The sequence below is a fragment of the Aliihoeflea sp. 40Bstr573 genome (assembly GCF_024105655.1).
Lineage (GTDB): Bacteria > Pseudomonadota > Alphaproteobacteria > Rhizobiales > Rhizobiaceae > Aliihoeflea.
Map to the genome: position 1 here is coordinate 55,804 of NZ_JAAAMH010000009.1, position 109,228 is coordinate 165,031.

116 protein-coding genes, 3 tRNA genes and 1 pseudogene (2 of these 120 running past the window's edge) are annotated in these 109,228 nt (G+C 63.1%); 70 read left to right on the top strand and 50 right to left on the bottom strand.

Translation table 11 applies throughout. From position 1 onward, the window contains the following. Nucleotides 1-105, bottom strand: partial view of a DinB family protein gene (locus tag GTK01_RS12705; RefSeq protein WP_252926262.1) — the start only. Its footprint begins 408 nt before the window's first position; the window shows 105 of its 513 coding nt (coding positions 1-105); it begins with the start codon at nucleotides 103-105; its stop codon lies off the left edge, out of view. A gap of 68 nt (nucleotides 106-173) precedes the next feature. On the opposite strand from GTK01_RS12705, the gene GTK01_RS12710 reads away from it, so the two are divergent. After that, entirely contained in the window at nucleotides 174-866 is a 693-nt protein-coding gene (locus tag GTK01_RS12710; protein ID WP_252926263.1) for a glutathione S-transferase family protein, read from the top strand. A gap of 78 nt (nucleotides 867-944) precedes the next feature. Then, nucleotides 945-1,367, top strand: coding sequence for a nucleoside-diphosphate kinase (gene ndk, locus GTK01_RS12715; protein ID WP_252926264.1), 423 nt, complete (start codon nucleotides 945-947; stop codon nucleotides 1,365-1,367). 174 nt (nucleotides 1,368-1,541) lie between these two features. Here the strand turns inward: ndk and GTK01_RS12720 are convergent, their stop codons facing one another. From GTK01_RS12720 to GTK01_RS12740, 5 genes are all read right to left on the bottom strand, one after another. Beyond that, the gene (locus tag GTK01_RS12720) at nucleotides 1,542-2,006 is read right to left on the bottom strand and encodes a molybdenum cofactor biosynthesis protein MoaE (RefSeq protein WP_252926265.1); all 465 of its coding nucleotides are present in this window, start codon (nucleotides 2,004-2,006) and stop codon (nucleotides 1,542-1,544) included. 3 nt (nucleotides 2,007-2,009) lie between these two features. Further along, nucleotides 2,010-2,261 (bottom strand): molybdopterin converting factor subunit 1, encoded by a 252-nt coding sequence (moaD, locus tag GTK01_RS12725; protein WP_252926266.1) that lies wholly within the window; start codon nucleotides 2,259-2,261, stop codon nucleotides 2,010-2,012. Further along, on the bottom strand, nucleotides 2,258-2,848 hold the full coding sequence (pgsA, locus tag GTK01_RS12730) for a CDP-diacylglycerol--glycerol-3-phosphate 3-phosphatidyltransferase (RefSeq protein ID WP_252926267.1): 591 nt from the start codon (nucleotides 2,846-2,848) through the stop codon (nucleotides 2,258-2,260). The genes moaD and pgsA overlap by 4 nt, the downstream gene beginning before the upstream one ends. 104 nt (nucleotides 2,849-2,952) lie before the next feature. Next, nucleotides 2,953-4,935, bottom strand: coding sequence for an excinuclease ABC subunit UvrC (gene uvrC / locus GTK01_RS12735; RefSeq protein ID WP_371924349.1), 1,983 nt, complete (start codon nucleotides 4,933-4,935; stop codon nucleotides 2,953-2,955). Nucleotides 4,936-5,009: 74 nt separating this feature from the next. After that, nucleotides 5,010-5,786 (bottom strand): SDR family oxidoreductase, encoded by a 777-nt coding sequence (locus tag GTK01_RS12740; protein WP_252926269.1) that lies wholly within the window; start codon nucleotides 5,784-5,786, stop codon nucleotides 5,010-5,012. 443 nt (nucleotides 5,787-6,229) lie between these two features. On the opposite strand from GTK01_RS12740, the gene GTK01_RS12745 reads away from it, so the two are divergent. Further along, nucleotides 6,230-6,895 (top strand): outer membrane protein, encoded by a 666-nt coding sequence (locus GTK01_RS12745; RefSeq protein ID WP_252926270.1) that lies wholly within the window; start codon nucleotides 6,230-6,232, stop codon nucleotides 6,893-6,895. Nucleotides 6,896-6,952: 57 nt separating this feature from the next. Here GTK01_RS12745 and GTK01_RS12750 read toward each other — a convergent pair whose 3' ends face one another. From GTK01_RS12750 to GTK01_RS12765, 4 genes are all read right to left on the bottom strand, one after another. Then, nucleotides 6,953-7,549, bottom strand: a complete 597-nt coding sequence (locus GTK01_RS12750; protein ID WP_252926271.1) for a glutathione S-transferase family protein — start codon at nucleotides 7,547-7,549, stop codon at nucleotides 6,953-6,955. 72 nt (nucleotides 7,550-7,621) lie between these two features. Next, complete coding sequence (locus tag GTK01_RS12755) at nucleotides 7,622-8,287, bottom strand: ribonuclease T2 (protein WP_252926272.1); 666 nt, start codon at nucleotides 8,285-8,287, stop codon at nucleotides 7,622-7,624. After that, nucleotides 8,259-8,708: a hypothetical protein gene (locus GTK01_RS12760; RefSeq protein WP_252926273.1), complete on the bottom strand. Its 450-nt coding sequence runs from the start codon at nucleotides 8,706-8,708 to the stop codon at nucleotides 8,259-8,261. The genes GTK01_RS12755 and GTK01_RS12760 overlap by 29 nt, the downstream gene beginning before the upstream one ends. A gap of 58 nt (nucleotides 8,709-8,766) precedes the next feature. After that, nucleotides 8,767-9,627 carry a 23S rRNA (adenine(2030)-N(6))-methyltransferase RlmJ gene (locus tag GTK01_RS12765; protein ID WP_252926274.1) on the bottom strand — a complete coding sequence of 287 codons (861 nt, stop codon included), beginning with the start codon at nucleotides 9,625-9,627 and terminating at the stop codon, nucleotides 8,767-8,769. Nucleotides 9,628-9,727: 100 nt separating this feature from the next. Here GTK01_RS12765 and GTK01_RS12770 point away from each other — a divergent pair, with 100 nt between their 5' ends. Together GTK01_RS12770 and GTK01_RS12775 are read left to right on the top strand one after the other, a co-directional pair. Further along, the gene (locus GTK01_RS12770; protein ID WP_252926275.1) at nucleotides 9,728-11,857 is read left to right on the top strand and encodes a molybdopterin-dependent oxidoreductase; all 2,130 of its coding nucleotides are present in this window, start codon (nucleotides 9,728-9,730) and stop codon (nucleotides 11,855-11,857) included. 102 nt (nucleotides 11,858-11,959) lie between these two features. Beyond that, entirely contained in the window at nucleotides 11,960-13,051 is a 1,092-nt protein-coding gene (locus GTK01_RS12775; RefSeq protein WP_252926276.1) for a TRAP transporter substrate-binding protein, read from the top strand. Nucleotides 13,052-13,084: 33 nt separating this feature from the next. On the opposite strand, the gene purN is transcribed toward GTK01_RS12775, so the two are convergent. Together purN and purM are read right to left on the bottom strand one after the other, a co-directional pair. Beyond that, nucleotides 13,085-13,795, bottom strand: coding sequence for a phosphoribosylglycinamide formyltransferase (gene purN / locus GTK01_RS12780; RefSeq protein ID WP_252926277.1), 711 nt, complete (start codon nucleotides 13,793-13,795; stop codon nucleotides 13,085-13,087). Continuing rightward, nucleotides 13,792-14,856, bottom strand: a complete 1,065-nt coding sequence (gene purM / locus GTK01_RS12785; protein ID WP_252926278.1) for a phosphoribosylformylglycinamidine cyclo-ligase — start codon at nucleotides 14,854-14,856, stop codon at nucleotides 13,792-13,794. Before purM ends, purN begins: the two co-directional genes overlap by 4 nt. Before the next feature lie 194 nt (nucleotides 14,857-15,050). On the opposite strand from purM, the gene GTK01_RS12790 reads away from it, so the two are divergent. From GTK01_RS12790 to GTK01_RS12800, 3 genes are all read left to right on the top strand, one after another. After that, nucleotides 15,051-16,184 (top strand): AI-2E family transporter, encoded by a 1,134-nt coding sequence (locus GTK01_RS12790; RefSeq protein WP_371924350.1) that lies wholly within the window; start codon nucleotides 15,051-15,053, stop codon nucleotides 16,182-16,184. 4 nt (nucleotides 16,185-16,188) lie between these two features. Further along, on the top strand, nucleotides 16,189-16,866 hold the full coding sequence (gene hdaA / locus GTK01_RS12795; RefSeq protein WP_252926279.1) for a DnaA regulatory inactivator HdaA: 678 nt from the start codon (nucleotides 16,189-16,191) through the stop codon (nucleotides 16,864-16,866). Nucleotides 16,867-16,998: 132 nt separating this feature from the next. Continuing rightward, nucleotides 16,999-17,208, top strand: a complete 210-nt coding sequence (locus tag GTK01_RS12800) for a hypothetical protein (protein ID WP_252926280.1) — start codon at nucleotides 16,999-17,001, stop codon at nucleotides 17,206-17,208. Nucleotides 17,209-17,327: 119 nt separating this feature from the next. Here GTK01_RS12800 and GTK01_RS12805 read toward each other — a convergent pair. The 4 genes from GTK01_RS12805 to GTK01_RS12820 form a co-directional block, all read right to left on the bottom strand. Continuing rightward, nucleotides 17,328-17,404: transfer RNA gene (locus GTK01_RS12805), tRNA-Arg, on the bottom strand. A 17-nt stretch (nucleotides 17,405-17,421) separates the two neighbouring features. Next, nucleotides 17,422-17,727, bottom strand: coding sequence for an ETC complex I subunit (locus GTK01_RS12810; RefSeq protein WP_252926281.1), 306 nt, complete (start codon nucleotides 17,725-17,727; stop codon nucleotides 17,422-17,424). 24 nt (nucleotides 17,728-17,751) lie between these two features. Continuing rightward, a tRNA-Pro gene (locus tag GTK01_RS12815) sits at nucleotides 17,752-17,828 on the bottom strand. A gap of 77 nt (nucleotides 17,829-17,905) precedes the next feature. Continuing rightward, nucleotides 17,906-19,072 carry a cystathionine beta-lyase gene (locus tag GTK01_RS12820; protein WP_252926282.1) on the bottom strand — a complete coding sequence of 389 codons (1,167 nt, stop codon included), beginning with the start codon at nucleotides 19,070-19,072 and terminating at the stop codon, nucleotides 17,906-17,908. A 336-nt stretch (nucleotides 19,073-19,408) separates the two neighbouring features. On the opposite strand from GTK01_RS12820, the gene GTK01_RS12825 reads away from it, so the two are divergent. The 5 genes from GTK01_RS12825 (at nucleotide 19,409) to GTK01_RS12845 (ending at nucleotide 24,379) form a co-directional block, all read left to right on the top strand. After that, the gene (locus GTK01_RS12825; protein ID WP_252926283.1) at nucleotides 19,409-20,437 is read left to right on the top strand and encodes an amino acid ABC transporter substrate-binding protein; all 1,029 of its coding nucleotides are present in this window, start codon (nucleotides 19,409-19,411) and stop codon (nucleotides 20,435-20,437) included. Nucleotides 20,438-20,501: 64 nt separating this feature from the next. Continuing rightward, nucleotides 20,502-21,692, top strand: coding sequence for an amino acid ABC transporter permease (locus GTK01_RS12830; protein WP_252926284.1), 1,191 nt, complete (start codon nucleotides 20,502-20,504; stop codon nucleotides 21,690-21,692). A gap of 5 nt (nucleotides 21,693-21,697) precedes the next feature. Continuing rightward, nucleotides 21,698-22,855 carry an amino acid ABC transporter permease gene (locus GTK01_RS12835; RefSeq protein ID WP_252926285.1) on the top strand — a complete coding sequence of 386 codons (1,158 nt, stop codon included), beginning with the start codon at nucleotides 21,698-21,700 and terminating at the stop codon, nucleotides 22,853-22,855. A gap of 16 nt (nucleotides 22,856-22,871) precedes the next feature. Next, the gene (locus tag GTK01_RS12840) at nucleotides 22,872-23,675 is read left to right on the top strand and encodes an amino acid ABC transporter ATP-binding protein (RefSeq protein WP_305883890.1); all 804 of its coding nucleotides are present in this window, start codon (nucleotides 22,872-22,874) and stop codon (nucleotides 23,673-23,675) included. 29 nt (nucleotides 23,676-23,704) lie between these two features. Further along, nucleotides 23,705-24,379 (top strand): TIGR02117 family protein, encoded by a 675-nt coding sequence (locus GTK01_RS12845; RefSeq protein ID WP_252926390.1) that lies wholly within the window; start codon nucleotides 23,705-23,707, stop codon nucleotides 24,377-24,379. Here the strand turns inward: GTK01_RS12845 and GTK01_RS12850 are convergent. Further along, nucleotides 24,352-25,488: an FAD-dependent monooxygenase gene (locus GTK01_RS12850; RefSeq protein ID WP_252926286.1), complete on the bottom strand. Its 1,137-nt coding sequence runs from the start codon at nucleotides 25,486-25,488 to the stop codon at nucleotides 24,352-24,354. The two genes, GTK01_RS12845 and GTK01_RS12850, sit on opposite strands and share 28 nt — an antisense overlap. A gap of 1 nt (nucleotide 25,489) precedes the next feature. Continuing rightward, the gene (locus GTK01_RS12855; RefSeq protein ID WP_252926287.1) at nucleotides 25,490-25,735 is read right to left on the bottom strand and encodes a zinc-finger domain-containing protein; all 246 of its coding nucleotides are present in this window, start codon (nucleotides 25,733-25,735) and stop codon (nucleotides 25,490-25,492) included. 150 nt (nucleotides 25,736-25,885) lie between these two features. Between GTK01_RS12855 and GTK01_RS12860 the strand changes: the two genes are divergently transcribed. Beyond that, a complete protein-coding gene (locus GTK01_RS12860; RefSeq protein WP_252926288.1) occupies nucleotides 25,886-28,078 on the top strand; it encodes an RNA degradosome polyphosphate kinase in 2,193 nt (730 codons plus the stop codon). Nucleotides 28,079-28,084: 6 nt separating this feature from the next. Continuing rightward, nucleotides 28,085-29,602, top strand: coding sequence for an exopolyphosphatase (ppx, locus tag GTK01_RS12865; protein WP_252926289.1), 1,518 nt, complete (start codon nucleotides 28,085-28,087; stop codon nucleotides 29,600-29,602). Here ppx and rnd read toward each other — a convergent pair whose 3' ends face one another. Together rnd and GTK01_RS12875 are read right to left on the bottom strand one after the other, a co-directional pair. Beyond that, a complete protein-coding gene (rnd, locus tag GTK01_RS12870) occupies nucleotides 29,603-30,766 on the bottom strand; it encodes a ribonuclease D (RefSeq protein ID WP_252926290.1) in 1,164 nt (387 codons plus the stop codon). 77 nt (nucleotides 30,767-30,843) lie between these two features. Then, a complete protein-coding gene (locus tag GTK01_RS12875; protein ID WP_252926291.1) occupies nucleotides 30,844-32,082 on the bottom strand; it encodes an MFS transporter in 1,239 nt (412 codons plus the stop codon). Between the two features lie 182 nt (nucleotides 32,083-32,264). Between GTK01_RS12875 and GTK01_RS12880 the strand changes: the two genes are divergently transcribed. The 5 genes from GTK01_RS12880 (at nucleotide 32,265) to GTK01_RS12900 (ending at nucleotide 36,288) form a co-directional block, all read left to right on the top strand. Next, nucleotides 32,265-32,696, top strand: coding sequence for a hypothetical protein (locus GTK01_RS12880; protein WP_252926292.1), 432 nt, complete (start codon nucleotides 32,265-32,267; stop codon nucleotides 32,694-32,696). A 56-nt stretch (nucleotides 32,697-32,752) separates the two neighbouring features. Further along, a complete protein-coding gene (locus tag GTK01_RS12885) occupies nucleotides 32,753-33,121 on the top strand; it encodes a hypothetical protein (RefSeq protein ID WP_252926293.1) in 369 nt (122 codons plus the stop codon). 135 nt (nucleotides 33,122-33,256) lie between these two features. Beyond that, nucleotides 33,257-35,050: an aspartate--tRNA ligase gene (gene aspS / locus GTK01_RS12890; protein ID WP_252926294.1), complete on the top strand. Its 1,794-nt coding sequence runs from the start codon at nucleotides 33,257-33,259 to the stop codon at nucleotides 35,048-35,050. A gap of 18 nt (nucleotides 35,051-35,068) precedes the next feature. Continuing rightward, nucleotides 35,069-35,701, top strand: coding sequence for a pyroglutamyl-peptidase I (locus GTK01_RS12895; RefSeq protein ID WP_252926295.1), 633 nt, complete (start codon nucleotides 35,069-35,071; stop codon nucleotides 35,699-35,701). Continuing rightward, the gene (locus tag GTK01_RS12900) at nucleotides 35,701-36,288 is read left to right on the top strand and encodes a DUF922 domain-containing Zn-dependent protease (protein ID WP_252926393.1); all 588 of its coding nucleotides are present in this window, start codon (nucleotides 35,701-35,703) and stop codon (nucleotides 36,286-36,288) included. Before GTK01_RS12895 ends, GTK01_RS12900 begins: the two co-directional genes overlap by 1 nt. 10 nt (nucleotides 36,289-36,298) lie before the next feature. Here the strand turns inward: GTK01_RS12900 and GTK01_RS12905 are convergent, their stop codons facing one another. Next, on the bottom strand, nucleotides 36,299-37,480 hold the full coding sequence (locus GTK01_RS12905) for a hypothetical protein (protein ID WP_252926296.1): 1,182 nt from the start codon (nucleotides 37,478-37,480) through the stop codon (nucleotides 36,299-36,301). A 170-nt stretch (nucleotides 37,481-37,650) separates the two neighbouring features. Here GTK01_RS12905 and parC point away from each other — a divergent pair, with 170 nt between their 5' ends. Continuing rightward, the gene (parC, locus tag GTK01_RS12910; protein WP_252926297.1) at nucleotides 37,651-39,936 is read left to right on the top strand and encodes a DNA topoisomerase IV subunit A; all 2,286 of its coding nucleotides are present in this window, start codon (nucleotides 37,651-37,653) and stop codon (nucleotides 39,934-39,936) included. 37 nt (nucleotides 39,937-39,973) lie between these two features. Here the strand turns inward: parC and GTK01_RS12915 are convergent, their stop codons facing one another. From GTK01_RS12915 to GTK01_RS12935, 5 genes are all read right to left on the bottom strand, one after another. After that, entirely contained in the window at nucleotides 39,974-41,722 is a 1,749-nt protein-coding gene (locus GTK01_RS12915; RefSeq protein ID WP_252926298.1) for a DEAD/DEAH box helicase, read from the bottom strand. Between the two features lie 95 nt (nucleotides 41,723-41,817). Beyond that, on the bottom strand, nucleotides 41,818-42,840 hold the full coding sequence (locus GTK01_RS12920) for a sulfate/molybdate ABC transporter ATP-binding protein (protein WP_252926299.1): 1,023 nt from the start codon (nucleotides 42,838-42,840) through the stop codon (nucleotides 41,818-41,820). Then, nucleotides 42,837-43,718, bottom strand: coding sequence for a sulfate ABC transporter permease subunit CysW (cysW, locus tag GTK01_RS12925; protein ID WP_252926300.1), 882 nt, complete (start codon nucleotides 43,716-43,718; stop codon nucleotides 42,837-42,839). Before cysW ends, GTK01_RS12920 begins: the two co-directional genes overlap by 4 nt. A 2-nt stretch (nucleotides 43,719-43,720) precedes the next feature. Next, nucleotides 43,721-44,545 (bottom strand): sulfate ABC transporter permease subunit CysT, encoded by an 825-nt coding sequence (gene cysT, locus GTK01_RS12930; protein ID WP_252926301.1) that lies wholly within the window; start codon nucleotides 44,543-44,545, stop codon nucleotides 43,721-43,723. Between the two features lie 98 nt (nucleotides 44,546-44,643). After that, nucleotides 44,644-45,645: a sulfate ABC transporter substrate-binding protein gene (locus GTK01_RS12935; protein ID WP_252926302.1), complete on the bottom strand. Its 1,002-nt coding sequence runs from the start codon at nucleotides 45,643-45,645 to the stop codon at nucleotides 44,644-44,646. A 227-nt stretch (nucleotides 45,646-45,872) separates the two neighbouring features. Here GTK01_RS12935 and GTK01_RS12940 point away from each other — a divergent pair. Together GTK01_RS12940 and GTK01_RS12945 are read left to right on the top strand one after the other, a co-directional pair. Continuing rightward, a pseudogene (locus tag GTK01_RS12940) lies at nucleotides 45,873-46,314 on the top strand (pyridoxamine 5'-phosphate oxidase family protein). Nucleotides 46,315-46,464: 150 nt separating this feature from the next. Beyond that, nucleotides 46,465-47,970: a helicase HerA domain-containing protein gene (locus GTK01_RS12945; RefSeq protein ID WP_371924346.1), complete on the top strand. Its 1,506-nt coding sequence runs from the start codon at nucleotides 46,465-46,467 to the stop codon at nucleotides 47,968-47,970. 10 nt (nucleotides 47,971-47,980) lie between these two features. On the opposite strand, the gene GTK01_RS12950 is transcribed toward GTK01_RS12945, so the two are convergent. The 3 genes from GTK01_RS12950 to GTK01_RS12960 form a co-directional block, all read right to left on the bottom strand. After that, on the bottom strand, nucleotides 47,981-48,877 hold the full coding sequence (locus tag GTK01_RS12950) for a DMT family transporter (protein WP_252926303.1): 897 nt from the start codon (nucleotides 48,875-48,877) through the stop codon (nucleotides 47,981-47,983). A gap of 22 nt (nucleotides 48,878-48,899) precedes the next feature. Beyond that, the gene (locus GTK01_RS12955) at nucleotides 48,900-49,646 is read right to left on the bottom strand and encodes an arginyltransferase (protein WP_252926304.1); all 747 of its coding nucleotides are present in this window, start codon (nucleotides 49,644-49,646) and stop codon (nucleotides 48,900-48,902) included. An 88-nt stretch (nucleotides 49,647-49,734) separates the two neighbouring features. After that, nucleotides 49,735-50,220: an RDD family protein gene (locus GTK01_RS12960; protein ID WP_252926305.1), complete on the bottom strand. Its 486-nt coding sequence runs from the start codon at nucleotides 50,218-50,220 to the stop codon at nucleotides 49,735-49,737. Between the two features lie 139 nt (nucleotides 50,221-50,359). Between GTK01_RS12960 and GTK01_RS12965 the strand changes: the two genes are divergently transcribed. Then, complete coding sequence (locus GTK01_RS12965; RefSeq protein WP_252926306.1) at nucleotides 50,360-51,457, top strand: diguanylate cyclase; 1,098 nt, start codon at nucleotides 50,360-50,362, stop codon at nucleotides 51,455-51,457. Here the strand turns inward: GTK01_RS12965 and hemB are convergent, their stop codons facing one another. Continuing rightward, complete coding sequence (hemB, locus tag GTK01_RS12970; RefSeq protein ID WP_252926307.1) at nucleotides 51,458-52,489, bottom strand: porphobilinogen synthase; 1,032 nt, start codon at nucleotides 52,487-52,489, stop codon at nucleotides 51,458-51,460. It abuts the gene before it with no gap. A gap of 63 nt (nucleotides 52,490-52,552) precedes the next feature. Between hemB and GTK01_RS12975 the strand changes: the two genes are divergently transcribed. From GTK01_RS12975 to GTK01_RS13025, 11 genes are all read left to right on the top strand, one after another. Next, on the top strand, nucleotides 52,553-53,005 hold the full coding sequence (locus GTK01_RS12975; protein WP_371924347.1) for a DUF6163 family protein: 453 nt from the start codon (nucleotides 52,553-52,555) through the stop codon (nucleotides 53,003-53,005). Between the two features lie 159 nt (nucleotides 53,006-53,164). Beyond that, nucleotides 53,165-53,680 (top strand): transcriptional regulator LdtR, encoded by a 516-nt coding sequence (ldtR, locus tag GTK01_RS12980; protein ID WP_252926308.1) that lies wholly within the window; start codon nucleotides 53,165-53,167, stop codon nucleotides 53,678-53,680. A 316-nt stretch (nucleotides 53,681-53,996) separates the two neighbouring features. Next, a complete protein-coding gene (locus GTK01_RS12985; RefSeq protein ID WP_252926309.1) occupies nucleotides 53,997-55,244 on the top strand; it encodes a murein L,D-transpeptidase in 1,248 nt (415 codons plus the stop codon). 180 nt (nucleotides 55,245-55,424) lie between these two features. Beyond that, a complete protein-coding gene (gene glyA / locus GTK01_RS12990) occupies nucleotides 55,425-56,738 on the top strand; it encodes a serine hydroxymethyltransferase (RefSeq protein WP_252926310.1) in 1,314 nt (437 codons plus the stop codon). Nucleotides 56,739-56,774: 36 nt separating this feature from the next. Then, nucleotides 56,775-57,245, top strand: coding sequence for a transcriptional regulator NrdR (gene nrdR, locus GTK01_RS12995; protein WP_252926311.1), 471 nt, complete (start codon nucleotides 56,775-56,777; stop codon nucleotides 57,243-57,245). Continuing rightward, on the top strand, nucleotides 57,242-58,348 hold the full coding sequence (ribD, locus tag GTK01_RS13000) for a bifunctional diaminohydroxyphosphoribosylaminopyrimidine deaminase/5-amino-6-(5-phosphoribosylamino)uracil reductase RibD (RefSeq protein ID WP_252926312.1): 1,107 nt from the start codon (nucleotides 57,242-57,244) through the stop codon (nucleotides 58,346-58,348). The genes nrdR and ribD overlap by 4 nt, the downstream gene beginning before the upstream one ends. Beyond that, nucleotides 58,348-58,959: a riboflavin synthase gene (locus GTK01_RS13005; protein ID WP_252926313.1), complete on the top strand. Its 612-nt coding sequence runs from the start codon at nucleotides 58,348-58,350 to the stop codon at nucleotides 58,957-58,959. Before ribD ends, GTK01_RS13005 begins: the two co-directional genes overlap by 1 nt. A 128-nt stretch (nucleotides 58,960-59,087) precedes the next feature. Continuing rightward, nucleotides 59,088-59,552 carry a 6,7-dimethyl-8-ribityllumazine synthase gene (locus GTK01_RS13010; RefSeq protein ID WP_252926314.1) on the top strand — a complete coding sequence of 155 codons (465 nt, stop codon included), beginning with the start codon at nucleotides 59,088-59,090 and terminating at the stop codon, nucleotides 59,550-59,552. Then, nucleotides 59,549-60,055 (top strand): transcription antitermination factor NusB, encoded by a 507-nt coding sequence (gene nusB, locus GTK01_RS13015; RefSeq protein ID WP_252926315.1) that lies wholly within the window; start codon nucleotides 59,549-59,551, stop codon nucleotides 60,053-60,055. Before GTK01_RS13010 ends, nusB begins: the two co-directional genes overlap by 4 nt. Continuing rightward, nucleotides 60,052-61,260, top strand: a complete 1,209-nt coding sequence (locus GTK01_RS13020) for an MFS transporter (protein WP_252926316.1) — start codon at nucleotides 60,052-60,054, stop codon at nucleotides 61,258-61,260. Before nusB ends, GTK01_RS13020 begins: the two co-directional genes overlap by 4 nt. 141 nt (nucleotides 61,261-61,401) lie before the next feature. Beyond that, on the top strand, nucleotides 61,402-63,543 hold the full coding sequence (locus GTK01_RS13025; RefSeq protein WP_252926317.1) for a sodium-translocating pyrophosphatase: 2,142 nt from the start codon (nucleotides 61,402-61,404) through the stop codon (nucleotides 63,541-63,543). Nucleotides 63,544-63,608: 65 nt separating this feature from the next. On the opposite strand, the gene GTK01_RS13030 is transcribed toward GTK01_RS13025, so the two are convergent. Beyond that, a complete protein-coding gene (locus tag GTK01_RS13030) occupies nucleotides 63,609-64,136 on the bottom strand; it encodes an outer membrane protein assembly factor BamE (RefSeq protein ID WP_252926405.1) in 528 nt (175 codons plus the stop codon). A 115-nt stretch (nucleotides 64,137-64,251) separates the two neighbouring features. On the opposite strand from GTK01_RS13030, the gene GTK01_RS13035 reads away from it, so the two are divergent. The 16 genes from GTK01_RS13035 to GTK01_RS13110 all read left to right on the top strand — a co-directional run bounded on the left by GTK01_RS13035 (nucleotide 64,252) and on the right by GTK01_RS13110 (nucleotide 76,461). Next, the gene (locus GTK01_RS13035) at nucleotides 64,252-64,818 is read left to right on the top strand and encodes a ubiquinol-cytochrome C chaperone family protein (RefSeq protein ID WP_252926318.1); all 567 of its coding nucleotides are present in this window, start codon (nucleotides 64,252-64,254) and stop codon (nucleotides 64,816-64,818) included. Then, a complete protein-coding gene (locus GTK01_RS13040; protein ID WP_252926319.1) occupies nucleotides 64,815-65,360 on the top strand; it encodes a DUF177 domain-containing protein in 546 nt (181 codons plus the stop codon). Before GTK01_RS13035 ends, GTK01_RS13040 begins: the two co-directional genes overlap by 4 nt. 2 nt (nucleotides 65,361-65,362) lie before the next feature. Then, nucleotides 65,363-65,893 (top strand): hypothetical protein, encoded by a 531-nt coding sequence (locus tag GTK01_RS13045; protein WP_252926320.1) that lies wholly within the window; start codon nucleotides 65,363-65,365, stop codon nucleotides 65,891-65,893. 112 nt (nucleotides 65,894-66,005) lie between these two features. After that, nucleotides 66,006-67,070 (top strand): phosphate acyltransferase PlsX, encoded by a 1,065-nt coding sequence (plsX, locus tag GTK01_RS13050; RefSeq protein ID WP_252926321.1) that lies wholly within the window; start codon nucleotides 66,006-66,008, stop codon nucleotides 67,068-67,070. A gap of 10 nt (nucleotides 67,071-67,080) precedes the next feature. Beyond that, on the top strand, nucleotides 67,081-68,052 hold the full coding sequence (locus tag GTK01_RS13055; RefSeq protein ID WP_252926322.1) for a beta-ketoacyl-ACP synthase III: 972 nt from the start codon (nucleotides 67,081-67,083) through the stop codon (nucleotides 68,050-68,052). 123 nt (nucleotides 68,053-68,175) lie between these two features. After that, the gene (locus tag GTK01_RS13060; RefSeq protein ID WP_252926323.1) at nucleotides 68,176-68,517 is read left to right on the top strand and encodes an integration host factor subunit alpha; all 342 of its coding nucleotides are present in this window, start codon (nucleotides 68,176-68,178) and stop codon (nucleotides 68,515-68,517) included. A 114-nt stretch (nucleotides 68,518-68,631) separates the two neighbouring features. Next, nucleotides 68,632-69,171 carry a MerR family transcriptional regulator gene (locus GTK01_RS13065; protein ID WP_252926324.1) on the top strand — a complete coding sequence of 180 codons (540 nt, stop codon included), beginning with the start codon at nucleotides 68,632-68,634 and terminating at the stop codon, nucleotides 69,169-69,171. Between the two features lie 162 nt (nucleotides 69,172-69,333). Next, nucleotides 69,334-69,558: a hypothetical protein gene (locus tag GTK01_RS13070; RefSeq protein ID WP_252926325.1), complete on the top strand. Its 225-nt coding sequence runs from the start codon at nucleotides 69,334-69,336 to the stop codon at nucleotides 69,556-69,558. Between the two features lie 382 nt (nucleotides 69,559-69,940). Continuing rightward, nucleotides 69,941-71,320, top strand: coding sequence for a site-specific integrase (locus GTK01_RS13075; RefSeq protein ID WP_252926326.1), 1,380 nt, complete (start codon nucleotides 69,941-69,943; stop codon nucleotides 71,318-71,320). After that, entirely contained in the window at nucleotides 71,321-71,974 is a 654-nt protein-coding gene (locus GTK01_RS13080) for a hypothetical protein (protein WP_252926327.1), read from the top strand. A 73-nt stretch (nucleotides 71,975-72,047) separates the two neighbouring features. After that, a complete protein-coding gene (locus GTK01_RS13085) occupies nucleotides 72,048-72,299 on the top strand; it encodes an AlpA family transcriptional regulator (protein ID WP_252926328.1) in 252 nt (83 codons plus the stop codon). A gap of 121 nt (nucleotides 72,300-72,420) precedes the next feature. Beyond that, nucleotides 72,421-73,116, top strand: a complete 696-nt coding sequence (locus GTK01_RS13090; RefSeq protein ID WP_252926329.1) for a DUF1376 domain-containing protein — start codon at nucleotides 72,421-72,423, stop codon at nucleotides 73,114-73,116. Next, the gene (locus GTK01_RS13095) at nucleotides 73,106-73,462 is read left to right on the top strand and encodes a DUF6074 family protein (RefSeq protein ID WP_252926330.1); all 357 of its coding nucleotides are present in this window, start codon (nucleotides 73,106-73,108) and stop codon (nucleotides 73,460-73,462) included. The genes GTK01_RS13090 and GTK01_RS13095 overlap by 11 nt, the downstream gene beginning before the upstream one ends. Nucleotides 73,463-73,543: 81 nt before the next feature. Beyond that, entirely contained in the window at nucleotides 73,544-75,877 is a 2,334-nt protein-coding gene (locus GTK01_RS13100; protein ID WP_252926331.1) for a phage tail tape measure protein, read from the top strand. An 11-nt stretch (nucleotides 75,878-75,888) separates the two neighbouring features. Beyond that, on the top strand, nucleotides 75,889-76,167 hold the full coding sequence (locus GTK01_RS13105; RefSeq protein WP_252926332.1) for a phage tail assembly protein: 279 nt from the start codon (nucleotides 75,889-75,891) through the stop codon (nucleotides 76,165-76,167). 57 nt (nucleotides 76,168-76,224) lie between these two features. After that, nucleotides 76,225-76,461, top strand: a complete 237-nt coding sequence (locus tag GTK01_RS13110; protein ID WP_252926333.1) for a helix-turn-helix domain-containing protein — start codon at nucleotides 76,225-76,227, stop codon at nucleotides 76,459-76,461. Nucleotides 76,462-76,516: 55 nt separating this feature from the next. Here the strand turns inward: GTK01_RS13110 and GTK01_RS13115 are convergent, their stop codons facing one another. After that, nucleotides 76,517-76,717 (bottom strand): hypothetical protein, encoded by a 201-nt coding sequence (locus tag GTK01_RS13115; RefSeq protein ID WP_252926334.1) that lies wholly within the window; start codon nucleotides 76,715-76,717, stop codon nucleotides 76,517-76,519. Here GTK01_RS13115 and GTK01_RS13120 point away from each other — a divergent pair. From GTK01_RS13120 to GTK01_RS13145, 6 genes are all read left to right on the top strand, one after another. Then, nucleotides 76,706-77,407 (top strand): hypothetical protein, encoded by a 702-nt coding sequence (locus GTK01_RS13120; RefSeq protein WP_252926335.1) that lies wholly within the window; start codon nucleotides 76,706-76,708, stop codon nucleotides 77,405-77,407. The genes GTK01_RS13115 and GTK01_RS13120 overlap by 12 nt on opposite strands. A 284-nt stretch (nucleotides 77,408-77,691) precedes the next feature. Then, a complete protein-coding gene (locus GTK01_RS13125) occupies nucleotides 77,692-77,967 on the top strand; it encodes a hypothetical protein (RefSeq protein ID WP_252926336.1) in 276 nt (91 codons plus the stop codon). Nucleotides 77,968-77,969: 2 nt separating this feature from the next. Continuing rightward, nucleotides 77,970-79,004, top strand: a complete 1,035-nt coding sequence (locus tag GTK01_RS13130; protein ID WP_252926337.1) for a major capsid protein — start codon at nucleotides 77,970-77,972, stop codon at nucleotides 79,002-79,004. Between the two features lie 145 nt (nucleotides 79,005-79,149). Continuing rightward, complete coding sequence (locus GTK01_RS13135; RefSeq protein ID WP_252926338.1) at nucleotides 79,150-79,443, top strand: phage tail assembly protein; 294 nt, start codon at nucleotides 79,150-79,152, stop codon at nucleotides 79,441-79,443. 682 nt (nucleotides 79,444-80,125) lie between these two features. Next, nucleotides 80,126-80,458, top strand: a complete 333-nt coding sequence (locus tag GTK01_RS13140; protein WP_252926339.1) for a hypothetical protein — start codon at nucleotides 80,126-80,128, stop codon at nucleotides 80,456-80,458. 304 nt (nucleotides 80,459-80,762) lie between these two features. Then, nucleotides 80,763-81,005 (top strand): hypothetical protein, encoded by a 243-nt coding sequence (locus GTK01_RS13145; protein WP_252926340.1) that lies wholly within the window; start codon nucleotides 80,763-80,765, stop codon nucleotides 81,003-81,005. Here the strand turns inward: GTK01_RS13145 and GTK01_RS13150 are convergent. From GTK01_RS13150 to GTK01_RS13185, 8 genes are all read right to left on the bottom strand, one after another. Next, nucleotides 81,002-81,394, bottom strand: coding sequence for a hypothetical protein (locus GTK01_RS13150; protein ID WP_252926341.1), 393 nt, complete (start codon nucleotides 81,392-81,394; stop codon nucleotides 81,002-81,004). The two genes, GTK01_RS13145 and GTK01_RS13150, sit on opposite strands and share 4 nt — an antisense overlap. 29 nt (nucleotides 81,395-81,423) lie before the next feature. Continuing rightward, entirely contained in the window at nucleotides 81,424-81,705 is a 282-nt protein-coding gene (locus GTK01_RS13155; RefSeq protein WP_252926342.1) for a hypothetical protein, read from the bottom strand. 135 nt (nucleotides 81,706-81,840) lie between these two features. Beyond that, a complete protein-coding gene (locus GTK01_RS13160; protein ID WP_252926343.1) occupies nucleotides 81,841-82,572 on the bottom strand; it encodes a hypothetical protein in 732 nt (243 codons plus the stop codon). A 156-nt stretch (nucleotides 82,573-82,728) separates the two neighbouring features. After that, nucleotides 82,729-82,805: transfer RNA gene (locus tag GTK01_RS13165), tRNA-Pro, on the bottom strand. 14 nt (nucleotides 82,806-82,819) lie between these two features. Further along, entirely contained in the window at nucleotides 82,820-84,112 is a 1,293-nt protein-coding gene (locus GTK01_RS13170; protein WP_252926344.1) for an O-antigen ligase, read from the bottom strand. Further along, nucleotides 84,109-85,644 (bottom strand): undecaprenyl-phosphate glucose phosphotransferase, encoded by a 1,536-nt coding sequence (locus GTK01_RS13175; protein ID WP_252926345.1) that lies wholly within the window; start codon nucleotides 85,642-85,644, stop codon nucleotides 84,109-84,111. The genes GTK01_RS13170 and GTK01_RS13175 overlap by 4 nt, the downstream gene beginning before the upstream one ends. Nucleotides 85,645-85,723: 79 nt before the next feature. Further along, nucleotides 85,724-86,827: a glycosyltransferase family 4 protein gene (locus tag GTK01_RS13180; RefSeq protein ID WP_252926346.1), complete on the bottom strand. Its 1,104-nt coding sequence runs from the start codon at nucleotides 86,825-86,827 to the stop codon at nucleotides 85,724-85,726. A gap of 23 nt (nucleotides 86,828-86,850) precedes the next feature. After that, entirely contained in the window at nucleotides 86,851-87,408 is a 558-nt protein-coding gene (locus GTK01_RS13185; RefSeq protein ID WP_252926347.1) for a polysaccharide biosynthesis/export family protein, read from the bottom strand. Between the two features lie 187 nt (nucleotides 87,409-87,595). On the opposite strand from GTK01_RS13185, the gene GTK01_RS13190 reads away from it, so the two are divergent. After that, nucleotides 87,596-89,647 (top strand): GumC family protein, encoded by a 2,052-nt coding sequence (locus GTK01_RS13190; RefSeq protein ID WP_252926348.1) that lies wholly within the window; start codon nucleotides 87,596-87,598, stop codon nucleotides 89,645-89,647. On the opposite strand, the gene GTK01_RS13195 is transcribed toward GTK01_RS13190, so the two are convergent. Further along, nucleotides 89,648-90,787: a GNAT family N-acetyltransferase gene (locus tag GTK01_RS13195; RefSeq protein WP_252926349.1), complete on the bottom strand. Its 1,140-nt coding sequence runs from the start codon at nucleotides 90,785-90,787 to the stop codon at nucleotides 89,648-89,650. It abuts the gene before it with no gap. Nucleotides 90,788-90,910: 123 nt separating this feature from the next. On the opposite strand from GTK01_RS13195, the gene GTK01_RS13200 reads away from it, so the two are divergent. Then, nucleotides 90,911-91,876, top strand: coding sequence for a polysaccharide deacetylase family protein (locus GTK01_RS13200; protein ID WP_252926350.1), 966 nt, complete (start codon nucleotides 90,911-90,913; stop codon nucleotides 91,874-91,876). Here GTK01_RS13200 and GTK01_RS13205 read toward each other — a convergent pair. After that, on the bottom strand, nucleotides 91,871-92,098 hold the full coding sequence (locus tag GTK01_RS13205; RefSeq protein ID WP_252926351.1) for a DUF2842 domain-containing protein: 228 nt from the start codon (nucleotides 92,096-92,098) through the stop codon (nucleotides 91,871-91,873). The two genes, GTK01_RS13200 and GTK01_RS13205, sit on opposite strands and share 6 nt — an antisense overlap. A 138-nt stretch (nucleotides 92,099-92,236) precedes the next feature. Between GTK01_RS13205 and GTK01_RS13210 the strand changes: the two genes are divergently transcribed. Further along, a complete protein-coding gene (locus GTK01_RS13210) occupies nucleotides 92,237-93,334 on the top strand; it encodes a COX15/CtaA family protein (protein ID WP_252926352.1) in 1,098 nt (365 codons plus the stop codon). 8 nt (nucleotides 93,335-93,342) lie between these two features. Here the strand turns inward: GTK01_RS13210 and argC are convergent, their stop codons facing one another. From argC to GTK01_RS13235, 5 genes are all read right to left on the bottom strand, one after another. Then, nucleotides 93,343-94,284, bottom strand: coding sequence for an N-acetyl-gamma-glutamyl-phosphate reductase (argC, locus tag GTK01_RS13215; protein WP_252926353.1), 942 nt, complete (start codon nucleotides 94,282-94,284; stop codon nucleotides 93,343-93,345). 73 nt (nucleotides 94,285-94,357) lie between these two features. Continuing rightward, the gene (speB, locus tag GTK01_RS13220; RefSeq protein ID WP_252926354.1) at nucleotides 94,358-95,314 is read right to left on the bottom strand and encodes an agmatinase; all 957 of its coding nucleotides are present in this window, start codon (nucleotides 95,312-95,314) and stop codon (nucleotides 94,358-94,360) included. A 94-nt stretch (nucleotides 95,315-95,408) separates the two neighbouring features. Further along, complete coding sequence (gene rpsI / locus GTK01_RS13225; protein ID WP_252926355.1) at nucleotides 95,409-95,885, bottom strand: 30S ribosomal protein S9; 477 nt, start codon at nucleotides 95,883-95,885, stop codon at nucleotides 95,409-95,411. Next, complete coding sequence (rplM, locus tag GTK01_RS13230; RefSeq protein WP_252926356.1) at nucleotides 95,885-96,352, bottom strand: 50S ribosomal protein L13; 468 nt, start codon at nucleotides 96,350-96,352, stop codon at nucleotides 95,885-95,887. Before rplM ends, rpsI begins: the two co-directional genes overlap by 1 nt. Nucleotides 96,353-96,559: 207 nt before the next feature. Then, the gene (locus tag GTK01_RS13235) at nucleotides 96,560-96,994 is read right to left on the bottom strand and encodes a PaaI family thioesterase (RefSeq protein WP_252926407.1); all 435 of its coding nucleotides are present in this window, start codon (nucleotides 96,992-96,994) and stop codon (nucleotides 96,560-96,562) included. Nucleotides 96,995-97,183: 189 nt separating this feature from the next. Here GTK01_RS13235 and GTK01_RS13240 point away from each other — a divergent pair, with 189 nt between their 5' ends. The 5 genes from GTK01_RS13240 to GTK01_RS13260 all read left to right on the top strand — a co-directional run bounded on the left by GTK01_RS13240 (nucleotide 97,184) and on the right by GTK01_RS13260 (nucleotide 100,704). Further along, nucleotides 97,184-97,999, top strand: a complete 816-nt coding sequence (locus GTK01_RS13240) for an enoyl-CoA hydratase (RefSeq protein WP_252926357.1) — start codon at nucleotides 97,184-97,186, stop codon at nucleotides 97,997-97,999. Next, entirely contained in the window at nucleotides 97,999-98,424 is a 426-nt protein-coding gene (locus GTK01_RS13245; protein ID WP_252926408.1) for a VOC family protein, read from the top strand. Before GTK01_RS13240 ends, GTK01_RS13245 begins: the two co-directional genes overlap by 1 nt. Further along, entirely contained in the window at nucleotides 98,421-98,942 is a 522-nt protein-coding gene (locus tag GTK01_RS13250) for a CoA-binding protein (RefSeq protein WP_252926358.1), read from the top strand. The genes GTK01_RS13245 and GTK01_RS13250 overlap by 4 nt, the downstream gene beginning before the upstream one ends. Nucleotides 98,943-99,050: 108 nt before the next feature. Continuing rightward, a complete protein-coding gene (locus tag GTK01_RS13255; RefSeq protein WP_252926359.1) occupies nucleotides 99,051-100,334 on the top strand; it encodes an O-acetylhomoserine aminocarboxypropyltransferase in 1,284 nt (427 codons plus the stop codon). Nucleotides 100,335-100,353: 19 nt separating this feature from the next. Beyond that, nucleotides 100,354-100,704, top strand: coding sequence for a cupin domain-containing protein (locus GTK01_RS13260; protein WP_252926360.1), 351 nt, complete (start codon nucleotides 100,354-100,356; stop codon nucleotides 100,702-100,704). A 16-nt stretch (nucleotides 100,705-100,720) separates the two neighbouring features. Here the strand turns inward: GTK01_RS13260 and GTK01_RS13265 are convergent, their stop codons facing one another. Continuing rightward, the gene (locus GTK01_RS13265; protein WP_252926361.1) at nucleotides 100,721-101,965 is read right to left on the bottom strand and encodes a cytochrome P450; all 1,245 of its coding nucleotides are present in this window, start codon (nucleotides 101,963-101,965) and stop codon (nucleotides 100,721-100,723) included. Between the two features lie 83 nt (nucleotides 101,966-102,048). On the opposite strand from GTK01_RS13265, the gene GTK01_RS13270 reads away from it, so the two are divergent. From GTK01_RS13270 to hupB, 5 genes are all read left to right on the top strand, one after another. Next, nucleotides 102,049-103,164: an FAD-binding oxidoreductase gene (locus tag GTK01_RS13270; protein WP_252926362.1), complete on the top strand. Its 1,116-nt coding sequence runs from the start codon at nucleotides 102,049-102,051 to the stop codon at nucleotides 103,162-103,164. 113 nt (nucleotides 103,165-103,277) lie between these two features. Continuing rightward, nucleotides 103,278-103,913: an ATP-dependent Clp protease proteolytic subunit gene (locus GTK01_RS13275; protein WP_252926363.1), complete on the top strand. Its 636-nt coding sequence runs from the start codon at nucleotides 103,278-103,280 to the stop codon at nucleotides 103,911-103,913. Nucleotides 103,914-104,204: 291 nt separating this feature from the next. Then, nucleotides 104,205-105,479 carry an ATP-dependent Clp protease ATP-binding subunit ClpX gene (gene clpX, locus GTK01_RS13280; protein ID WP_252926364.1) on the top strand — a complete coding sequence of 425 codons (1,275 nt, stop codon included), beginning with the start codon at nucleotides 104,205-104,207 and terminating at the stop codon, nucleotides 105,477-105,479. Nucleotides 105,480-105,731: 252 nt separating this feature from the next. Next, nucleotides 105,732-108,137: an endopeptidase La gene (gene lon / locus GTK01_RS13285; RefSeq protein ID WP_252926365.1), complete on the top strand. Its 2,406-nt coding sequence runs from the start codon at nucleotides 105,732-105,734 to the stop codon at nucleotides 108,135-108,137. Nucleotides 108,138-108,334: 197 nt separating this feature from the next. Then, the gene (hupB, locus tag GTK01_RS13290) at nucleotides 108,335-108,607 is read left to right on the top strand and encodes a DNA-binding protein HupB (RefSeq protein WP_024586089.1); all 273 of its coding nucleotides are present in this window, start codon (nucleotides 108,335-108,337) and stop codon (nucleotides 108,605-108,607) included. 81 nt (nucleotides 108,608-108,688) lie between these two features. On the opposite strand, the gene GTK01_RS13295 is transcribed toward hupB, so the two are convergent. Together GTK01_RS13295 and GTK01_RS13300 are read right to left on the bottom strand one after the other, a co-directional pair. Continuing rightward, nucleotides 108,689-108,865, bottom strand: coding sequence for a Flp family type IVb pilin (locus GTK01_RS13295; protein WP_252926366.1), 177 nt, complete (start codon nucleotides 108,863-108,865; stop codon nucleotides 108,689-108,691). A 233-nt stretch (nucleotides 108,866-109,098) separates the two neighbouring features. Further along, nucleotides 109,099-109,228 carry the end of a type II 3-dehydroquinate dehydratase gene (locus tag GTK01_RS13300; protein ID WP_252926367.1) on the bottom strand. Its footprint extends 320 nt past the window's final position, so only the last 130 of its 450 coding nucleotides appear in the window; its start codon lies beyond the right edge, outside the window; it ends in the stop codon at nucleotides 109,099-109,101.

Here is a 109,228-nt window from a genome sequence, read left to right on the forward strand (position 1 = left end):
CAGATCGGTCCAAAGCGCGTCCTCGCTCAAATTGGCAGCAGCGTCGAAGATCAGTCGGTTGGCCCAGGCATTGTAGGCGGCGAACATGGAAAAATGCTGTTTCATCGGGTTGGCAACCGCTCTCGTCGCAGGCATAGATCGGCACGCTTATACGCCGGAGAGGTGCGACATCAATGACCGTTCTACTTTATGATCTCGTCGGGTCCGACCCCACCCGTCCGTTCAGCCCGCATTGCTGGAAGGTCGCCTTCGCACTGGCGCACAAGGGCCTTCCGTTCGAGCGCGTGCCGACACCTTTCACCGCCGTGGCCGGTGTCGAGGGCGGCAAGCACAAGACGGTGCCGGTCATTCGCGAGGACGGACGCACCGTCGGCGACTCCTTCGAGATCGCACTCGATCTCGAGCGCCGCTATCCCGACCGGCCCACGCTCTTCGACGGGCCCGGCGGCGAAGCTGCAGCGCGCTTCATCGAGCGGTGGGCGTTTCTCGGTCTCCACCCGTATCTGGCGCAGGCCGCGATCATGGACATCTACGACCGGCTCGATCCGGCCGACCAGGCGCATTTCCGCAAGAGCCGCGAGGCGCGCTTCGGCAAGAAGCTGGAGGAAATTCCCCTGACCCGCGACGAGCGGCGGCCCGCTTTCCGTGCCAGCCTCGAGCCGCTGCGCTCCACCTTGGCGATGCAGCCGTTCCTGGGTGGCGAAGGGCCGCTCTTCACGGACTACATCGTGGCGGGCGCGTTCCAGTGGGTCCGCGTCGTCTCCAACTACGAGTTCCTCGCGACGGACGATCCGATCCGCGACTGGCTCGACCGCTGCCTCGATCTCCACGGCGGTCTCGGACGCCAGGTTCCCGCCGCCGCGTAGCCCTCTTCACATCCCGGGGCGAGGTCGGTATAGACGCGCATCCAATCACTCCCCCAAAAAAATTGAGGAAGACCCGACATGGCGATCGAACGCACCTTTTCCATGATCAAGCCGGATGCGACCAAGCGCAACCTGACCGGCGCCATCACCAAGATGCTTGAGGACGCCGGCCTGCGCGTCGTTGCATCGCGCCGCGTTTGGATGAGCCGCCGTGAGGCCGAAGGCTTCTATGCCGTCCACAAGGATCGCCCCTTCTTCGGCGAGCTCGTCGACACCATGACCTCCGGGCCGACCGTCGTTCAGGTCCTTGAAGGTGAGAATGCGATTCTGAAGAATCGCGAAGTCATGGGCGCGACCAACCCGGCGAATGCCGACGAGGGCACGATCCGCAAGGTCCACGCCCTGTCGATCGGCGAGAACTCGGTTCACGGTTCGGACGCGCCGGAGACCGCTGCGCAGGAAATTACCTACTGGTTCTCCGACACCGAGATCGTTGGCTGATTCAGTTTCGGCGCGGGCGCGTTGAAGCTCTCGAATTCGAGAAAGCCGCGGCCAGCGCCGCGGCTTTTTTTATGCGCTGACAAGAAACGGCTGCGCGGCAGACAGCAACCGAACTAGCGGCGCGCTACCAGATGACTGGTGAATTGCCGCCGCGATCGCCGGGGTTAGGAGCGATTACCAGCGCGAGGCTGCATCGTCGTCGTCCGCCTTGGCCTCGACCCAAGCGCCGGACGAGCCGTCGGCCGGATGCTCTTTCTTCCAGAATGGGGCGTTGGTCTTCAAGAAGTCCATCAGGAAGGATGCGGCGTCAAATGCCGCCTGCCGATGTGCGGACGCGGCGACGACGAGGACGATGTCCTCGCCGGGAGAAAGCTTGCCGTGACGGTGGATCACGGTCAGGCTGGTGACGGGCCAGCGACCGGCGGCCTCGGTCGCGATCCGACCGATCTCGGCCTCGGCCATGCCTGGATAATGTTCGAGTTCGAGGGCGGCGAGACGGCCGCTTTCGTCGCGGCAGACACCGCTGAAGGTCACCACGGCGCCAACTTGCCTGCCAGCCGCCTTCGCAACTTCGATTTCGGCTGCCGTGTCAAAGGCTTCGGCCTGGACCTTTACATGGATGACACAGGCGTCGCTCACGCCTCATCCTCCCGTCATCGGCGGGAAAAGCGCGATCTCGCGCGCGCCGGCAATCGGCTCGCGATGGTCGATATGCTCTTGGTTGACCGCGACGCGGATGACCTTCGGGTCCTGCAACGCTTCAAGATAGCGGTCGCCGCGCGCGCGCAGCCAATTGAGGAGGTCGCCCGCTGTCTTTACTTCGGCCGGAAGTTCGACATCCTCTTCCGCGACGCCGATGCGTTCGCGCACCCAGGCGAAATAGATCAGTTTCATGCTCTTTCCTCTATGACGTGCTTCAGCCCGGCGCGGAAATAGTCGTAGCCAGTGTAGAGCGTCAGAATGGCGGCAACCCACAGCAGCGTCAAACCCATCTCGGTGGTGTAGGGCAGGACCTTGTCGCCAGCGGGCCCGGCAAGCAAAAAGCCTATAGCCACGAGTTGGATCGTGGTCTTCCACTTGGCAAGCTGGGTGACCGGCACGGAAACCTTGAGCGCGGCCAGATACTCGCGCAGGCCCGACACCAGGATTTCGCGGCACAGAATGATGATTGCCGCCCACAACGACCACTCGCCGATCGTACCCTCGGCTGCCAGGAGAAGAAGCGCGGCCGCAACGAGCAGCTTGTCCGCAATCGGGTCGAGCATTTTTCCGATATTCGACGTCTGGTCCCAGATGCGCGCGAGATATCCGTCGAGGAAATCCGTCAGGCTTGCCACTGCGAACAGCGTGAAAGCGGTCCAGCGCCAGAAATCCGTCGCCTGCGGCTGGTGGTCCGGGACGAAGCACAGGACGACGAGAGGCACCGCCGCAATGCGCGCATAGGTCAGGATGTTCGGAATATTGAATGCGCGACTGGACATGAAAGCCTGTTGTTTCTGCATCGAACTGCACCGTTCCAAGGCACGTTCGCGGGTGGTGCGGAGCAAGTCAAGCAGCCGGTTCGTATCGTGCGGATCGCGCGCCGTCACCCCTTCTCGTGAAAATGGTCGTAGATCGTCTTGGCGACCGCCGCCGAGATGCCCGAGACCGACATCAGATCATCCACTCCTGCTCGGCTGACCGCCTTGGCGGTGCCGAAATGGTGCAGCAGCGCGCGCTTGCGGCCAGGGCCTATGCCGGCGATCTCGTCGAGCGGATTGCGCACCATCTCCTTCTTGCGCCTTGCTCTGTGCGAGCCGATCGCGAAGCGATGCGCCTCGTCGCGCAGGCGCTGGACGAAATACAGCACCGGATCGCGCATCGGCAGCGAAAACGGCTCGCGGCCGGGTATGAAGAAGCGCTCGCGCCCGGCATCGCGATCGACACCCTTGGCGACACCGATCGTCGTCACCGCATTTGCGATGCCGAGATTTCCGAGGATCTTGCGCACCGCCGAAAGCTGCCCCTGTCCGCCATCGATCAGCAGAAGGTCCGGCCATGCTGGAAATTCGTCGCTGTCGGATTCGACCGTTCGGTCCGGGACGCCGTTCTCCTTGATCAGACGCGAGAATCGCCGCTCCATCACCTCGCGCATCATCCCGAAATCGTCGCCCGGCGTGATCTCCGTCGAACGGATGTTGAACTTGCGGTACTGGTTCTTCACGAAGCCTTCCGGCCCCGCCACGATCATCGCGCCGACGGCATTGGTGCCCATGATATGCGAATTGTCGAACACCTCGATGCGCCGGGGCGGAGCCGGCAGGGCAAACGCTTCGGCCAGCCCCTGCAGAAGCCGGGCCTGCGACGAAGTCTCTGCCAATCGCCGCCCGAGAGCCTGCCGTGCATTCTGCAACGCGTGGTCCGTCAGATCCTTCTTCTCGCCGCGTTGCGGCACCATCACGGTGATCTTGCGTCCCGCGCGCGTTGCCAAGGCCTCGGCCAGCAACTGCTGCTCTTCGACCCCTTGGGACAGGAGGATGGTGCGCGGGATCGGCTTGTCGTCATAGAACTGCGCCAGGAAAGCGCCCAGAACCTCGGGCGCCTCGATCGAGGGATCGGCCTTCGGGAAATAGGCGCGGTTGCCCCAGTTCTGGCCGGTGCGGAAGAAGAACACCTCGATGCAGCTCTGTCCGCCTTCCTGATGGATGGCAAAAACATCGGCCTCTTCGGTCGACTGGGTGTTGATGCCCTGATGGCTCTGGACGTGGGAGAGCGCCGACAGCCGGTCGCGGTAGATCGCCGCCCGCTCGAAATCGAGCTCGGCGGAGGCGTCCTGCATCGCCTTCGATATCTCCGCGACGATCTTGGACGACTTGCCTGACAGGAAGGCCTTCGCTTCGTCGACGAGCTCCTCATAGTCGGCCCTCGACACCTCGCCGGTGCAGGGGCCCGAGCAACGCTTGATCTGATAGAGAAGGCACGGCCGCGTGCGGCTCTCGAACACGGAATCCGTGCAGGTCCGCAAGAGGAAGGCCCGCTGGAGCGAGTTGATCGTGCGCCCGACCGCGCCCGCCGAGGCGAAGGGGCCGAAATAGTCGCCCTTCTTCGATCGCGCGCCGCGATGCTTGAAGATTCCGGGCGAGGGGTGGTCGCGGGTCAGGAGAATGTACGGAAAGGATTTGTCGTCCCGCATCAGGACATTAAAGCGCGGCCGCAAGCGCTTGATCAGATTCGCTTCGAGCAGAAGCGCCTCGATCTCGGTCCGGGTGACGACGAATTCCATGTGCGCCGTCTCGCGCACCATTCGGCCGATCCGATTGGTGTGACCGCGGCCCTGCGCATAGTTCGTCACGCGCTTCTTCAGGCTGCGCGCCTTGCCGACATAGAGCACGTCGCCAGCGGCGTTTATCATGCGGTAGACGCCCGGCGAATTTGGCAGACGCTTGACCAGCGTCTGGATCACGTCGATACCGGTCTTTCCCTCGGCGTCGCCCCGGTCGCTCTCCCACTCGATCCCGAGATCGACGACCGCCGCCTGGGGTTCGGCTTCGGTCTCCTCGCCTTCATCCTCGTCATCGCCATTGGGCATGTAGCCCGCGACGTCGCCGTTTGAGCGCTCGGCACGCTTCAACGCCGTCGTTCCTTTGTCTGGGACCGGTGGCTTCATTCGGCGACACCTGCAACGTCTGGCGTTTCCCAGGCGAGATGCTGCCCGCCATCGAGCGCAATCATCTGCCCGGTGACGGAGCGCGCGTCCCACAGCCAGCGGATCGTGCGGCCGAATTCGGCAAGGTCAGGCCCACGCTTCAAAAGCAGCGCGTCGACCTGGGCCTGGAAATCGCCTGCGTTCTGCCGTTCGTTGGCAAGCGTGGGGCCTGGGCCGATCGCATTGACCCGGACGTTCGGAGCAAGAGCCTGCGCCAGCGTGCGGGTCGCCGTCCAGAGCGCCGACTTCGACAGGGTGTAGGAAAAGAAGCGCGGCGTCAGACGCCAGACGCGCTGGTCGATCAAGTTCACCACCAGTCCCTCGCTTCCTGCAGGCAGGCGTTCGGCCAGTTTCCGAGCGAGCATGGTCGGCGCCTCGAGATGGACCGCGAAATGGCGGCCCCAAACAACCCATTCAAAATCGGTTGCGGCATCGTCCTCGAAGATCGACGCATTGTTGACGAGCAGGGTCACAGGCCCGAGTTTCATCTGCGCCGCTTCGATCAATCCGGCGACGGCACTCCGATCGGCGAGATCAGCCTGAACGACCGCGCAACGGGCGCCCTGGCGCGACAGGTCGTCCGCCAGCCGATCCGCGCTCTCGCGCGAGCCGTTGCAGTGGATCGCGACCGCAAAGTCGTGGGCGGCCAGATCTTCGACGATCGCTTTGCCGATACGCTGTGCGCCGCCCGTGACAAGCGCGACCTGGCGCGGGACGTGGGGTGTGGTCTGCATCATCCGTTCATGTTGCCGGGAAGGGAGCCCAACATATAGGCGGCGCAAGCTCAAAGCAGAAGACCGCTCACGCGGCTTTCCCGCCTCCATCCTGCTTGGCGTGTTTGATCGTGGCGGGCACCTTCCGCCTCGGGAAAATCGGGCATCAAGTTGAAGCCTGCTCGCGCCCGCTTGCGCCCCCGCTCTTGTGCGTCACGCACTTATCTTATAGTAAACAAAGGGTTACCAGAATGCCTGCTGGCCCACTGTGGCACGAATGCAACGTCACATTGCAGCCATATTGCAGCCAGGGAATGACCCATTTTCAGTTTGGGTTCAGCCGCAATTCGAAACGAAATTCGCCTCGGTCGACGCTTGGAACCATTTGCCTCCCGTAAGGGTTTCAGCGTCTGTCTCGAAGTCGGGAACCGAGTACTGGTTCTCGTGGCTAAGGAGTTATAAAAATGAATAATCGTTTCTACCGCCCCGCTGCTCTCGCGCTCGGCGTTGCCGTCCTCGCTTCGGCGCCCGCTCTCGCTGCTGACGTTGTTTACCAGGAGCCGCCGGCACCGGCTGCGCCGATGGAGATGGCCCCGGTCAACACCTGGTCCGGCCCCTATGCCGGTATCAGCCTCGGCTACGGCTTCAACGGTGAAACCCAGAACGAGTTCAACGGTGACACTGCCGAAACCGAAGGCTGGATGGGTGGTGCGTTCGGCGGCTTCAACGTGCAGAACGGCTCGTTCGTCTACGGTGCTGAAGCCGACATCAACTACTCGGACGTCGATGGCGACGCGGCGCTCTTCAACTCGCGCACGACGGTTGACGGCTCGCTCCGCGGCCGCGCCGGTGTGACGGTCACCGAAGACATCCTGCTCTACGGTACGGCTGGTCTGGCCGCCGAGCGTCAGCGCATCACGGACAACGCCGGCAACCGCGACACCAACGTCGCGCTCGGCTACACCGTGGGCGCCGGCGTCGACGCCAAGCTGACCGAACAGGTCTTCGGCCGCCTCGAGTACCGCTACACGGACTACGGCTCGAAGGACTACGCACTGCCGGGCGTCAACAACGCCGACTTCGACTCCAACAACCACCGCGTTTCGGTTGGTCTTGGTGTGAAGTTCTAATTCAGTCTCTGACGGGATGCAGGAAGGCCGGCGATTTCGCCGGCCTTTTTGTTTGTGCTATTTCGGCAGTTGAGCCGCAATGTCGGGAAATCGTTCGTCGAAACGCTTGGCCCAGCGGGTCAGCCTGGCCCGGCCGCGCTCCCACTGGCCGTCGAATCGCAGCGCCAGATAGCCGAGCGTGGCGCGCAACGCGATGTGCCCGCCGGTGATCTTCTTCGTCAGCTTCGGAGGGCTCTCATTGAGTTCGTCGAGCGCGCGCGTCGCCTTCGACCATTGCCGTTCGAGCCACGGCAGGTGAATCTTTTCCTCGGGTCGAAACCGGCGTTCGTAGACATGCGCGAGCAGACAGTCGCAAATGCCGTCCGCGATCGCTTCAAGCCGTTCTGCCTCCAGCCGCTTGGCAGAGTTGCGCGGATAGAGCGTGTTGCCGGTCTCACGGCCGATAAACTGCATGATGACGCGGCTGTCGTGAATGCCTTGGCCGTCGTCGGTGACGAGACATGGAATCTTGCCGAGCGGGTTCGCCTTCAACAGTATGTCGGGGTCGGCATTTGTATCGACTATTTCGGCGTCGAGCTTGTAGCCCGTATGGACGGCCGCCATGCGCACCTTGGCGCTATAAGGTGAAGCGGGCGAATAAAGCAGTCTCGGCATTCACGGAACCTCCAGGCGAATATGTTGCCGACAAGCTATGCGAGCAGCACCGTACGGGCAATGACATCTCGTTCAGGGCGCTGGCAGCCGCAGGTCGCGCTGGCGGCAGGAACGCTCCGCCACTTGCGGACAGGCGCGAAAGTCGAGTTCCGTCGTCATGCAGATGCGCACTTCGCGCAGAAGGCCGCTGTCGCAGGTCACCGCGAGCCCATCGGCAGGCAGGCCGTCGTTCGCCTCGATGAACGCGGCCCGCACGCTTTCAGCTGAAACGCGGCGCTTCTCCAACTCCGGCAAGCTCACCTTTTCGAATGCCGTGCGGGTCGTGTCGAAATAATCGTCAACGGAAAGACCGGAGCAGGTCCCGTGCTTGCGCCATTGATGGCGGATCAATCCGTCGGAGGGGATGATCTCGTCGATGGCATTGATCTGGGAGCGGGATGGATTGCGCGTGTTCTCGTCGCAAAATTCAGGCCAGCCATCCTCGAATTGCGGCCAAAGACCGTGGACGACGAAGGCGAGGTCGCGCTCCGCGCTGCATTGCTGCGGATCGGCATTGCCGCCCTCGCTCTCGCAATAGCTCGGGGACCAGGAGAGGGAGAGGACGTAGAAGTCGAAAGGCGCCGCATTATCGACGCGGCCTTCATTGCCGCAGCCCGCAAGCATCATGGCAGCGGCGAGAAGCCCGGTCAGGCGAACGCCCAAATGACGATCAGCGCAGGACGCGGCAATTGCCGCCATAGACCTTCCAGCGGTCGAAGCCGAGCACGCAGAACTCGACATTGCTTCCGATGGAGGCGAACCCCATAGGACGCTCTATCAGATACCAGACGTCGCGGGTATGACCGTTGGTCAGATGCACGTCGGCGATGCAGTAGCGGCGCTCGATCGGCCAGTCGGGACGCGAGGGCAGATAGCGGTTCTCGCGTATCTGTCGGAACTCGACAATGTCGACCATAGGAAGGTGGGGCACATGGCGCACCTGATAGGCGAATTTCCTGGTGATCGCGCCGAGCACCTTGTCGTTGGCGCAAACGCCCGGATCATTCACATAGACGCCGCGGACCATGTCCGCAGTCGCCGCCTGATGCGTCATACCGCCGGCGAGAATAGAAAGTGCCGTGAAGAATGCAGCGCCGGCCCGGCGAAGCGAAATGGCCATGGAAGTTCTCCCGAAGGCGGTCAATGAGTCGGCAATGTCCGTCACTGCCGCAATTCGGTCAAGATGGTGCGCGCTCGCCCGCAAGCCATTCGGTCCGCCATGTTGCCTGTTTGCCATCGCCCAGCAATTGCGCGAGCACCGGCAGAACCGTCTTCATCTCCGCTTCGAGCGGGTAGGACGGGTTGACGGCGATCAGCCCTGTCCCGTCGAGCCGTTCCGTCACGCCCGGTGCGCGAATGTCAAGCGACACGTCGAGGATCTTGGCGATGCCCGCGCCGCCAAGGGCATCGCGGAAGGCCGCGACCGCCTTGCGGTTCTTGACTGGATACCACAGGAGGTAGGTCCCGCCTGGCCAACGCTTGTGGGCTTTCATCAACCCCTCCACAAGCCGGTCGAACTCGCCTTCGCGCTCGAATGGCGGGTCGACGATGACCAGACCGCGCTTCTCCTTTGGCGGCAGATGCGCGCCCAGCGCCAGCCACCCGTCGAGTTCGATCACGCGCGTCTGGAAATCGCGCGCAAAGCGCGTCTTCAGCGTTTCGGCATCGGCTGGATGAAGCTCGATAGCCGTCAGCCTGTCCTGGCCTCGCAGCAGATGGCGCGCGATGGCAGGTGATCCGGGATAGCGGGTAAGGCCGCCGGCTGGATTGGTCGCATGGACGGCGTCGAGATAGGGCGCGATCAGTGCCGCTACTTCTTCCGGCAAGTCGGCGTCGAGCAGCCGGCCGATGCCATCTTTCCACTCGCCGGTTTTCTGCGCTTCTTCCGACGACAGATCGTAGACGCCGATGCCGGCATGGGTGTCGATCACGCGGAAGGCGCCGGGCTTGCGCTTCAGGTACTCGATGGAGCGGGCAAGGATGATGTGCTTGACCACGTCGGCGAAATTGCCGGCATGGTAGATGTGGCGGTAGTTCACGTTTCAGTCCGATCGATCGCGTCGACGCGCATGGTGGATCAATCCTTTTGTTGGGTCCACGGCCTACACGCTGGAAACGATTTCGGCTAGGTTCCGCGGCATGAACCAGCACGCTCCCGTTCGCATCGGCCATTCGGCCTGCCCGCATGATTGTCCGTCCACCTGCGCGCTCGACGTCGAAGTCGTCGACGGCAAGATCGGCCGTGTGCATGGCGCGAAAGAGAACAGCTACACGGCCGGCGTCATCTGCGCCAAGGTCGCGCGCTACGCCGAGCGCATTCACCACCCCGAACGTCTGTTAAAGCCGCTTGTGCGAGCCGGCGCAAAGGGTGATGGCAAGTGGAAGGAGGCGAGTTGGGAGGCCGCGCTCGACCTGATCGCCGAAAAGTTCGAGCTGGCGGAGGCAGGTCACGGCTCGGAATCCGTTTGGCCTTACTACTACGCTGGCACCATGGGCCTCGTTCAGCGCGACGGCATCCATCGCCTGCGGCACGCGAAGAAATATTCCGGCTTCTTCGATACGATCTGCACAAACCTTGCCTGGACCGGCTGGGTCATGGGGGCTGGCAGCCTGACCGGCGTCGATCCACGCGAGATGGCGAAGTCGGACTGCGTCGTGATCTGGGGCACCAATGCCGTCGTCACGCAGGTCAACGTGATGACGCACGCGGTTCGGGCACGCAAGGAGCGCGGCGCGAAGATCGTCGTCATCGACGTCTACGACAACGCGACCATGAAGCAGGCCGATCTGGCGCTGATCCTGAAGCCTGGCACCGACGGCGCACTCGCCTGCGCTGTCATGCACGTCGTCTTCCGCGACGGCTTTGCCGACCGAGCCTATCTGGACAAGTACACGGACGATCCGAAAGGGCTCGAAGCGCATCTGGCGACGAGAACGCCGGAATGGGCGGCCGCCATCACAGGCCTGTCGGTCGCCGAGATCGAAGCCTTCGCGCGCCTCGTCGGCGAGACGAAGCGCACCTTCTTCCGCTTAGGCTACGGCTTTACCCGCAGCCGCAACGGCGCGGCCAACATGCATGCCGCGCTTTCCATCCCGGCGGTCACTGGCGCCTGGCAGTACGAGGGCGGCGGCGCGTTCCACTCCAATTCGGACATCTTCAAGCTCGACAAGACCGAGCTCGAGGGCCGCCGCTTTCTCGACCCAAAAATCCGGCATCTCGACCAGTCCAGGATCGGCGCGATCCTGACCAACGATCCTTCCGCGCTCAACGGCGGCCCGCCTGTCACCGCTATGCTGATCCAGAACACCAACCCGGCCAATGTGGCGCCCGAGCAGCGGTTGGTGAAGAAGGGCTTCCTGCGCGACGACCTTTTCACCGCCGTCCACGAGCATTTCATGACCGATACGGCGATGCTCGCCGACGTCGTCATTCCCGCGACCATGTTTCTGGAACATGACGACATCTATCGGGGGGGCGGGCAGAGCCACATCGTGCTCGGCCCAAAGGTTGTCGACGCGCCGGAAGGCCCGAAGACGAACCATTTCGTCATCGAGGAATTGGCAAAGCGGCTCGGTATCGCCGACTTGCCCGGCTTCGGCCTCACCGAGCGCCAACACATCGACCGCATGCTCGAAAAGCGTGGCCTTGGAACCTTCGAAACTTTCTCCGAAGAGCGCTGGGCCGACATGCAGCCCGATTTCGAAGCGGGGCATTTCATTCGTGGATTCGGCCATTCGGGTGGCAAATTTCGCTTCAAGCCGGACTGGACGGGCACCGTCGCGCCGGCAAAACCGCCGAAATCGATCGGTCTCATGGGGCGCTACAATGATTTGCCGGTGTTCCCGGACCATGTCGACCTGATCGAGAGCGCCGATCCGGCCCATCGGTTCCGCATGGCGACCTCGCCGGCACGGTCCTTCCTGAACTCGTCCTTCACCGAAATGCCGACCTCGCGCAAGCGCGAGGGACGTCCCGAGCTGATGCTTCATCCGGATGACGCGGCGGCCCTTGGAATTGCCGACGGCGACCGCATCGAGATTGGCAATGAGCGCGGCGAAGTCGTTCTGAACGCGAAGCTTTTCGACGGCGTGAAACGCGGCGTGGTCATCGCCGAAGGCATCTGGCCGAACGCCTCGCACGAGCGCGGTGAGGGCATCAACGTCCTGACCGGTTCCGACGCCGCCGCCCCCTATGGCGGCGCCGCCTTCCACGACACCAAGGTCTGGTTGCGATCGGCACTACCCGCCGTGCCGCCTGCGACATCCTAGGGTTGAATTGACGTCCTTCCTATGCGGTAATGACTGCTCGGTCAGGAGGTGGCCGTGTATTGCCGGCGCCCGATTGATCGCCGCAACATCTGGGAGGATGACATGCAACGACGCTCGTTTTTGGGCGGTCTGGCGGCTGGCAGCGTGGCTGCCGGCGCGACCGCCTTGGCAACGCCCGCCATCGCTCAAAACACTCAGACATGGCGGATGGTCACGGCTTGGCCAAAGAACTTTCCGGGGCAAGGTGTCGGCGCGCAACGCCTGGCCGACCGCATCACGCAGGCTTCGGGCGGGCGGCTGACGATTCAGGTCTTTTCCGCGGGCGAACTCGTTCCGGCGCTTCAGTCGCTTGATGCCGTCATCGACGGCAACGCTGAAATGAGTCACGGTGCTTCGTACTACTGGCAGAACAAGAGCGCCGGCTTGTCGCTCTTTTCCGGGGTTCCCTATGGCATGACGTCGAGGGAGTTGTCGGCGTGGATCCGCCATATGGGCGGCCAGCAGCTTTGGGACGACATCTACGATCAGTTCGGAGTTCAGGGCTTCCTTGCCGGCGATACGGGAACGCAGGCCGGCGGCTGGTTTCGCAACGAGTTGACGAGCGTCGCGGACATTCAGGGCTTGCGCTTTCGAACGCCCGGCCTTGGCGGAAGGGTATGGCAGCAGCTAGGCGCTTCAGTGACGAACATGGCCGCGGGCGAGATTTTTCAGGCCCTTCAATCGGGTACGCTCGATGCGGCCGAATTTGTCGGGCCTTATAACGATCTTGCGTTGGGTTTTCACCAGATCGCCAAGAACTACTACTTCCCCAGTTTCATAGAGCCCGCGCTGACCGCCGAATTGGCGATCGACAAGTCCAAATATCTGGCGCTTCCCGAGGACTTGCAGGCGATCATCAGACTGGCGGCTCAGGCCGAGCATGACGAGATCGCATCGGATTTTGCAGCAAATGATCCGCGGGCGTTAGAGACGTTGGTCAGTGAGCATGGCGTGCAGGTCCGCCAGTTTCCGGAGGACATCCTCGAGGCGGGAGCGAAGGCGGCTGCGGAGGCGATCAATTCGCTGCGCGACGGTGACCAATTGACAGCTCGTGCCGTGGAGGGCTTCATCGGCGCTCTGGCGATCGTGCGGCGCAAGACGGAACTGACCGAAACGCCCTTCGTCCGGGCGCGGGAGCAATACTTCAAGCTCTGAGGCTTGGAGGGGTAGCGCCCGTCAAACGCGATCTCAGGGCGTGAAGCGGGCGAGCGATTCGAGGTCGGCTTCGCCGTCATGTCCCGTGGAAGGCGACAGGATGCGTTCGCGTCCGCTCGATGCGCCGAGATGATCGAAGGCGACGCGGTTGCCAACGAGTTGCGCGCGGCCGGTGGCCACGAGATCGAGCGCCAGCGGATAGAGCTGATGCTCCGCGGCGAGCACGCGGCGCGTCAGGCTGTCCTCATTGTCGTCGGGCGAGACGGGAACGGCCGCCTGCGCGATGATCGGCCCGCCATCCATTTCGGCGGTGACGAAGTGGACGGTGCAGCCATGGATGCGCAATCCGCCTTCGAGCGCGCGCCTGTGCGTGTCGAGACCCTTGAAGAGCGGCAGGAGGGAGGGGTGGATGTTGACCATCCGCCCCTTCCAGGTCTCGACGAAGTCGGCCGACAGGAGCCGCATGTAGCCGGCAAGCGCCACGATTTCGACGTTCCAACGCTTGAGCTGGGCGTCAATGGCGGCTTCGTGCGTCGTCTTGTCAGGAAAGTCCTTGCGCGAGATGGCGCGTGCCTCGATGTCGAGCGCGGCAGCGTGGTTGAGGCCGGTCGCCTCGGGCTTGTCGGAGATGACGCCGACAATCTCGTAGCTGGCGCGAGGGCCGCTTGCAGCCTCCGCCAGGGTCTTCATGTTCGAGCCGCGCCCGGAAATGAGGACGGCGACGCGCTTCTTCGTGATGCTCATAGGTCGAGATGCCCGCGATAGACGACGCCGGTTTCGCGACGGGGCACGATGCGGCCGATGGTCATGACGTGTTCGCCTTCCTTCTGGAGGACGGCGGCGACCTGTGCCGCCTGTCCCGAGGCGACGACGAGGATCATGCCGACGCCGCAATTGAAGGTGCGCTTCATCTCGACGGATGCAACGCCGCCGGTTTCAGCGAGCCACGAGAAGACAGGGGGAACGTCGATCGCGTTGAGGTCGAGTTCGGCCGCGAAATCCTTCGGCAGGACACGGGGAATGTTCTCCGGGAAACCGCCGCCGGTGATGTGGGCGAGCGCCTTGATGCCGTGGGTGGAACGGATCGCGGCGAGGATCGGCTTGACGTAGATGCGCGTGGGCTCGAGCAGCGCTTCGCCCAAGGAGCGACTCTTGTCGAACGGCGCCTTCGCATCCCAGTCGAGGCCGGAAAGCTCGACGATCTTGCGCACCAGCGAATAGCCGTTGGAATGGACGCCGGAGGAGGCGAGGCCGAGAATGACGTCGCCTTCGACGATGTCGTCGGTCGGCAGCAACTGGCCGCGCTCCGCCGCGCCGACCGCAAAGCCGGCGAGGTCATAGTCGCCGTCACGATACATGCCGGGCATTTCGGCCGTCTCCCCGCCGATCAGCGCGCAGCCTGCCTGGCGGCATCCCTCGGCTATGCCGGAGACAATGGCGGCGCCCTGGTCTGGATCGAGCTTGCCGGTCGCGAAGTAGTCGAGGAAGAACAGCGGCTCGGCGCCCTGCACGACGAGATCGTTGACGCACATGGCAACGAGGTCGATGCCGACCGTATCGTGGATGCCCGCATCGATGGCGACCTTGAGCTTGGTGCCGACGCCGTCATTCGCTGCGACGAGCACCGGGTCGGTGAAACCTGCGGCCTTCAGGTCGAACAAGCCGCCAAAACCGCCGATCTCGCCGTCCGCGCCCGGCCGCCGCGTCGAGCGCACCATCGGCTTGATCTTCTCCACCAGCGTATTGCCTGCATCGATGTCGACGCCTGCCTGCGCGTAGGTGAGCCCGTTTTTCTGGTCGCTCATCTGCGAAACTCCGCTCCGGACAGCCTGCGCGAACTGCGTTGAACGACGGCTGCCCAAATTTCGTATGCCAATGCCCGCTCTTGGCACGAAGCACGGCTCTCCCGCAAGGCGAAGGCGTGTCCTCCTGCCACTTGACCACCGCAACCGCGCGCGCCTATGTCGTGAGCCTGCCCGAACAGCGGATGACGAAGCGCATGACGACGCAAACGCCCACGCCTGCCGCCACGCCCGCACCGGCGCAGCCGCTGATGTCGCTGCGTCGCCAGGCCATGTTCTGGCTCGCAGCGGTCGTCGTCTTCGGCCTTTTTCTTTTCGTTTTCTCGTCCGTCCTGCTGCCCTTCTTCGCGGGCATGATCCTCGCCTATTTCCTCGATCCGGTAGCCGACTGGCTCGAGCGGCGCGGCCTGTCGCGCATCTGGGCAACCGTGCTGATCCTGATCTCGTTCGTGCTCCTGCTGGTGATCGGCCTTGCGGTCCTCGTCCCGATCCTAGCCAACCAGCTCGCCGAGTTCATCGAGCGCGTACCGGACTATTTCGCGCGGTTGCAGTCGCTCGTCACCTCGCTCGACTTCGAATGGCTCTCGTCGCGCATCGGCCTGGAGCCGGGCGGGCTGGAGGAGGGGATCAGTTCCATTTTCTCCGAAGGTTCGGGAATGGTCGCGACGCTGCTCGCGTCGATCTGGAGTGGTGGCCAGGCGCTGGTCGACGTCGTCGGGCTTCTGGTCGTCACGCCCGTCGTCGCCTTCTACATGCTTCTCGACTGGGACAAGATGGTCGCGCGCCTCGACCAGCTCGTGCCGCGCAACCATGTCGAGACCGTTCGCCAGATCGCTCGCGACATTGATGCGTCGGTGGCCGGGTTCGTACGCGGGCAGGGCACGCTGTGCCTGATCCTGGGGGCGATGTATGCGGTCGGCCTGACCCTCGTCGGCCTGAATTTCGGTCTCCTGATCGGCATGTTCGCGGGGCTGATTTCGTTCATCCCGTATGTCGGATCTATGATCGGCCTCGTGCTGTCGGTGGGCGTCGCCTTCGTCCAGTTCTGGCCCGAATGGCACATGGTGGCGATCGTGGCGGCGATCTTCTTCGGCGGTCAGTTCATCGAGGGCAACATCCTTCAGCCCAATCTCGTCGGCAAAAGCGTCGGGCTTCACCCTGTATGGCTGATGTTCGCGCTCTTCGCTTTCGGCTATCTGTTCGGCTTCGTGGGGCTTCTGATCGCGGTGCCGGCTTCGGCAGCGGTGGCCGTGCTGGTGCGCTTCGCCATCAGCCGCTACGAGGCTTCGCCGCTCTACAGCGGCGGGCAAAAGCCGCTCGACCGGGGCTGATCCCGTGACGCTCGCGCCAAGAAGACCGCAGCAGATCCCTCTCGATCTCGCGCATCGCCCGGCGACGAGCCGCGACGATCTCGTCCCCGGTGCGTCGATACTGCCTGCCTTGCACCTGATAGATACCTATCCCGACTGGCCTGCGCCGGTTGTGGTGGTCGTCGGGCCGCGCGGCGCTGGAAAGACGCATCTGGCGGCCGCCTGGCAGGAGGTGACCGGTGCTGCCTCGCTCTCGATCGGCGGCATCGGCGCCGAGGCGCTGGACTGGGCCGAGCGCGGTCCGATCCTGGTCGACGATGCAGACCGTGCACCGATCGACGAGACCGGCCTGTTCCATTTGATCAACGCGGTGCGCTCGTCCGGTACACACCTTCTGTTGACGGCCGCCATGCGCCCCGCCGTCTGGCCGGTCGGGTTGCCAGACCTCGTCTCGCGCCTGCGCGCGGCGGCAGTCGTGGAGATCGGCGCGCCGGACGACACGCTCCTCGCCGGTGTCCTGACCAAGCTCTTCGCGGACCGGCAGGTCGATGTCGATCCTGTCGTCATCCAGTACGTGGTCAAGCGAATGGAACGCTCGCTCGAAAGCGCGAATGCCGTTGTTGAGCGCCTAGATTCTGCGGCCCTTGCGCGCAAGTCTCGCATCACCCGCACGCTTGCCGCAGAAGTCCTTGGCGAGGGCTGACGTCCCAGCTCCCGCCCGCCTGACGGCGGTGCCACCGACAGGGGGCCGCCGGCAACTTGCCTAACCACCTGATCCTGTTGCGTATCGGCGATTTTCGACTACTGTTGTGCGAGCGTCATCATGGAGGGGGCCATGCCGCTGCGTCGAAAAGCGGAGGAAGCAGGGATCATGTCGCCTGCCGAACTGGCGCTCCTGTCCCGCGTATACGCGGCGACGAAACGGGCCGGCGAGAACGAGACCGAACGCGAAGCGCGTGCGTCGCGCATTCTCGGCTATTACCTGGCTGGCATCGACGACGAAGACGAGCTCAAGACACTCGCGCGCCAGCCTTTGCAACGATAATCCTCTTGAAGCGCGATCCGGACACGGCGAGCCAGCGCAGGATGTTCGAACTCGGACGGCCAGGCTCTCAAGGCTGGCGTAGAGGCGGTAAGAACATCTTTGAGGGCGTCGCGGTAGATTGGCGATCCCGGCAGGGCTCGAACCTGCGACCATCGGCTTAGAAGGCCGGTGCTCTATCCAACTGAGCTACGGGACCGGAGTAAGCCCTTGGGCTCAGTGCGTCCAAGGAATCTTGCGATCGTAGCGAAAATTCTCGGCATAGGAAATCTGCCGGCGTCGCGCGTCCTTCGGCTCCTGAACGCGGAAGGCGATGCCGTTGCGCTCCGCATAGGCCACAGCTTCCTCGCGTGTTTCGAAGGTGAGACGAATCTGGCTCTTCATGTCGCCCGACGAGGTATAGCCCATCAGGGGATCGATCTTGCGCGGCTGCTCGGGATCGAATTCGAGCACCCAGAAGCCGGTCTTGGCCTTGCCGGACTGCATCGCTGTCTTGGCGGGACTGAAGATACGTGCGGACATCGATCATACTCCATTCGGTCCGCGTGGTCGGAGCGGCAGGATTCGAACCTGCGACCCTCTGGTCCCAAACCAGATGCGCTACCAGGCTGCGCTACGCTCCGATGGTCACGGCGGACGCAGCCTGCCTAGTGGGTCGGCAGGCCGTTCGCAAGGGGAAATCCGCAACCGGGTCGAATTCTCAAGGTTTGAGCGCGTCGAGCCCGGCCTCGATATCGGCCTTGATGTCGGCGACATCCTCCAGGCCGATCTGCAGGCGCAGCACCGGGCCCGGATAGTCGACCTTCGACACGGTGCGGTCGGCAAGGTTGACGTGGACGGCCAGGCTCTCGTAGCCGCCCCAGGAATAGCCGAGGCCAAAGAGCTTCAGGGCGTCGAGAAAGGCGTGCGCCTCTCGCTCGCCGCCGGACGCAAGAACGATCGAGAAGATGCCGCTCGAGCCAGAGAAATCTCGGGCCCAGATCGCGTGATCGGGATGGCTTTCGAGAGCGGGATGGAGAACCCGCGCCACCTCGTCGCGCGTTTCCAGCCAGCGGGCCAGCTCGAGCGCGCTTTGTTGGTGACGATCGAGCCGTACGCCCATGGTGCGAAGGCCGCGCAGTACCTGGTAGACGTCATCCGGGGCCGCGCACACGCCCATCGTCAGGTACGTGTCCCAAACTTGCTCCCAGCAATCCTCGTTGGCCGAAACGGTGCCCAGGAGCACGTCCGAATGACCGGCCGGATATTTCGTTGCGGCATGAATCGAGACGTCGACGCCGTGGTCGAGCGGCTTGAAATAGAGGGGCGTCGCCCAGGTGTTGTCCATCATCACGATGGCGCCGCCGGCATGCGCGGCCTCCGCGATTGCGGGGATGTCCTGCATCTCGAACGTGTTGGAACCGGGCGCTTCGGTGAAGACGACCTTCGTATTCGCCTTCATCAGTGTGGCGATGCTGGCCCCAATTCGCGGGGCGTAGTACTCGACTTCGATCCCGAGCCGCTTCAATACCGTATCGGCAAAGCGGCGGGTGGGATTGTAGATCGAATCGACGATTAGCACATGATCGCCCGCCGAAAGGAAGGCGAGGAGCGGGACCGTGACGGCTGCCAGCCCGGATGGCACGAGGATCGTGCCTGCCGAACCTTCGAGTTCGTTGATCGCGTTGCACAGCGCGTCGGACGTTGGTGTTCCGCGGGTGCCGTAAGTATATTTCTGATTGCGCGATGCCATGGTGGCCGCATCGGGGAACAGCACGGTCGAGGCGTGGACGACCGGCGGATTGACGAAGCCGAAATAGTCGCGCGGGTTGTTGCCGCCATGGGCAAGGCGGGTGTTGATACCTGTGCGATCGACATCGTTCTTCATGCATATCCACCATTGTTTTCAGTCTGGGCACGATCAATACGCGGCTGCACGAACTGGTGCAATGCAACGAGCCTGCCCATCCTCTGGGCAAAGCGCGCGCCAGAGGCGGCATCGGGGAAGATGGCCGATCGATGACGGGCCGATAGGTCCAGTGGTGCTTTCAGGCTTGACCCAGCAAAATTTATGGCCTTCGATGGCCTTTGTGAATGGGAGACAGGGCAGGGGTGCCGGCGGCGCCGGACATCGATTACGGCGCATGTGGCCGCCTCGGCGGCTCCCATACAAGAGAAGACGGGGCATAAGGAACATGCTTCGAAAACAAGAGGGTAGTGGGAAATGAAGAAGTTTATGGTGGGAATTCTCGGCGGCGCCGCGCTGTCGCTCGGTGCGACGGCCGCTTCGGCTGCGACCCTCGACGACGTGAAGGCGAAGGGCTTCGTCCAGTGCGGTGTCCACACCGGCCTCGCCGGCTTTGCCGCCCCGGATGACGCTGGCGACTGGACCGGTTTCGACGTCGACATGTGTCGCGCCGTTGCCGCCGCCGTCTTCGGCGATGCCGATGCCGTGCAGTACACGCCGACCAACGCGACCGAGCGCTTCACCGCGCTGCAGTCGGGCGAAATCGACCTGCTTGCGCGCAACACGACCTGGACGTTGACGCGCGACACCACGCTCGGCCTGACCTTCGCAGGCGTCAACTACTATGACGGCCAGGGCTTCATGATCAACCAGACCAAGCTGCCGGACATCAACTCCGCCATGCAGCTTTCCGGGGCGGCAATCTGCGTCCAGTCCGGTACGACGACCGAACTCAACCTCGCCGACTACTTCGCGGCCAACAACATGGAATACAACCCGGTTGTCTTCCAGGGCTTCGACGAGACCAACGCGGCCTATGAAGCTGGCCGTTGCGACGCCTACACGACTGACGCCTCGGGCCTCTACGCGCTTCGCCTGACGCTCGCCAACCCGGACGAGCACGTCGTTCTGCCGGAGATCATCTCGAAGGAGCCGCTCGGACCTGCCGTCCGCCAGGGCGACGACCAGTGGTTCAACATCGTAAAGTGGACGCTTTACGCGATGATCCAGGCCGAAGAACTCGGAATCACGTCGGAAAACCTCGAAGAGATGATGACTTCGGAGAGCCCGGAGATCCGTCGCGTCCTCGGACTTGAGGATGAATCGACCATCGGCCAGGGCCTCGGCCTCGAAAACGACTGGGTTCAGGCGATCGTCCGCGAAGTCGGCAATTACGGCGAAGTGTTCGACCGCAACATCGGCAGCGGCAGCCCGCTTGCCATCGCGCGCGGTCTGAACGCGCTTTGGACCGATGGCGGCCTGCAGTACGCGATGCCGATCCGCTAAGCGAGATCGGACTGGCATCGGGAGGCGGTAATCCGCCTCCCGTTCTCTTTGGCGCGGAGGGAAAATGGCTTCGCAGATGAGTGTGCGCGCCGAAGAGCCCGCACAAGTTTCCTGGGTGAATGATCCCAAGACGCGCGGCATCGTCGTTCAGGTCGTCGTCGCGGTTGCGCTGATCGGTTTCATCTACTGGATCATCGGCAACACGGCTGAAAACCTGCGGCGCGCGAACATCGCGTCCGGCTTCGGCTTCCTGTCTGGACGTGCAGGCTTCGATCTGAGCCAGTCGATGATCCCCTATTCCTCGAACTCGACCTTCCTGCGGGCGATCACCGTTGGCCTTCTGAACACCATGCTCGTGGCGATCACAGGCATCATCACGGCGACGATCGTCGGTTTTCTCATCGGTCTCGGGCGTCTGTCGCGTAACTGGCTGATCGGACGCATTTGCACCGTTTATGTGGAGGTCTTCCGCAACATCCCGCCGCTGCTCGTTATTTTCTTCTGGTATGTCGGTGTTCTGGCCGTCCTGCCCGGACCGCGTCAGTCAGTCGATCTGCCCTTTGGCGGCATGATCAACAATCGCGGGTTCTATATGCCGCGCATCATCGCCGAACCGGGCTTCTGGCTTGTTCCGGCAGCGTTCGCACTGGCCGTGGTCGCGCTGATCGGGATCGTCGTTTGGGCGCGTCGCCGTCAGATGGCAACCGGTCAGACATTTCCGACCGTCAGGGTTGGCTTGGCACTCTTGATCGGACTGCCTGTCATTGCCTTTCTCATCACGGGTAGCCCGGCAACGATCGAATATCCTGAAATGGCAGGCTTCAGTCTGCAAGGCGGCTGGGTGGTGCGGCCGGAATTCCTGTCGCTGTATCTGGCGTTGTCGCTCTATACCGCCTCTTTCATTGCCGAGATCGCCCGCGCGGGCGTCCTCGGGGTTGCCAAGGGGCAGTCGGAAGCTTCGTATTCGCTCGGGATTTCGCCCCGTCGCACCCTGCGGCTGGTCGTCGTGCCGCAGGCGCTTCGGATCATCATCCCGCCATTGACGAGCCAGTATCTGAACCTGACCAAGAACTCGTCGCTCGCGATTGCCGTCGGTTATGCCGACTTGGTCGCGATCGGGCAGACGACCATGAACCAGACCGGTCAGGCGATCGAAGTCGTCGCCATCTGGATCGTCGTTTATCTCGGTCTCAGCCTGCTCACCTCGGCCTTCATGAACTGGTACAACGCCAAGATGGCGCTGGTGGAGAGGTAAGGACCATGCAGGAACACGACCTTTCCTACGTCCGCATGGAGATGGTGAATGCCCAGAACGCGCCCGAGCGCGAAAAGGGCGTCACCCGATGGCTGCGCAAGAACCTGTTCGCCACACCGATGGACGGCGTGCTGACCCTGATCGGCCTTTTGATCGTCGCCTATGCGCTGCCCAACATCATCCGCTGGGCTTTCATCGACGCGGCCTGGGTCGGGCCGGACCGTTCGGTCTGCTCGACGCAGTCGCAGGGCGGCATCCAGCCCGACGGCTGGTCCGGCGCCTGCTGGGCCTTCGTCAACGCCAAGTTCTCGCAGTTCATGTATGGCCGCTATCCGGTCTTCGAGCGCTGGCGGGTGAATCTGACAGCGGTGATGTTCGTCGCGCTTCTGGTGCCGCTCCTGATCCCGCGCGTTCCGTTCAAGGCGATCAATGCGATCGTGTTTTTCGGCGTGTTTCCGGTCGTCGCCTATTTCCTGCTCGTCGGCGGCTCGTTCGGATTGTCTACCGTCCAGACCTCGCTGTGGGGCGGTCTTCTCGTCACGATGGTGCTGTCCTTCGTCGCCATCTCGGTATCGCTGCCATTCGGCATCCTTCTGGCGCTCGGGAGACGCTCGAAACTGCCGGTCATCAAGATGATCTGCGTCGTCTTCATCGAGACGATTCGCGGCGTGCCGCTGATCAGCGTGCTGTTCATGGCAAGCGTCATGCTGCCGCTCTTCATGCCGGCCGGGACGACGTTCGACCGCTTCCTGCGCGCGGTGATCGGTCTGTCGATCTTCGCATCGGCCTATATGGCCGAAGTGGTCCGCGGCGGTCTGCAAGCCATTCCGAAGGGTCAGTACGAAGGCGCGTCATCGCTCGGTCTCGGATACTGGCAGTCGATGGGGCTGATCGTCCTCCCGCAGGCGCTGAAGCTGGTGATCCCGGGAATCGTGAACACCTTTATCGGCCTCTTCAAGGATACGAGCCTCGTCTACATCGTCGGAATGTTCGATCTGCTCGCGATCGTGCGCCAGAACTTCTCGGATTCGAACTGGGCATCGCCGCAGACCCCGAAATCCGGCCTGATCTTTGCCGGGCTGGTCTTCTGGGCCTTCTGCTTCGCGATGTCGCGCTATTCGATCTACATGGAACGCCGGCTCGATACCGGCCACAAGAATTAAGGCCAAGGGAACCGACATGGCTATTCAAGACGCCGCAACGGCAAGTGATCGTCCGCTCGACCGCTCGAAGATGCAGATTTCCGACACGGACGTGGCGATCGAGATCGTCGGCATGCACAAATGGTATGGCGACTTCCACGTGCTGCGCGACATCAATCTGAAGGTGATGCGGGGCGAACGAATCGTCGTGTGCGGGCCCTCCGGCTCGGGCAAGTCGACCATGATCCGCTGCATCAATCGGCTGGAAGAGCACCAGAAGGGCAAGATCGTCGTCGACGGGATCGAACTCACCAACGATCTGAAGAGGATCGACGAGGTGCGCCGCGAAGTCGGCATGGTGTTTCAGCACTTCAACCTCTTCCCGCATCTGACAATTCTCGAGAACTGTACACTGGCGCCGATCTGGGTGCGCAAGATGCCGAAGAAGCAGGCCGAAGAAGTCGCGATGCACTATCTGGAGCGTGTCAAAATCCCCGAGCAGGCGAGCAAATATCCAGGCCAGCTTTCGGGCGGCCAGCAGCAGCGTGTCGCCATCGCACGCTCCTTGTGCATGAATCCGCGCATCATGCTCTTCGACGAGCCGACTTCGGCGCTCGATCCCGAAATGATCAAGGAAGTGCTGGAAACGATGGTCGGCCTTGCCGAGGAAGGCATGACCATGATCGTCGTGACCCATGAAATGGGATTCGCGCGCCAGGTCGCCAACCGCGTCATCTTCATGGACCAGGGCCAGATCGTCGAGCAGAACGAGCCGAAGAAGTTCTTTGACAATCCGCAGCATGAGCGCACGAAGCTGTTCCTGAGCCAGATCCTGCACTGATCGTGGCCTAGCGAAGCCGCCGGTCGCGGCTGCTTCGCGGCCTCCTCGCGCTCGTTGTCGCGGCGGTTGCCGCATTTGTTCTCGGCGCGATCGTTCCGCGTCCGCTCTTTGCGACCGATGACACGGCGACAACGCGCCAGGTGCTGCTCGTCGCCAACGCGATCCATACCGACATCGCTTTTCCTGCCGATCCGGACATCCTCGCCCGGTTCGGATTCCTCGCCGAAGACGGCCTGCCGCTCGACGCGCCGGAGCTTGCCTGGCTCGTGGTCGGCTGGGGCGGACGCGCCTTCTATCTCGAAACGCCGACCTGGGCGGATTTGAAGCCGGGCCCGGCGGCCAAGGCGCTGACGCTTGATCGTGCCGTGATTCATGCCGCGCTTGGCGGCGAAATCGCACTGCCTGCCGAGGGTGTTGTCGTCCTCGAAGTGGGCGAACGGGAAATGACGGCGATGATCGACGAGGTGCTGGCGACGCTTGTGTCAGATGCGGCCGGACGGCCGGACGTGATCGAGGGTGCCGGATATGGCGAGTTCGATCGCTTCTACGAAGCGCGAGGCTGGTTCAACGTGCTGGTCGGCTGCAATTTGTGGACGAGCCGCGTGCTGCGCGAAGGCGGGTTTCGAACCGGCTGGTGGAACCCGCTACCGGTCAGCCTGCTATGGTCTGTCAGCACTCACAATGCGGCGGCATCGAATCCGTAGAGCCAGTCGAAATCGGCGGAGAGGCGTTCTGGAGAACGCGTCTTGAGAACGAGATTGCGCGCGAGCGCGACCGGTCCCGCCGCATGCCAGGTGAAGCGATTGAAGCGCGCACGGCCGGCGACGCGGGCAAGGCGCGGGCGGCGGACGGCTTCGTAGCGGGCGAGAGCCGCAGGGATGTCGGGCGAGGCGCGAAGGACGGCGGCGAGTGCCGCGCCATCTTCGATGGCCATGGCAGCCCCTTGCGCCGCATAGGGCGTCATCGCATGTGCCGCATCGCCCACCAGGAACCCGCTTGCATCGCCCCAATTTCCGGCAGGATCGACGTCGTGGACCGGCCAGCGCGTCCAACCGCGCACCTCCGCAAGAAGATCATGCAGCGTATGGGCGCGATGATTTGGCAAGGGCACGACATCGGCGACGGATTGCGACCAATCTTGCGAGCCCGCCGTGCCGGGTATGATCGCCACCAGATTGAGCGCCTTGCCCTGGCGGATCGGGTAGGCGACGAGGTGGAAGGAGGGGGCAAGGAGCGCGGTGACGCTGGTCGGCGACAGGTGAGCGGCGAGATCGGCGAAGGCGTCGTCATTGGCTTCCACGAGCGCGCGCCACGCGACATGGCCACTGAAGCGGGCACGAGATGCACCCGGGAGGCCGGCGCGCGTCGAGGACCAGACGCCATCCGCGCCGATGACCAGATCCGCTTGCGTCGCGGGATCGATTTCTGTTCCAAAACAGATGCTTATCTTTGATTCCTGCACGGCCGCAGCAAGCAATTTCTGCTGCAAGTCGCCGCGATGGATGACGAGATAGGGCGCGCCCCATCGTTTGGCGGCAAAATCGCCGAGTGCGACGGCAGCGAGTGGCTTCAGGCTGCGCGCGTCGCGAAGTTCGATCGCTTCGGGCGCGACGGAGGCGGTTTGAAGGGCAAACAGAAGATCCAGCCGGTCAAGAAGCCGGGTCGCGTTGGGGGACAGCTGCAGGCCCGCCCCGACGGGTTCGAGCCTCTGCGCGCGTTCGCGGATTTCGACTTCCCAGCCCGCGCGGGCAAGAAAAAGGGCGGTCGTCAGGCCCGCAATGCCGGCACCTGCGATCTGGACGCGCCCGTTCACCTCAGGCGGCGTTCTCGTGATAGGCGGCGCCCGCAGGCACCGTCTCGGCAGCCTTCAGGCTCGCATTGAAGCGGTAGAGGGTGGAACAATAAGGGCAGACCTTCTCGTCGTCGTCGCCCATGTCGAGGAAGACATGCGGATGGTCGTAGGGCGGATTGGCACCGACGCACATGAATTCCTTGACGCCGATCTCGATGACCGGATGGCCCTCGTCGTTCTGGAAATGGGGAATTGCGTGACCGGCCATGACGGACTCCGAAGATCGTACGAATAGGCCTTGAGCGTTTGCAGCATCGGCCTCACCATTGCAAGATGTGTGATATGAAACTGTCGCAAAAGGCTGGCAGGAACGGGCATTGGTCGCGACAGTCGCGCCGCGCGGGAGCCGGGTAATCAGATGAACGAGATGAAGCCAGTCGAACGCAGCTTTGCAAGCCCGGTGGCAAAGCTCGTCAAGTCGCCAGACGACAATCCGGACCGCTTCGTCAATCGCGAATTCTCCTGGCTGCAGTTTAATCGCCGCGTGCTGGATGAATCGCATAATCCCAGCCATCCGCTCCTGGAGCGGCTGCGCTTCCTGTCGATCTCGGCGACCAATCTCGACGAGTTCTTCATGGTCCGCGTCGCCGGCCTCGCCGGTCAGGTACGCGCCGGCATCGCCATTAAGAGCCCAGACGGGCGCACGCCCGAGGAACAGCTCGAACAGATCCTGATCGAGGTATCGAGCCTGCAGGAAGACCAGCAGCAGAGCTTTTCGCTGCTCGCCGAGCTTTTGCGCAAGGAAGGCGTCGAGATCGTTCGCACCGCGCCCTTGTCGAAGGAGGACAAGGCCTGGCTGGAGGATCATTTCCTCGAGGCGATCTATCCGGTCTTGACGCCGCTCTCGGTCGATCCCGCCCATCCGTTCCCCTTCATCCCCAATCTCGGCTTCTCGATGGCGCTGCAACTGCGCCACCGCAAGGACGGTGAGGAGATGTCGGCGCTCCTGCGGCTGCCGGTGGCGCTAAACCGCTTCATCCGCCTGCCGGACAAGCGCAAGCACACGCGGTTCATCGCGCTGGAAGACGTCGTCGAGCTTTTCATCGGCCGGCTCTTTCCGGGCTACGAGGTGAAGGGGTCGGGCACGTTCCGCATCATTCGCGACAGCGATATCGAAGTGGAAGAAGAGGCCGAGGATCTGGTCCGCCTGTTCGAAACGGCGCTGAAACGGCGCCGGCGCGGGCAGGTGATCCGCATCGAGTTCGACGACGAGATGCCGGCGGCCCTGCGCGAGTTCGTCGCCTCGCAGCTCAATGTCGGCCCGTCGCGCATCAGCGTCCTGTACGGACCGCTCGCAATCAGCCACATTTCCGAGATCGTGTCGCTGCCGCGGGACGACCTGAAGTTCCAACCCTTCAACCCGCGCTTTCCCGAACGCATACGCGAACATGGCGGCGATTGCTTCGCGGCGATCCGCGAGAAGGACATCGTCGTCCACCACCCTTACGAATCCTTTGATGTCGTGGTCCAGTTCCTGCGCCAGGCGGCGCTCGACCCTGACATCGTCGCCATCAAGCAGACGCTCTACCGCACCTCGAACGACAGCCCGATCGTGCGCGCGCTGATCGATGCCTCGGAGGCCGGCAAGTCCGTGACGGCACTGGTCGAACTCAAGGCGCGCTTCGACGAGGAGGCCAACATCCGCTGGGCGCGCGACCTCGAGCGTGCGGGGGTGCAGGTCGTCTTCGGTTTCCTCGAACTGAAAACTCACGCCAAGATGTCGCTTGTCGTGCGCCGCGAGGACGGCAAGTTGCGCAACTATGTGCACCTTGGCACCGGCAACTACCATCCGATCACCGCGCGCATCTACACGGACTTGTCCTATTTCACGTGCGAGCCGCAGATCGCGCGCGACGTGGCGCAGGTCTTCAATTTCATCACCGGCTACGCCGAGCCGACCGACCAGATGAAGCTCGCCATATCGCCGTTCACGCTGCGCCAGCGCCTCCTTGACCACATCCGCGCCGAGATCGATTTTGCCAACGCTGGCAAGCCGGCGCAGATCTGGCTGAAGATGAATTCGCTGGTCGACCCGGTCGTGATCGACACGCTTTACGAGGCGAGCCGCGCGGGCGTCGAAATCGACATCGTCGTGCGCGGCATCTGTTGCCTTCGCCCGCAGGTGCCTGGTCTTTCGGACAACATCCGCGCAAAGTCGATCGTCGGCCGCTTCCTAGAGCACAGCCGCATCTACTGCTTCGGCAACGGCTACGGCCTGCCCTCCGACGAGGCGATCGTCTACATTTCGTCTGCAGACATCATGCCGCGCAATCTGGACCGACGCGTCGAAACACTCGTTCCGATTACCAACCCGACCGTCCACGAGCAGGTTCTGGGCCAGATCATGCTCGGAAACCTGATGGACAACCGGCAAAGTTTCGAAGTATTGCCGGACGGCACCTCGCGGCGCATGGTGCCGGAGGAGGGGGAAGAGCCGTTCAACGCGCAGGAATATTTCATGACGAACCCGTCTTTGTCCGGCCGTGGAAATGCACTGAAATCCCATGCGCCGAAACGGATCGCGCGCCATCGCCGCAAGAAGCATGACTAAGGCCGTATGATCGCCACCTCCCAAGGCCGGTTGCAGGACCGGCGTCCGCTGTCGATCATCGACATCGGCTCGAACTCCATACGCCTCGTCATCTATGAAGGCATTGCGCGCTCGCCGACCGTGCTCTTCAACGAAAAGATGCTGGCGGGCCTTGGCCGCGGCATCGTGACCACCGGCAAGCTCGATCCAGATGGCGTGCGCCGCGCGGTCGAGGAATTCGGCCGCTTCCGCGCTCTTTCCGAACAGGCGGGCGCTGAAAGCCTGCACGTCATCGCGACCGCCGCAGCGCGCGAGGCCGAGAACGGACCGGACTTCATCTCGCGCGCCGAGAACATCCTGGACACGAAGATCAAGGTGCTGACGGGCAGACAGGAAGCGTACTATTCCGCGCTCGGCATCATTTCGGGCTTCCATCAAGCCGACGGGATCGCAGGCGATTTGGGCGGCGGCAGCCTTGAACTCGTCGACGTCAAGGGCGAGACGATAGGGGACGGCATCACGCTGCCGCTTGGAGGGCTTCGCCTGCAGGAAATGGCGCAGAACTCGCCGACGGCTGCAACCCGCATCGCGCGCACCGAACTGATCCGCGCTCAGCTTCTGCGCGGCGGGCAGGGGCGCACCTTCTATTGCGTCGGCGGCACATGGCGTAACCTTGCCCGGCTCCACATGATGGTGAACGGTTATCGGCTCAACGTCATGCACCACTACGAAATGCCGATGGATGGGCTGTCGGATTTCCTCAAGCAGGTCGCATCCGGCGAACTCGACAAGGTCAAGGGGATCGACCGGATTTCCAAGAACCGGCGAGGGCTCCTGCCTTACGGTGCGACGACGCTGCTCGAAGTTATGCGCTCGATGAAGCCGGAAAAGGTCGTCGTCTCGGCGCTTGGCGTGCGCGAGGGCTATCTTTATTCGCTGCTCTCGCAGGAGGAGCAGAAAAAGGACCCGCTGATTTCGGCCGCCGAGGAACTGGCGATCCTGCGTGCACGCTCGGTCACCCATTCGCGCGAACTGGCCGAATGGACGGGCGAAAGCTTCCGCGCCTTCGGCATCGAGGAAAGCGAGGCGGATGCGCGCTATCGGCAGGCGGCGTGCCTGCTGGCCGATATCGGCTGGCGCGCCCATCCCGAATACCGTGGCACACAGTCACTCAACATCATCGCGCACGCCTCGTTCATCGGCGTCGACCATCCCGGCCGAGCCTTCATCGCGCTGGCGAATCTGTTCCGCCACGAAGGCGTGTTCGAGGACGCGGTCTCGCCGGAAATGCGCTCCCTGGCGACGCCGCATTATGTCGAACGCGCGCGTGTTCTCGGCGCGCTCTTGCGGGTCGTCTATCTTCTCTCTGCGTCGATGCCGGGCACCATTCCGGAGCTGACCTGGCGCACGCGTCCGGACGGTACGCTCTGCCTCGTCATTCCCGCCGAACATGCCGGATTGATGGGCGAACGCCCGGCCGGGCGCATGGGGCAGCTATCCAAGGTGCTTGGCCGCCCGATGGAACTGGTGGTCGACGACCGGTAGCTAGCCGGCGGCGTCGATGTCGAACTCGACGATCCGGCGCTTTTCGAATTTGAGGCCGATTTCGCCGCGAACGAGCTGAAGCGCACGTTCTCCGAAGACTTCGCGGCGCCAGCCCGAGAGAGCCGGAACGGCCGCGTCTTCGCCTTCGCCTGCGATCTTCTCGAGATCGTCGCCTGACGCCAGCACCTTGGGCGCAACGCCTTCCTTCTCGGCGATGATCTTGAGAAGGACCTTCAGGAGTTCGACTGCGGCACCCGATCCTTCCGGCTGATGGACCTGCTTGGGCATCTTGGGAAGCTGTTCCTTGGGAAGGTCAAGCGCCTGGTTAACGACTTCGAGGAGAGCGGCTGCGGTCGACGAGCGCTCCCAGCCCTTCGGCGTCGAGCGCAGCCGCCCGAGCGCGTGGCTGTCGCGCGGCCCCTGCTGTGCGATCTCGTATATGGCGTCGTCCTTGACGACGCGCTGGCGCGGCACGTCGCGCTCACGGGCCTCGCGGTCGCGCCAGGCGGCGAGCGCCTGGACGATTGCCAGTTCCTGCGGCTTGCGCACGCGCATCTTGAGCCGCTTCCAGGCATCGTCCGGATGTGGATCGTAGGTCTCACGAGCGGTGAGGATGTCCATCTCCTCGGTCAGCCAGTGGGCGCGATCCTCGCGCTCGAGCTCGGCGCGCAGATATTCGTAGACCTCTATCAGGTAGGTCACGTCGGCAAGCGCGTATTCGAGCTGCTTGTCGGTAAGCGGGCGGTGGCGCCAGTCGGTGAAGCGCGACGATTTGTCGAGCCGCGTGCCGGTCACCTTCTGGACGAGCTGGTCATAGGACACGCTATCGCCGAAGCCACACACCATCGCCGCGACCTGCGTGTCGAAGACGGGGTGCGGAATCATGTCGCCGAGATGAAAGACGATCTCGATGTCCTGCCGCGCGGCATGGAAGACCTTGACGACCTTCTCGTTCGCCATCAGCCGGAAGAAGGGGGCGAGGTCGATGTTCTTGGAAAGCGGATCGACCAGCGCGGTGACGCCGGGCGCCGCCATCTGGATCAGGCACAGGATCGGCCAGAACGTCGTCTCGCGAATGAATTCGGTATCGACGGTAACGAAACTCGACTCTTCGAGCTTTGCGATGACGGCTTCGAGTTCGGCCTGATCCTGGATGAGATGCATATCTTGCTTGGCTATCCTGTCCTTTGCTTCTCATTCACAGCCGATCAACCGCGCGTCAACCGGATTCTCGCCACAAATCACTCCAGGCGGTCTGCGCTGCGCGGCTTGTGGGCCAACTTGGCGAAAAAAGGCGACGTGCGCAAAAGAGCGGTGAAGCGACCGCGCTCTGCGCGCGGCGGGGCGGCGCGCACGCGCATCCGGTAAAGCGTGACGCAGATGAAGAGCGCGTAGACGCCGACGAGATAGAAAAAGAGCGCCGAATTGCCGAACTGCGTGAGAAGCGCGGAGGAGGCAAGGGGGCCGATCACGGCGCCGATGGCATAGAAGAACATCAGCGCCGCAGCGACTTTCACGTAGCCGCCTTCGCCGGCATTGTCGTTGCCGTGAGCGGCAGCGAGCGAATAGACCGGCATGGCGAAGGCGGAAAATACCAGGATCAGGGCGAAATGGACGATGCTGCCGGAAGCAGTCGCCATGGCAAGCGCGAGTGCGGCAAGCATGGCTGCGGCCGACGTCAGCAGCAGCGTCTTGCGGCGGTCCCATTTGTCCGACAACGCACCGAGCGGATATTGCAGCACCACGCCGCCGATGACGCCGAGCGAGATGAAGGTCGCGATCTCGCCGACATTCATGCCGATCGACTGCGCATAAAGCGGGCCGACGAGGCGAAAGGCGCTGTTAGCCAGACCCGCGACCGCCGATCCGATGCAGGCAAGCGGCGAGATGAGCCACACGCTTCTCAGGTCGAGCTTCAGTTCCACCGGCGGTTTGGGGTTGGAGCGGTCGCCGAGCGAAACCGGCACCAGCGACAGCGTAATCATGATGGCCATGACGCCGAAGATCGTGAAGCCGTCGATGCCGAATAGCGGGATCATGAACTGCGACAAGGTGGTGCCGACGAGATCGATGACGCGGTAGACGGCGGTCGCCCGCCCGCGCGCCGCGTTGCCCACGCTTGAATTGATCCAGCTTTCCATCACCGTGAACAGGCCGGCGAAGCAGAAGCCGATGACGAAGCGCACGACGACCCACAGCAGGGGATCGAGAAAGAGGACGAGCGTCAGCGTGCCGCTGGCCGCAAGCGCCGCAAGCGCGGCGAAGGCGCGGATGTGCCCGACCGCGCGCAGCATCTGCGTAATCGTCATGCAGCCGAAGAAAAAGCCCGCGAAATATGCCGCCCCAATGACGCCGATGAGGCCTGTCGAAAAACCTTCCTCCTGCCCGCGCAGCGCGATCAAAGTGCCCTGCAGTCCATTGCCGGCAAGAAGTATGCCGGCAGCGAGAAGAAGGGGAAGGAGAGGGCGAATGGAGGTCATGACAATCCGGGACGGTGGCCAACTCTATAGTCTGCGGCGCATCCGCTGGCCATGATCCAACTTGACTCTAGGATCGCCCCACAGACGCGTCCGGACCCATCGATTAGGCCCGCTGGGGCATCCGTGTTAGTGTCTATTTGTTTCAGCTGGAAACAATCTGTAATCTGACGGAGGGATGATTCATGTCCCATACTGCCTCACTTTCGCAACGTTGGGCGGAATACCGGCCGACGAAGACAGCCTGGTTCTGGTCGGGCGCCGCGATTGCGGTTGGAACGATGGTGATCGGATTTACCGTAGGCGGCTGGACCACCGGCGGAACGGCGCAGGAGATGGCCGAGGATGCCGCGCGCGATGCGCGTGCCCAATTGGCGTCTGCCATCTGCGTTCATCGGTTTTCCGCGGCGCCGGATGCTTCGGCGAAGTGGGCAGAACTGAAGGATGCGTCGAGCTATGAGCGCGACAACATGATCGAGGATGCCGGCTGGACCACGTTCGCGGCGATGGAAGAGGCGGTGCCGGGGGCGGCCGACATGTGTGCCGACGAACTCGTCGCCATGGAGAGCCTGCCGACGACGAGAGCTATCGCGGCACCAGTCGCGACCGACGGATAACTCTTTGGGCCGTGCCCACGCCGGGCGCGGCCCTTGTGAATAAGGGAAAAGTGATGATGAAGCGGATATCGGGAAACGCATGGTGGGTCATGGCGACGCTGGTGGTCGCCGGCGGCATCGCGCCCGCCGCCTCCCAGTCGCGCATGTCGGTCACGGACGAAAACAACTTCCGCCGCACTTGCCCGTCGCTCGAATGCGGCTCAATCGGCCGGTTCTATGAGGGCGAATCCATCGTCGTTTACGAAACCATCAATGGCTGGTCGCGCGTGTCCGAATATTACACGGCAGGGTGCTTCGACGGCCGCTCCATCTATGTCGAAAGCGGCTCGGACGCCTGTACCGCCGAGAATGGCATCCGCCAGGGCGAACTTGCCGAGTGGATCAGAACGGATTTCCTCGCCAAGGCGGGAGACATAGCCGGCTGACGCTACGCGCCGTCTCGCCGACCATTGCGAAATCTTGACAAAGCCGGCCCCGCATGCGCTTTTCGCGCGAAATTTCGGGCCAGTCTGTTCGACGGCAAGCCCGGCGACCATCGAACCAGTCTGGAAGAACCTCCCATGCACGCCTACCGCAGCCACACTTGCGCGCAACTTCGAAAGAGCGACGTCGGCGCGAATGTGCGCCTGTCTGGCTGGGTGCACCGCGTCCGCGACCATGGCGGGCTGCTCTTCATCGACCTGCGCGACCATTACGGCCTGACGCAGATCGTCGCCGACCCCGATTCGCCTTGCTTCAAAGTCGCCGAGACGGTGCGTGGCGAGTGGGTTATCCGCGTCGACGGCGAGGTCAAGGCGCGCAAGGACGAGACTGTCAACGCGAACCTGCCGACCGGCGAGATCGAGATTTTTGCGCGCGGCATGGAAGTCCTGTCGAAGGCGAAGGAATTGCCGCTGCCGGTCTTCGGCGAGCCGGATTATCCCGAGGACATCCGCCTCAAATACCGCTTTCTAGACCTTCGCCGCGAAACGCTTCACCGCAACATCGTGCAGCGCACGAAGATCATTGCGGAAATGCGCAAGCGCATGGCCGATGTCGGCTTCACCGAATATTCGACGCCGATTCTGACGGCCTCGTCGCCGGAGGGCGCGCGCGACTTCCTCGTGCCCTCGCGCCTGCACGAAGGCAAGTTCTATGCACTGCCGCAGGCGCCGCAAATCTACAAGCAGTTGATCATGGTCTCGGGCTTCGACCGCTATTTCCAGATCGCGCCCTGCTTCCGCGACGAGGATCCCCGCGCCGACCGCCTGCCAGGCGAATTCTACCAGCTCGACCTTGAAATGAGCTTCGTCGAGCAGGAAGACGTGCTCTCGACCATGGAACCGGTGCTGCGGCAGGTCTTCGAGACCTTCGCGAACGGCAAGCCGGTGACCCAGAAATTCCCGCGCATCTCCTATGACGAAGCCATGCGCAAATACGGCTCCGACAAGCCGGACCTGCGCAACCCGATCGTCATGGAAGCAGTGTCGGAGCATTTTGCCGGCTCGGGCTTCAAGGTTTTCGCCAACATTCTGGCGACTGACGAAAAGGCCGAAGTCTGGGCGATCCCGGCCAAGACCGGCGGCTCCAGAGCTTTCTGCGACCGCATGAATTCATGGGCGCAGGGCGAAGGCCAGCCTGGTCTCGGCTATATCTTCTGGCGCAAGGAGGGCGACAAGCTCGAAGGTGCCGGACCGATCGCCAAGAACATCGGCGAGGAGCGTACGGCGGCAATTGCAGCTCAGCTCGGTCTCGGCGACGGCGACGCCTGCTTCTTTGTCGCGGGTGATCCCAAGAAGTTCGTGGCGTTTGCCGGCGCGGCTCGCACCCGTGCGGGCGAGGAACTGAACCTAGTCGACCGTGACCGGTTCGAACTGTGCTGGATCGTCGATTTCCCGTTCTTCGAGTGGAACGAGGACGAAAAGAAGATCGACTTCGCCCACAATCCGTTCTCGATGCCGCAGGGCGGCATGGAGGGCTTGCAGGGGGACGACCCGCTGGCGCTGAAGGCGTTCCAGTACGACATGGTCTGCAACGGCTTCGAGATCGCCTCGGGCGGCATCCGCAACCATCTGCCGGAGACGATGGTCAAGGCCTTCGAGATGGTCGGCCTTGGCCGTGAGACGGTCGAGGAGCGCTTCGGTGGCCTCTACCGCGCCTTCCAGTACGGCGCGCCGCCGCATGGCGGAATGGCGGCCGGCATCGACCGCATCGTCATGCTGCTCGTGGGCGCGAAGAATCTGCGCGAAGTGACCATGTTCCCGATGAATCAACAGGCGCAGGACCTCCTGATGAACGCACCTTCGGCGGCAACGCCGCAGCAATTGCGCGAACTGCACCTGCGGATCGCGCCGACGACGACGAAGGACGCCTGACAAATGCCGGCGGAGGGGATGGCTCGGCACCGCCCTCCGCGCATTCTCCTGACGGGATTTTCCGTCTTCCCCGGCGCCCCGGTCAATCCGACCGAGGCCCTGGTGCAAAGCCTGCGTGAAACGCCTCTCGCCATCGACGCCGATCTGAAGACTGCGGTACTTTCGGTCGAATATGACACGATCGCCGCCCAGCTTGCCGCGCTCTGTGCAGACTTCCAGCCGGACATCGCGCTTCATTTGGGGCTCGCGCGCGAGTGCAGGGGCTTCCGGCTCGAACGCATTGCGCGCAACACCAATGCCGGGGCGCGGCCGGACAATCTAGGCAATACGCCTCAGTCGACTTCGATCTGCGCGGGGCCTGCAACGCTGGCATCGACCCTCCCGCTCGAAGAGATCGAACGGCGCCTTGCTGGCGCGGGCCTGCCGGTCGAGTGGTCCGACGATGCGGGCGGCTATCTGTGCAATACCGTCTTCACGCTCTCAGCCGCGCATGCCTGCGACGGGCTGACGCCCGCCATGACGGGCTTCATCCACGTTCCGCCGCTTGATACGGACGCTTCTGCGACCGGCGCGACCATGTCGTTGGCCGACCTGCGTCAGGGTGCTGACATCATATTGCAGGCGACCGTCGGCGCATGGAGGCGGTCATGATGCGGCGGGCGTTTCTGGCGCTGGCCATGCTCGCCGCGGCCGCCCCCGGCGCCAAGGCGAATTGGGAGGCCGTCGAACGTGTGGAGCCCTATTCGATATCGGGCACGACGGGCATCGAGCTCTATCAGTCGATTGGCGCCAGAGGTCCAAAAATTGGGATCGGCCGAGCCATCGCCTACACGAATTTCGATCTGAAATGGTCGCGCGACTACCAGCCCCAGCCGGACGGCTCATGCGTCCTGGTCACCGCGCGCCCCAATTTGATCATCACCTACGCGCTGCCGAAGCCGTCAAGCACGCTGGCACCGGCCATGAAACTCGCCTGGGATCGGTTCATCGACGGCATCCGCGCCCACGAGAAGGTGCATGGCGAGGACATCAAGGAGATGGTCAGGGCCATCGAGGCCTATTCGGTCGGCCTAAGCGCGCCCGACGATGCCCGTTGCCAGAAGGTCCGGCAAAAGCTTCAGGCCCGGCTTGGCGAACTTTCGCAGGCGCAGCGCCAGAAGAGCCGCGACTTCGACCGGGTCGAGATGAGCAGTGGGGGCAACATCCACCAGCTCATCCTGACCCTCGTCAACGGCTGAGTTTTTTTCGCTAGTCGTTCGCCGTCACGCTCAAATTGAGTTGCTGCACGAGTGCGTCGGGCGAGGCCATGCCGGCTGCCAGCAACATCGAGAAGGGGACCGGGTTTTCCGGCGCGGCGCGGATTGTCAGCGATTGCGGGTTGTCGATGAACTGCGACAGCGCACCCGTCACCATCTGCGAAAGCTGCGGTGCGTTTATGCCGGCCATCATGAAGGGAAGGACGGCCTTCGTCTGGCTGGCGACATCGGCGGCGGAAACGCCCTGGTCCTGCGCTGCGTATTCCAGCACCTTCGTCGTCAGCGATGCGTCGTCGAACTTGATCTCAAGCCCATGCAGATTGAGCTGCTGCATCAGGCCGAGCATGGCAAGCCCGTGCCGCGACTGCTCCGCTTCCGAACTTGCGGCCATGCGCTCCGACGTCTCGCGCAGGGCCTTGATGAAATCGGGCGTGTAGCCGCTGACGTCGAAGCTGATGCCGAGCGTGCCGGCATCGTCGACGACGAAATCATACTGCGACAGCTTCAGCCTGCCGTCACCGGCGGCCCAGCTTCCGGCAAAATCCATTCGGCCGGAAACCTGATCGTAGCCGAGACGCGACAGGACTTCGGACTGCTTGGGGTCTTCCGTGGCGCTGAGATCTGCGGTGAACGCGTCGGCGCCGCCGGTGAATGCCAGTTCGCCGTCGCCCTCGGGCGGGCTGATCTCGACGTTCAGATTGGCGAGCGAGAAAATCTCGCGCCCTTCGGTTTCAAGCGTGGCTGAGCCGAGCGCCGCACGTTCGTAAAAGAATATTTCGGCTCCGGCGATGTCCACGCCCTCGTTCGGAAGGAAGACCTCGTCCATGACCAGGTCGGTCAAGGTGAGTGTGCCGCCGGCCTCGGTCGCCGAATAGGTCGGCATGGAAATGCGGCCGACGCGGTAGCCATTCTCGTCGTCAGCAATGCCGGTCAGCTCGATGTCGCCGATCGGCTCGGCAGTTCCCTCGGAGGTCACGGTGACGCCGGTGAGCGTCGCATTCGACCCTGAAACGTCTGCCTCGGACCAGTCGAGCACAACGCCCTGGGCCTCCATCAGGGCCTTCATGCGGGCGAGCGCAGCGTCGACGTCCTGCGCGAAGGCTCCCGAGAACGTGGTCACCGCCAGCGCGGCGCCGAGCGCCAGTGTCGTCATTTCAGTCGCAACGATCTGCATCGAATGTACCTTGATCTTGAATTTGCCGGAAGAATGCGCGCAGACGCGGTGAAAACGCAAATGATGTTTCTGTGGGGGAATATCGTGGGGCGGCGCTTTTCGGTGGATTGACAAGGGGTGCGACGGCCAGTGGCCTTGCTGCGAATCCCCCGTCTGGTTAAGCCATACCCATGGGAAAAAGCCTTTTGCCGCCTGGCGCCGGAGACGGTGACAACATCGAGCCGGTCGACCTGAAGAAGGCGCTCGAGGAGCGCTATCTGGCCTATGCACTCTCGACCATCATGCATCGCGCGCTGCCGGACGTGCGCGACGGGCTGAAGCCGGTCCATCGGCGCATCGTCCATGCGATGCGCCTTCTGCGGCTGAACCCCGAGCAAGGATTCGCCAAGTGCGCCCGCATCGTCGGCGAGGTGATGGGCAAGTTCCATCCGCATGGCGACCAGTCGATCTATGACGCGCTGGTGCGCCTGGCGCAGTCCTTTTCGGTGCGATATCCGCTCGTCGACGGGCAGGGCAATTTCGGCAATATCGACGGCGATAACGCGGCCGCGATGCGCTACACCGAGGCGCGCATGACCGAGGTGACGACCGAGCTTTTGGCCGGCATTACCGAAGACGCGGTCGATTTCCGCCCGACCTACAACGAGGAGGACGAAGAGCCGGTCGTTCTTCCCGGGGCCTTCCCGAATCTGCTGGCGAACGGCTCGTCCGGCATTGCCGTGGGCATGGCGACCTCTGTGCCGCCGCATAACCTTGCGGAGCTATGCAAGGCTGCGCTCCACCTGATCGACCATCCGGACGCCGAGGTCGAGGACCTCCTGACCCGCGAGCCGCACCCGACCGATCCGGACGAGAACATGGTGCGCGGGCCGGACTTCCCCACCGGCGGCATCATCGTCGACGATTTCGACATGATCGCGCAGGCCTACAAGACGGGACGCGGCTCATTTCGCGTGCGCGCGAAATGGATGCAGGAGGATCAGGGCAGGGGTACTTATCAGATCGTCGTCACCGAAATACCCTACGGCGTGCAGAAGGCGCGGCTGGTCGAAAAGATTGCCGAGCTGCTGCTTGCCCGCAAGCTGCCGCTGCTCGATGACGTGCGCGACGAAAGCGCGGAGGACATCCGCCTCGTCCTGGTGCCGAAGAGCCGGCTGGTCGACCCGGCGCTCCTGATGGAATCGGTCTTCAAGCTGACCGAGCTCGAAAGCCGCTTCCCGCTCAACATGAATGTGCTCACGCGCGGCAAGGTGCCGAACGTGCTCTCGCTCAAGGGTGTTCTGGTCGAGTGGCTGGAGCACCGCAAGGAAGTGCTGATCCGGCGCTCGCGCCACCGGCTGGCGGAGATCGAGAGGCGGCTGGAAATCCTCGGCGGCCTTCTGATCGCCTACCTCAACATCGACGAGGTGATCCGCATCATCCGCGAGGATGACGAGCCCAAGAAGGTGATGATCGCCCGTTGGGACCTGACCGACATCCAGGCGGAAGCCATCCTCAACATGCGCCTGCGCAATTTGCGCAAGCTGGAGGAGTTCGAGATCCGAAAGGAGCACGAGGCGCTATCGGCTGAGAAGACCCAGATCGAGGGCCTGCTCGCCTCCGAGACGAAACAGTGGAAGACGATCCGCTGGGAGGTGGAGAAGATTCGCGACAAGTTCGGCTCGCACACCGATCTGGGCAAACGCCGCACCCAGTTCGCCGACGCGCCCGAACATGATCTCGGTGATATTCACCACGCCATGATCGAGAAAGAGCCGGTGACAATCGTCGTCTCCGAAAAGGGCTGGCTGCGCGCAATGAAGGGCCACATGGCCGACTTCACGTCGCTGACCTTCAAGGAGGGCGACAAGCTCAAGCTCGCCTTCCACGCGCAGACCACTGACAAGATCATCGTCTTCACCACTGGCGGCAAATTCTACACGCTGGGCGCGGACCGCCTGCCGGGTGGGCGCGGGCATGGCGAGCCGATTCGCATCATGGTCGACATGGAGAACGATCAGGACATCCTGACCGCCTTCGTTCACGACGCCCAGCGCCGGCTGCTGCTCGTCAGTCGCGAGGGTTACGGCTTTACCGTTGCGGAAGCCGAAGTCGTCGCCAACACGCGCAAGGGCAAGCAGGTGATGAACGTGAAGTCGCCCGACGAGGCGCGGCTTTGCCTGACGGTTTCAGGCGACCATCTCGCAATTGTCGGCGAGAACCGAAAGCTGTTGGTCTTTCCGCTGGTGGAAGTGCCGGAAATGACGCGCGGCAAGGGCGTGCGCCTGCAGCGCTACAAGGATGGCGGCGTGTCGGACGCAAAGACCTTCGCGATGGAGGCGGGGCTGACCTGGACGGATTCGGCCGGGCGCGGGTTCACCCGCAGCCAGGCCGAGCTGATCGAGTGGATCGGCAACCGTGCCGGCGCCGGCCGTATGGTGCCGAAGGGCTTCCCGCGCTCCGGAAAGTTCAACTGAAGAAACGAAAAAGGGCGCCGACGGCGCCCTTTCGAACTCAGGCCTCGCGCTTCGGCTTCTTCTTCTTGAAGCCATCCGGGCGCTTCTCGAATTTCGGCTTTCCCGGCTTCTTCGACCAGCCCTTCTTCTCGAACTTCTGGTCCGGCTTCTGGCCGCGATGCGCCGGCTTGGCGTCGCGTGCGAATTCCGGCGTGCCTTCGACCCGGCGCACGCGGATGCCGCGTTCGAGGTCGCCCTTCTTGCCGATGAGTGCGGCGAAGCGGTCGGCGGAGCCCGCCGCGATCTCGACGAAGGTCTCCTCCGGCATCATCTTGATCGCGCCGATGTCTTTCTTGGTCAGGTTCCCGTTGCGGCAGAGCATCGGGATCAGCCAGCGCGGCTCGGCATTCTGCTTGCGCCCGATCGACAGCGAGAACCAGACGGCATCACCGAACGGTTCGCGTTCCTTCGCGGCTTTCCGCTCCTCGACGAAATTGACCTCCATCAGATCTTCGGGCGCAGAGCGGCCCGCGCGGTAGGCGCGGATATAGGCGGCGGCAACCTGTTCGGCGCCGTGCTTGTCAATGATCTGGCGAACGAACTCCTCGACGTCTTCGGTGATCGGCTCGCTCAAGGCGGGATCGGCAAGCAGGCGCTCGTCGTCACGCTGCACGACTTCCTCGGCTGTTGGCGGCTTGCCCCACTGGGCGTTGATGGAGGCACTTTGAAGAAGCCGGCTGGCGCGCTTGCCGGCCTTGTTCGGCACTATCAGGACGCTCATGCCCTTGCGACCGGCGCGGCCGGTGCGGCCCGAACGGTGAAGGAGCGTTTCACGATTGGTCGGCAGATCAGCGTGGATGACGAGTTCGAGGTTCGGCAGATCGATGCCGCGCGCGGCGACGTCGGTGGCGATGCACACTTGCGCGCGTCCGTCGCGCATGGCCTGCAGCGCATGCGTGCGCTCGTTCTGGCTGAGTTCGCCCGAAAGCGCGACCACTGAGAAGCCACGATTGTTGAAGCGCGCGGTCATGTGGTTGACCGCCGCGCGCGTCGAGCAGAAGACGAGCGCGTTGGTCGGCTCGTAATAGCGCAGGACGTTGATGATCGCGTTCTCGCGATCTGCCTCGGCGACGCTCAGCGCGCGGTATTCGATGTCGCCGTGCTGGCGCGCTTCGGCCGCGGTCGAGATGCGCACGGCGTTGCGCTGGTAGTTCTTGGCAAGTTCGGCGATCGGCTTCGACACCGTGGCCGAGAACATCAGCGTGCGGCGGTCGTCGGGCGCGGCTTCGAGAATGAACTCGAGGTCTTCGCGAAAGCCAAGGTCGAGCATCTCGTCAGCTTCGTCGAGCACGACGGCGCGGATATCGTCGAGCTGTAGCGAGCCGCGCGTGATGTGGTCGCGAAGGCGCCCCGGCGTGCCGACGACGATCTGCGCGCCACGCTCCAGGGTGCGGCGCTCCGAACGCATGTCCATGCCGCCGACACAGGAAGCCACGGTGGCGCCGGTCTCTGCATAGAGCCATTCGAGTTCGCGCTTGACCTGGAGTGCCAGTTCGCGCGTCGGCGCGATAGCGAGCGCCAGCGGCGCGGCAGCGGGGCCAAAACGCTCATCGTCGCCCAGAAGCGTCGGCGCGAGTGCGAGGCCGAAGGCTACGGTCTTGCCCGAGCCGGTTTGCGCCGAGACGAGCGCGTCGGCATCTCCGAGTTCGGATCCGGTGACGGCTTTCTGCACCGGGGTCAAAGAGGAATAGCCGCGCTTTTCAAGTGCGGCGGCAAGCGGAGGCAAGATGCCTTCGAATTCGTTCATCGGTCGTCTTTCGGGAGTGGACGCGCGGGCGCAACGGACGCGGCGCTGAATTTTGCGCCTTCCTAGCCGGCTTTGCCTCAAATGTATAGAAGCGACTACTCCGCCGCGAACAGCTGTGCGCGGGCGATCTGCACGAAGCCGCGGTCGCCTGCCTTTACAGCGACTTCCGGCGCGACGTCGAACTCGAGCGGGTCGCCACGGTCCGTCACGGCGATGACGCGCCGGGAGCCGGTACGGTCGAGGACGCCCTCGACCGACGCCGGAATACCCCCGCCGGTCGTCGACCATGTCAGGTCGTTCGGCCGCAGATAGGCGTCCGCCTTGCCATCGGCGAGAGCAGGCGCGGCGATGGAAGCGCCGCCGAGATCGGCCATGCCGTTTGCGACCGACGCGCTGAGGCGGTTGGTGTCGCCCAGGAAACGCACCACGAATGCCGATTTGGGCTGGCGGGTGACTTGCGCAGGGGTGCCCTCTTGCACGATCCGGCCCTCGTCGAGGATGACGACGCGGTCGGCAAGATCGAGCGCCTCTTCCTGGTCGTGTGTGACGAACAACGTCGTGATGCCGAGTTCGGAATGAATTTCGCGCAGCCAGCGGCGCAGTTCGCGGCGCACATTGGCGTCGAGCGCGCCGAACGGTTCGTCGAGGAGAAGCACTTTGGGATCGACCGCAAGTGCGCGGGCAAGCGCGACGCGCTGGCGCTGGCCGCCGGAAATCTGATTCGGGAAGCGATCCTGCAGCCCGTCCAGCTTGACGAGACGCAGGAGTTCGCCGACGCGCGCCTCGATGTCGGCCTTGGAGCGCTTCTTCTTGGAAACCTTCATGCCGAAGGCAACATTCTCGCCAACTGTCATGTGCGGAAAGAGCGCATAGTGCTGGAAGACAAAGCCGACGCCGCGTTCGCGCACGGGAATGTCGGTCGCGTCCTCGTCGCCGAAGAAGATCTGGCCTTCGTCGGCATATTCGAGCCCTGCGACCATGCGCAGGATCGTCGTCTTGCCGGAACCGGACGGGCCGAGGAGCGCGACGAGTTCGCCGCTTTCGATTTCGAGCGAGACGCCGCGCACCGCGCGAAAGGTCTGGAAGGTCTTGGCGACGTTCTTCAGGCTGATCTTCATGGCTTGGCCTCAACGATAGGGGCGGCGAGCGCTGGACGCGAGCGGCGGCCGGCGCCCTGGCGCTCGAGCAGCACCTTGGCAACGATGGTCACGACGGCGAGAAGCGCAAGGATGGAAGCAGCCGCGAATGCGCCCACGGCATTATAGTCGTGGTAGAGGAGTTCGATGTGCAGCGGCAGCGTGTTCGTCTGTCCGCGAATATTGCCCGAGACGACCGAAACCGCGCCGAACTCGCCCATGACACGGGCGTTGCAAAGAACGACGCCGTAGAGCAGCGCCCATTTGATGTTGGGCAGAGTGACCGAGAAAAAGGTGCGCCAGCCCGACGCACCGAGCGAAGTCGCGGCTTCCTCGAGATCTCTCCCCTGTGCCTGCATCAACGGGATGAGTTCGCGCGCGACAAAGGGCGCGGTAACGAACATCGAGGCGAGAACGATGCCGGGCAGGGCGAAGAGCACCCTGACCTCGGCCGATTGCAGCATCGGCCCGAACAGACCCTGGAGTCCGTAGACGAACAGATATGCTACGCCCGCGACGACCGGCGAAATCGAGAAGGGAATCTCGATGATGACGATCAGGAACCGGCGTCCCCAAAATTCGTACTTCGTGACGGCCCATGCCGCGGCGATACCGAAGATCGTATTGATCGGCACCGCGATCAGCGCAGTGGCAGCGGTAAGAAAGATCGCGTGGCGTGTGTCGGGATGCGCGATGGTCGCTCCAAAATAGCCGACGCCCAGGGAGAAGGCCTGGACAGCGATCACGACGAGCGGTGCCAGAACGAAAAACGCGCCTGTGACGAGCACGACGGCGATCAGCGTGCGACGGATCGCGGGACGGTCACCGACGCGCGGCGGCTTGCCTTTTGCATGGCGCATCGTCAGGTCCTCGCCGTATAGCGCAGGGCGCGGGCCTGCAGGATGTTGGTCACGGCAAGCATCACGAACGCGGCAATGAGCATGACGGACGCGATGGCGGCTGCGGCCGGGTAGTCATACTCCTCAAGCCGTATGAAGGCGAGAAGCGCGGTGATCTCCGTCGAGAAGGGCTGATTGCCGGCGATGAAGATGATCGCGCCGAATTCACCGAGGCTGCGCGCGAAGGCCAGCGACGTGCCGGCCAGAAGCGCCGGCCAAAGGAGCGGCAGGATCACCCTGGCGAAGATCGCGGCGTCGTTGCCGCCAAGTGACTGCGCAGCTTCCTCGAACGCCGGGTCGAGGTCTTCGAGAACGGGCTGCACTGTGCGCACGATGAAAGGCAGGCTGGTGAACGCCATCGCAATCATGATGCCGATCGGCGTGTAGGCGACGCGGATGCCGGCATCCATCAGCGGCGCGCCGAACCAGCCGTTGGGCGCAAAAAGCGTCGTGAGCGCGATGCCGGCCACGGCGGTCGGCAACGCAAAGGGCAGGTCGACGATGGCATCGACAAGCCTGCGGCCGGGAAACGAGTAGCGAACGAGAACCCACGCGAGTGCGAGACCGAAGACGAGGTTGAAGACGGTCGCGGCGAGTGCGGACAGCACCGTGACGCGATAGCTTGCCACCGCGCGTTCGGAGGAAATTATGTTCCAGTAGGCTTCCGGCCCGAGGCTCGCGGCCTTGAAGACCAGCGCCCCTAGCGGCAGGGCGATGATGAGGCCGACGTAGAAAAGCGTGATGCCGAGTGACAACGGCAGCCCGGGAATGACGCGGCGGCGGCTCATGTCGACATACCGAAAGGGGTTGAGAAGAACATCATGCGATCCCAAAGCCAAACCGGCGGGTTTTCACCCGCCGGTCAATACAGCAAGCCAAGGTGGCGTCAACGCTGGCCGTAGAGCTGGTCGAGGATCGCCCCGGAGGCGAAATGCTCTTCCTGGGCCTTGTCCCATCCGCCGAATACATCCTCGACCGTCACCAGCCGCACTTCGGGAAAGCCTTCCGCGAATTCGGGAGCGACCGTTTCGTTGTCGACGCGGTGGCCGTGTTCCGCTGCAATGCGCTGGCCTTCCTCGGTGTAGAGGAAATCGAGATAGGCTTTGGCGAGTTCGCCCGAACCGCGACGTTCGGCGACCCGGTCGACAATCGCCACCGGAAACTCCGCCAGAAGGCTGACGGACGGCGTGACGAGGTCATACTGATCCTCGCCGAATTCCTTGCCGATCGCCTTGGTCTCGGCTTCGAACGTGATCAGAACGTCGCCGATCTGGCGCTCGACGAAGGTCGTCGTCGCAGCGCGGCCGCCTGTGTCGAAGACGGGGACGTTGTCGAAAATCTTCTTCACGAATTCCTGCGCCTTGGTCTCATCGCCGTCGAAAGCTTCGAGCGCATAGGCGTAGGCGGCAAGATAGGTATAGCGGGCATTGCCGGAGGTCTTGGGGTTGGGGAAAATGACCTGCACGTCCTCGCGAACCAGATCGTCCCAGTCCTCGATACCCTTCGGATTGCCTTCACGCACGAGGAAGGATGGCAGGGAATAGAAAGGCGACGACTTGTTCGGGAATTCGTCTTGCCAATCCTCCGAAACGAAGCCGTTCTGGACGAGGAAGTCGATGTCGGTGACCTGGTTGAACGTCACGACGTCGGCTTCGAGACCTTCGACGATGGCGCGGGCCTGTCGGGAGGTTCCCGCATGCGACTGGTCAATCGTGACGTCCTGGCCGGTCTGCTCCTTATAGGCCGGGATAAAGGCCTCGTTGACCGCTGCGAAGAGTTCGCGGGCAATGTCGTAGGAAGCGTTGAGAAGCGAGGTCGGCTGTTGCGCGTGTGCAGGTGCACTGAAGAGAAGGGCGGCAGCGACGCCGGCAAGCAAGAGGCGCTTCATTGATGGGTCCTCGTTTGGAAGGCTGAATGATGAAGCCGGAATCTATCCGCGCAGCAGTGCCACATGAAGGTCGACGCCTTCGCAGTGACGCGAGAGTATGGGATGGAATTTCATTTCCATGGGCGATCAGGAAAAAAGATTCCGGATGCGGTTGCGCCCTCCGCAACTGTTGGAACATCTTACACCCTCTCGGGTTGATGACGTCCAATCATCATACGAGGAATGCTATGAGCGATGACAAGATCGACCATGTCTGGAAGCTGATGAAGAAGATCGGTTTTTGCATGCTTGCCACCAAGGACGGCAGGAAATCCGCGCGCGCCCGATGGCCGCGCATTTCGAGCGCGACGAACATGCGATCTATTTCCTGACCGATGCCGAAAGCCACAAGGATGAAGAGATCGAGCGCGACCCGCATGTCGGGTTGTTCTTTGCCGATGCCGGTGATCAGAAATATGTCTCCGTGGCAGGGCGCGCCGTCGTCTCCAACGACCGGGCGAAGATCAAGGAACTCTGGTCGACGCCGGCGAAGGCCTGGTGGGATGACCCCGAAGATCCTTCGATACGCATCATGAAGGTCACGCCCAACGACGCGCAGTAAAGATGCTGACGGCGGCCGTCTCAGACAGCCGCCCCGACATGGGCGACAATGAGAAGGTCAGGATCTAGGCTTCTCCTGACCCATTCGCGAAGGCCCGCTCCGGCGGGCCTTTTCCGTTTCAGGCAGATCGCGAGCAAGCCAGTTGTGGATTGCGTGGGCTTCGCGCCCGCAAGCGCGACACCGGATGCTAGAAGTCTCGCTGTGATCGGAGAATTGCATTGAAAGTCGGCATCGATATGGGCAAGGGCGCGCATGGCGCTCCAGCCGTGATGGACCTGGAGGAACTGCTTGCCACGCGCCTGCTCGTGCAGGGCAACTCGGGCTCGGGCAAGTCGCACCTGTTGCGCCGCCTGCTCGAGCAGAGCGCGCCCTGGGTCCAGCAATGCATCATCGATCCGGAAGGCGACTTCGTTACGCTCGCCGACAAATTCGGGCATGTCGTCGTCGACGCCGCGCGCACCGAAGCCGAACTCGTGCGGATTGCCGGCCGCATCCGCCAGCACCGCGTCTCGGTAGTGGTCAATCTGGAAGGGCTCGACGCCGACCAGCAGATGAAGGCCGCCGCCGCGTTTCTCAACGGCATGTTCGACGCCGAGCGCGAGCACTGGTATCCGGTTCTGGTGGTGGTCGACGAAGCGCAGCTCTTCGCACCAGCCGCCGCCGGCGAGGTTTCGGACGAGGCGCGGCGCGTCTCGCTCGGAGCGATGACCAATCTCATGTGCCGTGGCCGCAAACGCGGGCTTGCCGGTGTCATCGCCACGCAGCGCCTCGCCAAGCTTGCCAAGAACGTCGCGGCCGAAGCGTCGAACTTCCTGATGGGCCGTACTTTCCTCGACATCGACATGGCGCGCGCCGCCGACCTTCTTGGCATGGATCGGCGTCAGGCAGAGCAATTCCGCGATTTGCAGCGCGGCTCGTTCGTCGCGCTCGGACCCGCCGTATCGCGCCGGCCGATGCCCGTGACGATCGGCACGGTCGAGACATCGGCGCGATCGGTCAGTCCCAAGCTGATGCCGCTGCCCGAGGCGAGCGACGAGGCGCGCTACCTGATATTCCAGCCGGGGCCGGAAGTGGCGAGGGCCCCGGTACGTCGTGCGCCGCCGCCTCCGATGCCGACCACGGACATTCTCGAGCAATTGTCGCGCCCCCGCGAGGCGGCCGACGAGCCCGCTCAGGCGCTATTTCCGGAAATCGACAAGGTGGAACGCGAGCGTTTGCTCGACCTCGTCATGCGAGAGATCGCCGAGGATCCAGACCTGCCGTTCCGGACAGTGGCGGTGCTTTACCAGGATTTCCTCGTGCGCTGCCGCATCCGGCGCGTGCCGGGCAGTGCGGTCGACCTGCCCGAATTCAAGCGCCGCCTTGCGATTGCGCGCACCGGCATATGCGAGGAAACGGCTGCGACCGAAGCGTGGCGCATCGCGCTCGATCTGTCGAAGGATCTGGCGGAGGACATCCAGCCGATCTTCCTGATCATCGCACTCGCGGCAGTCGAGGGCCGGCCCTGTCCCAGCAATGCCGCGTTGGCGCGGGCCTATGGCAGCCACTCGTCCAATCGCGCACGGCGGCTTTTGACGTATTTTGAGGAGCGCGACCTGATCGTGGTTCGCACGGACCTGACAGGCAAGCGCATTGTCGTCTTTCCCGATCTTGGGTGCGAAACCGCGCCGGACCAGCCGGACCGGCCCGGCGAGGAAATCATTCCCCGTCAGGCGGCCGAATAGCCGATATTCCTCAGGCCGGCGCGCGCATGGCGACGAGCCGGCGCCGACGTCCCTGGTAAAGCTGCCAGCACGAGTGTGCGAGAAGAGCGGCGACGAGGATCGTCCCGCCGATCAGGGTGCGCGTCGTCGGCGTCTCTGAGAAGATGATCCAGACCCAGATCGGAGCGAGCACCGTTTCGAGCAGGTAGAACATCGCGACCTCCGGTCCTGACAGATAGCGCGGACCGGTTGCCAGGCAGAAGAACGAGATCGGCATCACGATCGCGCCGTTGAGAACGATCCACCACGGCGCTTCGATCGACAGCCCGTTCGGCAACACCATGACGAGCGCCACGGCGAAGGGCAGGACCACTGCGATGAGCGACGTAAAGCCCATCTCCTTGCCCGATCTGCGTGACACCGTGATCGCGCAGGCAAGGAAAAATGCCGCCATGAGCGCCAGAAAGTCGCCGAACAGCAGACCCGCCTCGATCCCGTCGCTGACGATGATGGCGATGCCGACCATCATGGCGGCCATGGCAAGAAGCGTCGCGTTGCGCGGCCGCTCCTTGAGGAACAGCCAGGACAGGATGCTGGCGAACACCGTCGAGAAGGCGACGATGAAGACCAGATTTGCCGTCGAAGTGTGGAAGACGGCCGAGATGAAGCACAGTGAGGTCAGCCCATAGAAGAACGCGACGGCAAGGCCGTAGCGGCCAGGAATTAGCGCGGGCGCCCGGCCGCAAATTGCGCGCCATGCCGACCAGATCAGGAAGGTTGCGGCAAGCGTCATGCCGGTGCGTACGAGCAGAATGCTCCACACGTCGCCGTCGGCCAGCTTGATCAAGGGGATGTCCACTGTCAGCGCCAGACCGCCGATTGCGGTCAGGAGCAGCCCCTTGGCGTGGTTCGAATCGTCGAGGGACATCGAAAGGCGCTCCCCTGGAGCGCTACTCGACGCGCTCCCACCCTTGCGGCCCCAGATGCTCCTGCGGCTTGAAGCGGACCTTATAGCCCATCTTGCGCGAGCCGTTGACCCAGTAGCCGAGATAGACGTGGGGCAGGCCAAGCGCCTTGGCTCGCTGGATGTGGTCGAGGATCATGAACGTGCCGAGAGAGCGATCTTCCATCTCGGGCTGGAAAAAGGAATAGACCATCGACAGCCCGTCACCCATCCGGTCGGAGAGCGCGACGGCGATGAGTTCGCCCTGGCCGCGCCCGGTGATGAAGCTGTCGGGTCCGCGTCGGCGATATTCGATCACGCGCGTATCGACATGAGTGTCCTCGACCATCATCGCATAGTCCAGCACCGTCATGTCCGACATGCCGCCCCGCTTGTGGCGGGCGTCGAGATAGGTGCGGAAAAGGGAATACTGCTCGCTGGAGGGCTCGGCCTTGTGCTCGGTGCCGATGAGGTCCGAATTGCGCGCCGTCACGCGTTTCATGTTCTTCGTAGGCTTGAACTCGCCGGCGAGGATGCGCACGGAGACGCATGCGCGGCATGTCTCGCAGGCCGGTCGGTAAGCGATGTTCTGCGAGCGGCGGAAGCCGCCCTGGGTAAGAAGGTCGTTCATCTCGGGGGCCTTGTCGCCGACGAGATGCGTGAACACCTTTCGTTCGAACTCGCCCTCGATATACGGGCAGGGCGAGGGCGCCGTCAGGAAGAATTGCGGTGACTGCGTAGGCTGGTGCGTCATTGACCGTCGAGTCGGAATGGATTGCCGCGATCCGGGTATGAAATCCCCAGTCGGGCCTGTTGGCAAGCCGTCAGCGATTCAATGACCATCAACGGTCCGTGCGCGCGACGACAGTGCCGAGCAGCAGATCATGGACGGCGCGCTTGCGGTCCAGGAACAGGGTCGCCAGCAAGATGAAAGGCGTCAAGATGACGTTGCCGGCCCAGAACAGAACGGAATGAAGAACAGCAAGGGGTCCGTCGACACGCGCACCGTCGAGACGTTCGAGCCGGATATTCATCATCCGCATGCCGACGGTTGCCTGCGTCGGGCTGCCCATCGTCCACCAGATGTAAGCGAGCGCCACGACGGGAAAGAGGATGCCGTAGAGCATCCAGCCAAGGCCGAGCGTCAGCACCCCGAGAAGCGCGATGAAGATTGCCGGAACGATCATGAGCAGACCCACGATCAGATAGTCGATGCAAAAGGCAAGGATCCGGCGCGTGCGAACGCCCTCATAGACCCGCGCGTCGTCCAGACGGTCGTTGATGATCTCGCCGTCATGGATGCGGTTCGTCGATGAGGTCGTGTTCATGCGCGTTGTCCTTGTCTGTCCGATCCAAGATGGGATCGCCCATCCGCGATCGCAAGCGTCGCGATTCATGCAAATTTTATCGATCCGGGCGAAGTAACGGAAAGCAACCAGCGCTATGCCTGGTTGCAGGAGAATGCCCGTGTCCTATGCCCCAAGCGAAATATTCCTCAGCCTGCTGCACAATGCGGGTTTGATGGCGCTCGTTGTGATGGCCTATTCGACCCTGCTGCGGCACGCGCCCAAGCTTGGCGGGCGCAGCGTGATGATAGGCTGCCTTTTCGGCCTTGCGGGCGTTCTGTCCATGGCCGACCCGATCCGCACGCCCGAAGACGTTCAACTCGATTCGCGTACCGTGATGGCAGCGCTCGCCGCGCCTTTTGGCGGCCTGGTCGCAACCTTGATCGCAGCCGGCATCATGGGCGTCTTCCGGATGGTCCAAGGAGGCGCGAGCGCCCTGGCGGGTCTGGCCGCGATCGCGATGGCTTCCGGTATCGGCTACGCGTTCCATCGGATCTGGAAAGGGCGCACGCCCAAAGCCAAGCAGTTGCTTGCGCTCTCGGTGGCCAGCTGTTCCGTCCTCGGCTGTTTTGCACTTCTGCCGAAGGATGTCGCAATCGCGGTGCTGCGCACCGCGGCGATTCCGCTGGTGACCAACGCGGTGCTCGGGATACTGCTTCTGGGCGTCTTCCTCGCTCGCGAAGATCGCAACTTTCGGCGCGAGCAGGAACTGCGCACTGAGGCGTCGACCGATGCCCTGACGGCGCTTGCCAATCGGCGCACTTTCGATCGCCTCGCCTATCGGATCAGCGAAAGTGCACGGCCGAAGAATTCGCCTTTCGCCATGTTGCTGGTCGACGTGGACCGTTTCAAGTCGATCAACGATCGCTTCGGCCATCTTGCGGGCGACCAAGTGCTGGCGGCCATTGCCGCCATCGTCAAATCCGAGACGCGCCAGTCAGACATCGTCGCGCGATATGGGGGCGAGGAGATCGCGGTCCTGATGCCGTCGACCTCGCTGCGTGTCGCAGAAAGGGTCGCCGAGCGAATTCGTCAAAGCGTGGCCGCGCAACCGCTCGCTGTCGACGGTGTGGGACTGGAAGTGACGGTCAGTATCGGCGTCAGCGGGAGCGAATTGAAACCCGTCGTCTTTCCGAGCGTCTTCAAGGCGGCGGACGACGCACTTTACGACGCGAAGAACAACGGCCGCAATCGGGTCGAATTGCGGCGCGCCGCTTGATCAACCTTTGAGGAGTTCGGCAACGCGCGGCGCAAAATAGGTCAAAATGCCGTCGCAGCCCGCGCGCTTGAAGGAAAGCATGCTCTCCATCATCGCCCGCTCGCCGTCGATCCAGCCATTGGCGGCGGCCGCCTCGATCATCGAATATTCGCCCGAGACCTGATAGGCGAAGGTCGGCAGTGCGAACTCATCCTTCAACTGGCGGATGATGTCGAGATAGGGCATGCCCGGCTTGACCATGATCATGTCCGCGCCTTCGATTACGTCCTGCTCGGTCTCGCGGATCGCCTCTGCGGCATTGGCCGGGTCCAGATAGTAGGTCTTCTTGTCGCCCTTCAGGAGCCCACTCGTGCCAATCGCCTCGCGGTAGGGACCATAAAAGGCCGAGGAGAACTTGGTCGCATAGGACATGATGGCAACGTCCTGGAAGCCGGCGGAGTCGAGCGCGTCGCGCACTGCGCCGATCCGGCCGTCCATCATGTCGGAGGGCGCGACAATGTCGGCGCCGGCCGCAGCCTGCAAAACGGACGCGGCGGCGACCTGCGCCACCGTCTCATCGTTGACGATGATGCCGTCGCGCAAAATGCCGTCATGCCCGTGGCTGGTGAACGGGTCGAGAGCGGCATCGGTGATGACGCCGATCTCCGGCACCGCCTCCTTGATCGCGCGCGTGACGCGGTTGATCAGGTTGTCGGGGTCGAGAATGTGGGAGCCGGTCTGGTCGCGAAGCGCGATGTCGACATTGGGGAAGATGGCAAGCGCCGGAATGCCGAGCTTGGCAGCGCGCTCCGCCTCCTTCACGGCGACGTCGATGGAGAATCGCTCGACGCGCGGCATGGAGGGGAGGGGATCGCGGCGCCTCTCGCCGTCGACAACAAAGATCGGCCAGATCAGGTCGTCCACGGTCAGCCGCGTTTCCTGCACCATGCGCCGCGACCAGTCCGCCCTGCGCATGCGCCGCAGCCGCCGACCGCCAGTGATTTCGTCGACCGTGCGTGCGCTGGTGGCGACCGGCCGGGTGATCTTGTTCATGATCGCGTCTCCTGATAGCGCGGGATGTATCATGCGGCGAATGCGGGTCCAACCCGTCTCGCCATGCCAGTTCCACCGTCCGGAGGTCGCCGATCCGTGATCCAGCCTTTTCATTCGGCCCTGCCGCGCCTTTCGGCCTCCGAAACGATGTTCGACACGTTCATGCGCGCCGTTGCAGCGCTGTGCGCAGGGCTCGGACTTCTCTACTGGATCAGGCTGATCGGCATCTATGACGGGCTGACCTGGCGCTTCGACCTGATGCCCGTCCACTGGCAGGTTGCGGCGGTGTGCCTTGCCGTCCTCTACCCTTTCGCAGCAAGCGGCCTATGGATGCTCGCCTCCTGGGGGCCGGTGATCTGGTTCGTCTGCGCGGCTTCGGAGACGATCATGTATGCCGGTTTCCCCGAGCTTTACGGACGCCGCGACCTGGTGCTCGTCGTCCATGCGCTGACCGCAGTCGTCTATGCCGGTTTCCGGGTGCACCGATGGCTGAAGCACCGCAGAGAGGAAAAATGAACCTTTCGGCCTAACCGCAGCTTAACCCTGAAATCCGGCAGTTCCCGGTAAGCTCATGTTAAGCCTGCGGTTTAAGTCGAATTTTAGATGCACTGGTTAGGGTCGTGCCCAAGGTGAGATCAAAAACAAAGTCACCGGCGTTTAACGAGAGGCACGACCATGATCAATTCGCGTACGACGTCGAAGAACGTCCAGATGAACGAAGACCGCGGCGACTCCATCCGCTCGCTTTACCTTGAATCTCTTCAGCTTGTGGAGCGTCTGCATCGCCGTCTTCTTGACGTTATCAAGGACGAGTTCGACCGCAACGGCCGCAGCGACATCAACGCCATCCAGGCGCTGCTGCTCTTCAACATCGGTTCCTCGGAACTGACCGCCGGCGAGCTGCGCTCGCGCGGTTACTATCTGGGCTCGAACGTCTCCTACAACTTGAAGAAGCTCGTCGACCTCGACTTCATCAACCACCAGCGCTCGCGCATCGACCGCCGCTCGGTCCGCATCAGCCTGACGCCGAAAGGCCGCGAAATTGCCGATCTGGTGGGCGCGCTCTACGACCGCCACATTGGCTCGATCGAAAAGGTCGGCGGCATCGGCCAGGACGAGTTCCAGCAGATGAACAAGGCCCTCCAGCGCCTCGACCGCTTCTGGAACGATACCATCGCCTACCGCATGTAAGGCGAGGCGACGCCTCTCGATCATCGCCGACGCCGACGCATCGAACCCGCCCGCGCATAGGGTGTGGCCGGTGCGCGGCCGGTGCCGGGCCGTTTGCGAACCCGCGCTGCCGGTGTCGTCATTCTGCAACAGATGGTCCCAGCACTGCCCCTTCGTCACGAAGCCGCCATATTGGAATGTGACCGGACGTCATCCGGTATTTTCGACCGAATCCATCGCGTCGGGATTGGTGGCGTTTCGTTAAGGTTAACGCGCTAGTCTCGTCGTTCGCACCTCGCGTGCATTCGCCGTCATGATTGAAGCGTCGGGACCAAAGATGAAAACCAGCCGCAGAACCTTTCTCACCGGTGCGTCCGCGCTTGCCGCCGCCGCAGTGTCGCAGAGCGCGCATGCGCAAAACGTGCTCGATTCGATCCTGAACTCGAACCGCCGCGGCTGGGGCGACCAGTTTGACGCGCAGGTTTCGAGCGGGGGACAGGTCGCGACGACCAAGCCGATCTACAGCCCCGACACGCTCGTCTATCTTCAGGACGCCATCGTCCGCTATCAGGACATCGCCGCGCGCGGCGGGTGGCCGATCGTACCCGATCAAAAGAAGCTCCAGCTCGGCGTCGTCGATCCGGACGTGGAAATCCTGCGCCAGCGCCTGATGATCTCGGGCGACCTTTCGGAGCAGGCGGGCATGTCGCCAGCCTTCGATTCCTATGTCGAGTCGGCGCTGAAGCGTTTCCAGTCCCGTCACGGCATCCCGGCCGACGGCGTCACCGGTCCTTACACCTACCGTTCGCTCAATGCGTCGGCGCAGGTTCGCCTCGGCCAACTCCAGACCAACCTCCAGCGCCTCAGCGAGAAGGTCGGCACGACGGCCAACCGCTACGTGATGGTCAACATTCCCGCCGCCGAGATCGAGGCCGTGGAGGGCAGCCGCGTGGTGACGCGCCACGTTGCGGTGGTCGGCAAGATCGACCGCCAGACACCGATTCTCGACTCGAAGATTCATGAGATCATCGTCAATCCGTACTGGAATGCGCCGGAATCGATCGTTCGCCGCGACATCATTCCGCTGATGCGCAAGAACCCGAACTACCTTACGGAAAACGGAATTCGCATTCTCGGACCGAATGGCGAGGTCGATCCGATGACCATCAACTGGCAGACGGAAGAAGCCGCCAAGCTTCGCTTCCGCCAGGACCCGGGCCGGATCAACGCCATGGCCTCGGTCAAGATCAACTTCCATAACCAGCATGCGGTCTACATGCACGACACGCCGCAGCAGAGCCTGTTTGCAAACCAGGAGCGCTTCCACTCCTCGGGTTGCGTGCGCGTCCAGAACGTGCGCGATCTCGTCACCTGGATTTTGAGCGAGACGCCGGGCTGGGACCGCAACCGCTTCGAGCAGACGATCGCAACGGACGCGGACGTGTCCGTGCCGGTGACCAATCCGGTGCCGGTGCATTTTGCATACGTCTCCGCCTGGTCGACAGGTGACGGCGTGGTGCAGTTCCGCGACGACATCTACGGGCTCGACGGTTCATCCGAGCTGCAGATTTCGACCGCGACCTGATCGCTCCTGTATCGGATATTCGATAGGCCGTCCCTTGGGGCGGCCTTTCCTTTTTGCCGCATTGCTCCGGTCGCGTCCGGACCCCTAATATTCGTGAACCGGACGTGGCCCGGCCTGCGATAGTGTGATATTCGCGCCGCTCCACAGGTTACCGCCAAACGCCAGAAGGGTCGATCTGCCATGGCCACCGCGACTGCTGCCTCCGCCCAGCCGAATGCTTTCTTCACTCAATCGCTCGCCGATCGCGATCCCGAAATCTTCGGCGCGATCGAAAAGGAGCTCGGTCGCCAGCGTCACGAGATCGAACTGATCGCTTCGGAAAACATCGTCAGCCGCGCTGTTCTCGAAGCGCAGGGCTCGATCATGACGAACAAATATGCCGAAGGCTATCCGGGCAAGCGCTACTATGGCGGCTGCCAGTTCGTCGACATTGCCGAGGAGCTGGCGATCGAACGCGCCAAGAAGCTGTTCGACTGTAATTTCGCGAACGTGCAGCCCAATTCCGGCTCGCAGATGAACCAGGCCGTGTTTCTGGCGCTCCTGCAGCCCGGTGACACCTTCATGGGTCTCGACCTGAATTCGGGTGGTCACCTGACCCATGGCTCACCGGTCAACATGTCCGGCAAGTGGTTCAACGTCGTCTCCTACGGCGTGCGCGAGGACGACCATCTCATCGATATGGACGAAGTCGAGCGCCTCGCGCATGAGACGAAGCCAAAGCTGATCGTTGCCGGCGGTACCGCCTATTCGCGCATCTGGGACTGGAAGCGATTCCGCGAGATCGCCGACGCCGTCGGCGCCTATCTGATGGTCGACATGGCGCATATCGCCGGTCTCGTTGCCGGCGGCGTGCACCCCACGCCGCTTCCTCACGCCCATGTCGTGACAACGACCACGCACAAGTCGCTGCGCGGCCCGCGTGGCGGCATGATCCTGTCGAATGACGAGGTGATCGCCAAGAAGATGAACTCGGCCGTCTTCCCGGGCCTTCAGGGCGGCCCGCTCATGCATGTCATCGCCGCAAAGGCCGTCGCGTTCGGCGAGGCGCTGCAGCCCGAATTCAAGACCTATGCCAAGGATGTCGTAGCGAATGCCAAGGCGCTCGCCGCCAGCCTCAAGGAAACGGGCCTCGACATCGTCTCCGGCGGCACCGACAACCACTCGATGCTGGTCGACCTGCGCCCGAAGAACGCGACCGGCAAGCGCGCGGAAGCTGCGCTCGGTCGCGCCAATATCACCTGCAACAAGAACGGCATCCCCTTCGATCCGGAAAAGCCGTTCGTGACCTCCGGCATCCGCCTCGGCACGCCAGCCGGCACAACGCGCGGCTTCGGGGTTGCCGAATTCGCTGAGATCGGCAGGCTGATCGCCGAGGTGATGGACGGTTTGAAGGCCGCCAATTCCGATGATGGCAACGCCGCGGTCGAGGCGGCGGTGAAGAAAAAGGTCGTTGCGCTGACCGAGCGCTTCCCGATCTATCCATATCTGGGCTAAACGCAGGGGCAGCACACCATCTGTTGAAAGAAAAGCATGCGCTGCCCCTACTGCCAGTCTGAAGACACCCAGGTGAAGGATTCCCGGCCTGCCGAAGACGGGCAGGCCATCCGGCGCCGGCGCGTCTGCCCGGTCTGCGGCGGACGCTTCACCACCTTTGAGCGGGTGCAACTGCGTGATCTCGTCGTCGTCAAGCGGTCGGGCCGCAAGGTGCCTTTCGACCGCGACAAGCTGATGCGCTCTGTCGAGATCGCGTTGCGCAAGCGCAATGTCGAGCCGGACCGCATCGAGCGCGCCGTCACCGGCATCGTACGCCAACTCGAAAGCTCGGGCGAAACCGAAGTTCCCTCCGACGAGATCGGCCGCCTGGTGATGGATGCGCTCAAGTCCATCGACGACGTCGCCTATGTGCGCTTTGCCTCCGTCTACCGCAATTTCCGCGAGGCGCGCGACTTCCAAGACCTGCTTGGCGAATTGAAGGGCGACGAGGACGCGGCGCGCGAATGACCGGCGGCAAGGCCGATCGTCGTTTCATGGCCGCTGCGATCCGCCTGTCGCGCCGCAATCTCGGCCTGACCTCGACGAACCCTTCGGTCGGAACGCTGATCGTGCGCGACGATGGTAACGGGCCGCGGATCGTCGGGCGGGGGATCACCGCCATCGGCGGCAGGCCCCATGCAGAGGCGGAGGCACTTGCCGAAGCGGGCGGTGATGCGCGCGGCGCCACGGCCTATGTCACTTTGGAGCCCTGTGCGCACCATGGCCGGACCCCGCCTTGCGCCGAGGCACTGGTGCGCGCGGGGATTGCCCGCGTCGTCGGCGCGGCGGCCGATCCAGATCCGCGCGTCTCCGGCAAGGGCTATGCGATCCTGGAAGCCAGCGGACTGGCCGTCGAGCCCGCAATCCTGTCCGACGAGGCAGCAAATCTGCTCAATGGATATCTGACCCGGTCTTTGAACAAGCGGCCGGAAGTGACTCTGAAACTTGCGGTTTCATCCGACGGGATGATCGGCCGCGCAGGCGAAGGTCAATTCGCGATTACCGGGCCCGTCTCGCGGCGACAGGTTCATCGCATCCGCGCCGAAAGCGACGCGATTCTCGTTGGCATCGGCACCGCTCTGGCGGACGACCCGGAACTCACCTGCCGCCTGCCGGGTCTGGAAAAGCGCTCGCCAATCCGGATCGTGCTCGACCGCGATGCGCGGCTTTCGCCCGGATCGAAGCTTGCATCGAGCGCGCGGGAGACGCCCGTACTGCTGGCGACGGCAATCGACGCCGATGCCGCCCGGCGCGCGGCGCTCGAACGGCTGGGCGTCGGCTTCATCGCCTGCGACGAGCACGAAGGCCGTATCGCCCTGCCGGAATTCCTGGAGGATCTGGCGGCGCGCGGCGTCCTTACCCTTCTCGTCGAGGGCGGCGCTGAGACCGCTCGGCAATTCCTGGCCGAAGGTCTGGTGGACCGGCTGGTTCTCTTCGTCGGCCCGCAGCCGATCGGGCAGGGCGGTATCGCATCGCCCGTCGATCCGGCTGCAATTCCGGCAGGTTTCCGCCTCTTGCGGCGCGATATCTCCGGCGCCGATATCTGCTTTGAGTATGTAAGGACCGACTGATGTTCACTGGAATCGTGACCGATATCGGCGAGATCGATACCATCGCGCCCCTCGACCAGGGTATCCGCCTTCGCATTCGCACGAACTACGATCCCGCGACCATCGCAATCGGCGCTTCGATCGCCTGCGCCGGCGTCTGCCTGACGGTCGTTTCCCTGCCGGAAACCGGCTTCAATGACCGTTGGTTCGAAGTCGAGGCGTGGGAGGAAGCGCTGCGCCTGACGACTGCCGGAAACTGGCAGACGGGCTCCCGGCTAAACCTCGAACGCGCACTGAAGATTGGGGACGAACTCGGCGGACATATCGTGTCCGGCCATGTCGATGGCACCGCCGAAATCGTCGAGCGGATGGACGAGGGCGATGCCGTGCGCTTTCGCCTGCGAGCGCCCGCCGCCTTGTCGAAGTTCATCGCCCCGAAGGGCTCCGTCGCGCTGGACGGCACGTCGCTCACCGTCAACGGTGTGGACGGCGACATCTTCGACGTGCTTCTCATTCACCATTCGCTCGGCGTGACGACCTGGGGTGCACGCCAGGTCGGCGACCGGGTCAATCTGGAAGTCGACACAATGGCCCGCTATGCCGCAAGGCTGATGGAAGCGCGCGACCAGTGAGCATCATCGGCGATAGCTGTGTTTTCAGGAGCGCGGCCTCCTGCGCCGACCGTCAGACTTCTTGCAAACCTTCGCTTGCGAACTCGACCGGATCGGCCTAAGTCACCGGGCCAATTCCGGAGACATTCATGCCCCAACAGGAACCCCTCAAAGTTCTGATCGTCGAAGCGCGCTTCTATGACGATCTGGCCGACGCGCTCCTCGATGGAGCCAAGGCAGCGCTCAGTGCCGGCGGCGCGAGCTATGACGTCGTGACAGTGCCCGGCGCGCTCGAGATTCCCGCTGTCATCTCGTTCGCGCTCGATGGTGCGGATGCGGGCGGCACTGATTACGACGCCTTTGTCGCGCTCGGCTGCGTCATTCGCGGCGAGACCTACCATTTCGATATCGTAGCGAACGAATCCTGCCGCGCGTTGATGGACCTTTCCGTCAATGAATCGCTGGCAATCGGAAACGGTATCCTGACCGTCGAGAACGACGACCAGGCGTGGTCCCGTGCGCGCCCCAACGAGGGCGACAAGGGCGGCTTCGCCGCGCGCGCAGCCCTGACGATGGTGGAGATGAAGAAGCGCCTTTCAGGGGCGGGCCGATGAGCGACACGGACGACCGCCCGGAAACGCCGCCCGTCCGCCAGGCCAACAAGCGCGGCGCCGCGCGGCTCGCGGCCGTGCAGGCGCTCTACCAGATGGATGTCGCGGGAACCGGCCTGCTGGAGATCTCGGCAGAGTACGAGGCCTATCGCCTCGGCAAGGAAGTTGACGGCGCGACCTATCGCGAAGCGGATCCCCAGTGGTTCCGCGCAATCCTGTCGGGCGTTGTGCAGGACCAGAAGACGATCGACCCGGTCATCCGGCAGGCCCTGACCGATGACTGGCCGCTGTCGCGATTGGACTCGACGCTGCGCGCAATCCTGCGTGCAGGTGTCTATGAGCTTATGAAGCGCGCCGACGTACCGGTCGCCGTGATTGTCACCGAATATGTCGACATCGCCAAGGCCTTTTACACCGAGGAAGAGCCCAAGCTCGTCAATGCGGTGCTCGACCGCGTTGCGCGCCGCCTTCGCAACGAAGGCAGGGGCGGAACGCCGAAGGCATGACGACGGCCCGCGACGCTCGGCGCACGGCGATCGTCCTCGCTGCCGCGCAGGCCATCGTCGGGTCGGCAGCGCCCATTGCTATCTCGGTCGGCGGCCTCGCCGGCTACTACCTTCTAGGTAGCGACAAGAGTCTCGCGACGGCACCCGTTACCGGCTTCACCATCGGTGTTGCGCTCGGCGCCATTCCTGCGGCAATGGTCCTCAGACGGCTCGGCCTTCGGCACGGTTTCATGACCGGCACCGGCATGACTGCCAGCGGCGGCGTCCTCGCGACCCTTGCCCTGTTCGCGCAGAACTTCTGGCTGTTTGCGGCCGGTCTTGCACTGATCGGCATCGGCAATGCCTTCGTCCAGCAGTTCCGCTTCGCCGCCGCCGAATCCGCACCCGCGCAGTTCAAGGCGCGTGCAATCTCGTTCGTTTTGGCAGGCGGGGTGCTCACTGCAATCATCGGCCCGCAAATTGTCATCTTCACCCGGGAGCTTCTCGCGCCCGTTATGTTCGCCGGTACGTTCGCGTCGGTGCTTGGCATCGCCGCCGTCGGTGCGCTCATCCTGTCGGCCCTGCCGCGCAACGAAGCGGGGCCTTTCGAAACGGCCGTTTCCGACGGTCCCGCGCGCTCCCTCGGCGAAATCGTGTGGCAGCCGAAGTATTGCATTGGGCTCTTGTGCGGCGTCGGCACCTATGCGCTGATGAGCTTCGTCATGACCGGCGCGCCCCTCGCCATGGTCGGATGCGGCTTTTCCACCGACCAGGCCATGCTTGGCATTTCCTGGCACGTGATGGCGATGTACGCGCCAAGCTTCTTTACCGGCAAGCTGATCGCCCGCTTCGGCAAGGAGAAGATCGTGGCGGCGGGACTGGTGTTGCTTCTCGGCTGTGCCGTCGTCGCGCTCTCCGGCATCGAGTTGTGGCAGTTCTGGACGGCGCTTGTCCTTCTCGGAATCGGCTGGAATTTCGGCTTCATCGGATCGACTGCGATGGTGGCCGAAACCTATCGCCCGTCCGAAAAGGGCAAGGCGCTCGGCTTCCACGATTTCATTTTGTTCTCGACGGTCGCCTTCGCCTCTTTCATGTCCGGCCTCGTCTACAACCTCGCCGGCTGGGAAATGCTGAACTGGATCGTTTTCCCGGTCAGCGCCATCTGCCTCGCATCGCTGGCCTTTCTGGCAGTGCATGGACGCCGCCACGCGGCCGGCGCCCGCTGACCCTGGGTAAGAATAACTCCTTGATGTGTCGGGAATCCTTCGCATAAGCTGGCCGCGAATGCTGGGAGACAATCGATTCCGGCTTCGTTCCCAATGCCCGGGGAGGGGTTCTGCCGGGCGATAATCAAGGAAGAATCGGCAATGACCATGCTTTTCGTCGTCATCGCCTGCGGCCTGCTGTCCATCGTCTACGCGATATGGGCAACCCAATCGGTCCTTGCGGCCGACCAGGGGAATGCACGCATGCAGGAGATTGCGGGCGCGATCCGGGAGGGCGCGCAGGCTTATCTCACTCGCCAGTACACAACGATCGCGCTCGTCGGCGTGGTCGTCTTCCTCATTGCTTGGTGGCTGCTGTCCGCCACGGCCGCAATCGGTTTCCTGATCGGCGCCGTCCTTTCGGGCGTCGCAGGTTTCATCGGTATGCACGTTTCGGTACGCGCCAATGTGCGCACCGCGCAGGCCGCGTCGAACAGCCTGTCGGCAGGTCTGGACATCGCTTTCAAGGCAGGGGCGATCACCGGCATGCTGGTGGCCGGTCTCGCGCTTCTCGCAGTCTCCGTCTACTACTGGGTGCTGATCGGCCCGATGGGCGCCGCGCCGTCGGATCGTATGGTAATCGACGCACTCGTCGCGCTCGGGTTCGGCGCGTCGCTAATCTCGATCTTCGCCCGCCTTGGCGGCGGCATATTCACCAAGGGTGCAGATGTCGGCGGCGATCTGGTCGGCAAGGTGGAAGCGGGCATTCCCGAGGACGATCCGCGCAATCCGGCGACGATCGCCGACAATGTCGGCGACAATGTCGGTGACTGCGCGGGCATGGCGGCTGATCTGTTCGAAACCTACGCCGTGACCGTGGTTGCGACGATGGTGCTCGCGGCGATCTTCTTCCTCGGCTCCGATCTTCTCGACTCGATCATGATCTACCCGCTGGCAATCTGCGGTGCATGCATCATCACCTCGATCATCGGCACGTTCTTCGTCAAGCTCGGCGCCAATGCGTCGATCATGGGCGCCCTTTATCGCGGGCTGATCGTTACCGGCCTTTTGACGATCGTGGGCATCGGCGCGGCAACCTCACTGACCATCGGCTGGGGCTCGATAGGGGTCGTCAACGGCATCGACATCACCGGCGCCAACCTCTTTTTCTGCGGCCTGATCGGGCTTGTGGTGACTGCGCTGATCGTGGTGATCACCGAATACTATACCGGCACCAACAAGCGTCCGGTGAACTCGATCGCGCAGGCGTCGGTGACCGGCCACGGCACCAATGTCATCCAGGGCCTTGCCGTCTCGCTGGAATCGACGGCGCTGCCGGCGATCGTCATCATCGGCGGCATCCTGGCGACGTTCCAGCTGGCCGGCCTCTTCGGCACCGCGATCGCGGTCACGACCATGCTCGGACTGGCCGGCATGATCGTTGCGCTCGACGCCTTCGGGCCGGTAACGGACAATGCCGGCGGCATCGCCGAAATGTCGGGCCTTCCGCCGGAGGTGCGCCAGTCGACCGACGCGCTCGACGCTGTCGGCAACACCACCAAGGCGGTCACCAAGGGCTATGCCATCGGCTCGGCCGGCCTTGGCGCCCTGGTGCTCTTTGCGGCCTATTCCTACGATCTGGAATATTTCATCGCCAACCCGGAGCAGTACCCGTATTTCGCCGGCATGGAGGACGTGTCCTTCTCGTTGTCGAACCCCTACGTGGTGGCGGGCCTGCTTTTTGGCGGCCTCATTCCCTACCTCTTCGGCGGAATCGCCATGACAGCCGTCGGCCGTGCGGCCGGCGCCATCGTGGAGGAGGTTCGTCGCCAGTTCCGCGACAATCCGGGGATCATGCAGGGCACGGTGAAGCCGGACTATGCCCGCGCGGTCGATCTTTTGACCAAGGCGGCGATCCGGGAAATGATCGTCCCGTCGCTCCTGCCGGTGCTGGCGCCGATCGTTGTCTATTTCGGCATCCTTCTGGTCTCCGGCTCGAAGGCCGCGGCGTTCGCGGCGCTCGGCGCAACGCTTCTGGGCGTGATCGTCAACGGCCTCTTCGTCGCGATCTCGATGACGTCGGGCGGGGGCGCTTGGGACAATGCGAAAAAGTCGTTCGAGGACGGCTTCATCGACAAGGACGGCACACGGCACTTGAAGGGTTCGGATGCGCACAAGGCTTCGGTGACGGGCGACACGGTGGGCGATCCCTACAAGGATACCGCCGGCCCGGCCGTCAATCCGGCGATCAAGATCACCAACATCATGGCGCTGCTACTGCTGGCAGTTCTCGCCCACGGCTGATCGTCGGGCAAAAGGAAAGGGCCGCGGTAGCGATACCGCGGCCCTTTGGCATGTCTGCTTGGATTCTAGAAGCTGGCGGAGCCGCGCCCGGCGCCCGTGCCGATCGGCGTGCCGCCCACGACGCCGGTGACGAGCTGCTGGATGAAGCCCGTGTCGCTGCCGGCTGTCGGCGTTGTCCGCGAAATGAAGTCGAAGACCCGGCCATCCTGAAGACCGTAATTGGCGATGTTCGACACGCGGCCGTCGTCGCCGAAATAGATTGCCAGAATCCTGCGGTCGACGACGCGCGGGTTCTGGAAGGCGACGTTGCGAACGGCGGTTTGGGAGATGTAGTAGAAGGTCTCGTTATCGAAGGTGGCCGTCGTCGTCGGCGTCCCGAGTGCCAGAAGAACCTGCTCGCGGCTCGACCCGACCGGCACAAGTTCGAGCATCTGCTCGTCGATGACATAGCCTTGCTGGAAGGTTTGGCGCGGGTTGAGATCGTCCGACACCGAGGAGCAGCCGGCAGCGCCGCCTGCAAGCATGGCAGCCAGACCCGATACGACCAGCCGTGCACGGCTCTTGAAATTCCGTCCTTGCAACGACAACTCCATGACTTGGTTAAGCGCGCCTTGCGCCTGCGGGCAAAAGCGGTAAACCAGCTTGCGCGCCGATGCAACACGATGCGTTGCCGTACGCACCGAAACCGCCAGAAGGAGCCCTTCGGGAATGTTCAAGCGACTGTTCGGCGGACGCCGGGATGAGAACGCGGCCATCGTCGATAGGATTTATGGACAGATCGTGGCGGCGGCGCGCCAGCCGGTGTTCTATGCCGAATGGAATGTGCCCGACACGCCGCTTGGCCGCTACGAGATGATGGCGCTGCACATGTTCCTTTTTCTCCACCGTACCCGCCGCGAGGACGGCGCCATTCAAGACGTCGCGCAGGACGTGACAGACGAGTTCTTCAAGGATGTCGACCATTCGCTGCGGGAACTCGGCATCGGCGATGTCGGCGTGCCGAAGCGCATGAAGAAGCTTGCTAAGATGTTCTACGGCCGGGCCGATTCCTACGGCAAGGCGGTCGAGGCAGAGGATCGCGAGGCGCTGGCGCAGGCACTCTATCGCAACGTCTTCCCGGGTGGCACAAATTGGCACGAAGCCCAGGCGATGGCCGATTATGTACTCGCCTCTGCGCGCGATCTTGCCGCGCAGCCGGTGGCGGGCTTGACGGCCGGCGAGGTCTCCTTCCTCGTGGCGGAGCGCACCCGGTCGATCGGGGGAGCGGCAGCATGAGCGTGGAAAAGAGCCCCGTTACTTTCGATGCCAGCATTTTGCGTCTGCCCTCCAAGGGCATGCCGGTGCGTATCGAGGCAGACGAGACGCAGCGCCGGCAACTGGCCGACGCACATCATCTCGTGGAAGTCAGATCGTTCCGGGCGGACCTGATGGTTGAAAACTGGAAGCGCGATGGCGTGAAGGTTACAGGGCAGGTCAGGGCGTCGATCGTTCAGTCCTGCATCGCTTCGCTTGAACCGATCGACGCCGAAGTCGACGAGGAAATTCACGCGCTGTTCGTACCCGAAGGCTCGAAGCTGATCCGGCCGGACTCGTTCGAGGGCGGCGAGATGATTCTCGACGCCGAGGGAGAGGACGGACCGGAGCCGTTTTCCGGCGAGACGATCGATGTCGGCCAACTCGCCGAGGAGTTCTTTGCGCTGGGCATCGACCCCTATCCGCGCAAGGTCGAAGCCGCCCCTGTCACCGCGCCCGACAATGACGCCGCCGAGCGGGGACCGCTCTACGAGCAGTTGAAGGCGCTGAAGCGCGACGGCTGACGATGCCGCGCCTCCACATCACCGGGCCGGCCGGCGCGGGAACGACGACGCTGGGAGCAGCCCTTGGCGCGGCGTTGAGCATCCGGCACCTGGACACGGACACCTTCTTCTGGCTGCCGACCGATCCGCCTTTCACCGATATCCGGCCGATCGCGATCAGACAGGAACTGCTCGCGGGTGCTATGGCGGATGCCGGTTCGTGGGTTCTGTCCGGATCGGCAATGGGGTGGGGAGACGGGCTCCTGCTTGACCTCGATGTGGTGATCTATCTCTACGTGCCGCCCGAAATCCGCCTTCCCCGGCTGATCGCACGCGAACGTGCCCGCTACGGCGAAGCGATCGCGCCGGGCGGAAGGATGCACGGGCAGCACGTCGAATTCATCTCGTGGGCCCGCGGCTACGATAACGAAACGCATGCGGGACGCAGTCGCCGCAAGCATGAAGCCTGGATTGCCACGCTGGGCTGTCCCGTCCTCCGGTTGGAAGGCACCAAGCCGTGGCCGCCCTTGTTGAAGACGTGCGTGCAACCGTGACACTCGGGGGCTAGCCGTGCATAAGGCAGTTGTTTGCCGGGATGAAACCGCTATTTTCGCCGCACTTTGCTGAAATGCCGCCCCTGAAGGGCCAACGAAAGACGATTGCCGCGTGATACGCATTTCCATCGACGCCATGGGGGGAGACCATGGTCCTTCGACGACGCTGCCGGGTCTGGCACGCGTAGCCGAGCGACGCCCCGATGCACGGTTCCTGATATTTGGCCGCGAGGACGAGGTACGTCCGATCCTCGCCAGATTGCCAAAGCTGGAGGCCGTTTCCGAGTTTCACCATTGCGAGATTTCGGTCCGCATGGACGACAAGCCTAGCCAGGCGCTGCGCCAGGGCCGCTGGAAGTCTTCGATGTGGAAATCGATCGAGGCCGTGAAGAACGGCGACGCGGACGTGTGCATCTCGGCCGGCAATACCGGCGCGCTGATGGCGATGTCGAAGTTCTGCCTGCGCACCATGGCGAGCATCGAGCGCCCGGCCATCGCCGCCATCTGGCCGACGGTGCGCGGCGAAAGTGTCGTGCTCGATGTCGGCGCCACGATCGGAGCAGACGCGCACCAGTTGATCGACTTCGCGATCCTGGGTTCTGCGATGGCGCGCGCGCTGTTCGACATCGAGCGCCCCTCCGTCGGCCTCCTCAATGTCGGCGTTGAGGAGGTGAAGGGCCAGGAAGAGGTCAAGGAGGCTGGCCGCATCCTGCGCGAGGTCGGGCTGAAGTCGATCGACTATCATGGCTTCGTGGAAGGCGACGATCTCGGCAAGGGCACGGTCGACGTGGTGGTGACGGAAGGCTTTGCGGGCAACATTGCGCTGAAGACGGCGGAAGGCACCGCCAAACAGATCGCGCAGTATCTGCGGGAGGCGATGTCGCGCAGCTTCCTGTCGAAGATGGGCTATGTGCTCGCCAAAGGCGCGTTCGATTTCCTGCGCGAGAAGATGGACGTGCGCAAGATCAATGGGGGCGTGTTCCTCGGGCTGAACGGCATCGTGGTGAAAAGCCATGGCGGGACGGATGACGAGGGCTTCGCGGCCGCCGTCGAACTCGGCTACGACATGGCCAAGGGCAAGCTTCGCGAACGCATCGAAGCCGAGCTCCAGCAATTCCATGGGCGCCTGCGCCCACGCGGCGGCGACGACGACATGGTCGTGGCGGCAGGAAAGTGAGATAAAGAGAATGATCAGATCGGTCGTGCGCTCGGTCGGCAAATCCCTGCCGCGCCGCGTAATGAAGAATACGGATTTCGAGGGCGTGCTGGAAACGTCCGACGCCTGGATCGTCCAACGGACGGGCATCACGCAGCGCTACATCGCGGGTGAGGACGAGACAACGGCCTCGCTCGGCGAGGCGGCGGCGCGCGCGGCGCTCGATGCGGCAGGCCTAACGGTCGAAGATATCGATCTGATCGTGCTCGCGACGTCCACCCCGAACAATACCTTCCCGGCGACGGCGGTCGAGATCCAGGAACGGCTCGGCATGCGCCACGGCTTTGCCTTCGACATGCAAGCTGTGTGCTCGGGCTTCGTCTATGCCGTCAACACGGCCGACTTGCATATCCGCGGCGGCATGGCTAAGCGCGTCATCGTCATCGGCTCCGAAACCTTTTCGCGCATCCTCGACTGGCAGGACCGCACGACCTGCGTTCTCTTCGGCGACGGCGCGGGTGCGGTGATCCTCGAGGCGGCGGAAGGCGAGGGGACCATCGCCGATCGCGGCATCCTCGCCGCGAGCCTGCGCTCGGACGGCTCGCATCGCGAGAAGCTCTATGTCGACGGCGGCCCGTCCACGACCGGCACCGTCGGGTATCTGCGCATGGAAGGCCGTGAGGTCTTCAAGCACGCGGTCGGCATGATCACTGACGTGGTCGAGTCGGTCTTCGCGCAGGCCGGCATTACGGCCGACGACCTCGACTGGTTCGTCCCGCATCAGGCAAACAAGCGCATCATCGACGCATCGGCGAAGAAGCTCGGCATCGCTGAGGATAAGGTGATCATCACCGTAGACCGGCACGGCAACACATCGGCCGCCTCGGTGCCGCTGGCGCTTTGCGAAGGCGTCGATACGGGCCGCATCAAGAAGGGCGACCTCGTCCTTCTGGAAGCCATGGGCGGCGGGTTCACCTGGGGCGCGGTGCTCGTGCGCTGGTAGGATCACACTTGCCCCGAGATAAACCAAGCGAGGTCAATGGGTTCTTGACCTCGACACCCCAATTTCCTAACGTCGCCACTGCTTGAAAATTCTCCTGCATTTTTGAGAGTGGTTGGACGGCCGATGGGGGGAAAGACTTTAACGCGTGCCGATCTCGCTGAGACTGTCTATCGGCAGGTCGGGCTTTCGCGAACTGAATCTGCGCAACTCGTCGAGATGGTGCTCGACGAAATCTGCGACGCCATCGTGCGGGGGGAAATGGTGAAGCTCTCCTCCTTCGCGACCTTCCAGGTCCGTTCGAAGAACGAGCGCGTCGGCCGCAATCCCAAGACCGGCGAGGAAGTGCCGATCCTCCCGCGTCGGGTGATGACGTTCAAGGCGTCGAACGTCCTCAAGCAGCGCATCCTCGACAATCACCGCGCCGCTTCGGACCCCGTCAAGGAAGCCAAGCTCGCCAAGGGCTGAACTCGGCAACCCAGCAAGGTCAAATTCGGGGGGGCAAGACCTCCGCGCACTTGAATATGTGTGACTAAGGGATTGTAATACTGGCGAATCGCGAGGCCTGAAAGCGAGCAAGCCATGGAAAAGTCTCCCGACGCATTCCGCACCATCAGCGAGGTCGCCGACGATCTCGATCTGCCGCAGCACGTTCTGCGCTTTTGGGAAACGCGCTTTTCACAGATCAAACCGATGAAGCGCGGCGGCGGCCGCCGTTACTACCGTCCACAGGACGTGGAACTGATCAAGGGCATCCGCCACATGCTCTACGACCAGGGCTACACGATCAAGGGCGTGCAGAAACTCCTGCGCGACAACGGCAATCAGTTCGTCATCGCCATCGGCAACGGCGATCTTGCCGCCGTCGAGGCGATTGCGCAGCGCAAGCAGCAGGAGGCGGAAGCCGCCAATACGAGCCCGGATGCCGACGGCGACGAGGAAATCATTCTCGGCCAGCCAAAGGCCAAGCCTGCCAGGCGCTTCTTCGGCTTGGCGCGCGGCGAGGAGGACGGTCCTGTAGCCCCGGACGACGAGCGCCTGTCGCGTGATAACCGCGCTTTGCTTCAGGAGGCGCTGTTCGACCTTCTGGAATGCAAGCGCCTGCTCGACCAGGTGCGCTGAAGCTCGCAGGCTGAGTGGAACCAAGCCCTTGCGCCACCGTTTGAAGAGCAAACACGTGGCGAATGGAAGGGACCACCCATGTCATATTCGATCTTCGGCGGCCGTCGTTCTTGGGATGACGATCTCGAACGACGCATCGCCCATCTAAACAAGGAACTATCCTTGCTTACGCGCCAGGCCCGCCGTCGCGGCTCGCACTTCTACGATGACACGCTCGAAACCGCTTCGCACGCCTATGACGATATCGCCGAGCGCATTCACGACTGGATGCCGGTGGTGCGCAAGCAAGCGCGATATGCCGAGCAGACCGCGCGCGACCATCCCGCGCTCGTTCTCGCCGGCCTTGCTGTCGTCGGACTGGCAGCCGCAGCGCTCCTGCGGCGGTAAACGGGTCCGGAAAGAAACTGCATAAAGGGCTGGCTTCGCCGGCCCTTTTTCGTGTGAGATATTCGTCAATGGGGCGGAAATGGCGGACGCTGATTTTCGAGATCGGCCGGAAATACCTTCCCGCGCCTGCGGTCACGCAATCACGCGCCGAAGGAATATGAGAATCTGAGGGGAAGGGAAAATGGTCGGAGCGGCGGGATTCGAACCCACGACCCCTTGACCCCCAGATTGAGAAATCTGCTTTGAACAAGCCGCCTCTTCTTTCATTGAGCGGATAACCGCTTGAATTCACTGTATGCCAGCCTTAACGTCTTTCACGTAAGCGCCAGCTTCTTTCCGATTTGGTGCTTATTATGTGCTTATTTTCCTGCGCGAAGCGGGAATGGCAGGAAGGCCGGGGGTTGGCGACGACATGGCGATGATCACGAAGAAGGCGGTCGAGACCGCGCCCATAACGGGGTCGAGCTACTTCCTATGGGATGCCGGCGACGGGGCGGTTAAGGGCTTCGGATGCAACATCACCGCGCAGGGGAAGCGCACCTTTGTCGCGCAATTCCGCATCGGCTCCGGCCGCAGCGCGAAATCTAAGCGCGTCACCATCGGCCCCTTTGGAACGTGGACCGTGGACAAGGCGCGTGATCGTGCCAGATCGCTAATCCGCGAGGGTCAGACGGGCGTTGATCGCAAGGCGGACGAGGATGCGGCTCGTCGGGCCGCAACAGCGGCCCGCGCGGCCGAGGCACAAGAACGGCGACTTGCTCGCGATCTGCGCATCGATCGGCTCGCCGCCCGCTTCTTGCGGGACCATGTGCGGATCAAGAGGAAAGCGAGCACCGACGATTTCTATCGCCACATCATCGTCAGATACATATTCCCCACTTTCAAAAAGCGAGACGCGCGGGAGATCAAGCGCGCCGAGGTCGCGCGGCTTCATGTCTCGCTAGCTGATCGTCCTGCTACAGCAAATCGCGTCCTGTCGGTCCTTTCCGCGATATACGGCTATGCAGAAAGCATCGATCTCTTGCCGGAGAACATCCGCCGGCCGACCTATAAGGTTGAGAAATACGCGGAGCAGGGGAAAGATCGCTTCCTGTCTGTTGCGGAGCTTGAGCGCCTTGGCGCGGCCATCAGGCAGGCCGAGACGGTCGGCATCGCTTGGGAGCCAAACCCCACCGGGAAGACCAAACACGCGCCCAAAGCGGAAAACCGGGTCACCCGGATCGATCCCGATGCCGCGGCCGCGCTTCGGCTGCTGATCTTCACAGGAGCGCGGCTCCGCGAAATTCTCAATCTAGAATGGGCCTTCGTTGATCTTGAGCGGGGGCTTCTGCGCCTGCGGGACAGCAAGACCGGCCCCAAGACGATCATCCTCAACGCGCCGGCTCGCGCCGTCCTCGCCGGTCTGCATAGGCGGAGCAAGTTCGTATTTCCCGGCGAAAGCCGGGACGGATCGGCGCAGCCGCGCACCGACCTGAAACGGCCGTGGAAGCTCGTCTGCAAAGCCGCCGGCCTTGAAGGGGTCCGCATCCACGACCTTCGCCACTCCTTCGCAAGCGTGGGGGCAGGCGAGGGCCACGGCCTCATCATTGTCGGCAAGCTGCTGGGCCATACGCAGGCATCTACCACCGAGCGCTATGCGCATCTGGACGCCGATCCGCTGCGCAAGGCGTCCGACGCCATCGCGACCAAGATCGCGCAGGCAATGGGCGAGGAAGCAGCACAGGAAAGCGCAGCAATTATTCCTTTCCGGCAGGGGGCGTAGATGCCGACGAAAGAACGTGCTGCCCGCAAAACCCGATCGGAACAGATGCCATCCCCTTCGGTGGCGCTGCGTGCGCCGCGTTCAGACTACGAAAGTGCTGCGGGGGCATGGGAGATCGATACGATCATAGACCGGATGTTGGAGCGCGGCATCTATCGTTACGTGGCTCCGCCGAAAGCTGTTCGATGGCATGTGCGAAACGCAGTGCTCAACGCCGACATCGCGGCACGTTCTGTCTACAGGCACCGAGACACAAGCGCAGAACGCGAGCAAGAAGTCGCCGCGTGGCGCGAGGCGATCGCGGCTCTCGAAAAGTATGCTGTCAACCTCAATGCCGAGGATGCTCAAGTCAATCAAATGCGGACGGCTATCCGCGATCGGCTCGATGGTCTCGCAGCACGACCTCCGACGCAGACACGCGATTTCTTTGCGGATCATTTCATCGGCGAAATGGCGCTCCTGTGGGACACGATCGCATCAGTAGGGATTGAACGGCCGTATGGAGTTCTCTTTGAAGAGCTTGTTACAGCCGCATGGATCGACGGTCGCTGCCCTGGATGGGATGATGACGATCGGTCACGCCTGCAAGCCCGATTGTCGAAACGCATTGCCGCAAAAAGGAAGGTTTGGTCATCCGATCATAGGGGCAAGTAGGAATTCCGGAAGGGGAAAGAAATCGCCAATCTCCGGGCCATGCTGAAAGACCAGCAAGGCAAGGAGAAGGCTCATGGCGACCACGAAATCGAAGCCCGTTGACCTTGAGGCGATTAAGAGCCTCGACAACCTGACCACCGAGGAAGCCGCCGCCTATTGTCGGCAGTCCCGTTCGACCTTTGAGAAGCTTCGGCACTTCGGAGGCGGACCTTGCTTCATCCGCCTCTCGGCGCGGGCGATCATCTACCGTCGCACGGACCTCGACGCATGGCTCGCGGCGAAGGCCCGCAATTCTACGAGTGACTACGCAGGGCAGGCCGCGTAGTGCGGCCCGCCTTTCACCACATCGGTCGCGTCTTGGCCGCGCTCATCGTCATCGGCGCAATCGCTTGGCTCTCGGGCCTCGACGGGCGCGACAGCGACTTTCTTCTTTTGGGAGGCGCGCCGTGAGCAATTCGAACGCGCCATGGTTTCGCCTTCGCGGCGATCGGTGGAAGGCCGATACCCGCGGGCTGAATTCAGCGGAGAAGGGCATTTACATCGACCTGCTGGTCGAAATGCACGATCGGGAAGAGCCTCTTTCGGACGTTTGGCTTGAGCAGGTCCGCAGCCTGACGCGGGTGCGGGCGAAGACCTTCTACGACGCGATCGATCGGATCGTCGTCCTCGGGCTTTTCGCTCGGATCGATGGCGGCCTTTGGTGCGATTTCATGGCCGGGGAGATCGAGCAGCGCGGCAAGCGATCGGCACATGCGCGTCAAAACTCGGAGAAATCTCGTCAAAAGTCAGTACAAAGTTTGGAAATTCAGCGGAAAAAAACGCAAGAAAATCAAACAGGGGCGTCTGCTATAGAGACCGAGACGAAGACGTATAAGGGAGCGCCTACAGGCGCTCCCAAAGATACGGACACGCTCGGCATAAAGGAAGCAGACGCAGGTACCGAGCAGGCCTCGGCTTACGCCGGCCTGCCCGGCCTGTCGGACGACTTCGAGCCTGATCACGTTCCTTCCGAACCCGATATTTCCAGTATGCCTTCGCGCTTGTCGGTCATCCCTGCGGCCGTCGAAACCGATGATCTCTTGGATGACGATCACGACGACCTTCTCGAAGACTTGGAAAGGAGGGCGCGATATGTCGCGTGACGATCAGCTTGAGCTTTTCGCCGATCGGCCGGAACTGACGGTCGTTCCGCAGGCGGCACGTCCCAAGCGGCAGTCCGCCGCGCGCGGCGAGCGGTCGACAAAGTCGGCTTCGGTCTTCATCTTCCCCCTGGCCGCGCACGAAAACGTGGAGAAAGTTGCAGCTTTGATGCGCGGCTCGCGAAACACGACAGATCGGGACGCGATCCTCAAACAGCACCTGCGGCGCGTGTCCGATATGCGTGTCAACGCAGGCCTGGCCCCGCATCTTGTGAAGGCAGACGTAGCATCGTATCGCGCCGCGATCTGGCGCGCCTACTGGTCGCCGCCTTTGGAGGGCGCGCGATGAAAGTCCTCATCCCCACCATCCCCGCGCGCGGCGTTTGCCGCAGCGCCGCAGTCGCGCCGCAGAGCGCGTCAGGAGCCTGACGTGGCAACCCTTACTTCAACACTGATTGTCCGCCTGCTCGACAAAGTGACGGGGCCGGCAACGAAAGTCGCTGGCTCGATCGCCGGCATCAACACCGCCGCAAACCAGAGTGGTGGCGCGCAGGCTCGCATACAGTCGGCATTGGCCCGCAATGACGCGGCGCTTGATCAGACGCGCATGAAGCTGATTGACGCCGCGGCCGGGTTCTATCTTCTGGATCGCACTGTCGGCCGCGCGATCCGCGCCTCGATCGCCTTTGAGGAAGCCTTCGCAGACGTGGCGAAGGTGGTCGATCTCGACCCGGCCGGGCTGGAAGCTCTCGAAAAGGCGATCCTCGACATTTCTGCGCGGACGCCGATGGCGGCGGAAGAGATCGCCGCCCTCATGGCGGCGGCTGCGCAATCCGGCGTCGCCTCCGAAAACCTCGCCGGGTTCACCGAACAGGTCGTCAAGATGGGCGTCGCCTGGGACGTGGCCGGCGGCACGGCTGGCGAGGCTCTGGCAAAAATCCAGACCGCAACCGGAATGTCGCAGGAAGAGCTTTTCGCCTTCGGTGACGCGATCAACCACGTCAGCAACAACATGGCGGCGACGGCTCCCGATCTTGTCGACTATAGCCGGCGGACGCTCGCGCTCGGCAAGGTCGCAGGCTTCACGGAAGAGGAAACTCTTGCGCTTGGCGCTGCGATGATCGCTTCGGGCGCGCAGTCGGACGTTGCGGCGACCAGCTTCAATGCGGTGTCCCGCGCGCTTACGCGCGGCGCGTCGGCCACCAAGCGGCAGTCGGCGGCGATGGCGAAGCTGGGCCTCGATGCCGAGGACGTTGCCAAGCGGATGCAAATGGATGCCCTCGGCACGGTGACCGATGTGCTTGCGCGCATCCGCGAACTGCCGGCCGAAATGCGGTCGTCGCTGACGTCCGACTTGTTCGGCGACGAAGCGCGGGCCATTGGCCCGCTGCTCGCCAATCTGGACCTCCTGGCATCGTCGTATGCCCTTGTCGGCGACGAAGCGGCCTATGCGGGATCAGTGCAGAAGGAATTCGACGCCCGATCCGCGACCACCAAGGGCGCGCTCGATCGCCTGCGGAACGCGCTGAACGCCGTGTCGATCTCGATCGGCGACGCCCTCACGCCCGCCCTTGCTCGGGTCGCAGAGACGCTTGATCCCATTGCGGGAAAGATGGCAAAGCTCGCCGGGGAGTTTCCCGGCGTCACCCAGGCAGTCGTCGGCGCGACGGCGGGGCTGATCGCCTTCCGTGTCGCGGCGATCGGGTTGCAGTTCGTCGGGCTCAATCTTCGCGGGGCGATGCTTTCGGTCTCGCTCGCGATCGCCAAGGTCGGCGGCGCGGCCTTCGGGGCCGCTCGAAACGCTGTCGCCCTGCAATCGAGCCTCGCGGCCATGGCAGGTCTCCCGTTCGGCAATCTGGCGAAAGCCCGCGTGGCGATCGGCGGCATCGCCCGCGCGGTTCCCGGCATTGCCCTTCTTTCGGGGGCCGCGCAGGGCATCGCTGTCGCAGTGGGTGCGCTTACGGCCCCCGCGTGGGGCGCGGTGGCCCTCGGCATCGGAGCGGTTGCGTTGGCCGGCGCGGCCATCTGGAAGTATTGGGACCGGCTGTCCTCGATCTTCTCGGGCGTCGGCCGCGCAATCTCGGAGAACTTCGCGCCGGCGATCGAGGCGATCCGGCCGGCGCTTGATGCCCTGGCTCCGGTCGCACAGTCGATCGGGACCGCCTTTGGCACCATTCGCGACACGATCGCCTCGGCGATCGGCTCGATCTCGGGATTGTTCGAACGCGAAATCCTGACGGCCGAGGGGAAGGCCTCCTTCGAGAACGCCGGCTATCAGGCCATGAACGCCTTGCTTGCCGGATTGAAGGCCGCGGCCGGGGCCGTCCTCGAATACGTCTCTTCCCTCGGCGCGCAGATCGCCGCGAAGATCAAGAGCGCAGTCACCGGCGCGCTTGGCCGGGTCGGGTCATTGTTCGGGCTTGGCGGGGGCGACACGAAGGGGACTGTGATCGACGGTGCGCGGGCGCGTGGCGGGCTGGTGCGCAGCGGTGGCACCTATCTCGTCGGCGAGGAAGGCCCCGAGCTTCGAACGGACCTCGGCAACGGCCGGATCATCCCGCACCGGCAGACGATGGACCTCTTGCGGGGCGGCGGGTCGGTCGGGTCGGGTGGCGGCGCTTCGGGCAGCGGCGCAGTCGGCGTTCGGGACATCACCATCCACGTCCACGGCACCATCGATGCGAACGCGGTTGCCGATTTGGTAATGCGCAGGATCGATGAAGAAATGAAGTCGGACCTGCGCGAAGTTCACGCAAGTTGGTGAGGGGGGCGACGATGCAGCGTTTCGATCTCAATTCCACCATCGACCGCAACGGCGTTCAAATTCGCACCGTCTTCTTGCGGGAGCCAAAGGCGAAGGATCGCAAAGCGCTGGCTCGGGCGTTCGCCGGCATCCAGCCGGCGGACGATGCTGCGCAGGGCCGCGACATGGCCGTGACGATGGTCGCGCGGCTCTGCGATCTGCCGCCCGCCGCAGTCCGCTCCATGGCGATCGGAGACTTCCGGCGTATCACGGAAGCTGCGATCGCCGCCCTGAACGCGGGGAGGCCGTAGGTGGAAGCTCGGAAGACGCCTTGCACCACGGCTGACCTGCTTCGTATCGCGCTTCGCGTGGATGAGTTGCAGCGCGAACTCGCCGCTCTGCTGGGCAAAGCCGAGGCGAGCGCCGAGCCTTGGCCTCCGCACCCGTCGCAGATTGATTTGAAAGATGGGTCGTGGCTGCGCATCAAAGAGGCTGCGGATGAGACGGGGATGAGCGAAAGCACCATCCGCCGCCTCCGATACGCCAAGGGCGTCCGCGTCGGATCGACATGGTTCATCAATCGCGATCGGCTGCTCGCAAGCTGACGAATTTGCCCAGTTTTGCGTAATCGGCCGCGCGTCATGCGGCCGATACGGTGCTTCAAAATCGGAGCGCCGCATGGACATCAATCCCACCCTTCTTCGAAGCCTTCCCGCCGAGAGCCGGCTCAAGATCGAGCGGCTTGCCCACGACCGCGAAGCAGCGCACGGCGCGGTACTTGCCGCTGAAGAGCGCTATCGCGCCCAGGCGACCCACGCCGAGGCGCTTCGCGGCCACATCAACGTGCGGATGCGCGATCATCCGGAAGAGCATCCGCAGAGTGAAAACCGGCTCGACATGCTGGCCCAGTTGAAAGCGGTGGAGGGCGATACTGCCCGCCACAGGCTCGCTTACGACCGGGCGCGCGCCAATTTTGCAAACTTTGCCTTTCTCGATCATTCGATCGAATGGCTCCGGTCAGCCGTTGGCACGAAGCGCAAGCTTTCCCGCGTGAAGGTCGAACAGATCGGCAGCGATGTGAATTTGCGCGCGGCACTCGATGCTGCGCGGCAGCGCATCAGCGAGATCGCTTTGCAGGTCGATGCGATCCGCAACGCGCCGCGCGATCCAAAGGAGGCGGGCAAGGATATGGTCGCCGCCCTGCGCTCTATCGCCCAGGCTGGCGCGCCGCGGATCGACCTGCGTCGCGATGGTGATCCCGCCCGGCTGCACGAAGCGGTCTTCTCCGGCACGACCGGAGGCACCGAGGGCGCTATCGCCTTCCTGGTGTGGTGTTTCGCTTCCGAAATTGAAGCGAAGCTCCTTGCCGCCATGCCTTCTGACGCAGTGGCCGAGCGCAAGTTCGGCTTCGCCGCGCTTGATCAGGCGAGGGCAGCGCTTCTCGCTGCCGAGCGGGCCGAAGAAGCCATCCTCTGCGCGATGGAAGCCGAGGGGGTGTCGGTATTCCGGCGGATCGATGTCGATCCGCGCGCGGTCTTGGAGCTGGTCTGATGGAGCGCGCGTCATTGGTGCGTCCGTTGGCCGATTACCTGTCTTGGTCCGACCTTACCCAATCCGATCAGGAGCGTTTGATTGAGCGGTTCGCATCCGGTCAGTCAGTAACCCTTCCCGATATCTCGCATTCGGCGGATCAGAAGGAGCGCTACATGGCGCTCCTTCAGCGCGCGCATTTGACGGCTTCGATGCCCGAGGCTTTCGGGGCGGCTGTCCCGACAAGGATCGAGCCGGTAGCGCAGCCTAGCGCAAGACAAGAGGCGTCAGCTTCGGATCGGATCATGTCTCATCCGCTCGCGAAGCGCTTTCCCGAAACGGCTCACACGCTCGCAACCACCGTCGTTTCCTTCGATCAGGCAGCGCGCATCCTTGAGCAGATGGCCGCGGCCGCTCCGGCAGCGACGGCGGCTCTTTTCTCCAAGGGCTACCAGACGATCGAACAGCGCTCGGCCGAACTCGAAGAATTTGGCGGCAGCGCTTTCGACGGCGGGCACAAACCCCACGCAAACACCAATCCCGTCGCTGAAATCATGCGGCAGCAAGCACAAGGAAAATAGCGATGAAGCTCCTTTTCGAACATTCCAGCTTCACGGCTGTCGCTCTGACTGACGCCGTCAACGAGATTGCCCATCAGCCCGGCCGGCTGTCGGAAATGGGGCTCTTCCGCGCAACCTCCGTTTCGACCACGGAGGTCGCTATTGAGCGTATCGGCAATCGCCTTCAGCTTGTCAGGCAGACGCCGCGCGGCGCGCCGGGCGAGGTGCGCGACATGCCGAAGCGTTCCCTCAACAAGCTCGCAATCCCTCACTTCCAGCGGGATTGGCACGTCTATGCGGACGAGGTTGAGGGCGTGCGGGACTTCGGCAGCGAGGGCAATTTGAAGACGTTTCAGACGCTCGTCGCGGAGAAAATGGGAACGCACATCGCGGACTTCGAAGTCACGGAAGAACACCAGCGCCTCGGAGCCGTTCAAGGCAAGGTCGTCTATAAGGGCGGCTTCGAACTCGACCTGTTCGCGACGTTCGGTGCAAGCGAGCCGGCACCCATCAATTTCGATCTTGCCGCCGCCGACCCGGTGGACGGAGCGCTTCGTAGAAAGTGTGTTTCCGTCATCCGCAAGATGCGCGCCGCGCTCGGCGGCGCGCCCTTCGACCATGTCCATGCCTTCGTCGGTGACGACTTCTTCGATGATCTGCTCATGCACCGCGAGGTCCGCGAGACTTACAAGGGCTGGTCGGCAGCGACCATCCTCCGCGACAGCTACGCGGGTAAGAGCCGCGCGTCGAACCCGATCTTCGAGTACGGCGGCATCGTTTGGGAGAACTACGGCGCGGTGAACACTGACGGCGACGCAGCCTTGATCGGCATCGACACTGACAAGGCCCGCTTCTTTCCGGTCGGCACCAACGTATTCCGCACCTACTACGCGCCGGCAGACTACATCGAGAGTGTCAACATGCTCGGCAAGCGCCTCTACGCGAAGCAATGGAAGATGTCGAACGATAAAGGCATGAACGGCGAGGTCCAGATGAACGCGCTGCAAATTTGCACCCGCCCGGCCGTCCTCATGAGCGGCATCCGCACCGCTGCATAATGGTTCTCCTGCCTGTCCCCTCCTTGTGGCGGGGGCAGGCCAAGCCGGGGCGGTTCTCCCATAGCTGTCCCGGTCGGCTTCGGGGGCCGGCGCAAGCCGGTCCCCACCACGCCCGCCGGCGGGCTAACGATAACGAGGAAAGATCATGGATTGGAAGACGCAAACCCACACGCTCGCCCACCCGGTCAAGGCCGGGGAGCGCGAGATCAAGACCGTCACCATGCGCGAGCCCGACATCGATGCGCTCGAAGCGATCGAGGAACTCGATATCGAGCAGGGCAAGCCGCTCAAGGTGAAGCACATGCGCGGCATTATCGTCGCGCTGTCGGACCTGACCCATGAAGAGGCGGGCAAGCTGCACCGCGACGACCTTGCCGGCCTCGGGGAGTTCATCGCCCCTTTGTTGGGGGATCAGGACGAGGAAGCCGAGCAGTCCTGATCGAAATGCTCGCCTGGCGGCGGGAGCGGGGCGACGAGGTTGTCGCCGATGTCGCGCACTTCCTTTCGACGCCCTACCCGGCCGTGCGGCGAACGCCGCTCGGCGTCCTACTCCGCTACCACGCCCAAGCCATAAGGCTCTCGCGGCGCACCGCACCGAGGGGGCGATAGATGCAAGCCCCCCGGCTAGGGGCCGCATCCCAACCCTGGCCTGGGCGGAGCCGCTGCCCCCCAAAATCTGCATGTTTTTCCATTTCTCGATTTCGCTGTTTGGTTGTGATCGGAGGGGCCTATGCCCGAGACCCGCGAATGCGATGCCTGCGGCGCGCACTTCGACTTGATCCGCAGTTCGGATCGCGAATTTTGCTATTCCTGCCAGCCGATCGGCTCCAGACCCCCGCGGGTTCGGCCGTGCGGCGGCTGTGGGAAGCGCGTCTTGGGAAAACGGCAGTTCTGCGAGCCCTGCGCGCAGGAACGGGAGCGCGCCAGGCTCCGCGATCGGGAGCCAAACCGGCAGCGCCTTCGCCGGCCGATGACGACCGCTGCCGAGAAGCAGTGCAGCCGCTGCCGGCAGGTGAAGCCGGCCTCCGCCTTCTACGCGCATCGTGGGCGGTCAGACGGCCTCGCGTCGGACTGCGGCGAGTGCAGCCGCGCTGATCGGAAGGAAGCGCGCAGGCAGAGCCGTGGAGCCTGACGGCGGCGACCAGGCGGCTCTTGAGGCTGCTCGGCTCCTTGATCGTGCCGATTGGCTCAATCGCGGCCGGATCGATCCTTCGGTCACATCCTCGGCGTTTCGGGTCGCCGCGGCTATAGCGGCGACGACAGGCGCGGGCGATCTGCTTCGGATTAATCCGATCAAGCTCGCATTCGCGAGCGCCACGTCGAAGCCCACGCTTAACCTCTCGCTCGATCGCTTGGCGGCAGGGCGGCTGATCTCGCTCAAAAGGCGCGGCCCCGGCGGCTCGATCGAAATCCGCATCCTCGGCGAGCGATCGCGGGCAACGTTGCGGCGCTAGGATTTTAGTCTTGCCGCGCCGGCCGGCGATGCTATGGTGAATGCGAGCCGTTCGCGATCCATTCGGGTGGCTTCTCCGAAAGGCCGGTGCCCCGCAGCGCCGGCCTTTTTCGTTGCCGGGAGGGCGGATCGGGGTTGGGCTCGAAGCCCAACCCCTTGAACCTGCCGGCAGGCGGCGTGGTCTGTCCAGGCCCGTGGACCGCGTAGGCCCGGATTGTGCAAGAAAAGTGGCGCGAGCCGATCACGTCGAGTTGCAACCTCGAAGTCTCGGAATAGGTGTGGACCCACCGCCTGGGGAGCCACCTATGCCGCGCAAGCCTGATCCAATCGACCCCGCCATCATCGCGCGCGCCGTGCGCTTCGATGCGACGATATTCCTTGGGACGGGCCGCTATCACACCGGCAGCTTCGACAATCTCGAAGACGCCCGCGATGCGGCCCGGCAATTCGGCGAGGTCGTCAGGAATGGGCGGAAGGGAATGGTCTATGCGGTGAGCCCGGAGGGTCGATCGATCTTCGTGCCGGCCGATTATCGATGCGGCGCTTAGGCTGGCAACGCGCTGACGAACTGTAGCACTGACCCCAAGATGATGACGGCGAAACCGATGCCGAAGATCGTCCGCCGCCGATTAAGGCGATCAACCGTGTCCAAGATCAGGATGTTGCGCATGAAGGCATCGAACCGATCCTGATCGGATGCGATCGCTGCCCAGTCCACGTTTTTCAAGACCCTCATTGCCATTGGCGACAACTCCAATTCGCGATGTGGTTCGTGCCCGTTCGACACGGCCAAGAGCGACTGCTCCATCTCTGCGCGGCTTAGCCCGTCATACAGGGACACCCGCCATTCCAGGGCGACTATTGCCACACCCAAAACATTGAGCGCGATCCCGACAGCGGGAAGCCACGGCAGCATTGCTCCCCAAAGATCACCCATGCCTATCTCCCGTCGCTGGGGGCGCGGCGTCAGCCGCGCGACGCCAGCACATTCGTGAGAGAAGCGCGTTCTGCGAGACGCATAGCGACCGGCCCGATGCGTTCGATTGCTTGCTGGTGAAAAGACCCCGACCGGATGGCTTCGACCGCCGCCATGCGGTCTTTCGGATCGACGCCGGCCGCGAAGATCGCGCGGACCATCCGCTCGCAAATGCGCCTGCGCATTGCGCGGTACTCTGGCCTGGACGGATCGCGGATAATGACCTCATAGGGCGATCGATCGATGCGCTTGTTGTTTGCATTCGTGTCCATGAAATTGTCCTTTTTGCTGTCCGCTTCTTGAGTGAACCGGAACGCGTCAAGGTTCGCGTGGTTTGTGACGTAAAGCAAATTGGAAATGACGCGATTTACTCCAACTGTGACCGTTGGATTATAGTTGGATTTTAACTAGTATCGTTCTCGAATGGCCTCTAGATCATTGTTGATTGCGATCTCATCATACCGCTCGGCGTAGAACAGCTTCATTGCCAAAAGCACCCACAAGCCGACTTGCGCGGCTGTCTTCAGCGCAAGGTCCATCGGCAGGCCTTCGCCCTGCACAAGAACGGTATCGAGCCGCATCTTTCCATCCGTTCTGTCAATTCGGGAGTTTGTGGAAAATCCCATCTGGTTGGGGTGGGCTCCAAAGTCGATGCAGCGCTCATAAAGCTCTTCAAACGCCTTGGCATTTTCCGGCAGCACGTCGCGAATACCGCGTCGGATTTTGGCGTAAGTGAATGCGTCGCGCACTTTTCTCTTGCTGATGTCTCCCTCGTCATGCCGTCGCATCCATCGTTCCCAAAGTGCAACATTGTCGCCGATGAATACGCCATAAGCTCCGTGCTCAAGGCAGAGCCGAAGTAGCGCATACGTTTCGAAGGTCTGCCCCGCCATGGCCGCGCCCACGGAAGCGCGGAAAGCCGAGAACGCTCGCATAAGGAAGGTCATCGGCAATAGCGGCTTAGGATCGGTTAGATCGGCCGTCAGCCTCACAAAGATGGCGTCAATCGCGATTAGATCGCTAACTTCCAGCGGCTTATTCCAGAAGGTGGCGAAGTGATTGCCGTGGCAGTCTTCCAAGAACGCTGTCAAAGCATCCTCGCCCCATCCTGGCGGGGCTTGCGTATTTCGGTTGCTCATCGTCGCATGTCCCCGACATCCCCGTAACAGCCTTTGCGAGATGCCGCCGGCCCCAAGTCGTGCTTACGATGTGCTTACGAGGGGCTGGAAAACCGTCAATCTAGCAGGCGGGATCGAAGTCGATCCCGCTAACTGTCCGGCTTGTTTGGGGAATTTTGGTCGGAGCGGCCGGATTTGAACCGACGACCCCTTGACCCCCAGTCAAGTGCGCTACCGGGCTGCGCTACGCTCCGAGCCGGGGCAAGCTCTAATTGTTCGGTCTGTGCAAGGCAAGCGCATAATTGCGCGGGGCGACGGTTTCGCGCGCTGACGCTTCGGAATGGCGCGCCTGATGGCGTGCCTCGAGGCCTACGCAGCCCCAGATGATGCCCATCAGGAGATAGAAGTGGCGCCAGTGATCCATGTCGATCACCGTGCCGAGCGCGATATGGCCGACGAAGACGACCCAGGCACAAAGCAGGAAGGGCTGCCATTTCCGGTTTCGAAGCAGGATGCGAAAGCCCGCGGCAACTGTCAGGACGAGCAGCGTGGCGTAGGCGGCAAAGCCGAGCCAACCATAATCCATCAGCGCCTTCAACCAAATGTTGTGAGTGTCCTCGCCGAAGATCTGTCCGAACACGAGCGGGCCGATGCCCAGCGGACGTTCCATCGCGAGCGCGAAACCGATGCCGTAGCGCGCGAAGCGGCCCAGCCGAGCGCCATCATAGTCCTGAACGAGCTGCGCGCGCGTCTCGAAGAGCGTCGCGACTTGCGGAATCTGGAGGGCGATCATCACGGCGAGCGCGATGAGGCCAATTCCGATCAGCGCCATGACGAGGATGCGGAGCCGCAGCCGATTGCTCGACGAGTTGAGGAATACGATGGCGCAGACCGTGATGGCGGAGAGGCCGTAGAGCCCCCATGCTCCGCGCGAGAAGGAAAGGAAGATCGCGAAGGAAAGGATGAGGAGTCCGGCGGCCTGGACCGGCATCTTCATGAGACGCCCGGTGATGATGCCGTATAGCAGCCAAATGGCGGGCAGGACCAGGAAGGGACCGAAGACGTTAGGATCCTTGAACGCGCCCGCAGCGCGATCGTAGAGCGTGAACCGGTCAGCACCGGGGAAGGCCCCGAAGTAGCCCAGAATGCCCAGAATGCCCGTCAGGCACGCGGCCAGCGTCCAGCCGATGAAGATCGGCTGCAGCAGTCCCTCGCGCTTCTCGATGATGGCGGCGAAGAAAACGGCAGTCAGCGCCAGGAAGGCTGTCACGGCGAGATAGAGCGGCGTGTCTTGTAGATCGCTCATCTGCGTCATCGAAACCATCCCGCCGATCAGGTAGATGATCCAGAGCACGAGAAGCGGCACGGTAGCGCGCGAGATGGTGATGCCAAACAACGCCCAGATGCCGATCAAAGCGACCATGTAGAGTTCATATGGTGCCGGTTCGTTCTGGACGAAGCCCGCGAGAGCGACCCCGACGCCAACCGCGGTCGCGCTCGCCATCGCGACGAGCTTGGCGTCGATTGCGGCGCGGGGCAGGGTGCTGGTTGCAGCGCTCAATATGCATTCTCCGTGTTCAGGAGGCGCAGCGGCGTCAGGAAAAGGATTTTGAGGTCGAGGCCAAGCGACCAGTTCTCGATGTAGTCGAGATCGAACTCGGTGCGCCGGCGAATCTTGTCGTCATGGTCGATCTCTCCGCGCAGGCCATTGATCTGCGCCCAGCCGGTGACGCCCGGCTTGACGCGGTGGCGCGCGAAATAGCCGTCGACCACCTCCTCGAAGAGGCGGTTCTGCGAGTGACCCTTGATAGCGTGCGGACGCGGGCCGACGAGCGAGAGCGAGCCGAGGAGCGCGTTGAAGAATTGCGGCAGTTCGTCGATCGAGGTCTTGCGGATGAAGCGCCCGACGCGGGTGACGCGGGGATCGCCCTTTGTCACTGCGTGGCGCGCGAGCGGGTCGCACTGGTCGGTATACATCGAGCGGAACTTGAAGACCTCGATGACCTCGTTGTTGAAGCCGTGCCGCTTCTGTTTGAAGAAGACCGGCCCTTTGCTGTCGAGCTTGATGGCGATGGCGGTCGCGAGCATGATCGGCGAGAAGACGACCAGACCGGCAATGCTGAAAGCGATGTCGAAAAGCCGCTTGGCGACCGAATCCCAGTCGTTGATCGGCTTGTCGAAGATATCGAGCATCGGCACGGAGCCGACGTAAGAATACGCGCGCGGCCGGAACCGAAGCTGGCTCGAATGGGCCGAGAGGCGGATGTCGACCGGCAGCACCCACAGCCGCTTCAGGAGCGACAAGACGCGCGATTGTGCGCTGAGCGGCAGCGACACGATCAGCATGTCGATGCGCGCGATGCGCGCAAACTCGACGAGTTCAGCGACCGAACCCAGCTTGGGATAGCCCGCGACGATCGCCGGCGACCGCGAATCGTCGCGGTCGTCGAAGATGCCGCAGATGCGAATGTCGTTGTCGGGATCCTGCTCGATCGTCCGGATCAGGACTTCGGCAGGCTTGCCGCCGCCGACGATCAGCGCGCGCCGTTCCATCGTGCCGTTGCGGGCCCACCGGCGGATCATCACCGACAGCATGACCCGGCACGACAGGAGGAGAACCAGAGCACTGACCAGCCAGCCCGCGAACCAGACGCGCGAGAACTCGTCGGAAATCTTGAGAAAGAAGCCTGCCATGGCGAGCAGCGCGAAGTTTGCCGTCACGACCAGCACAATGCGTGGCAGATAGACGAAAGGCCGCCGCATGACGCCGAGCTGGTATAGATTGGCGATCTCCATCAGGAGGATGCCGAGCGCAGACCCTGCGAGGATGACGAGCGGATAGCCATATGTCACGCCCGTCGTGCCGCCCGTATAGGCGAAGACGATCGATAGGCCCGTCAGGGCAAGAACAAGGAATTCTGCAAGTCGCAGGAGCCCGCTGACCATGACCGGTGACATGGTGTCGGCCCGGTACTGCGAGGCGACCATTCGTGCGATTTCGCTCAGTTCGCCATTGCCGACCGGCGCCGACTGGTCGGCGAAGTCGCGAACGGCTTGTGCCGTGAACTGATGGTCCGGTTGGCTGCGGCTCATGACGTCCTACTCGCATTCGGCGAGAAAGGCTTAGGACGGCCGGACTAAGAAAGCCTTGAAGGAATGCCGCGCGCCCGCATCAAGCGCAGTTACGGTAAACGCTTTCGATACGCCCGGCCATCGTTGCGGCACTGAATTCGGCCTGCAGCGCTGCGCGGTTCGGCATCGCCGAGGCCAGCCATTGCCGATCCTCCATTGCTCGGATCATCTGTGCTGCGAGGTTGTCGATGGTCGGCTGGGCAAGGGCGGGCGAGCCTGCGCCGAGAATTTCGGGAATGCCGCCAACGGCGGTGGCAATCATCGGTCGGCCCGCTGCAAGCGCTTCGAGAACGATGTATGGCATCGCCTCGGCGCGGGATGGCACGACGATGACATGCGCCATCGCAAAGGCCTGCCGCGCGGGCATGGCGGGATGGAGCGTCGCGGCAAGGCCGAGTTCGTCGACGCGTGCGCGATAGCGGGGGAGGTCGTCTCCATCCCCCACCATGCGCGCGCTGACCGACGGAAAGCGCTCGCGCGTCTTCGCAAGTGCTTCGATGAATAGATCAGGACCCTTCAGGTCGCGCATCATGCCGATATAGAGAAAATCGGCCGCCCCGGCCTGCGGCTCGACCGGCTCGAATTCTGCCGCCTGGAGGCCGTTATAGACCAAACTGTGCGGTGCGCGGAGCATCCCGATCTTGGCCACATAGGTGCTTCGTTCGAAGTCGGAAACGAAGAGGATGTGATCGCTGAAGCGCTCGAGTTGACGTTCCACCATGAAGTAGCTGCGCCCGGTGGTGGAACGCTGATCGTAGTGCAGGACGCCGCCGTGGGGCGAATAGATCCGCACCGGCGACCTTCGACGTCGCTTGAGCAAGGTGCCGAAGAAGCGAGCGTAGAACCCGCCCTTGGCTCCGTGTCCGTGCAGGACGTCGGGACGCAGGCTGCCGATCAGCCTGAAGGCGCGTGTGGCCGTGGCAAGGTCGCCGATGCCGATATGGCGCTGCATGGCGATGCGATGGATGCCGAGCGAGACGAACGGCTCCACCGACTTGAACAGCCGATCCTCGTGATCGCCGCCGGTTGTCGAATCGCACACGATCGCAACCTCGTGGCCTGCCGCATGCTGGGCCGAAGCGAGATCGCGAACATGGCGGAAAATGCCGCCGACCGGAGATCTGAACGTATGGACGATCCGCATACGCCCCTTATACGTGCAAAACCCTAAAAGAAGCGTTCGCGCACATAGAGCGTATCGCCGGGCAGGACCGGATCGCTTGTGAGAACGCGCCCGGTCATGACCTCGCCGTTGATCTGCCGCGTGACGTCGACATCGCGCTGCTGCGCACGGGGCGTGTAGCCGCCGGCCGCCGCAATGGCTTTCTGGACAGTCATTCCGGGAACGTAGGAGTACTGACCGGCCGCGCCGACTTCGCCCATGATGAAGACGGGACGATACCGGTCGATCTCGGCGGTGACGTCGGGATTGCGGATGTAGCCGTCGCGAAGCTTGGTCGCGATCTGGCCTTCTATCTGCTGCAATGTATAGCCGCGTGCAGCGACTGCGCCGATCAACGGGAAGGCGATATAGCCGGACTGGTCGACTGAATAGCTGTTGGTGAGCGACGCCTGCTCGAAGACCGAAATGCGCACGCGGTCTCCGGCATCGAGAACATAGGGCTGGTTGATTGCCGCATGGAAGGCGGGCGGAGCAGGCTCGTAGCTGGTGCAACCCGCCAGGAGCGCGACAGCAAGAAGACCAGGGAGGGCGTGGCGTATCATGACCTGCGAGCGTCCATCCGTTCAGCCGCGCGAAGCAGCCCCGATTGAAGATGTCCCCTTATCGTCTCGTTAAGGTTAATGGCCGGTAAAGCATGATCGCGAGACGTGTTGATCGTGCCTCAATCGTTAACTTCGTGGTTACCATGTGCATTTACTTCTGAGCCATCTTGGCGGGAGTGGATTCGCAATGAGCGGAATGCATATGGGTGGCAACGACGTCGACATCGACCTTCGCCGTCTCGCCTTGAGCGTGCGCGAGAAGTGGAAGACGATCCTGTCGGTGGTGCTGATCGCAACCATTGCGGCGTTTTTCTTCGCCTATTTCGCCACACCGCTCTATCGTGCCGAGACGCGCATTCTGATCGAGACGCGCGAATCCGCGTATACGCGCATGTCGGGGGCAGGCGAGGTCGAGCGCCCGGTTCTCGACGATGAAGGCGTGGCCAGCCAGGTCGAAGTGATCGCCTCCAGTGATATCCTGCGCCGGGTGGCCGGCGAATTGCAGCTTTCCGACCGCAGCGAATTCCAAAGTGGCGGGCTGCTCGCATCCTTCGGGATGGGCAGTTCGGACGAGCTCCTGCGTGCTCAGACGACCATCGACATCATGCGCGAGAAGCTCTCGGTCTACCGCGTCGAGAATTCCCGGGTCATCGTCATCCGGTTCTCGTCGGAGGATCGCGACCTCGCCGCAGCCGTTCCGAATGCAATCGCCGATGCGTATCTCGACGAGCAGCGCGCGGCCAAGCTTTTGTCCAACGAGGATGCGACAGGCTGGCTTGCGCCTGAAATCGCTGATCTGCGCGAGCGCGTTCGCGAGGCTGAGGCGAAGGTTGCCGCGTTCCGCGCACGTTCGGGACTGCTTGTCGGGCAGAACAACTCGACACTGGCAAGCCAGCAGCTTTCGGAACTCTCCTCCGAACTGTCGCGCGTGCGTGCCAGCCGCTCTGCCGCCGAAGCGAGGGCAGAAGGTGTTCGCCAGGCTTTGGAGAGCGGGCGCTCCCTCGATTCAGTGCCCGAGGTGCTGTCCTCGCCGGTCGTCCAGCGTCTGCGCGAAAGCGAGGCGCAGTTGAATGCACAGATTGCGGAACTGTCGACGACGCTCCTCGAGAATCACCCGCGCCTGCGCAGCCTGCGGTCTCAACTGGCGGACCTTTCGACTCGCATTCGTGCCGAGGCGCGCACGGTTCTGGAAAGCCTGGAAAACGAATCCCGCGCCGCGCAGCGCAGCGAAGCACGCTTGCAGGAGGACCTCGAGGCGTTGAAGACGACCTCGGCCGCTGCCGGTACGCAGGAAGTCGAACTGCGCGCGCTGGAGCGCGAGGCGACGGCGCAGCGCGAACTCCTTGAATCCTACCTGACCCGCTTCCGCGAGGCGAGCGCACGCGGCGACCGCAATTATCTGCCCGTAGATGCCCGCATCTTCGCTCGGGCCACGCCGCCGGTCGATTCGTACTACCCGAAATACGGCCCGATCGTTGGCGCTGCCTTCGCGGGCTCTCTCTTGCTGATGATTGTCGGTACGCTTCTGGGCGAACTCTTCAGCGGCCGGGCTATGCGCCCGGCGGCGGGCGGCCCGCGCATCCAGCCGGTGCCGCACCTTGTCATGCCGGCAGCCGTAGCAGCCGAGGCAGCCGAAGAAGGACCGCTCTCGCTCGACGTGCCGGTCGAAGTCGCAGCCGAAAGGTTGATTGCCGCCGGCGCCTCACGTGCCGTCTTCCTCTCGCCCGAAGGCGAGGAGGCGTCGACCGCGTCCGTCATGGTCGCGCGTGAACTGGCTGATGCGGGCCTGCGCGTTCTCTATCTCGACCTGACCTTCACCGGGACGCCGTCGAGCCATATGCTGGAAAGCCGCACCTATACCGGCATCACTAACCTTCTGGCCGCAGAGGCGCAGTTCACCGACACGATCCACGGCGACCTTTATTCGGACGCCCATGTCATCCCCGTCGGCACTGCCGAGGCGCGCCGGGCCATGCGCGCGGCCGATCGCCTGCCGATCATTCTCACATCGCTGACCACAGCCTATGACATCGTCATTGTGGAATGCGGACCAGCGGAAAGCGACAGTCTGCGCCGCGTCGTCGGGGAAGCCAGCGAAGTGCTGATTGGTGTGCTCGACGCATCCGACGAGCGGGTCGCCAAGGCTTCAGAGAGCCTGTTCGGAGCCGGATATGGCGAGGCGCTGCGCGTCGTCGCGACGTCGCCGCTGGCCCAGGACGAAAAGCGCACGGTGGCCTGACTACCGCAGACGCCGTATCGCTTTCGCCATGGACCAGAGCCGCGGGTTCGACTTGACCGTCTGCTTGGCGCGCGTGACCATGTTGGAGCCGAGTACGGCAAGGCGCGCGCTGGGTGATATTGGAATCACCACGTCGAAATGCTGGATCTCCACCTCGCACCACGTGCGCTTGTAGGCCTCGTCCCCGACGCTGAAATCGTAGAGTGGCAGCCCCTTTGCGCAGGCTTCCTCCAGATTCGAATAAGCGAGATATTCGCCAGGACTGGTCGACGTCAGCTCATCGTCCTCGATCGCGCCGAACTCGCACACCGTCCGATCGAAGAGATGCGATGAGCCGGTGATCGCGCGAACCTTGTCGCCAACGACCAATGCTTCGAGCGTGAAAGGGCGGTCGGGCTCGTGCTGGCTTGCTTCGAGGAGCGCGCGCCAGAAGTTGCGGATGTTCGGCGCCGCGAAGGCATCGGCAATGCCGGCCCGCTCGAAGCGCGCGGATTTGAGGCGGAAGAAGGCGCTGAGCACGTCGGCGATTTCTTCGGCGCTCGCTGGTTTGCGCAGCACGCTTCCACCGGCTTCTTCGAAGCGGCGAGCTTGCACCCGGCGCTTCTTGGCCCGCTTCTTGCCGTTTGCCCGTTCGAGGACGCCGATGAAGCCGCCTGCAAGACTGGCCGCAAGAGCGAGATTGGGGCTCGTTCGAGTTGCGAGATCGGCGAGGATGTTGTCCTGGCCGCCAAGGACAGGATGCTGGCGTTCGAGCGAGATGAGCGCAACTTGCGGCAGCGATTGCCGGACGGCATTGGTGAGCATCGCTCCTGAAATCTTTGCATCAGGCTCGGCCGACGGACAGAAATTGCCGTTCGCATGCGTCCCGCCGGCAAATGCCAGCGCCGGCAATCCGTTGATCCGCGTCTCGACCAACGGCAGCGCTGCGATTGGTTCGCCGTTACGTTTTTCCCAGACGATGTGCCCGGCTTCGCCGCTCTCTCCAAGCCAGGTTTCGAACCAGAGCGGGTGCTGAGGCGCGCCCTTGGCACGGTGGGTGGCGAAATCGCGATAGCGCGCGAGCGCGCCCGGTCCAGCGGGCTCGATCTCGATCTTGAGCCCGGCCTTCGCCGTTCTCGCCATTGCCAAAGCGTCAACCATGCCTCAACTCTTCGCTTTTATGGTCGGCGAAGCCTAAGGCACAAAGGTTTCGAAATGACCGACAACCGCGAGCGACTTCGCAGATTCGTGCTGGCCGCATCACGCTGGTCAGGGGTCGCGCGCATGGCTGGCCCGCACCTTGCCGGACTCGGCTCCATCCTGATGCTCCACAGTGTCACGGCGAGGCCGTCGAACGGATTGGGACTGAACGATCATCTCTCGGTGACGCCCGACTTTCTCGACAGCGCCATTGCGGACATGAAGCGTAACGGTTTCAGCTTCATCTCGCTCGACGAGATGATCGAGCACCTTGGCGCGGCGCGCCGCTGCAAGGTGGCGACCATCACCCTCGACGACGCCTATCTGGACAATTTCGTAGAGGCGCTGCCCGTCTTCGAAAGCCACGCGGCGCCCTTCGCGATCTTCGTCGCGCCCGGCCTGATCGACGGCAGTGTCCAGCCTTGGTGGGAAGTGATCGAGCAACTCGTCATGGTGCGCGATGAACTCGCTTTGCCCCTCATCGTGGCAGGCGGAGCGCGGGCCAGCGCATCGCCTGCCGAAAAACTTGCCACGGCACGACACCTTTGCGAATTAATGACGTCGCGCGTGCCCGAAACCTATCGTCAGGCGGTTCTCGACGAGATGGGCGGAAGACAGGTCGCCACGAGCCCGTTCATGTCTTGGGAGCAGATTGCTGCCGTCGCGCACCACCCGCTCGGGACCATCGGCGCGCACACGATCCATCATTACAATCTCGCCCGGCTCGACGAGGAACTGGCGCTGATCGAGATGCGCGGCTCGGCCGATCTCATCGCCGAGACGACTGGCGTGCGCCCGCGCCATTTCGCCTATCCCTACGGTCATGTGCAGGCCGTGGGCGAGCGCGAAATCCGTCTGGCCGGGGAGGCGGGCTTCGTTTCCGCCGTGACCACGCGTCACGGCACGCTTCACCCGGAGCATCGCGACCATCTCCATGCACTGCCGCGCATATCGCTCAACGGGCGTTATCAGCAGATAGGCCATCTGCGCACGATGCTGACCGGCATCACGACCTTCGCCAACTCACGGCGACGCGTTGTCACCCTATAGGTTGCGGGCGAGGTCGCGCTTGGACGGCTTTGCCATCCAGGAGATGATGAACATTGCGGGGACGACCCAAAGGAACCCCGTCAGGAAGAAATAAGCAAGGTGGACCCAGACGCCGGATTCGGCCAGCTGCGCCACGGCGATGATCGTCGCCACGATCGCGTAGACGGCAACGAGCAGGACCAGAAGCACGGTTCCGATGAGTTTCTTGACGCGAACGGGCATGGGCTTTCCTTCTGCGCATCGTTTAATCCAGACCCGCATGCAAGGCAAACGCGACGGCATGTCGCGCGCCGGCCCCGCTTGTAAAGGCGGGCGCGATGCGGCACTTCTCCGCCACGCCAATCTTCAAAGGACCATGCGATGGCCGCGTCGGCAGCAATCGACAGCCTTCCACTCGACGCCCGCTCCAGCGAGGCGCGCAATAGGCGCCTGGTCCGCACGTGGCTTTACCTCGTTCTCCTCGTTCTCTTCGCACTCTTCGTCGTCGGCGGCGCGACACGTCTGACCGGTTCCGGCCTGTCGATCACCGAATGGAAGCCGATCCATGGCGTCATCCCGCCCATCGGCGAGGCGCAGTGGCAGGAGGAACTGGAGAAGTATCGTCAGATTCCGCAGTATCAGGAAATCAACCGGGGCATGAGCCTCGACGAGTTCAAGACCATCTTCTGGTGGGAATGGGCGCATCGCCTGCTTGCGCGGGGCGTTGGTTTTCTCGTCGCGCTGCCGCTCGCTTTCTTCTGGCTCACCGGCCGGCTGGAACGGCACCTGAAGCCGAAGCTGCTCGGCCTGCTGGCGCTTGGAGGCCTGCAAGGCTTCATCGGCTGGTGGATGGTCGCGTCTGGGCTGAGCGAGCGTGTCAGCGTCAGCCAGTATCGCCTCGCAACGCATCTCATGCTCGCGTGTCTGATCTTCACCGCGACGATGCTGATCGCGCGCGGTCTCGCGCCGCATTCCGCCGGGCCCGCGCCTGACCGGACGCGTAGCCAGGCCGGGTGGCTTGTGATCCTGGTCCTGTTCCAGGTCTATCTGGGCGCGCTTGTCGCCGGCCTCCACGCCGGATTGACGTTCAACACATGGCCGCTGATGGATGGCGAATTCTGGCCGGGAGGGCTCATCGTCGCCGAGCCGGTCTGGCGCAACTTCTTCGAAAACCCAAAGACAGTGCAGTTCGTCCACCGCATGGGCGCCTACGTCCTGCTTGCCGCAGCGATCTGGCACGTCGTTTCCGCATGGCGCATCGCGCCGGGGACCACGCATGCGCGTCGATCAACCGTTCTGCTGGCGATGATCCTCGCGCAGGCGCTGATCGGGATCACGACGCTGGTCCTGGTCGTCCCTCTCGGCTGGGCGCTGACGCACCATGCCTTCGCGATCATCGTGCTGGGGTTCGCCGCCGCGCACTGGCGTGGAACGAAGGGGGCGTATCCCTCCCAGGAAGCGGCCGAATACGCCCGGTGACGAGCGCGCTAGGCGGCGCGCTTCGACAGCATCAGATCCATGTTCTGCACGGCTGCCCCCGATGCACCCTTGCCCAGATTGTCGAGCACGGCGACAAGATTGACCTGGCCGGTGGCGTCGTTGCCGAAGACGAAGAGCTTCATCCGGTTGGTGTCGTTGAGCTCGGTAGGGTCGATCCGGGCGAGCTTCGAACTCACCCCGAGCGGCACGACTTCGACGACATCCCGACCGCCATAATGCGCAGCAAGCGCGGCGCGAACCTCGCCGACACCCGGCGCACCGTTAAGATCCGCCGTGTGTAGCGGTACCTGGACAATCATGCCCTGGGCGAACCGCCCGACGCTCGGCGAGAAGATCGGCCGTCGGTCGAGCAGACCGTGCTGCATCATCTCGGGAACGTGCTTGTGCGCAAGCGTCAGGCCGTAGAGGAAGTGCGGCGCGGCGATGTGGTCGGGAGCGTCCGTGTTCTCCATCTGCGCGATCATCTGCTTGCCGCCGCCGGTATAGCCGGAGATCGCATTGACGGTGACGGGATAGTCCTTCGGCAGGATGCCGGCCTTCACGAGTGGACGGATGAGAGCGATCGCGCCGGTCGGATAGCAGCCCGGATTGGCGACAAGCCGCGCTGTAGCGATCTTCTCGGTCTGGTCCTCGTCGAGTTCGGCGAAACCATAGGCCCAGTCGGGATGGATGCGGTGCGCGGTCGACGTGTCGATGATGCGCGTCGAGTTCGTCCCCTCGAGCATGGATACGGCCTGTTTGGCGGCATCATCGGGCAGACACAGGATTGCCACGTCGGCCGCCTTCAGCATCTCCTCGCGCAGGTCGTCATTGCGCCGCTGGGCCTCGGGGATGGACAGCATGTCGAGATCGTCGCGTCCGGCCAGCCGCGTGCGGATCTGCAAGCCGGTCGTGCCGTGTTCGCCGTCGATGAAGATTTTCGGTTTCATGCGCGTCACTTCGAATTCGTTTGAAAACAATCGCCTGGGGCAGCTTTCGGATTCGGTCCGTCAGCTACTTGAATCACTTCGCGAGCCGCGATCGTCGTTCTGCCAGGAGCCCGATATAATGCATCGCGACGGACGCGCCCGCAATCGCTGTGACGTCGGCATGGTCGTAGGCCGGCGCGACCTCCACGATGTCGGCTCCGACGATGTCGAGCGAGCCGAGCTTGCGCAGCACCGACAGCATCTTAGCCGATGAGGGGCCGCCGGCGACCGGCGTACCCGTTCCAGGCGCATAGGCCGGGTCGAGGCAGTCGATGTCGAAGGTGATGTAGGCCTTGGCATCGCCGACCCGTGCCTTGATCGCGGCGACGATCTCGTCGGCCCGCATTTCCTCGACGTCGTAGCCGTAGAGCATCTGGATGCCGCAATCGTCCGGCGCATGGGTGCGGATACCGACCTGGATCGAGCGCGACGCGTCGATCACGCCGTCGCGAACCGCGCGGCCGACGAAGGAGCCGTGATCGATCCGCCTGCCGTCGTCGAACCAGGTGTCCTGATGCGCGTCAAACTGGATCATGGCCAGCGGGCCGTGCCTTGCTGCATGAGCCTTCAGGAGAGGCCACGTGACGAAGTGGTCTCCGCCCATCGAAACGACGAACGCACCGGAGTCGACCAACTTGGCCGCCTCACGTTCGATCGTCGCCGGGGTCTCCTGATGATTGCCGTAGTCGAGCAGGCAGTCGCCATAGTCGATGACGGCGAGGTCCTCGAACAGGTCGGCGTCGAACGGGTATTGCGGATCATTGTCGAAGATCGCCGACGCGCGGCGGATCGCCTGCGGCCCGAACCGCGCGCCCGGCCGGTTCGAGACGGCGGCATCGAACGGAATCCCCCATACGACGACATCGACGCCTTCGAGCGACTTCGTATATTTGCGCCTCATGAAGGAGAGAGCGCCGGCATGCGTCGGATCGGTCGCAGCTCCGAAAAGCTGGCGCGCGGTGAATGCGTTGTCGATCGTCTTTGCGGGCATGCAGGGCTCCTTCACGACCATGGCACATAGCACAGATGTGAAACGAAAAAAGCGGACCCGAGGGCCCGCTTTTCGAAGTTCCGAATAGAAGCGCTTAGCGCTTCGAGAACTGGAACGAACGACGGGCCTTGGCCTTGCCGTACTTCTTGCGCTCGACGGTACGCGAATCGCGGGTCAGGAAGCCGCCCTTCTTGAGCACGGCGCGAAGGCCCGGCTCGTAGTAGGTCAGCGCCTTGGAGATTCCGTGACGAACGGCACCGGCCTGCCCGGAAAGACCGCCGCCGGAAACGGTGGCAATGATGTCGTACTGGCCGTTGCGGTCAGCGGCGACGATCGGCTGCTGGAGCACCATCTGCAGGACCGGACGCGCGAAATAGGCGCCGAATTCCTTGTTGTTGACGATGATCTTGCCCGAGCCCGGCTTGACCCATACGCGTGCGATCGCGTCCTTGCGCTTGCCGGTAGCATAGGCGCGGCCCTGCTTGTCCAGCTTCTGGACGTGAACCGGAGCGGCCTGCTCGGTCGTGCCCGTCGCCTGGCCGAGATCCTGAAGAGAATTGAGTTCAGCCATTACTTGAAGACCCTCGTGTTCTTCTTGTTCAGGCCGGCGACGTCGAGCGTCTCCGGCGTCTGAGCGGTGTGGGGATGTTCGGTGCCCGCATAGACGCGCAGGTTCTTCATCTGGCGGCGGCCGAGCGGGCCGCGCGGGATCATGCGCTCGACAGCCTTCTCGATGACGCGCTCTGGGAAGCGTCCTTCGAGAATCTGGCGCGCGGTGCGCTCCTTGATGCCGCCCGGGTGGCCGGTGTGCCAGTAGTACACCTTGTCGGTGAACTTCTTGCCGGTGAACACGGCCTTGTCGGCATTGATGATGATGACGTTGTCGCCATCATCGACATGCGGTGTGAAAGTCGGCTTGTGCTTGCCGCGCAGGCGATTGGCGACGATGGAGGCCAGACGGCCGACGACGAGGTTCTCGGCGTCGATTACGACCCACTTCTTCACCACGTCCGCAGGCTTCTGCGAAAAGGTCTTCATGGTTTCGGTCTTTCTTGTCGAACCTTCACGAAGGAAGGCATTTCTTGTTGCTTGTGTTGGCGCCCTTGGATGCCAACAAAATACGGCCTCCGGGACCGAAGGCGCGTTCGGATCGGCTTATACGGATGGCTTTCCCCGCCGTCAAGCAGCGGAAGCGGCGTCACGCTAAAAAATAACAATCAAAATCAACGGGTTAATAAAGAGGTATTATTTTACCGCATGCTTTGAACGCTTAGGCGGGATCGAATAGGTACCCGTGGCATGCGCGACGACGTGCCGGTCGGCGCCGCTGACCATCTCGATGTCGAAGACCATGAGCCTGTTACCCAGCTTGAGGATACGGCAATGCCCGTCGATGGGGCCCTTCTCGGCCTTGCGCATGAAATTGATGTTGAGATTGGTGGTCACGGAAAGCGCATCCGGCCCGGCATGGGAAAGCACGCAGACATAGCCGCCGATATCGGCCAGTGTGAAGAGGGAGGGGCCGGAGACCGTGTTGCCCGGCCGCAGATGCCGATGATCGGCGTCCAGTCGCACCGTGCAGCCGCCAGGAAAGACGTCCGTTGCGAAATAGCAGGCCAAATCTTCGTTGAGTTGCGGATAGACCGCCTTGAGCAGCGAATTGACCTCGTCCGCGGTCATAACGGGCTTTGGAACGCTCGATCCCTTCGATCCATGCACGATCTGTTCTCCTCCGCGGCGGTACCTTGGGCCAAGGAACATGCAAGCCGCCGGAAACGCAATCCCGAATGGTGTCGATGGATGCGCAAGGGGCATGAAACCCGCTTGGTTTGCTGATAAGGGCTTGGGAAGACGTCAGGGAGATTGGCAATGAACGTGACTGCCCTTGCATCGGTCAGGACCGATCCGGCAACAGCTAAGCGCGAAGGTCCGGTGATGCGGATCGTGCTCGATGCGCCGCCAGCGAACGCACTGTCGATGGAGATGATCAAGACCCTTCGCCGTCATCTGGCCGAGGCGAAGGACGACACGTCCGTGCGATTGGTTGTCATCTCTGCCGCGGGCAAGGTCTTTTCCGCCGGGCACGACCTGAAGGAGATCACCGCTCACCGCGCTGATCCAGATCGCGGCCGCGCCTATTTCGAGGAACTGATGGGGGCTTGTGGCGCGCTGATGCAGGAGATCGTGCGTCATCCCAAGCCCATCATTGCTGCCGTGGCGGGCGTGGCGTCGGCTGCAGGTTGCCAGATCGTCGCAAGCTGCGACCTCGCCATCGCGACGACCGAGGCGACCTTCGCCACGCCCGGCGTCAACATCGGCCTGTTCTGTTCAACGCCCATGGTCGCGTTGTCGCGCAACATCTCGCACAAGCACGCGATGGAGATGCTTCTGACCGGCGAGATGATCGAGGCGACGACGGCGCGCGAGTTCGGCCTCGTCAACCGCGTCGTGCCGCCCGAATATCTGGACCAGATCGTCGGCAAGTACGCGCAGACCATTGCATCCAAATCTGCACTGACGCTGAAGATCGGAAAGGAGGCCTTCTACGCGCAGGCCGAGATGGGACTTTCTGAAGCCTATGATTATGCCGGCCGCGTGATGGTCGAGAACATGCTCGCGCGCGACGCGGCCGAAGGCATCGGCGCGTTCGTGGAGAAGCGCAAACCGGAGTGGAGCGACGAATGATGGAGCCGCGCATCTCCATCGTCACGCTCGGCGTCGACGACCTCGACCGTGCGGTTCGCTTCTACGAGGGCATGGGCCTCGAGGCCGGCATGAAGGTGCCTCGTGATGTCGCCTTCTTCCAGATGGGCGGGACCTTGCTGGCGCTGTGGCCGCGCGAAAAGCTGGCAGCGGACGCCGGGGTGGAAAACAGCCGACCGGGTTTTTCCGGCGCCGCTCTTGCCTACAACACCCGCGCGGACGCCGAAGTCTCGGAGGTGCTGTCGGCGGCTGAACAGGCTGGTGGACGAATCGTCAAGCCCGCGCAGCGCGCTTTCTGGGGTGGCTGGTACGGCTATTTCGCCGACACAGAGGGGCATTTGTGGGAGGTCGCACACAATCCGGCCTTCCCGATCGACGGGGAGGGGCGCATCGCGCTGCCGCAATGAACCACGATTCCTACGACAATTCCTACATTTCGGGCATCCTGAACAAGGTGAAGACGGTCGCCATCGTGGGGGCATCGGCCAACGACGTGCGCCCGTCCTTCTTCGTCGCAAAATACCTTATCGATAAGGGCTATGCCGTCTTTCCGGTCAATCCAGGCCATGCGGGCAAGGAAATTCTCGGCCGGATGACCTATGCCAGGCTCGCCGATATCCCTGAGGCGATCGACATGGTCGACGTCTTCCGTGCATCGAGCGCCGTTCCGGGCGTCGCAGATGAGGTGCTGGCGCTCGCTCCGCTGCCGAAAGTCGTCTGGATGCAGCTTGGCGTGCGCGACGACGTCTCGGCAACGAGGCTTGAAACCGCCGGCATCGAGGTCGTCATGAATCGGTGTCCCAAGATCGAATATGCGCGGCTGGCCGGCGAGATCGGCTGGAACGGCGTCAACAGCGGCGTCATCTCGTCGAAAAAGCCGATCATGCGGTCGGGCTTCCAGAGCTTCGGCATCCGGCAGAAATAGTTGCCAGCCAGCCGCGCCTGCGCGCAACATTCGTCTTTGCTTTTGGTCCGGCGCTTTGCGATGACTGTGCCCGCCCGAGAAATTTGCATTCATCTGGAGGATAAAACGATGGCGCAGCGAGCACCCGGCTTCAACACTTTGGCGGTTCACGCGGGCGCGCAGCCCGATCCGGCAACCGGCGCCCGCGCGACGCCGATCTACCAGACGACTTCCTTCGTTTTCGATGACGCGGACCATGCCGCCTCGCTCTTCGGGTTGAAGGCGTTCGGCAACATCTACACCCGCATCATGAACCCCACGCAGGCCGTGCTCGAAGAGCGCCTGGCGGCGCTGGAGGGCGGCACCGCGGCGCTGGCCACGGCATCGGGCCATGCGGCCCAGCTTCTGATCTTCCACACGATCATGCGCCCGGGCGACAATTTCGTCGCCGCGCGCCGGCTCTATGGCGGGTCGATCAACCAGTTCGGCCACGCCTTCAAGAATTTCGGCTGGGAAGTCCGCTGGGGCGACACGAACGACCTGTCGACCTTCGAAAACCAGATCGATGAGAAGACGCGCGGTATCTTCATCGAGAGCCTCGCCAATCCGGGCGGCACCTTCGTTGACATCGCGGCAATCGCCGAGATTGCACATCGTCACGGCCTGCCGCTCATCGTCGACAACACCATGGCCTCGCCCTATCTCCTGCGGCCGATCGAGCACGGCGCCGACATCGTCGTTCACTCCTTGACCAAATTCATCGGCGGCCATGGCAATTCCATGGGCGGCGTCATCGTCGACGGCGGAACGTTCGACTGGTCGAAATCCGGCAACTACCCGATGCTGTCGGAGCCTCGCCCCGAATATGGCGGCATCGTCCTGCACGAGACTTTCGGCAATTTTGCCTTCGCCATCGCCTGCCGCGTCCTCGGACTGCGGGATTTCGGCCCGTCCATTTCGCCCTTCAACGCCTTCATGATTCTGACCGGCCTCGAGACCCTGCCGCTTCGCATGCAGCGCCATTGCGACAATGCGCTCAAGGTCGCCGAATGGCTGAAGACGCATGACAAGGTCGAGTGGGTGTCCTATCCGGGGCTCGCCGACGACCCGAACAACGCGCTGCAGAAGAAATACGCCCCGCAGGGCGCCGGCGCGGTCTTCACATTCGGCCTCAAGGGCGGCTACGAGGCCGGCGTCAAGGTCGTTGAAGGCGTCGAGCTCTTCTCGCACCTTGCCAATATCGGCGACACCAAGTCGCTCATCATCCACCCGGCCTCCACCACGCACCGCCAGTTGTCCGACGAGCAGCAGACGGCGGCCGGCGCGGGACCGGACGTGATCCGCCTGTCGGTCGGTATCGAGGACGTCGCCGACATCATCGCAGACCTCGAACAGGCACTGGCGAAGGCCTGATCATCCGGGAGAGGACACCATGTATGTCAGCCACATCGTCGGTCTCGGCATTGCGGGCATCGACGAGGAAGCCGGCCAGCCGGCCGATGGCCGGGTGATCGAAGGCAGCCCACAGTTTCGCACATGGAACGTCGAGGAGGCCGGTAGCGGCCTCTTTGCCGGCGTCTGGGAATCGACTCCCGGAAAGTGGCGCGTCGAGTATGACGAGTGGGAATATTGCCGCATCCTCTCCGGTGTTTCCGTCATCACGGAGGACGGCGGCGCCGCCCGCACGGTGAAGGCCGGCGATAGCTTCGTCCTTCGCCCCGGCTTTAAGGGGACCTGGGAAGTCGTCGAGACCACGCGCAAGGAATATGTGGTGCGGACATAGGCGAGGCCGCCTCTCGTCACCATTCGACCGCGAGGCGCTCCAGCCCATGAAAATGATAGGTGTCGCGATAGCGCGGCTCTTCGGCTAGGCGCAGCCCCGGCAGCCTCTCGAACAATACCTTGAGCGACGCCTGCATTTCCAGCCGTGCCAAAGGCGCGCCGATGCAGAAGTGGATGCCCGCGCCGAAGGAAACGTTCTTCTGGTCCGCACGACCCGGGCGAAAGGCGAGCGGATCGGCGAAGGCGGCAGCATCCGTGTTGGCCGCGCCCAGCATCAGCCAGATGCGCTCGCCGGCCTTGACCGGGACGCCTGGCGCGATCTCGCAATCCGTCGCGGCGAAGCGGTTGAACATGTGCAGCGGCGCATCGAAGCGCAGGCATTCTTCTACGGTCGCCGCGGTCGCATCGGCATCGGTGAAGAGCCGGCGCGGATCGCCGCCCTGCTTCAGGATGGCGCGAACGGCGTTGCCGGTCTGATGGACGGTCGCCTCGTGTCCCGCGTTGAGAAGCAGGATCGCGGAGGCGACGAGTTCGTCCTCGGTCAGCTTTTCGCCGTTCTCGTGAGCGGAATTCAACAGGCTGAGAAGATCGTCCGCAGGCGCGGCCCGTTTCTTGCGCGCGTGTTCGCGGATGAAGGCGGAGAACTCGGCCGTGGCGCGGTTTGCGTCGGCCTCGATCTCGCGCGTCAGCCCGTGCATATACATTGCGACCATGCGGTGCGACCAATCGAGAAGCTGCGGCCCGGCCTCGACCGGAACGCCCAGCATCTCGCAGATGACAACGATCGGCACCGGCGTCGCGAAGGCGGGGATGAGGTCGACCGACCCTTTCGCCTCGAAACCGTCGATCAGCTCGTGCGCCAGTTGCTCGACGCGTGGTCGCAGCCGCTCGACCTGGCGCGAGACGAAGGCGCGATTGACCAGCGTGCGCAGCCGCGTGTGGACGGGCGGCTCCAGCTCCAGCATCGAGCGCGCCTCGATGGCGTCGAAATCGGTCAGATGCGATCTGTCGCCCGTCCGCGAGACATAGGCGACATAGCCGCCCGGCTTCTCGCGACCGAAATTTCGGTCGCGCAATATACGGTTGACCCCTTCGTAAGAGGCGATGCACCACGCACCGAATTCTTCCCAGTAGAAGACCGGCGTGCGCTCCTGCAGCCATGCATAGGTCCGATACGGATCCTGGAAAAAGGCCGCATCGTGCGGGTCGAGGTTGAGCCGAAGCGTGGCGGGATCGAATTGGAGGGTCGCGGGCTGTGTCATGCTCAGGCGTCTAGCGCGACTTGTCTGTCGGATTCCAGTCCTTATGGTAGGCCAGCGGACAGGGTACGAGGGATACAGGGACGATGAAGATCATCGTGGTCGGCGCCGGCATTGCCGGCCTTTCGACGGCGTGGGCGCTGACGAAGCGTGGGCATGACGTGACACTGCTCGAGCAGGGCCCGATCCCAAATCCGCTCGCGGCATCAGGCGATCATCACCGCATCATCCGCCGTGCTTATGGGGCGCATCTGGGCTACGCGGCGCAAATCGACGAGGCGTTCTCGGCCTGGGAAGAGTTGTGGCAGGATCTGGGACAGAGGCATTACGATCATCGTGGCTGCCTGTGCCTTTCCTATGCGAGGGGCGACGCTGCGGACGTCCATCGCGCGGGTCTGGCCGCGGGCGGCCATACATTCGAGATTGTCGAGACGGGCGAGGCCATCGCGCGCTGGCCGTTCATCGAGGGCAGGGGCCTGCGCTACACGCTTTACTCAGAAGAGGGCGGCGCGCTCCATTGCCGCCGTATTGCGATTGGCATCGCTGAGCTGCTTCGCGCCAACGGCGCCGATGTGCGCGAGCACACGAAAGTTGTCGGCGTCGATGTCGATGGCGCCACAGTGACCCTTGCCGACGGCACGGTGCTTTCCGCCGACAGTCTGGTGGTGACCGCGGGTGGATGGGTGCTCGGTCTGTTCCCGGACCTTGCCGTCGACCTCCAGCCCTACCGAACTGCCGTCGCCTATCTCGAACCGCCGGCCGATCTGCGTGAGGCCTGGGCTGCGGCGCCCACCCTCCTCGACGTCGGTGCCGACGACGAGGGCTACATCATCCCGCCCTCAGGCGATGGCGGGCTCAAGTTCGGCACCGGCCTGCACCGCACACTGACGGTGGATGCGGATATCGGTCGCGAGATGGCGTCGCAGGAGGGCGACCAGATCGTCCGGCATTTCGCCCCGGCAATAGCCCGGCTCGACGAGTATCGCATCGCGTCGACGTCAAGCTGCGTCTACACATTCACCCATGACGAAACCTTCTACAGCGCGCATATCGGCCACGCGCTCGTCCTCTCGGCCTGTTCGGGCCACGGCTACAAGTTCGGCGCTGCCGTTGGGCGGCGCGTTGCCGACGCCGTGGAGACCGGCGATCTGGCGACGTTACGTCATTGGATGCGCGCCGATCAGACCGCCGAATCGGCGTGACGCGGCAGCTACTGGCCGCTCTTGCGCAGGCCGAACCGGCCATCCTATTTAAGGGTCACCAGCGACCATTCAGATTCGGCCCGACGTGGCCGACAATCCTTGAAGGAAGAGACATGAGAGATCCCGTCGAAACCTATATGAGCCTCGTGCCGATGGTGGTCGAGCAGACCAATCGCGGCGAGCGCGCCTACGACATCTTCTCGCGCCTCCTCAAGGAGCGGATCATCTTCATCACCGGTCCGGTCGAGGATGGCATGGCGACGCTCGTCTGCGCGCAGCTTCTCTTCCTCGAGGCCGAGAACCCGCAGAAGGAAATCAACCTCTATATCAACTCGCCGGGTGGCGTGGTCACGTCGGGCATGGCGATTTACGACACGATGCAGTTCATCAAGCCGGCGGTCTCGACGCTGTGCATCGGTCAGGCAGCCTCGATGGGCTCGCTTCTGCTTTGCGCCGGCCACAAGGACATGCGCTTTGCCACGCCGAACGCGCGCATCATGGTGCATCAGCCTTCCGGCGGTTTCTCCGGCCAGGCATCCGACATCGAGCGCCATGCCCAGGACATCATCAAGCTGAAGCGCCGCTTGAACGAGGTCTACGTCAAGCATACGGGCCAGGACTACGAGACCATCGAAAAGACGCTTGACCGCGATCACTTCATGACGGCGGAAGAGGCGAAAGCCTGGGGGCTGATCGATCGCGTCATATCCGAGCGGGAGCCCAGCGAAGGCGACAAGTCAGCCGCTTGATATGGGCGCGAACGGCCGATGACGCGGTTTTGACGCCGAAGCGGCAATTCCGTCACAATCGGCTGTTCCCTCGAGGGCTTTGCGCTCCTAGGTTAAGCTGATGTTCAACGATAGCAGGCTTAGCTTTTTGCTGGGGATTCGCAGGGAGAACACCGATTCGCATTTTGCATCTCGGGGCGAATTGGGTTCACTGATGCGACATTCTTGGCAGGGCGGTTCGCCCGCCTTAGAATTCAGGTTTGGCACCGTGTTGGGGCGGTGCCGACGAGCGGTGCCGAAAGGACGTACCAAATGAGCAAGATCAGCAACAGCGGTGGCGATTCCAAGAATACGCTCTACTGCTCGTTTTGCGGCAAGAGCCAGCACGAGGTGCGCAAGCTGATCGCAGGCCCGACGGTCTTCATCTGCGACGAATGCGTGGAATTGTGCATGGACATCATCCGCGAGGAAAACAAATCCTCGATGGTGAAGTCGCGCGAGGGCGTGCCCACGCCGCAGGAAATCCTCAAGGTTCTGGACGATTACGTCATCGGCCAGCCCTATGCCAAGCGCGTCCTGTCGGTCGCCGTCCACAATCACTACAAGCGTCTTGCCCACGCTTCGAAGTCGAACGACGTCGAACTGGCGAAGTCCAACATCCTTCTGATTGGACCAACGGGCTGCGGCAAGACGCTGCTCGCGCAGACGCTGGCCCGTATCATCGACGTGCCCTTCACAATGGCCGATGCGACGACGCTGACCGAAGCGGGCTATGTCGGCGAGGACGTCGAGAATATCATCCTCAAGCTGCTCCAGTCGGCCGACTACAATGTCGAGCGGGCGCAGCGCGGCATCGTCTATATCGACGAGATCGACAAGATTTCGCGCAAGTCCGACAACCCGTCGATCACCCGCGACGTTTCGGGCGAGGGCGTCCAGCAGGCGCTCCTGAAGATCATGGAAGGCACCGTCGCCTCCGTGCCGCCGCAGGGCGGCCGCAAGCATCCGCAGCAGGAATTCCTGCAGGTGGACACGGCCAACATCCTCTTCATCTGCGGCGGTGCCTTTGCAGGCCTCGACCGGATCATCTCCGACCGCGGTCGCAAGACCTCGATCGGCTTCGGCGCCAACGTCGCGTCGCCGGAAGATCGTCGCACCGGCGATCTCTTCCGTCAGGTCGAGCCCGAGGATCTTTTGAAGTTCGGCCTGATCCCCGAATTCGTCGGCCGTCTACCGGTTCTGGCAACGCTCGAGGATCTGGATGAGCCGGCGCTGATCCAGATCCTGACCGAGCCCAAGAACGCGCTCGTCAAGCAGTACCAGCGCCTGTTCGAGATGGAAAATGTCGAACTGACCTTCCACGAGAGCGCGCTTTCGGCGATTGCCAAGAAGGCGATCGAGCGCAAGACCGGCGCGCGCGGCCTGCGTTCAATCATGGAAGCGATCCTGCTCGACACCATGTTCGAACTGCCGGCGCTCGAAGGCGTCCAGGAAGTCGTCATCTCCGACGATGTCGTGCAGGGCTCGGCGCGTCCGCTGTACATCTATTCGGAACGAGAGCACGAAAAAGGTTCGGCAAGCGCCTGATCCTTGACACGAGTCCGGTGCGGCCAAGGTGCCGCGCCGGCTATGCGCCCACGGCATGGCGACGTTGCGTCAGAGTGTATCTTGATCTCCGCCGGCCTGAACGCCACCTAAGGGTTATTCCAGGCGCAAGTCTTCCGTGCTGCGCAATCCAGTGCCTCTTCTTCTGGGGCAATAGGCGGAAGGCTTTGACGCCGCTAATATGAGATTCGCGGCTGGCCGCTTCATGGCGGTCGCGGATAGAAAGGTTGCAATATGACCAAGCTTTCCAGCGCCCCAGACCAGACCACATACGCAGTCCTCCCGCTGCGTGACATCGTGGTCTTCCCGCACATGATTGTGCCGCTGTTCGTGGGTCGCGAGAAGTCGATCCGCGCGCTCGAAGAAGTGATGGGCTCGGACAAGCAGATTCTTCTTGCCACGCAGAAGAACGCTGCCGAGGACGATCCTCACGCCGATGGCATCTACGAGATCGGCACCGTCGCCAGCGTGCTGCAATTGCTGAAGCTGCCCGACGGCACCGTCAAGGTGCTGGTCGAAGGCTCGTCGCGTGCCCGCATCACCGCGTTCACCGAGCGCGAGGAATATCACGAGGCGGCCGCCGAACTGATGGCGGAACCCGAGGATGAGGAGGTCGAGATCGAGGCGCTTGCCCGCTCCGTCGTCTCGGACTTCGAAAACTATGTGAAGCTCAACAAGAAGATTTCGCCCGAAGTCGTCGGTGCCGCGAGCCAAATCGAGGATTATTCGAAGCTCGCCGACACGATTGCCTCCCATCTCGCGATCAAGATCCCCGAGAAGCAGGAAATGCTCGCCACACTCTCCGTGCGCGAGCGGCTGGAAAAGGCCATGGGCTTCATGGAAGCCGAGATTTCCGTGCTGCAGGTGGAAAAGCGCATCCGCTCGCGCGTCAAGCGCCAGATGGAGAAGACGCAGCGCGAATATTATCTCAACGAGCAGATGAAGGCGATCCAGAAGGAACTCGGTGAGGGCGAGGACGGCCGCGACGAGGCGGCCGAGCTGGAAGAACGCATCAAGAAGACCAAGCTGACCAAGGAAGCGCGCGAGAAGGCAGATGCGGAGCTGAAGAAGCTGCGCACCATGTCGCCGATGTCGGCCGAGGCCACCGTCGTGCGCAACTATCTCGACTGGATGCTCTCCATTCCGTGGGGCAAGCCCTCCAAGGTCAAGAAGGACCTGGAGTTCGCCCAGGACGTGCTCGACACCGACCACTTCGGTCTCGACAAGGTCAAGGAGCGCATCGTCGAGTATCTGGCTGTCCAGAGCCGTCAGAAGAAGCTCAAGGGTCCGATCCTGTGCCTCGTCGGTCCTCCCGGCGTCGGCAAGACCTCGCTTGGCAAGTCGATCGCCAAGGCGACCGGCCGCGAGTTTATCCGCATGGCGCTCGGCGGCGTTCGTGACGAGGCCGAGATCCGCGGTCACCGCCGCACCTATATCGGCTCGATGCCCGGCAAGGTCATCCAGTCGATGAAGAAGGCGAAGAAGTCCAATCCGCTGTTCCTGCTCGACGAGATCGACAAGATGGGCATGGATTTCCGCGGAGATCCGTCCTCGGCGCTTCTCGAAGTGCTCGATCCGGAGCAGAACTCGTCCTTCATGGATCACTACCTTGAGGTCGAGTACGACCTTTCGAGCGTGATGTTCGTGACGACGGCGAATACGTTGAACATCCCGCCGGCCCTGATGGACCGCATGGAGATCATACGCATCGCCGGTTACACCGAGGACGAGAAGGTCGAGATCGCCCGCCGGCATTTGCTGCCCAAGGCCATCCGCGACCACGCGCTCAACAAGGGCGAGTTTTCGGTCACGGACGAGGCGTTGCGCGAGACGATCCGCACCTACACGCGGGAAGCAGGTGTCCGCAACCTCGAGCGCGAGCTGATGAAGCTTGCCCGCAAGGCGGTGACGGAAATTCTGCGCACCAAGGTGAAGTCGGTTGAGGTGACCGAAGACAATCTCGCTGATTACCTTGGTGTGCCGCGCTTCCGCTTCGGCCAGGCCGAGGGCGAGGATCAGGTCGGCGTCGTCACGGGGCTCGCCTGGACGGAAGTCGGAGGCGAGTTGCTGACGATCGAAGGCGTGATGATGCCTGGCAAGGGCAAGATGACGGTGACGGGCAACCTGAAGGACGTCATGAAGGAGTCGATCTCGGCCGCTGCGTCCTATGTCCGCTCCAGGGCTATCGATTTCGGCATTGAGCCGCCCCTCTTCGACAAGCGCGACATCCACGTGCACGTGCCCGAGGGTGCGACGCCGAAGGACGGCCCGTCCGCAGGCATCGCCATGGTCACGGCCATCGTCTCGGTGCTGACTGGCATTCCGGTTCGCAAGGACATCGCCATGACCGGCGAGGTCACGCTGCGCGGCCGCGTCCTGCCAATCGGTGGCTTGAAGGAAAAGCTCCTTGCCGCCCTTCGCGGTGGCATCAAGAAGGTGCTGATCCCCGAGGAGAACGCCAAGGATCTGGCCGACATTCCGGAGAACGTAAAGAACGCTCTGGAGATCGTGCCGGTGAGCCGTGTCGGCGAAGTGTTACAGCACGCCCTCGTGCGTCAGCCCGAGCCGATCGAGTGGGTGGAGCCGACGACGACGCCGGTTGCCGCTGACGATTCGGCCTCAGCAAGCCTCGCGCACTGACACGGTTGCAATATACCGTCTGATAATTCGGAAAGCCGGGCTCAAAGCCCGGCTTTTTGATTGAAAAACCGCAGAAAAGCTGGGAGTTTGAGCGCCCAAGGCCAGCTTTCGCTTGGTTGCAGAGGAGGGTATGCCTACACTCCGCCCGCTGCCGGCAGAACCCAGTTTTCCGGCCTTTCAACTGAAAGGAAGTATTTATGAACAAGAACGAGCTTATCGCCGCTGTTGCCGAGGAAGCTAGCCTCTCCAAGGCTGACGCGCAGTCCGCAGTTGATGCGGTGTTTTCCGCAATTTCCGGCGAACTGAAGAAGGGCGGCGATGTGCGCCTGGTCGGTTTCGGCAATTTCTCGGTTTCGCGCCGCGAAGCCTCGACCGGCCGCAACCCGCAGACGGGCGCCGAAGTGCAGATCCCAGCCCGCAACGTGCCGAAGTTCTCTGCCGGCAAGGGCCTCAAGGACGCTGTGAACTAAGGTTCACCGTGCCTGGAGCAGTGATAAAAAAAAGAGCCGGCAAAAGCCGGCTCTTTTTTGTGTCCGGGATGAAGCAAGATATTAGCTTCCGGCCGAGTCCACTGACGTCGAGATTTCGTTGAACTTCGCATTGAGCGACGAACCGACGGCGCTTGCGCCTGCGATGATCACGACGCCGATGAGGGCGGCGATCAGGCCGTATTCGATGGCGGTTGCGCCGGACTCGTCATTCTTGAAACGCTTCAGAAGGTTCTTCATCGGATTGTGGGCTCCTTGTCCCCGCTTTGTGACAGGACCCAATCTACAAATTTCGCGTTGCAATCTGCTTAAGCGGCAAGGTTAATCAACCGCTACGTCTTTTGTAGTTAAGGCCAAATGAAACTTAAATTTTGAATGACTTTGGGCCTGCGCAAGTGGAGCCGACCAATCGCCACTCGTCAAAAGCTGGACGCCCCGCGAATGCGGGGCGTCGTCCAACGGTACGGAGACGTCTACGTTCCGCGCGGTCGGTCGGTCAGTTGAAGCATCGCCTGGACGGCGACGCCATACCCGCGCGGGCCGAGGCCGGCGATGACCGCCGTCGCGATCTTGGAAACCAGCGAATGGCGGTAGATGTCCTCG

Excerpts from the sequence above, each read along its gene's own strand:
- GTK01_RS13205 (WP_252926351.1), bottom strand. The coding sequence starts at position 92,098 with ATGCCCGTTCGCGTCAAGAAACTCATCGGAACCGTGCTTCTGGTCCTG.
- GTK01_RS12740 (WP_252926269.1), bottom strand. The coding sequence starts at position 5,786 with ATGCAGACCACACCCCACGTCCCGCGCCAGGTCGCGCTTGTCACGGGC.
- GTK01_RS13040 (WP_252926319.1), top strand. The coding sequence starts at position 64,815 with ATGAGCGTGGAAAAGAGCCCCGTTACTTTCGATGCCAGCATTTTGCGT.
- GTK01_RS13175 (WP_252926345.1), bottom strand. The coding sequence starts at position 85,644 with ATGAGCCGCAGCCAACCGGACCATCAGTTCACGGCACAAGCCGTTCGC.
- GTK01_RS13115 (WP_252926334.1), bottom strand. The coding sequence starts at position 76,717 with ATGATCGCGCATCCGCACGTTGATGTGGCCGCGAAGCGCCTCGGCGTG.
- GTK01_RS12905 (WP_252926296.1), bottom strand. The coding sequence starts at position 37,480 with ATGCAGATCGTTGCGACTGAAATGACGACACTGGCGCTCGGCGCCGCG.
- rnd (WP_252926290.1), bottom strand. The coding sequence starts at position 30,766 with ATGCATCTCATCCAGGATCAGGCCGAACTCGAAGCCGTCATCGCAAAG.
- GTK01_RS13120 (WP_252926335.1), top strand. The coding sequence starts at position 76,706 with ATGCGCGATCATCCGGAAGAGCATCCGCAGAGTGAAAACCGGCTCGAC.
- hupB (WP_024586089.1), top strand. The coding sequence starts at position 108,335 with ATGAACAAGAACGAGCTTATCGCCGCTGTTGCCGAGGAAGCTAGCCTC.
- GTK01_RS13145 (WP_252926340.1), top strand. The coding sequence starts at position 80,763 with ATGCCGCGCAAGCCTGATCCAATCGACCCCGCCATCATCGCGCGCGCC.
- GTK01_RS13155 (WP_252926342.1), bottom strand. The coding sequence starts at position 81,705 with ATGGACACGAATGCAAACAACAAGCGCATCGATCGATCGCCCTATGAG.
- GTK01_RS13030 (WP_252926405.1), bottom strand. The coding sequence starts at position 64,136 with ATGGAGTTGTCGTTGCAAGGACGGAATTTCAAGAGCCGTGCACGGCTG.
- GTK01_RS13080 (WP_252926327.1), top strand. The coding sequence starts at position 71,321 with ATGCCGACGAAAGAACGTGCTGCCCGCAAAACCCGATCGGAACAGATG.
- glyA (WP_252926310.1), top strand. The coding sequence starts at position 55,425 with ATGGCCACCGCGACTGCTGCCTCCGCCCAGCCGAATGCTTTCTTCACT.
- cysT (WP_252926301.1), bottom strand. The coding sequence starts at position 44,545 with ATGAGCCGCCGCCGCGTCATTCCCGGGCTGCCGTTGTCACTCGGCATC.
- GTK01_RS12830 (WP_252926284.1), top strand. The coding sequence starts at position 20,502 with ATGGCTTCGCAGATGAGTGTGCGCGCCGAAGAGCCCGCACAAGTTTCC.
- pgsA (WP_252926267.1), bottom strand. The coding sequence starts at position 2,848 with ATGTCCAGTCGCGCATTCAATATTCCGAACATCCTGACCTATGCGCGC.
- GTK01_RS12960 (WP_252926305.1), bottom strand. The coding sequence starts at position 50,220 with ATGAACACGACCTCATCGACGAACCGCATCCATGACGGCGAGATCATC.
- nrdR (WP_252926311.1), top strand. The coding sequence starts at position 56,775 with ATGCGCTGCCCCTACTGCCAGTCTGAAGACACCCAGGTGAAGGATTCC.
- GTK01_RS13195 (WP_252926349.1), bottom strand. The coding sequence starts at position 90,787 with ATGGTTGACGCTTTGGCAATGGCGAGAACGGCGAAGGCCGGGCTCAAG.
- GTK01_RS13160 (WP_252926343.1), bottom strand. The coding sequence starts at position 82,572 with ATGAGCAACCGAAATACGCAAGCCCCGCCAGGATGGGGCGAGGATGCT.
- GTK01_RS12760 (WP_252926273.1), bottom strand. The coding sequence starts at position 8,708 with ATGGCCATTTCGCTTCGCCGGGCCGGCGCTGCATTCTTCACGGCACTT.
- GTK01_RS13045 (WP_252926320.1), top strand. The coding sequence starts at position 65,363 with ATGCCGCGCCTCCACATCACCGGGCCGGCCGGCGCGGGAACGACGACG.
- GTK01_RS12770 (WP_252926275.1), top strand. The coding sequence starts at position 9,728 with ATGAACCAGCACGCTCCCGTTCGCATCGGCCATTCGGCCTGCCCGCAT.
- GTK01_RS12880 (WP_252926292.1), top strand. The coding sequence starts at position 32,265 with ATGTCCCATACTGCCTCACTTTCGCAACGTTGGGCGGAATACCGGCCG.
- GTK01_RS13270 (WP_252926362.1), top strand. The coding sequence starts at position 102,049 with ATGAAGATCATCGTGGTCGGCGCCGGCATTGCCGGCCTTTCGACGGCG.
- GTK01_RS13085 (WP_252926328.1), top strand. The coding sequence starts at position 72,048 with ATGGCGACCACGAAATCGAAGCCCGTTGACCTTGAGGCGATTAAGAGC.
- hemB (WP_252926307.1), bottom strand. The coding sequence starts at position 52,489 with ATGAACAAGATCACCCGGCCGGTCGCCACCAGCGCACGCACGGTCGAC.
- GTK01_RS12985 (WP_252926309.1), top strand. The coding sequence starts at position 53,997 with ATGAAAACCAGCCGCAGAACCTTTCTCACCGGTGCGTCCGCGCTTGCC.
- purM (WP_252926278.1), bottom strand. The coding sequence starts at position 14,856 with ATGAGCGACCAGAAAAACGGGCTCACCTACGCGCAGGCAGGCGTCGAC.
- GTK01_RS13095 (WP_252926330.1), top strand. The coding sequence starts at position 73,106 with ATGTCGCGTGACGATCAGCTTGAGCTTTTCGCCGATCGGCCGGAACTG.
- GTK01_RS12810 (WP_252926281.1), bottom strand. The coding sequence starts at position 17,727 with ATGTCCGCACGTATCTTCAGTCCCGCCAAGACAGCGATGCAGTCCGGC.
- GTK01_RS13065 (WP_252926324.1), top strand. The coding sequence starts at position 68,632 with ATGGAAAAGTCTCCCGACGCATTCCGCACCATCAGCGAGGTCGCCGAC.
- GTK01_RS13135 (WP_252926338.1), top strand. The coding sequence starts at position 79,150 with ATGGATTGGAAGACGCAAACCCACACGCTCGCCCACCCGGTCAAGGCC.
- lon (WP_252926365.1), top strand. The coding sequence starts at position 105,732 with ATGACCAAGCTTTCCAGCGCCCCAGACCAGACCACATACGCAGTCCTC.
- GTK01_RS13275 (WP_252926363.1), top strand. The coding sequence starts at position 103,278 with ATGAGAGATCCCGTCGAAACCTATATGAGCCTCGTGCCGATGGTGGTC.
- GTK01_RS12775 (WP_252926276.1), top strand. The coding sequence starts at position 11,960 with ATGCAACGACGCTCGTTTTTGGGCGGTCTGGCGGCTGGCAGCGTGGCT.
- GTK01_RS13150 (WP_252926341.1), bottom strand. The coding sequence starts at position 81,394 with ATGGGTGATCTTTGGGGAGCAATGCTGCCGTGGCTTCCCGCTGTCGGG.
- GTK01_RS13185 (WP_252926347.1), bottom strand. The coding sequence starts at position 87,408 with ATGATACGCCACGCCCTCCCTGGTCTTCTTGCTGTCGCGCTCCTGGCG.
- GTK01_RS13020 (WP_252926316.1), top strand. The coding sequence starts at position 60,052 with ATGACGACGGCCCGCGACGCTCGGCGCACGGCGATCGTCCTCGCTGCC.
- rpsI (WP_252926355.1), bottom strand. The coding sequence starts at position 95,885 with ATGGCTGAACTCAATTCTCTTCAGGATCTCGGCCAGGCGACGGGCACG.
- GTK01_RS13295 (WP_252926366.1), bottom strand. The coding sequence starts at position 108,865 with ATGAAGAACCTTCTGAAGCGTTTCAAGAATGACGAGTCCGGCGCAACC.
- ndk (WP_252926264.1), top strand. The coding sequence starts at position 945 with ATGGCGATCGAACGCACCTTTTCCATGATCAAGCCGGATGCGACCAAG.
- GTK01_RS13260 (WP_252926360.1), top strand. The coding sequence starts at position 100,354 with ATGTATGTCAGCCACATCGTCGGTCTCGGCATTGCGGGCATCGACGAG.
- rplM (WP_252926356.1), bottom strand. The coding sequence starts at position 96,352 with ATGAAGACCTTTTCGCAGAAGCCTGCGGACGTGGTGAAGAAGTGGGTC.
- GTK01_RS13255 (WP_252926359.1), top strand. The coding sequence starts at position 99,051 with ATGGCGCAGCGAGCACCCGGCTTCAACACTTTGGCGGTTCACGCGGGC.
- GTK01_RS12875 (WP_252926291.1), bottom strand. The coding sequence starts at position 32,082 with ATGACCTCCATTCGCCCTCTCCTTCCCCTTCTTCTCGCTGCCGGCATA.
- GTK01_RS13210 (WP_252926352.1), top strand. The coding sequence starts at position 92,237 with ATGGCCGCGTCGGCAGCAATCGACAGCCTTCCACTCGACGCCCGCTCC.
- GTK01_RS13200 (WP_252926350.1), top strand. The coding sequence starts at position 90,911 with ATGGCTGGCCCGCACCTTGCCGGACTCGGCTCCATCCTGATGCTCCAC.
- GTK01_RS12790 (WP_371924350.1), top strand. The coding sequence starts at position 15,051 with ATGACGACGCAAACGCCCACGCCTGCCGCCACGCCCGCACCGGCGCAG.
- speB (WP_252926354.1), bottom strand. The coding sequence starts at position 95,314 with ATGCCCGCAAAGACGATCGACAACGCATTCACCGCGCGCCAGCTTTTC.
- GTK01_RS12750 (WP_252926271.1), bottom strand. The coding sequence starts at position 7,549 with ATGCCGAGACTGCTTTATTCGCCCGCTTCACCTTATAGCGCCAAGGTG.
- GTK01_RS12710 (WP_252926263.1), top strand. The coding sequence starts at position 174 with ATGACCGTTCTACTTTATGATCTCGTCGGGTCCGACCCCACCCGTCCG.
- aspS (WP_252926294.1), top strand. The coding sequence starts at position 33,257 with ATGCACGCCTACCGCAGCCACACTTGCGCGCAACTTCGAAAGAGCGAC.
- GTK01_RS12755 (WP_252926272.1), bottom strand. The coding sequence starts at position 8,287 with ATGGCGGCAATTGCCGCGTCCTGCGCTGATCGTCATTTGGGCGTTCGC.
- GTK01_RS12895 (WP_252926295.1), top strand. The coding sequence starts at position 35,069 with ATGGCTCGGCACCGCCCTCCGCGCATTCTCCTGACGGGATTTTCCGTC.
- GTK01_RS12885 (WP_252926293.1), top strand. The coding sequence starts at position 32,753 with ATGAAGCGGATATCGGGAAACGCATGGTGGGTCATGGCGACGCTGGTG.
- ldtR (WP_252926308.1), top strand. The coding sequence starts at position 53,165 with ATGATCAATTCGCGTACGACGTCGAAGAACGTCCAGATGAACGAAGAC.
- nusB (WP_252926315.1), top strand. The coding sequence starts at position 59,549 with ATGAGCGACACGGACGACCGCCCGGAAACGCCGCCCGTCCGCCAGGCC.
- GTK01_RS12955 (WP_252926304.1), bottom strand. The coding sequence starts at position 49,646 with ATGACGCACCAGCCTACGCAGTCACCGCAATTCTTCCTGACGGCGCCC.
- GTK01_RS13180 (WP_252926346.1), bottom strand. The coding sequence starts at position 86,827 with ATGCGGATCGTCCATACGTTCAGATCTCCGGTCGGCGGCATTTTCCGC.
- GTK01_RS12860 (WP_252926288.1), top strand. The coding sequence starts at position 25,886 with ATGAACGAGATGAAGCCAGTCGAACGCAGCTTTGCAAGCCCGGTGGCA.
- ribD (WP_252926312.1), top strand. The coding sequence starts at position 57,242 with ATGACCGGCGGCAAGGCCGATCGTCGTTTCATGGCCGCTGCGATCCGC.
- GTK01_RS13125 (WP_252926336.1), top strand. The coding sequence starts at position 77,692 with ATGTCTCATCCGCTCGCGAAGCGCTTTCCCGAAACGGCTCACACGCTC.
- parC (WP_252926297.1), top strand. The coding sequence starts at position 37,651 with ATGGGAAAAAGCCTTTTGCCGCCTGGCGCCGGAGACGGTGACAACATC.
- GTK01_RS12935 (WP_252926302.1), bottom strand. The coding sequence starts at position 45,645 with ATGAAGCGCCTCTTGCTTGCCGGCGTCGCTGCCGCCCTTCTCTTCAGT.
- GTK01_RS13010 (WP_252926314.1), top strand. The coding sequence starts at position 59,088 with ATGCCCCAACAGGAACCCCTCAAAGTTCTGATCGTCGAAGCGCGCTTC.
- GTK01_RS12835 (WP_252926285.1), top strand. The coding sequence starts at position 21,698 with ATGCAGGAACACGACCTTTCCTACGTCCGCATGGAGATGGTGAATGCC.
- GTK01_RS12855 (WP_252926287.1), bottom strand. The coding sequence starts at position 25,735 with ATGGCCGGTCACGCAATTCCCCATTTCCAGAACGACGAGGGCCATCCG.
- GTK01_RS12840 (WP_305883890.1), top strand. The coding sequence starts at position 22,872 with ATGGCTATTCAAGACGCCGCAACGGCAAGTGATCGTCCGCTCGACCGC.
- GTK01_RS13190 (WP_252926348.1), top strand. The coding sequence starts at position 87,596 with ATGAGCGGAATGCATATGGGTGGCAACGACGTCGACATCGACCTTCGC.
- ppx (WP_252926289.1), top strand. The coding sequence starts at position 28,085 with ATGATCGCCACCTCCCAAGGCCGGTTGCAGGACCGGCGTCCGCTGTCG.
- moaD (WP_252926266.1), bottom strand. The coding sequence starts at position 2,261 with ATGAAACTGATCTATTTCGCCTGGGTGCGCGAACGCATCGGCGTCGCG.
- GTK01_RS13005 (WP_252926313.1), top strand. The coding sequence starts at position 58,348 with ATGTTCACTGGAATCGTGACCGATATCGGCGAGATCGATACCATCGCG.
- GTK01_RS13075 (WP_252926326.1), top strand. The coding sequence starts at position 69,941 with ATGGCAGGAAGGCCGGGGGTTGGCGACGACATGGCGATGATCACGAAG.
- GTK01_RS13245 (WP_252926408.1), top strand. The coding sequence starts at position 97,999 with ATGGAGCCGCGCATCTCCATCGTCACGCTCGGCGTCGACGACCTCGAC.
- GTK01_RS13130 (WP_252926337.1), top strand. The coding sequence starts at position 77,970 with ATGAAGCTCCTTTTCGAACATTCCAGCTTCACGGCTGTCGCTCTGACT.
- GTK01_RS12915 (WP_252926298.1), bottom strand. The coding sequence starts at position 41,722 with ATGAACGAATTCGAAGGCATCTTGCCTCCGCTTGCCGCCGCACTTGAA.
- GTK01_RS12800 (WP_252926280.1), top strand. The coding sequence starts at position 16,999 with ATGCCGCTGCGTCGAAAAGCGGAGGAAGCAGGGATCATGTCGCCTGCC.
- GTK01_RS13240 (WP_252926357.1), top strand. The coding sequence starts at position 97,184 with ATGAACGTGACTGCCCTTGCATCGGTCAGGACCGATCCGGCAACAGCT.
- GTK01_RS12745 (WP_252926270.1), top strand. The coding sequence starts at position 6,230 with ATGAATAATCGTTTCTACCGCCCCGCTGCTCTCGCGCTCGGCGTTGCC.
- GTK01_RS12975 (WP_371924347.1), top strand. The coding sequence starts at position 52,553 with ATGCCAGTTCCACCGTCCGGAGGTCGCCGATCCGTGATCCAGCCTTTT.
- GTK01_RS13265 (WP_252926361.1), bottom strand. The coding sequence starts at position 101,965 with ATGACACAGCCCGCGACCCTCCAATTCGATCCCGCCACGCTTCGGCTC.
- cysW (WP_252926300.1), bottom strand. The coding sequence starts at position 43,718 with ATGCGCCATGCAAAAGGCAAGCCGCCGCGCGTCGGTGACCGTCCCGCG.
- argC (WP_252926353.1), bottom strand. The coding sequence starts at position 94,284 with ATGAAACCGAAAATCTTCATCGACGGCGAACACGGCACGACCGGCTTG.
- GTK01_RS12820 (WP_252926282.1), bottom strand. The coding sequence starts at position 19,072 with ATGAAGAACGATGTCGATCGCACAGGTATCAACACCCGCCTTGCCCAT.
- GTK01_RS13060 (WP_252926323.1), top strand. The coding sequence starts at position 68,176 with ATGGGGGGAAAGACTTTAACGCGTGCCGATCTCGCTGAGACTGTCTAT.
- GTK01_RS13235 (WP_252926407.1), bottom strand. The coding sequence starts at position 96,994 with ATGACCGCGGACGAGGTCAATTCGCTGCTCAAGGCGGTCTATCCGCAA.
- GTK01_RS13250 (WP_252926358.1), top strand. The coding sequence starts at position 98,421 with ATGAACCACGATTCCTACGACAATTCCTACATTTCGGGCATCCTGAAC.
- GTK01_RS12900 (WP_252926393.1), top strand. The coding sequence starts at position 35,701 with ATGCGGCGGGCGTTTCTGGCGCTGGCCATGCTCGCCGCGGCCGCCCCC.
- GTK01_RS13035 (WP_252926318.1), top strand. The coding sequence starts at position 64,252 with ATGTTCAAGCGACTGTTCGGCGGACGCCGGGATGAGAACGCGGCCATC.
- purN (WP_252926277.1), bottom strand. The coding sequence starts at position 13,795 with ATGAGCATCACGAAGAAGCGCGTCGCCGTCCTCATTTCCGGGCGCGGC.
- GTK01_RS12825 (WP_252926283.1), top strand. The coding sequence starts at position 19,409 with ATGAAGAAGTTTATGGTGGGAATTCTCGGCGGCGCCGCGCTGTCGCTC.
- GTK01_RS12950 (WP_252926303.1), bottom strand. The coding sequence starts at position 48,877 with ATGTCCCTCGACGATTCGAACCACGCCAAGGGGCTGCTCCTGACCGCA.
- GTK01_RS12920 (WP_252926299.1), bottom strand. The coding sequence starts at position 42,840 with ATGAAGATCAGCCTGAAGAACGTCGCCAAGACCTTCCAGACCTTTCGC.
- GTK01_RS13025 (WP_252926317.1), top strand. The coding sequence starts at position 61,402 with ATGACCATGCTTTTCGTCGTCATCGCCTGCGGCCTGCTGTCCATCGTC.
- uvrC (WP_371924349.1), bottom strand. The coding sequence starts at position 4,935 with ATGCCCAATGGCGATGACGAGGATGAAGGCGAGGAGACCGAAGCCGAA.
- clpX (WP_252926364.1), top strand. The coding sequence starts at position 104,205 with ATGAGCAAGATCAGCAACAGCGGTGGCGATTCCAAGAATACGCTCTAC.
- GTK01_RS13055 (WP_252926322.1), top strand. The coding sequence starts at position 67,081 with ATGATCAGATCGGTCGTGCGCTCGGTCGGCAAATCCCTGCCGCGCCGC.
- GTK01_RS13105 (WP_252926332.1), top strand. The coding sequence starts at position 75,889 with ATGCAGCGTTTCGATCTCAATTCCACCATCGACCGCAACGGCGTTCAA.